The organism is Corynebacterium sp. KPL2830, from assembly GCF_040225635.1.
Lineage (GTDB): Bacteria > Actinomycetota > Actinomycetes > Mycobacteriales > Mycobacteriaceae > Corynebacterium.
The window spans coordinates 1-112,881 of record NZ_JBEHFR010000004.1; the positions used below are offsets into that span (position 1 = coordinate 1).

Genomic DNA, 112,881 nt, shown 5'->3' on the forward strand with positions numbered 1-112,881 from the left:
AAGTGAAATAATCCTAATACCAGCACGCCAGACCGGCTAAACATATAACTTCACCAACACATCCTGTCGTTTAGGCCTTTACCCAAAGCTATATATCCACGGCGGTCCAGGGTGATATGTGCGGCTCACCGCAGGAATGTGCGCTACCACACAGCAGTGTTTAACATTAGCTATACGTCTATTGGCTAATGGCGTGCGCCAGGCGGGCGCCAGTGACTTTTAAAGGAGCGCAATGCAGACCTCCCTGGGACTGACCCTGATGGGACTGGCCATCATCTTTGTGACGGTGGGCATCCTCATCCGGGGCCGCGTTAATCCCATTATTCCCATGACCTTGGTGCCCGTCATCGGCGCTGTGATAGCCGGTTTCGGCGTAGAAGATATAGCGGATTTCTTCGGCGAAGGCTTAAGCTCTGTCATCAACGTCGTGGTGATGTTCATCTTCGCCATCATTTTCTTCGGCATTTTGCAAGATGTGGGACTTTTTACTCCGGTGATCCGCAGCCTCATTAAGGCGACCCGCGGCAATGTCATGGCCGTGACCATTGGCACGGCCGCCATCGGTATCGTGGCGCACCTCGATGGATCGGGTTCCACGACCTTTCTTATTACGATTCCCGCATTGCTGCCGCTGTACCGGGCGCTGCACATGTCCCGCTATGTGCTGATTACCATCGTGGCCCTAGCCGCTTCGGTGATGAATATGGTCCCGTGGGGCGGGCCACTGGGGCGTGCCGGTGCGGTGGTTGAGCAAGACCCCAACGATATCTGGCTGCACTTATTGCCCATCCAAGGTGTGGCAGTGGTCCTCATCTTCACCATTGCCGCCCTGTTGGGATGGCGCGAAAAGCGCCGTTTGGTCAAGCTGCAGGAAAGCGGCGAAATCAAGGGCTCTATCTCTGTGGACGTGAATTCCTTGGCGGATGATTTTTCCGCCAAGCAGGCCGAGGAACAGCAGAAACTCGGGTTCAGGTACAGGAAATCCCGGTGGGTGACCATCGCGAATATCGTCGTTGCTTTGGCCGTGCTTGCTGCCCTGCTTTCGGGCTTGCTGCCACCGGCGCCCGCGTTCCTTATTGCTACCACCATTGCCTTGGTGGTCAACTTCGACGGCGCGATGGAGCAGGGCGATGCCTTGCGGCGCCACGCCCCCAACGCTTTGTCCATGGCTGGAGTGATCATTGCGGCCGCGATGTTTTTGGGCGTGCTCAATGAGACCAAGATGCTAGAAGAAATCGCGCTGAGCCTGGTGAATATTCTGCCGGAAGGAGTGGCACCGTATCTGCACGTCATCGTGGGATTCTTTGGGGTTCCGCTAGACCTGTTGACCTCCACGGATGCGTATTACTTCTCGGTACTGCCCATTGTCCAAGGCACGGTGGAGTCCTTCGGCGTCAGCGGAATGGGCGCTGCGAGCGCCCTCATTATCGGCAACGTGGTGGGAACCTTCGTCTCCCCATTTTCGCCAGCGCTGTGGCTGGCGCTGGGACTGGCGGATGGTCAGATGGGCAAGTACCTCAAGATAGCCTTCCCCATCGCATGGATATTTTCCATTATCCTCGTCGCCATCGCATTCTTTACCGGGATGCTGGCCTAAGCGGGCCTGGAATCCAAGGGCCCTATAGGGATAGAAATAGCCCGCAGTTTCCTGCGGGCTATTGTCGGGATAACAGGATTTGAACCTGCGACCTCTTCGTCCCGAACGAAGCGCGCTACCAACCTGCGCCATATCCCGGTCACTGCTTAAAAGCAGTACTGAGATACTTTAACGCATGGTGAATGAGATCGACAAAACGGCAGGTCTAGTCCACCTCAGTGATCCTCAACAGGGTGGCCGAGGGGCGGCAGAATAAACGCACCGGGGCGAATTTGGACGTGCCCAAGCCATTGGAGACGTGCATCTTCATCGGGCCGAAATCGTGCAGGCCCTGTGCGCGCGGGCGGTCGATGCCGCAATTGGTCACGATGGCGCGCGAACCAGGAAGGCAAATTTGCCCACCGTGGGTATGGCCGGAAAGGGAGAGCTGGTAACCATCGGCGGCGAACTTTTCGAGCACGCGCGGCTCGGGGGCGTGGAGTAGGGCGAGCGAGAGATCGGCGTCCTCGTGGGGCGGGCCGGCGATTTCGGAGTAATCATCCAAGTCGTGGTGCGGATCGTCCACACCGGCCACGGCGAGGCGAACATTGCCCACCTTGAACTCGTGACGGGCCTGGTTGCCGTCGTACCAGCCGTGCTCCACAAAGGCCGCGCGCATGCCGCGCCAAGGAAGATCCACGTAGGAGGGCTCGCGCTTTTTGCCCAGCAGGTATTTGAAGGGGTTGACCGGGCGCGGCGCCCAATAATCATTGGTGCCGAACACGAAGACGCCGGGCCGGACGAGCAGCGGGCCGAGCGCGCGCAGGGTATCGGGCACGGCCTGCTTATCGGAGAGGTTGTCGCCGGTATTGACCACGAGGTCTGGCTCCAGCGCATCGAGGGCGGAGACCCAATCGATCTTCGTCTGCTGGCCCGGGATCATGTGCAGGTCAGAAATGTGCAGCAGGCGGAACTCTTCTTCGCCGCGCAGGGTGCCTTTGGGCAGGAGCGGAAGGGTAAATTCCTTGAGTTCGAATTTCGTGAGCTCGCTAAAGCCCCAAGCAGCAACACCTAGGCCGGCGGCGACGCCGCCAAGAATCCGTTGAAGTTTCACAGCTTCTACACTACCTGCCTTAAATGGACGTATATTGAAAGGCATGAGCGAGCTAAAAGATACTATTCGAGCAGATCTGAAAACGTCGATGAAGGCCAAGGAAAAGCAGCGCACCAGCGCCATTCGCGCGTTGCTGGCGGCAATCCAGGCCGAGGAAACCACTGGGTCCCGCCACGAGCTAGAGGATGAAGACATCCTCAAGGTCATCGCGCGCGAGATTAAAAAGCGTCGCGAGTCCGCAGAGGTCTATGAAGAAAATGGCCGCCCGGAATTGGCAGAGGCTGAGCTTGCCGATGTCCCCTTCTTCGAGGCCTACCAGCCGCGCCAGCTCGATGATGCGGAGCTTAAGGCCTTGGTAGAAGAAGCAATTGCTGAGGTAGAAAAGGAAAACGGCGAAGCACCCACCATGAAGCAGATGGGTGCGGTCATGAAGGTGGCCAACGCAAAGGCCGCCGGCCAGGCCGACGGCAAGCGCCTTTCCGCAGAGGTAAAGGGCCAGCTTAACTAATCTTTAGCGGCCGAGGAGATTGCGGATATCGTTGCGGAAGTTATCGATATCTTCTTGGCGGATTCCAAAGTCCTCTGGGCTGAGGTTCAATCCGCCGCCGTTATTTCCTCCCCAGTTGCTCACACCGGTAGTGTTCGCGCTGCCGGTGTTATTTTGTGCGCCGGTCGTATTCGCACTGCCCACGCCGCTGGAGGGGGATTGGGTGGCAGAGGTGCCATCGGAAAGCTGCAGGGTAATCTCGGCGCCGTCCTTCTTGCCATCCTTCCCGGTAATCGCGCGCACCACTCGGCCGTAGGGGACATCCCCGCCGACGACGCGGGAGGTTTTTACCACATAGCCCTTGGCTTCAAGGGTGCTGCGGGCCTGTGACTCGTTTTTGCCGCGCAAGCTATCGAGCAACTTATCCCCGGTGGTGCCGTCATCGTATTTCTTATTGTAATTGGGCAGACCGCTCTGAGTAGCCTGCGGTAGCTGCGATGCCATGGTGAAAAATGTCTGCGCGGGCTCTAAGCCACCAAAGAGGTTGCCAGCACCGGTGCACTGGCGCACGGGGGAGGTACACAGAGGCTGGGTATCGGTGCCGTCGTTATAAATATAAGGAGCGGCGGCGAGCCCGTCGTTGAATCCCAAAAATGCCGAGGACTGGTTGGACTCGGTGGTACCGGTCTTGGCGGCGATGGGGGAGCTAAAGCCAGCGGCCTGGGCGGCATCCTTAGCGGTGCCCTGCTTGGCATCTTCAGATAGCGCATTGGCCAGGGCGTGGGCGACATCCTGGTCTACCGCCTGCTCGCACGGGGTCTCTTTGAGGTAGACCTCGTTGCCGTTCTTATCTAGGACCTTGTCAATGGGATTGGGCTCGCACCACCGGCCATTGGAGGCAATCGTTGCGCCGACATTGGATAGTTCCAGCGGATTTACCGGATTGGGGCCCAGGGTAAAGGAACCGGAATTGGCGTCCTTCGTGCGCTGCGCGATGGAGGTGTCCTTATCAAAGGTGCCCTTTTCGTCGTAGGAGCGCAGGCCGAGGCGCACCGCCATATCCACGATGGGTGCCACGCCAACTTGCTCGGTGAGCTTGATAAACGGTGTATTGGGTGAGTGGGCCAAGGCCTCTTGCAGCGTCATCGTGGCCTTATAATTGCCCGCGTTTTCCACGCAGTAGCGGTTGGCGGGGCAGTTATCAGCGCCGCCATGGCCAAGGCCTTCGGCTTCATAGCGGGTGGGCACGTCCACCGTATTCTTAATGCCGTAGCCAGCCTCGAGGGCGGCCGCGGCGGTAAAGGCCTTAAAAACCGAGCCGGCGCCATTGCCCACCAAGGAGTTGGTCTGCGGCAGCAGGGTTTCATTATTGTCCTGGTCCAGCCCGTACGCACGGGACGAGACCATGGCCAAGACCTTGCGGTCTGACGTGCCCGGTTCGATAACGTCCATCACCTCAGCGACGCCCTGGGCATCCGGGTTGGTACGCGACTGCACCGCAGATAGCGCCGTATCCTGCACCTGCGGGTCCAGCGTGGTCTTTACGGTATATCCACCGTGGGCGAGCTGGTCTTGGTCTAGACCCTTTTGCTCAAGGTACTGCAGCACAAAGTCACAGAAAAAGCCGCGATCATCTGCGCCGATACAGCCATTGTCCAGGGTATTGGGCCGCTTGCCGACGCCCAATTCTTCCCCCTTATACTCATCCGCATCCGCCTGCTCGAGATAGCCATTATCCACCATGGATTGCAGCACGACGTTGCGGCGGTCAAGCACCTCTTCCTCATTGGTATAGGGGTTGAGGCGCTCCGAGGACTGCACCATGCCGGCCAGCATCGCCGCCTGCGGCACCGTGAGGTCCGCGGCGTGGCTATCAAAGTAGGTTCGCGCGGCGGCCTCTACGCCGTAGGCATGGTTACCAAAGGAGACTAGGTTGAGGTAATTTGTGAGAATTTCCGACTTGTCTAGTTCCTCATTCATCTGCGTTGCCATGCGCATTTCGCGCAGCTTGCGGGTGGCGGATTGCTCGGTCGCCGCGGCCCGTTCTTCATCGTTTTGCGCGGAGACGAGCAGGAGGTAGTTCTTGACGTACTGCTGGTCAATGGTGGACGCACCCTGAGATACCCCGCCGGAGGTCAGGTTGGTCCACAAGGCGCGGAAATTGCCTTGGAGATCAACGCCGCCGTGCTCGTAAAAGCGCTCGTCTTCAATGGAGACGATGGCGTTTTTCATCGCGTCCGAAATCTCGTCACCGTCTACGGGGTGGCGGCGTTGGCTATAGACATAGGCCATATCTTTGCCCGAGGCATCCTGCACCGTGGTAACACCAGGGATATTGCCCGCTGTTAGGTCTTGCAGGTCCGATTGCATGGTCTGGTTGGTGCGGGCGATCGCTACGCCGGAAATGCCCGCGAAGGGGGCAAGCGCGAGCGCGATGAGCGCGGCTACCAAGACCGTGGACAGGGCTATCTTGGACAAAGATTTGAAGACAGTCACGCCCAATACCCTACGTGGTATGCCTAGCAATGGGGAAGGTGACCTGCACCCCCTAAAGTGTGACCTCGTAGACAATCTTGCGTTCTAGTGAATAGACTCAGGCCTCGGTACATAGTATTCCGTCTGGGAAGGAGCACACTCACCCATGACCGTTCGAGTGAAGACTGCGGGAATGTCCAATACAGCCCGAAATCCCGAGCGTGGTGAGTGGGTCACTCAGGCAAAGTGCCGCAATGAGGACCCAGACGCATTATTCGTGCGCGGCGCTGAACAGCGCAAAGCCGCCGTCATTTGCCGCCACTGCCCCGTATTAACGGAATGCCGCGCAGACGCCCTTGATAACCGCGTGGAATTTGGCGTGTGGGGTGGGTTGACCGAGCGCCAGCGCCGCGCCCTCCTGCGCAAGAACCCCCACATCACAGACTGGGCCAATTACCTGGCTAAGGGTGGCGAACTCGTCGGCATTTAAGGCGGTCAGAGGCGTGACTGCCCGCGCAGCGGCGGCAGCGCTGCGCAATAGGGGCGGCATAAGTCGTATTAAATCGCTAGAATAAAACCCATGACTAAATGGGAATACGCAACCGCACCAGTACTGACCCACGCCACCAAGCAGATTCTTGACTCCTGGGGCGAAGATGGATGGGAATTGGTCTCCATCACCCCTGGCCCGAACCCAGAGAACGTGGTGGCCTACTTCAAGCGCGAGGTGGCAGAGTAAATGAGCTTTTCCGCTCGCTTGAAAGAATTAGGGGTGGAGCTGCCGGGCGTCGCTAAGCCGCTGGCTTCCTATGTGCCGGCGCTGCGCGTGGGCAACCAGGTATGGACCTCTGGCCAGCTTCCCTTGGTAGATGGCTCCCTGCCGGTGACCGGCAAGGTCGGCGCTGAGGTCACTACGGAGCAGGCCCAGGAACAGGCTCGCACCGCCGTGCTCAACGCGTTGGCGGCTGTCGATGCGGAGATCGGGCTGGACAATATTTCCCGCGTGATCAAGATCGTTGGCTTCGTGGCTTCGGATCCCAGCTACGAAGAACAGCCCGCGGTGGTCAACGGGGCATCGGATTTCATCGGGGAGGTATTCGGCGAGGCTGGCACGCATGCGCGTTCTGCAGTCGGCGTAGCTGCCTTGCCAAAGAATGCCCCGGTGGAGATCGAATTGATCGTAGAGATCGCTGAGTGATCGGTTAGGCTGGTAGGCATGGAGCACCCCGCATACAGTCAATTGCGTCCCGTAAGCCAATCCGTTGGCGTAGTTCTTTGTGATAATCCCAGCTATACCGCCCTCGAGGGCACGAATACCTGGATTATCAGTGCCGCTGAAGACTCTCGGTCGATCGTCGTAGACCCGGGGCCGGAAGATGAAGGCCACCTCAACGTTGTGCATCGCCATGCCGGTGAGGTGGCTTTAATTCTGCTTACCCACCGCCACGATGACCACGCTTCGGGCGCGCAACGGCTTCGGCAGATGACCGGCGCGCCCATCCGCGCCTTCGATCCCAGCTATTGCAATGGCGCGGAGGCGTTGCAGAATGGTGAAATTCTGACTTTGGAAGGCATCACCCCGCAACTGGAGGTCCTGCACACGCCGGGCCACACCGCGGATTCCACGTCCTTTTTCGTGTGGAGCGGTGAGGTAGAACATTCCCGGCTAGAAGGCATTATCACCGGCGATACCATCGCGGGGCGCCACACCGTTTTGCTTTCAGAAACGGACGGTGATTTGGCCGATTACCTGCATACCCTGGACGTGCTGGAATCTCGCGGCAAGGATGTTCCGCTCTTCCCAGGCCACGGGCCGGATTTGGAAGATACCTCGCAGGTGGCGCGCAAGTACATTGACCGCCGCCACTACCGCCTAGACCAGATCCGGGAAATTCGCTCCCGGCTGGGCGATGACGTGGATCTGACCACCTTGGTCAATGAAATGTATGACGATGTGGATCCGGTGCTGCGCCATGCCGCAGAGCAGTCCACGCGCACCGCGTTGAAGTACCTCGACGGTACAGACAACTAACGCGCTGCGCGGCAGGCAGCCGGTTTAAAACGTTTATTCCCTCCACCCCTAGTGCTTATGCACGGGGGACGGAGGGAATTGTTTGGTTTTAGCGCGCTCGGCGGGCGAGGTGCTCGGTATCGACAATGAGCACGGACTTGCCCTCGAGGCGAATCCAGCCGCGGTGGGCGAAGGTGGCTAGGGCCTTGTTAACGGTCTCGCGGGAAGCGCCCACCAGCTGGGCAATCTCTTCCTGGGTGAGATCGTGGTTGACGCGCAGCGCGCTGCCTTCCTGGACACCGAAGCGGTTAGCCAGCTGCAGCAGGGTCTTGGCAACGCGGCCGGGCACATCGGTGAAGATGAGGTCCGCCAAGTTGGCGTTGGTGCGGCGCAGGCGGCGGGCCAGCACGCGCAGCAGCTGCTGGGCGATGGCGGGGTGATCGCTGACCCACTTATCCAGCAGCTCGGAGTTCATGGTGGCGGCCTGGACCTCGGTCACGCATACGGCAGACGAGGTGCGTGGGCCCGGATCGAAGATGGAGAGCTCACCGAACATATCGGAGGGACCCATCACAGTCAGGAGGTTTTCGCGTCCATCCGGGGCGTGGCGGGCGAGCTTAATCTTGCCGGAGGTGATGATATACAAACGGTCACCGGGCTCGCCTTCATCGAAGATGGTGGTACCGCGCGGGAAGCGCACTGTCTCCATCTGCTCGAGAAGATTCTGCACTGCTACGGGATCAACGCCTTGGAAGATTCCGGCGCGGGAGAGGGTGTCCTGTACGCCTTCCACGTTTTACTCCTTGGATGTCGACTGCGAAAAGTCACTAAAGTGCTTGGGCCACATCCTTTTGCGGGCTCCAGGGAGGCACGCTAATGCGGAACAAGCGGGGTCAATTTTTAGCGTACCCCATTTTACAGTGCAGTTAGTCACTTTTGGACACTGTCCCCATAATGGTCACACGACAGAAATGGGTTCACTTACGCTCCTAGCGTTACAGCCAGCGGATTTCCGGCTAATCGGCGAAGACAACTGCTTCCAATTTTTCCATGAGGAGGGCGAAAAGGGCGATACCAAGCGGTACAAAAATAACAAGTGAAATCATGTATTCCTATCCTACTAAGCTTGGCGGCATGAGTTCATCACTGCCGGCCACCGCGGCCCCGAGTAAGAGAGCGCCCATCATTAACGAGCGATTGGCAAGCGAACACCCCGATGCGCGGTGCGAGCTCGATTTCGACTCTCCCCTCCAACTCTTGGTGGCCACGGTGCTTTCCGCGCAGTGCACGGATGCGCGCGTGAATTCGGTAACCCCTGAGCTGTTTCGCGCCTATCCCACCGCTGCCGATTATGCGGCAGCCAGCCGGGAGGATCTGGAGGCGATCCTGCGGCCGCTGGGGTTTCAGCGGGCGAAGGCGGGGCATCTTATGGGCATCGGCGAGCGCTTGGTTTCTGAATCCGATGGCGAGGTGCCACAGACCGTAAAGGAACTGACCTCCCTGCCTGGGGTGGGCCGCAAGACGGCGCTGGTGGTGCTGGGCGATGCCTTCGGGGTACCGGGCCTTACCGTGGATACGCACTTTAGCCGCCTGATGCAGCGCCTGGAGCTGACGGGGGAGAAGACGCCGGTGAAGATAGAAAGGGACATCGCCAAGCTCATTGCAGAGGCCGAGTGGACGATGTTTTCCCACCGCATCATTTTTCACGGCCGGCGCGTCTGCCATGCCCGGAACCCGGAGTGTGGGAATTGCGTGGTGCGGGATCTGTGCCCGGCTGCATTAAGCTAGCGGTATGAAAAAATACGTCTTCGGCACCGTCATTGCGGCCATTGTCATCGCAGCCCTCGTGGTGGTGGGGGTCATGCAGCTGCGTGGGGATGACAACGACACGGGCGATTCGGCGCAGGCCCCTGGCGCGGGATCGGAATCGGGCTCGGCGGGTGACCAGGACGTGGCCGAGCGCCCAGATTGCCCCGCGGGGCCCATCGCCGGAGTGGAACTGGAATGCTTGGGCGGCGATGATGCACGCGAAGGGGACAAGGCGGATGAAGGCATTACCATCGCCAATGTGTGGGCATGGTGGTGCGAGCCGTGCCGCGCGGAATTGCCCCACCTGGACGAGGTGGCAAAGTCTCACCCTGACTGGAAGGTCATTGGGGTGCACGCGGATAAAAACGCCGCCAACGGGGCTGCCTTTCTCAACGATGTGGGAGTAGACCTGCCGAGCTTCCAAGATCCGGATAATAGCTTCGCGGGCACGCTGGGACTGCCGGGCGTGGTTCCCGTGACTGTGATTCTCCGCGATGGCGAAGTGATAAAACAGGCGGCGCAGCCGTTTACCTCTGCGGGCGAGATCGAAAAGACGGTTGAGGAGGCGCTTGCTGGATGAGTAAATTATGGCCCGAATACGCGCCCGAGTGGATAAAACCCGCGCTGGGCGTCGATACGAGTCAGGTGCAAGAGCTCATTGGTAAACGGCAGGCATCGCAGCTCAATGGCTCGGAGGAAGAAGTGCCGATCAAGCGAGAAGCCGCTGTGCTGATGTTGCTGAGCGGGAACAGCGTGGAGAATGGCGAAATTTTGCTGACGCACCGCTCGCCGTCCATGCGCTCGCATTCCGGCCAGATTGCCTTTCCCGGCGGCCGGCGGGATCCGGGCGATACCTCGCTGGTAGATACCGCGCTGCGGGAGGCATGGGAGGAAACCGACCTGCAGCGCCACACGGTCACGCCCTTAGAACAGTGGGAACAGCTGCACATTCGCGCCACTGGAAATCCGGTAAGCCCGATTTTGGCCCACTGGAAGCAGCCGGGCGAGGTCTATCCCGCAAGCCCGGCGGAGACCGACGATGTGTTTTTCGTTCCGATTAAGGAGCTCATTGATCCCCGCAACCGCCTGCTGGTGGGCTTCAAGCAGTGGCAAGGGCCGGCGTTTTATGCCAATGACTACGTGATTTGGGGCTTTACTGCCGGGGTGCTGGCAGCGTTATTGGATCATTCTGGGTGGAGCGTACCGTGGGATAACAATTCGGTCATAGACCTGCGTGACACCCTCAAAAAGTCCCGCAATAATGAGAAGATGTCCTAATTGCCCGCGCGCTTAAGGCGTCGGGGGACGCACGAGATTTCGATGAAGAAAGAACCAAATCCATGACTGCTGCGCTCATTGTTGACGGCTTGATCGTGCTTGCCGTATTAGCAGCACTGCTCAGTGGTTGGCGCAATGGCGCGCTCGCCGCGGTGCTCTCTGCCATCGGGATGGGCGCGGGCCTTGTGGTGGGCATCGCCGTAGCGCCTAGCGCATTGCGCAAGGTAGACGAGCCTTCGCTGCGCCTGCTCCTGCTCGTTGGCATCCTGGTTTTGCTGGTGGGCATTGGGCAAATCATCGGTTCCTCCCTGGGCACCAGCGTGCGCGATCGCATGAAGGCGCGCAGCACCCAGCGGATAGATTCGTTATTCGGCGCGGTTTTTCAGTCCTTCATCGCGCTCATTGTCATCTGGATGATTTCCATTCCCGTGGCCACCAATTTGGGCGGATCCGCGGGGCAGGGGCTGCGCGATTCCCGCATCCTGAGCAACCTCAACGCGGCCGCACCGACGCGCCTGGCTTCCCTTCCCAATGGCGTGGCGGCGTTGCTCAATGAATCGGGGCTTCCGCCCTTGGTCTCGCCGTGGGAAAATTCCATCAGCGGCAAGGACGTTGAGGACCCCGCCCCAGACGTGCAGGATCCGGAGCTGGTGCGCAGCATCCGCCCGTCCATCATTCATGTGCTTGGCGATGCCGAAGAATGCTCCCGCCGCCTCATGGGTTCCGGTTTTGTGGTGGATAATGACTACGTGGTCACCAATGCGCACGTAGTGGCCGGCACCCAAACGGTGAGGTTGGATACGAAGCTCGGGCTGAAAGACGCCACGGTGGTCTACTACAACCCAGAGGTCGATATCGCCGTCTTGCATGCGCCGGATCTGGGTATCCAGCCCCTGCCGTGGGCGCAGCAGTCGGCGCAGACCGGCGATGATGCCATGGTTATGGGCTTCCCACACTCCGGTCCCTTTAATGCGGAAATGGCCCGGGTGCGCGATCGCATCACCATCGCCGGGCCAGATATCTACTCCCAAGGCCGGGTAGAGCGCGATTCTTATACCGTGCGTGGCAATATCCAACAGGGCAATTCTGGCGGCCCCCTAGTCAATACCGCGGGCGAGGTCTTGGGTGTTATCTTCGGTGCCTCAGTGGATGATTCTGAGACCGGATACGCACTGACTGCAGATGAGGTCATCGGCAACATTGGGGATGTCACCCAATTGCAGCGCCCAGTAGAAACCGGCGAGTGCGTGGCGCACTAGCTTTCGTATTAGATCCGCGTGGGGTATGTCTCCCCACGCGCCGCCCTACGCGCCCTACGCGTCGAGCCAGCGGCGCAGCTCGTCGACGAACTCCTCAGGGGCCTCGAGGAAGGGCAGGTTCTTGGCCCCTGGTATCGAGGTGGCGCTAAATCCCGCGCGGGCGCGCAGGGAGGCCCGCTGGATGACGGGGTTCCACAGGCGCTGTTGGGCGTGGATGAAAAGGACGGGGCGCTTGACGGCTAGTTCGGACCAGTTCAACGGCACCACGGCGGTGCGCATTCGGTGGTTCCATAGGATCCCGCGGCGCACCTTGCCAATCTGGGAGGCGCGCAGGCGCAGGGCAAGGATGGACTCTAAGGTGGCATTGGCAAGCGCGGGCCCCGTATCCAAACTGAGCTCCTTGCGGTAGGCCCGGGGGCTGAGCAGCAGGGTATTCGCGCGGGTGACCTTAGGCAGGTGGCAGAGGAGGGAACGCAGGATCATCCACCCAAAATCCCAGGGGCGGGCGGCGATGGCGCGGCGGATATCAACCGGGTGCGCGGCCGAGACCGAAACCAAGCCGCGGACGCGATTGGGGCGCTCGGCGGCCAGGCACCAGGCCACCGCGCCACCGGTATCGGCGCCGACGACATAGGCATCATCGTGGCCCAATGCCTGGATGAGGCCATCCAGATCCCCGACCAGGGTGCGGATATCTTGGCCGGGATCGATGGGTGGCTTATCGGACATGCCAAAGCCGCGCATATCCACCGCGGCGACGTGGTACCCGCACTGGGCGAGGGGACCTATGACCTCCTGGAAATCGAACCAGCCGCCGAATGCGCCGTGAATAAAAACAACGAGGGGATCGGCGCTATCGCCCGCTATGGCCACGTGCAGGCGGATGCCCCGGGTGTGGACAAACTCGTGCGCAAAGGGTCCTTCCAGCTCAACCGTGGAGGGGGGAAGTGGTGCTAAGGCCATGGAGGGCAAGGCGCCTTTCTATGTGTACAGAAAATCCGCCCCAGGAAAGGCTGAGGCGGATCTCATGGTGCGTGCGGTTTAGGTGTACAGGCCGTGAGTGTCCTTCCGGTCCAGCGACTTCTGCGCCTTGCCCGGAATCAGGTTCTTGAGTTCCTTGGTGGAATCTATGGTCTTCTGCGGTGCCTTAACCTTCTTGACGTTCTTGACTCCGAGCAGGGCGAGGGCGCCGGCCGCCACGATCATCACGAGGAAGACGATCAAGAAGGCTGCCCAGCGGTCCAGCCAGAGGGCGAGGAGCTCAGCGAGGAAGAAGAAAAAGAAGAAGGAGCTGTACAGCGCGATGGTGCCGGCCGCACCGAAGAAGCCGGCACCGATGCCGCCCTTCTTTGCGGACTGCGCCAGCTCCGTCTTGGCCAGCTCTACCTCAGAGCGCACGAGCTGGGACATCTGCTCGGTGGCATTGGAGACCAACTTGCCGATGGAGGTTTCGGAGGACGATGCATCAACATCGCTCAAAGGAATCGAATTAACCTTTGGTGCGAATTGATCGGTGCCGTCAGTAAATAATCCATCGTTGCTCACGATTAATTCTCCTCGTTTTCATCTAAACCTTGTAACGGCCCCAATGATAATAGATACAGCGCGGTTTTATGGTGCCGCGCCAACGATAGGGGGCCTTCGGGGCTCGGGGCGTCTAGGGCTATCCTAATGTATATGCCAGAAAATGACGCGTTATACCCGCTATTTCGCCTCCCGGGGGTGAAAGAAGGTGCGGAAAAGGCCGCGGCTGCCATCGCGCGCGCCCACCGCAGGCCCGCCGGGCTGCGCAGGTATGAGGTCATCTCTGCGGAGTCCTTGATGCGCGGGGCGCGCGCCAGCGTGGCCTTGGATGGGCATTCCATCCCCCCGCATCCTGGCCCGGGTGATGTGGAAAGCGGGCCGCTCGCCGGCGCGGTCAGCGCGTATTCCGTGGTAGCACCTGAGGTGGTAGATTCCACCGTCCGCTCCTTTGCCCGCGCGCCGCTGCAAGTGCTCGCGCGCATCGATGTTGCGGCCGGCGGCAACGGGATCCCCAGCGGCGATAGCGCGCGCTTGCAGGGCCTGGCGCGCCTGATTGCGCAGGGCAGCGGCCCCGCATTCCGCGATCTTTTGCCGAGCGTCGTGCACGCCGAAATCGCGGCAGGCGAATTCTTTGGCCCGCGCAGCGGCGTGGTGGCGCGGGTTGCGGCCCGCCTGGCCGCCATACACACCGGCTTTGATCCTCGCGGGTTCGCCGTGCCAGAGGTGTATTTCCACCGCCATTCCACGGCCTACCACGAGTGCCGCGCGAACTACCGCGACAGCCCCGGTGAGGTGGTACTTTTCCACCTTTCCGCTTGGGAGGTAGGCGGCAAAGAAGCCGATGCCATCGCCCGCGCGGCCTAACCGTACGCCCGTATCCGGTAGGCGGTGAACATCCATTCGGTGCTGGTCAGCGCCGTGCAGGTAGATAATTTTTCTTAGCTGTTGTGATCGGGTAATGAACGTGTCATAATAAGCGGTGCAAGGCCCCGATATACAGTGTGGCCTGCCCCGGCTCGCCCCCCGAGGCCGGGTTACTGACGGCCCGCGCGCACCCCCCGATGCGCGGGCCGTCACCTATATCTACGGTTATCCACAAGGCTTAGTTGAAAATGCAACTAACTGAGCGCTAGGTGGTGCCTTTCGCGCATTTATCCACAGACGGGAAGTTCCATCCCTAGTGTAGGTGGAGCGGGTGCTTCAGGCTAGGGGGCATGAATACAGCACAGTCTCGCTCCACCATCGTCGTTGCCATAGGCGAGGAAGCCTTGCGCGCCGAGGCGGTTCATGCCGCTGCGGCGACCAGCCACGAGGTCATTGCGGTCGCCGATCCTCGCGATATTCCGCGCAGCCTCGTCGGGGCTTATACGGTCTTGGTCGATGCGCTCATGGCGCGCGTCCTCGCCTCGGCCCAAGCCGCACAGATCGCGCCCGCCCCGGTGCTTTTCCTCGCCGCGGACCCGGGGCCCATCGATTATGAGGCGGCACTTGCCTGCCATGCGGACCGCGCCTTTATTATCCCCGCGGAGATTAAAGATCTGCTGGCGGCAATCGCCCAAGCCGCGCACCCACCGGAAGACCACCTCGGTAGCGCCACCATCGCGGTGGTGGGCGCCAGCGGCGGGGTGGGTGCCTCTACCTTTGCCGCAGCCCTGGCGCGTTCCCACTGCGCGGCGGGTGAGCAGGCGCGGGCGCTGCTTGTCGATGCCACCGCGCACTCCGGCGGCCTCGATCTCCTCCTCGGCGTGGAGACCTTGCCAGGCGCCCGCTGGCCGGAGCTCAATATTGGCGATGGCAGCATCGATGCTGCTGATCTGTACCGCGCTTTGCCGTCTACCGCCGATGGCATAGCGGTGCTATCGGCAGCGCGCAGTACAGTGAAAGACACCTTCACGCTAGATGCCACGCTCTTGGCGGCGGTGACGTCTGCGGCGCACGCGGGCGAGGGCCTGTGCGTGGTGGATTGCACGGCCGAAAATATCCCTGCTTCCTGCACACACGTGGTGCTGGTGGTGGCAGCGGAGGTGCGCTCGGCAGCGGCGGCCGCACAACTCATCCTGCGCCTGGATGAGACGCGACGCGACATCGTGGTGGTCCTGCGCCAACGGCAGTGGGCGGCGCTCAGCGCGCCAGAGGTAGAAGACATCATCCACCACCGAGTTAGCGCCCAATTGCCCACCGTGCGCGGGCTCACCCGCAGCATCGAGATCGGTGGGCTACCGGCCCGGCTTCCCGCAGCACTTGCCAAAACCGCCCGTGTGGTGCGCGAGGAGGTAGGGGTATGAGCGCGGCGATGGATAGCTCGGCCGAAAACATGGAAAAGACCATGGAGAAGATGCAGCGCGTCATTGCCGCCGAGCCGGATCTGGTGCACGACGCCTCTAGCCTGGCGCGGCGGATCCGGGAGGAAGCAGGGGTTATCAGTGACGTCGCCGTAGTGGATCTGCTCCGGCGCCTGCGCCAGGATGCCACCGGCATGGGGCCACTGGATGCCTTATTGGCCCGGCAGAGCGTCACCGATGTCGTGGTCAACGGGCCCGAAGACGTCTTTATGGACCGCGGTGAAGGATTAGAGCGCAGCGATATCACCTTTCGCAACGATGGGGAGGTGCGCCAGCTTGCCTCCCGGTTGGCCGCGGCCTCGGGCACGCGGCTTGATGATGCCCAGCCTTTTGCCGATGGCCGCGTCACGCGCCCCGATGGCGTCGTGCTCCGCGTGCATGCACTTTTAAGCCCACCCGCAGTGGGCGGGACGTGCATTAGCCTGCGCGTATTGCGCCAGGCACAGACCACCCTGCCGCAGTTGGTGGCCAATGGCACCGTGCCGGAAGACATCGGCCAGCTGCTTGCCGCGATGGTGAAAAAGCGACTGTCCTTCCTCGTCATCGGCGGCACCGGTTCCGGCAAGACGACGCTGCTCTCGGCGCTATTGGGAACCGTATCCGAGCGCGAGCGCATCGTGGTCATCGAAGATACGGCGGAGCTATCACCCCATCACCCGCATTGCGTGAGCATCGTCTCGCGCCGGGCAAACGCGGAAGGCAGCGGCGAAATCACGATGGCGCAATTGCTGCGGCAGGCGCTGCGCATGCGCCCGGACCGCATCGTCGTCGGCGAGATTCGCGGCCCAGAGGTAGTCGATCTGCTCGCCGCGCTGAATACCGGCCACGATGGCGGCGCGGGTACCTTGCACGCCAATTCCCTCTTTGAGGTACCCGCCCGCATGGAGGCCCTCGGCGCGCTCGGCGGCCTGGACCGCAGCGCCCTGCACTCGCAATTGGCGGCCGCCGTCAGCGTGGTCCTCACCATGGAGCGCACGCCGCACGGCCGGCGCTTGGCCCATATCGGCGTCTTAGAAGGCAATCCGGTCACCCCGCGCATTGTCTGGAGCGCGACCGAGGGGCCCGCGCCTGGCTTTGCGGAATTCTCTGCTTCGCTGCTGGATGACCCGCACGAAGAAGAAGGAGGTCAGGCGGATGCTTAGTTTCTTACTTCTCGCCGCAGCCCTCTTGCTGTCTGCGCCCTCGAGCGCGGCCCGCATCGCCGGAAAGGACGGCCGTATAAAGGCCAGCTCCTTGGTCATCTTGGGGGCCGTATTCTGCGGCAGCTTGGTTTTCTTCTCGGTCGGCCGGATAAGCATTGCGGTCGCGGCAGCGATCATCGCCTGGTGCGTGTCGTGGTATATCAAGGACGTCATGGCCGCCCGCACGCGCCGGCGTGGCCGCGAGGCCCTGGCCGGATACTTCGGGGTCGTCACCGCTGACCTGCGCGCCGGGGCAACCCTGGCAAGTGCGCTAACGCGCGGGGCGGAGTCCCTTCCCTCGACGACGCCGCGGGATATGAGCGCGGCCTTAGAATCCACCGCTACGGCGGCGGCGCGCGGTGCGCCCCCACACGTGGCGCTCTCTGGCGCCCATGCGGATGCAGAACTAACCCGGCTGGGCCACCTGCTCGAATTATCCACCCAGCACGGCATCGCGGTGGCCAGCCTTTTTGAGCAGGCTCAAAGCCGGATGGATGCGCTGCGCCGCCACCACCAATCCACCGCGGCCGGGTTGCAGGGACCCCAAGCAACGGCCACGGTCTTGGCTTGCCTTCCCATCGCGGGCATCGCCATGGGCGGGTCGATGGGGGCCAATTCGCTGGGCTTTTTGCTCGGCGGGGGATTAGGCGGAATCCTGCTGGTCATCGGGGTGGGGCTTGCCTGCGGCGGCTTTGCCTGGTCCCGCGTCATCATCAGGAAGGCGGCACCGTGATGGCCTTTATCTGCTTAGCGCTGGCCGTGCTGGTTGGGCTGCCGGCCACCACGGGGCGGCTGGGACCGGCTACGGTACAAAACTCAGCGCAGCACACGGCGAAGACCCCGCGCGCCGGCCCGACGAAGCGCGATGGCGCGACAGTGCGCGGGGGATTGATGAGCAAACTCCAGCCCTCTACCACCGTGGATCCACTCCTTGTGGCCGGGGATATCGAGCTTTTCGCAGCTTGCCTGAGTGCGGGCCTGACGGTGCACGCCGCTGCTACGGCGGTCGCGCGCACGGCAGCGGCCGATACCCAGCACCTGTGGGAGACGGTATCCGCGCTCCTAGGAGTTGGCGTGCCCACGGAATCTGCATGGGACCACATGAAGGGCCATGCGGGACTAGAGGACGTGGCGGGGCTTGTCATCTTATCGGGCCAGTCCGGCGCCACCATAGCCTCCGGATGCACGCAAATCTGTACTTCTTTGCGCGCTGAAGCATCTGCTCACGCTACGGCTAAAGCAGAGCGCGCAGGAGTATTCATTGCCCTCCCGCTGGCAGTGTGCTTCCTGCCAGCATTCATCGTTCTTGGCCTCGCGCCCGTAGTAATCAGCTTGGGCGCGCAGCTTTTCTAGATGCACCATTGTTCACTTCTACTCAACCACTCAACCACCACACCTTTAAGAAAGGACTCTCCATTATGTCTGCACTAATTATTAAGTACTCCCAGCTCACCCGCGCCCTAGTCCGCAACGATGAAGGAATGAGCACCATTGAATACGCCATGGGATCGCTCGCGGCCGCGGCACTTGCCGGCGTGCTGTACATGGTCATCAACGGCGGCGGCGTGGTCGATGCCATCGAGGGAATTATCACCGATGCGCTATCGAATACCCCGAGCTAACCGCGCTCACTAGAACACAAGAAAGGAGGAATCATGCGCACGGTAGTCGATGACGATGGGTCCGTGACCATCGAAGCCGCCCTGGCATTAAGCTCCCTCGTTCTCGTGGCGGCGGGCATCATCGGCGCGATCGCGACGATGGCGTCCTATATCGCGGCGGTGGACATGGCGGGCGCGGCGGCTAGGTCGCATGCCATCGGCGTCGAGTACCAACCAGCGCGCGAGGATGCCCGGGTGAGCGTGCGGGAAAGCGCGGGGCTTATCAGGGCATCGGTAAGCGTCGATGCTCCCATCGGAACCATGAGCGCGGAGGCGGTCTTTCCCGCGGAGGTGGCTGGCAATGACTAGCAAACTGCGCGGTGAGGACGGATACGCCACCATCGCCGCCACCGGAATCATCGTCGCCATCATCAGCTTGTTGCTGGTCATCGCGGCAGTGGGGTCGCGCGTGACCGCGCGCCACGAAGCGCAGGTGGCCGCGGACCTTGCCGCCGTGGTCGGCGCGTGGGCCTTGGCTACCGGCAAGGACGCGTGTGCGGCGGCGGACAGCACCGCGCGGGATAATGGCGCGAGCCTCGAGGAATGCACCGACAATGCACCCGATATCATCGCCGTTGCCGCGGTGCGCGGCCAGAGCGCCACGGCCAAGGCGGGCCCGGTCTAAACCGCGGCCTCCTGCGTCATGGTGACGAGCGCGCCGAGCAGCTTGATGGCACCGTCCTTGCTCAGCGGGTTATTGCCATTGCCGCACTTGGGCGATTGCACGCACGATGGGCACCCGGCCTCGCAGGGGCAGGAGCGCACCGCCTCAAAGGTGGCCGCGATCCACTCGGGGAAGCGGCGGAAGCCTTCTTCGGCAAACCCGGCGCCGCCGGGGTGGCCGTCGTAGACAAAGACGGTGGGAAGCTGCGTATCCGCGTGCAGGGCGGTGGAAACGCCGCCGATGTCCCAGCGGTCGCAGGTGGCAATAAGCGGCAACAGGCCAATAGCTGCGTGCTCGGCCGCATGCAGGGTGCCGGGGATATCGGCGGCGGTAATGCCCATCGCAGAAAGCGCCAGTGGGTCGATGGTATAGGCCACGGCGCGGGTGGTCAGCCGCTGCTCGGGGAGATCGAGGGGGATATCGTCGCCGATGGTGCCATCGGCAAGCCGCACCTGGTACCCGGTGACGCGGTCGGTGACCTCGACCTCCACGTCCGCTACCCACAGGCCCGGGGAGTAATTGACCAGGTTATCGGCCTCGCGCACGATGCGAATATCCGTCGTGGAGCGCGGGGTGGTCGAATACTCGGGAGTCTCCGGGCGGGCAAGCGCCACATAATCGGCTAAGAGGAGCTCCTCGATGACAAAACTTTCGCCCTGGTGCAGGTAGACCGCGCCGGGGTGGACCTGGCTGGTCGCGCGCGCTGCATCGATGGTGCCCAGTAGCCGCCCATCGGAGGCATCCACGATCATGACCTCCTCGCCCGACCCGCCGCGCAGCGATACCGCTGAGTGGGCGGTTTCTGGCGAAAGCTCTTCCGCGCTGGAGGCGGGAATCGGCACGGCAAACCACCCGCGCTCGCGGCGGCGTACGAGGCCCTGCTCTGCAAGCTGGTGGATGACCTCGCTGGCACCCCACTCAGCAATGGTGGCATCATCCAGCGGCTTTTCTACCGCCGCGCAGTAGATATGACCAAAGAGGATATAGGGGTTCGTGGGGTTGAACACGCTCGCTTCTACCGGCTTGCCCAAGAGCGCATCGGGGTGGTGCACCAGGTAGGTATCCATGGGTTCATCGCGGGCGACGAGCACCACGAGCGAGCCTTGCCCGCGCCGGCCCGCGCGCCCGGCCTGCTGCCAAAAACTGGCCACCGTGCCCGGAAACCCGGCGGTGACCACGGCATCGAGCCCGCCGACGTCGATGCCCAGCTCGAGGGCGGAGGTGGTGGCGACGCCTAGTAGGGAGGCATCGTCAAGCGCCTGCTCCAACCGGCGGCGGTCCTCGGCCAGGTAGCCGGCGCGGTAGGCGGCGATGCGCTGCGCGAAATCCGGCCGGCCCAAACTGCCGGAAAGGGTCTCGGCGGTTACCATCGCCACGACCTCGGCGGAGCGGCGGGAGCGCACAAAGGTCATGGTCCGGGCGCCTTCCGCGATGAAGGTCGCCATCATCTCGGCGGCCTCGGTGGTGGCCGCGCGCCGCACGGGGGCGCCGTGCTCGCCCTCCGCGCCCTCCAGAAACCCAGGTTCCCAGAGCGCGACCGTGCGCGCGCCGGTGGGGGCGGAATCCTCAGTAATAGCGTGCGCCGGGCGGCCGGTCAGGCGCTCGGCATGCCGGGCCGGGTCATTCATCGTTGCGGAGGCATAAATGACGGTGGGCCGCGATCCATAATGCCGGCACAGGCGGAGCAAGCGGCGCAGAACCAGAGCCACATTGGCGCCGAATACGCCCCGGTAGGAGTGGCATTCATCGATGACGACGAACTCCAGGTGGCGCAGCACCCGCGCCCACCGCGCGTGCGCGGCCAGCATGGACATGTGCACCATATCGGGATTGGAAAACACCAGGCGCGAATAATCGCGCACGCCCGCCCGCGACTCCTGAGGCGTATCGCCGTCATAGGGAGCGGGCACCACGTTTTTAAGCTCCGGAATCCCGCGGCACAGCTCGAGCGCGGACTGCAGCTGATCCGATCCCAGGGCCTTGGTGGGGGTGAGGTAGAGAGCGCACGCGGTCTGATCCTCTGCCAGCCGGGTGAGGATGGGAAGCTGGTAGCCCAAGGATTTGCCGGAGGAGGTGCCGGTAGAAATCACGGCGTCGCGGCCCTGCCACGCGCATTCGGCGAGCTCGGCCTGGTGGGCATAGAGCTTGCCGATGCCCCCATCTACCACCTTCTCCTTCAGCCCCGGCAGCACCCACTCTGGCCAGTCGGCGTAGCGCGCCCGTTTTGCCGGGAGCGTGGTGTGAAACGTCAGGGTGGACTCAGAAAGGCGCCGCTGGATGAGTTCTAGGAGCTCTTCACCAATGGGGTTATCACCAGCCGGGTGAGACAATTTTTACCCCCTTGTGAGTTAAATCTATCGCTTTGGCGTGGAACGTGTCACACTGTTGACAGGCCAATGTTGTCTTGGTGCGGTTTTATACTTCACGGTACTGCTCGAGGACCCATTTACCGAATAACTACCGGCGCGGCATTCCGCGCTACCTCTTTAAGAAAAGGAACTTAGTTCACCATGACACAAGGAACCGTTAAGTGGTTTAACTCCGAAAAGGGATACGGCTTCATTGAGCGCGAGGACGGCGGCGGAGACATCTTCGTGCACTACTCCGAAATTCAGGGCAGCGGCTTCCGCACCTTGGAAGAAAACCAGAAGGTCAGCTTCGAGGTTGGATCCGGCCCGAAGGGCGACCAGGCGCAGGCCGTTTCCATTCTCTAAAATTCTCTAGGGTTTTAAGCGCCGTAGGGCGTTTCGGCGTAGCCGCGGCGGGTGTCCCACCACTCTATGATGCTGTTTTGGGCCTTTTGCAGCCCCAAGCCGATGAATACGGCGGCGATAATGCTGATAACCATCGCAAATAGTGGGGTATCGGAGAACGCCATGCCGCCCACATAGCCAATGGCCAAGGCTTGGAATATCCAGAGCATTACGCCAATGGTGTCGAAGAAGAGGAAGACCGGCCAGGGAAAGCGCATTGACCCCAGCAAAATGGTCATAAAGAGCCTGGCTGAGGGGATGAAGCGGGCAATGATAATGGCCGCTCCACCGCCGCGGCGCACATTGCGTTTTACCCAGGTGAGGGCCTCGTAGGCCTTCGTTCCTTTTTGAATGCGGTTAAGCAGCGGCATAAACCGCGTTCCCAGCAAAAAGCACAGGTTATCACCCAACATGGCTGCTACCAGCGCCACAAAGAACATGGTGGGCAGGTGCGGAAATCCCTGCGAACCGGCCCAAGCGCCGACCATATTCAGCGGGATTTCAGAGGGAAGCACTGGAAAGAAACAGTCCCCGAAAATGAGCAGGCCCACGATGGGATAAACCCACTCCGTGCCCATGATGGCTTCAATCCACATCGTTACTGTGTCAACCATCTAATCCTCCACGGGGTGTGTTGTGGGTGTGCTATCGTCCCCAACAATGCTTTCACAGCTGCTGGACTTTCTAAAAAGGTCAGTATAGACCGGTTCGGTGGGGGTGCGAAGCGCCCCCTACTAAGCCTTTTGGTAGTACCAAGTATATGGTGCGAAGAACGGTATAAACCACCTGTGTACGCTAGGGGCGATTGCTGAAAGCGCACAAATTTTAATGTTCGCATCATCGAAAGGGATGAAGTCGAAGTGGCAGAAGCGGCCGAGCCGGGCAAAACTTTAGTGATTGTGGAGTCGGCAACTAAGGCGAAAAAGATCCAGCCGTACCTGGGAGATAACTACATCGTGGAGGCCTCCGTGGGGCATATCCGCGATCTCCCGCGGGGCGCTGCCGACGTGCCGGCGAAGTTCAAGAAAGAATCTTGGGCCCGCTTGGGTGTTAACCCGGAAGATGACTTCGCCCCGCTCTACGTCGTTAGCCCGGATAAAAAGAAAAAGGTCGCTGACCTCAAGTCCAAGCTGAAGCAGTGCGATAACCTCTTGCTGGCAACAGACCCGGACCGTGAGGGCGAGGCCATTGCTTGGCACCTATTGGAGGTTTTAAAGCCCAAGGTGCCGGTGCGCCGCATGGTCTTTAATGAGATCACCAAGTCCGCCATCTTGGAGGCGGCGGAAAACACCCGCGACTTGGACTATGACCTTATCGATGCCCAAGAAACCCGCCGCATCCTCGACCGCCTCTACGGCTACGAAGTCTCGCCAGTGCTGTGGAAGAAGGTCATGCCACGCCTTTCGGCCGGGCGAGTGCAGTCGGTGGCCACGCGGGTCATCGTCGAGCGCGAGCGCGAACGCATGGCGTTTATCTCCGCCGATTACTGGGATTTGCTCGCTACCTTGGACGCGGGCACCGGCAGCGGCGAGGGCCCGTCGGCCTTTGACGCGCGCCTGACCGCGGTTAATGGCAAGCGCGTGGCTGTGGGCCGCGACTTCGACGATCGCGGAAATGTGAAGACAAAGGACGTCATCGTCATCACCCAGGCGCAGGCGGAGGCCTTGGAAAAGTCTCTGCAGGGCGCGGGCATGACAGTAGCCGGGGTAGAGCACAAGCCCTATACCCGCAAGCCTTATGCGCCGTTTATGACCTCGACGCTGCAGCAGGAGGCGGGCCGGCGCCTGCACTTTACCTCGGAGCGCACGATGCGCATTGCGCAGCGCCTTTACGAAAACGGCCACATTACGTATATGCGTACGGACTCCTCTTCGCTATCCCAGCAGGGTCTGAACGCTGCGCGTAGCTCTGCAACCAGCATTTATGGTGCAGAATACGTCTCGGATTCCCCGCGCGTTTATGACCGCCGCGTCAAGAACTCGCAGGAGGCGCACGAGGCCATCCGCCCCGCCGGTGAGTCCTTTGCCACCCCGGGCCAGCTGTCTAGCCAGCTGGATGCGGAGGAATTTAAGCTCTATGACCTGATTTGGAAGCGCACAGTGGCCTCGCAGATGGCCGATGCCAAGGGCACCTCCATGAAGGTGGCCGTGGCTGGCACCGCGACGACGGATAATGGCGCCTATGACGTCGAGTTCTCCGCAACCGGCCGCACCATTACCTTCCCGGGTTTCTTGAAGGCTTACGGCGCCGACGAGGATACGAGCAAAAAGAGCGAAAACCGCCTGCCACACTTGGAGGAGGGCCGCGATCTGAAGGCCGAAGAGGTATCGGCAGAGGGCCACTCCACCAACCCGCCGGCGCGCTATACAGAAGCCAGCCTGGTGAAAAAGATGGAAGACTTGGGCATCGGCCGTCCTTCGACGTATGCCTCGATCATCAAGACCATCCAGGACCGCGGTTACGTGGTCTCGCGCGGCAACGCCCTGGTTCCTTCCTGGGTAGCCTTCGCTGTGGTGGGCCTCTTGGAGGAAAACTTCACCGAGCTGGTGGATTATGACTTCACCTCGTCCATGGAAGACGAGCTGGACTCGATTGCTACCGGCACGGAGGATGGCACGGACTGGCTGAACGGCTTTTACTTTGGCAACGCTGAGGCCAACGAGCACAAGGCGGCCTCCATTGCGCGGCATGGCGGGCTGAAATCGCTTATCGATGTCAACCTCGAGGCCATCGATGCCCGCAAGGTCAACTCGCTCAAGCTCTATACCGATTCGGAGGGCCGCGAGGTCTTCGTGCGCGTCGGCCGCTACGGGCCCTATATCGAGCGCGCGATCGGCACCAACGAGGACGGCAGCGTGGAATACCAGCGCGCCAACCTCTCGGAGACGGTGACCCCGGATGGGCTGAATGAACAGCTGGCGGAAAAGCTCTTTGCTACCTCGCAGGGCGGGCGCCAGCTGGGCGAAAACCCTGAAAACGGCCGCATGGTGGTGGCTAAGGAAGGCCGCTTTGGCCCCTATGTCACCGAGGTCGTCCGCGATGATGAGCGGGAAAAGGCCGAGGCGGAGGCCTTGGAGATCGTCGCCCAGGAGCGCGCCGAAGAGGATAAACAGCGCGCCGAGGAAGGCAAGCGCGCCAAGAATTGGGAGACCAAGACAGCCGCGAAGCAAAAGGAAAAGCGCATCAATGACTACATTGATGAGAAGCTGAAGCCGGGCACGGCCTCGCTTTTTAGCTCGATGGAGCCGCTGACCGTCACGCTGGAACAGGCCCTTGAGCTGCTATCCCTGCCGCGCGAGGTGGGCGTGGACGACGGGGAGATGATCACCGCCCAAAACGGCCGCTACGGCCCGTACTTGAAGAAGGGCACGGATTCGCGCTCGCTGGCTAAGGAAGAGCAGATCTTTAGCATCACCCTGGATGAGGCCCGCCGCATCTATGCGGAGCCGAAGCGTCGTGGCCGCGCGGCCGCACAGCCGCCGCTGAAGCAGCTCGGCGATAATGACGTTTCGGGCAAGCCTATGACCGTTAAGGATGGCCGCTTCGGCCCGTACGTTACGGACGGCACCACCAATGCGTCCCTGCGCCGCGGCGACGATCCGGAGCAGCTTACCGATGCCCGCGCCAACGAGCTCCTTTCCGAGCGCCGCGCCAAAGAGGCCTCTGGGGAGACGAAGAAGAAGTCCACGAAGAAGTCTTCTAAGAAGAGCACAAAGAAGTCGACCAAGAAATCGACGAAGAAGGCAACCAAGAAGTCCAGCAAGAAGGCCACTAAGAAGGGCACGAAGAAGGCGGCTAAGAAATCCAGCTCGAAGCCTTCGCCCGGCACGAAGAACGTGGTGAAGGCCGGCTCGCGGAAGAAATAAGTGCAGAGATAAGTAAGGTGGCGGGCATGAATGATTTTCTTGCCCGCACCGAGGAAGGCGCCGCGGCCTTGACCCGCGCGGTGTCTGAAACTTTTGCTGATGTCACCGACCCAGCCCGGCGCACGCCGCGGGGCTGGCGGCGTTTCGCGTACCTAGCGCTAGGCGAGTCCACGGTGTGGTCCCGCCTCTTTGGCTGGAAGAAGGCCCACGCCGTCACGAGCGCGCCGCTTCTGCCGCTTTTGGCGGCGGAGGCGCAGGACCCCACCCTGAGCCCTGCTTTGCTGGCCGGCGCGGTGGGGCAGGCGGAAAAGTCGCGCCGCTTGCAGCACCCCTCTTTCCTTGGGGTAGTCGGCGTAACCGCTAGCCACGCGGCGTATTCGTGGGCGCTTTATCGGCGCGGCGCGCGCAACGATGCCCGCGGGTGGGGCCTGCGCGCCATCGCTTGGGCGGCGGCGCTCCTCGCCACGCGCAAGCAGCCCACCCGGACCGCGGTAGCGGTGGGCGGCGCGGCGGTGCTGACCACCTCGGCGCTGGCGGGCGATCCGCGCCTGCGCACCGATACGACGAAGGGCTTGAGCCACGGCGCCAATCTCTTGGTCGCGGCGGAAGGCCTGACTGCGCTGCGGGCGTGGCTGTCTTTTGCTGAGTCTCAGCAGAAGACGCGGATACTGAAGAAAAACAAGAAACAGGCCAAGCCCACGAAGGCGGCCCGGGCGGTGGGTGCGGCGGAGGCCGGCGCCTTTGCCTTGGGGCACTTCCTGCTAGTCGATGCTCTGACTAGGTAAGGCCCTGACGAGGTACGCTCCGCTCCGGCTGCATGCTCGGCCCATAAGATAGCCGGCGGTGCACCACCTCGAAGGGCCCGCGCAGGCCCAGCGCTTCGAGCACGCAGGCACTAATTACGGTCACCAGCCACACGCCGCAGGCGAGGGCGGCTTGGCCGAAGGCCCCTAAGTCGTGGCCGTAGTCCAGCGTGAAGGGGTGCACGATAAGGAAAAACAGTATCGACTGGCCCACATAACCGCTCATGGATCGCTTGCCCAGCGCGACGAAGGGCCACAAGAGCGCGGGCACGGAGGTACCGGCGGCAAGGCGTTCTTGCACGGGCTGCAGGATAAGCGCGAGCCCGGCGAGGATCCCCGGCCCGGTTAGCACGCCGAGGGTGGAATTGGCGCTACTGGCGGCGTTCGCCCAGCGCTCATCAATTACCCCGAGGGTGCCTAAGGACCACAGCGTGCCAATGACCAGCGTTACGGCGGCGGCGATGGCCACCCAGCGCAGGAGCTGGGGGCGGTGAGAGGGGACATCGGCAAGCACGCCCTCGCGCGCCCACACAAAGCCCACCAGCATGACCGGCAGGTACATCAGCACGATGAGCGGGGCGGAGATGATCTGTGCGCCCAGGGTGAGAAGCTGGCTTAGCAGCAGGTCACCATAGGAATTCACGGTGCCGATGGCATCGACGGGGATATCGAGCCCGCCGTCCACCGCGGAGAAAATAAACGCGGCGATGCCGAGCACCGTCAGCACCCCAAGCGCGATATAAGAAATCTTGCGCAGCGTAGAATTGTACAGCGTGAGCAGCAAGGCAATGACTATGCCCGCAATGCCGTAGACAAACATGATGTCGCCCCAAAACAGCAGCACCATGTGCACCGCGCCCAACAGCGCGAGGAAGCCATAGCGCTTGGCGATGACCCTCCTTGCCTCCTCCAGCGGAAATCCTCGCCGCCACAGGCTCATCGCGATGAGCCCCACGCCGAAGCCCAGCAGGGTAGAAAACATGGGCAGTCCGCGGTTGTGCACGAAGAAAGCGCCGAAGACGACGGCGATTTTATCCAGTACGCTGTCATTGAGGATGCCGCCGAAATACGCGCCCGGCCGGTCTTCGGTGATGATCCACGCGGTGGTCATATTCGCTATCGCGATGCCTAAAAGCGCCATTCCGCGCGCCGCGTCGGGCACGATGAGGCGGGTGCTTGCCATTAGATTTCGCACCTTTCTGCCAGGCTGGCGCGGATGGGGCGCGCCAACTGGGTCATGCGGCGGCGCCCGCGCAGCTCGATGGATTTCATGACGGTCCAGCGGGCCTGCTCGGCCTCGTTGGCGGTCTTTAGGGCGGCGGCGTTGGTCAAGACCTGGCCAGGGGTGTCCTTGGCCATTTCGGTCAGGCGGGCGGCCTCATTGACGGCATCGCCGATGACAGTGTACTCGAAGCGATCCGCGCCGCCGATGTGGCCTGCCACCACGTGGCCGGAGGCGACGCCGATGCCAGCCTGCAGCTCGAGCCCGCGCAATTCGCCGCGCAGCTCGCGGGCGGCCTGCAGCGCCATCGAGGTCGAGTCGTACACGTTGAGCGGGGCGCCAAAGACGGCGAGGGCGGCATCGCCCTGGAACTTATTGATGATGCCCTTATTGCGGTGCACCACCGTTACGACGTGCTCGAAGAATTTATTGAGCTCCGTGACCACTTCTTCGGGCGAGTGGTTGACCGCGAAGGTGGTGGAACCGATGACATCGATAAACAACACCGCGACCTTCCGGTCCTCGCCGCCCAATTCGGGGCGCTCATCAAGGGCGCGCTGGGCCACCTCGGTGCCCACGTAGCGGCCGAAGATATCGCGGACGCGCTGGCGCTCGCGCAGACCGCGCATCATCTCATTAAATCCTGCCTGCAGGACGCCGAGCTCGGATCCATCGTAGATATCGACCTCGGCATCGGACTCGCCGCGGCGCACGCGGTTAATCGCATCCTGCAGCTCCACGATGGGATCGACCACGCTCATGATGGCGAAGCTGGTGCCGATAAACCCAGTAGCCAGCGCGGTGAGTGCCAGCGCCACGATGGCTGGGATGATCTCGCTGGCATCGCCGGAGAAGAGCCCGGTGTGCTGCCCCAGCAGCACCAACACGATGCCGAGCAGCGGCACACCGGAGGTCATCAGCCAGGTGGAAAACAGGCGATACTTAATGGGTGGTTCGACGGTGGAATCTTCAAAGCGGCGGGCGACGGCTTGCGCGGCGACGGGACGCACGAGGCGCTCTGCCTGCAGGTAGGTCAAGATGATGACCACCAGGCCCGCCAGGGTGGTGGAGATGCCCACGACGAGCCCGAGCCGCCCGGATTGCCCGCTGGAGATAGCCACCGTCAAGATGATGCCGATGAGCCAGACCGCGGCCGCAACCAAGGATTGGTACACGGGGATGCGCAGCACGAGGGTGCGCACCATATTTGGATCGTGTGCATCAGGATTGCGCTGCCAATCCAGCACGGGGCGGAAGAGTAGCAGGGTAGCGGCGATGCCGATGATGACGGCAAAGACGAGGTAGACCGCCGCCACGCCCTTCAGGTTGGGAAGCTCGGCGGCAAAGTCCTCGATTTCCGGCATGGGCAGGAAATAGAGGATGAAGGTCATGATCGCGATGGCGCCGATGATATTGGCGCCCAAGACCAAGGCAGCGTATACCGGCCATTGGGTTCCCATAAGCCAACGAGCGCCACGCAATAGTCTGTTCATAACTACTTACTGTAGTAAGACCAGTAGGCTAGAGCGAGTGAATACGGGAAGCGTTGCGCAACGATTGGCAGATACCCCAGGTGTGGCCCGCACTATCTTGGGTGCCGCGCGGGCGGCGCGGGGGATGTCGGGGGCAGATCCGCGGGCGATGAGCCATTCCTGGCTCTTTACCGGCCCTCCCGGTTCGGGGCGTTCCTTGGCCGCAATCGATTTCGCGGCCGCGCTCATGTGCACCGATCCAGAGGAACCGGGCTGCGGAAAATGCGAGGCCTGCCGCGCCGTGCTGGGCACGAAGCAGCACACGGACCTAGTCTTGGTGGACCCGCAGGAGGTCATCATCCCGGTGGATACGGTGCGCGAGGTCATTGGGCGCGCCGCGAGCCTGCCCACGGTCGCCCCATGGCGCGTCGTGATCTTCAATAACGCGGATCGCCTCAACAATAACGGCGCCAACGCGCTGCTCAAGACGGTGGAGGAACCGCCGGAGCGCACCGTGATTATCATGTGCGCGCCTTCCGATGCCCCCGAGGACTTCTCCCAGACCCTTCGCTCGCGCTGCCGGCACCTGTACATCCCCTCGCCATCGGTGGAGAATATCGTTGCGCAGTTGGTGAGCGAAGGCGCCTCGGATCACGATGCCCGCCTCGCCGCCGTCACCTCCCTGCGCCACGTGGGCAGGGCGCGCCACCTAGTGACAAATCCTACGGTGCAAAAGCGCCGCGCGGTGGCCATCAACCTGGCGGAAGACATCTTCCACGAATCCCAGGGCTTTCAGGCGGTGACCTCGCTTCTTAAGCTGGTGGATGCGGACGCGAAGGAATCGCACAAGGAGGAAGAGGAAGCGGAGCTGGCCAAGCTGGAAAATACCTTTGGCGTGGGCGCGAAGGGTAAGGGCGCGGCGAAGGCGCAGCGCGATGCCCGCACCGCCATCAAGGACTTACAAGAACAGCACAAGAAGCGGGCGAAGCGGCGGGTCATCGATAACCTCGACCTGGTGCTCGTCGATCTCTCCGGAATCTACCGCGACGCGCTGATGACAAAGGTGGGCGCGCAGGTGGAGATGACCCACCCGGATTTCGCGGGGCTATCTGGCGAGCTGGCGCAGCGGGTGAGCGAGGAGGGCCTCTTGGAGTGCCAGTCCGCCATTTCTTATTGCCGCGAGCAGCTGACCCAGAACGTGGGCACGCAGATTGCTTTCGACGGCTTGGTGGGCAGGCTGCGGCGGGCCTGCCTCTAGCGCTGGGGCTGTCTAGTACCGGGCCGGTGTTAAACGCCGGCCCCGCCAAAAACCGGCCCTGAGCCCCGATTTCTTTTCCGCGCCACCCCTGCGATAGAATCGCCAGTGCTGCTTAAGCAGCGCGCCGCCTTAGCTCAGTCGGTAGAGCATTTCACTCGTAATGAAAAGGTCGCGAGTTCGATTCTCGCAGGCGGCTCCATTTTTATATGTGCGGGTTTCTTCCTTAATATAAACTCTCCTTCAATAGAAGCAGGCCATATGGCCTCGGTGAGAGAAGGAACGATACACTGCTTATTGCTACCGTCGCAGCAGAAATCCTCTTTTGGGCGTGCCTTATTCTGGGCGGTGTTCTCCGATACATCGTTAAGGCCCCAAGAATTGGACTGGCATTCTTTATCGCTACGCCAATTATTGACATAGTCTTGTTAATTTTCTCATTTTTCACCATGCATAACGAAGGCGAAGCGGGATTCATGCACGGTTTCGCAGCTTTTTATATCGCATTTTCGCTGGTCTTTGGCGGCAACATCATACGCGCAGTTGATCGGAAACTCAGCGGGAAGTCGAAAACCGAGTCTGGGAATCAGTCCGATAATAATTTAAGAAAATGCGTATATGCCAGTGCGGTAACGGCTGCGATCCTTATGATTAGCATCGCGGTGGTAGGGCTAAACGGCAGCTTCTGGTTGATTTATTGGCTTATTGCCGTGCTCTTTACCCCACCGATGTGGTGGGGCATGGAAAAACTTAATCGCCGTGCTTAAGCAGGCGCGGAACCACCTTGCCGGTGGCATTGCGCGGCAGCTTAGATAGGAAATGTACGTCGCGGGGTACGGAGTGCTCGGCGAGCTTTTCGTGCACCCAGGCACGGATGGCATCGGCAGTCAGATCGCGGCCGGCGGCATCGGCAGTAGGCACCGCCCATACGGCGATGCGGCTGAAGGTCTCGCTATCCTCCACGCCACCCGCGTGCACCTCATCGATGCCGGGCATGGCCTCGAGCACCTCGGTCACGGACTGGGGGTGGACATTCTCGCCGCCCACGATGATCATGTCATCGGCCCGGCCCACGACGTGGAGGAAGCCCTGCTTGTCGATGTACCCCAGATCGCCGATCGACAACAATCCATCGATCCGATTGAGCTTGAGCTTGGGGTTGGTATAGCCGGTCATGGCGGTGGAATTGGTGAGGTAGATTTCGCCCACCTCGCCGCGGGGAACGGGGTAGCCCTCCTCATCGAGGATGCGTAGCTTGGTGCCATTGGCCACCTTGCCCACCGCATCGGGGTTTTCTGCGACCTGGTCCATCGTGGCCGTTGAGGCTAGGGCAAGCTCCGTGGAACCATAAACGTTGCACAGGATGGGGCCGAAGCGCGCATTGGTGTCCTTGACCACCTGCGGGGTAAGGGCATTGCCGGCAGAGGCGATGAAGTTCAGGCTGGAGGTATCGAAGGAACCCTCGGGATCGTGATCCACCAAGCGCTTGAAAAAGATGGGGGAGGAGAGCATGCCGTCGAGGCGGTAGCGTTGGACATCATCAAGCACCTGCTCCGGTTCAAAAACGCGGCGGGTGACGATGGTATTGCGCAGCCCCAGAGCGATATTGATGCAGGCCCACCCCCAGGTGTGGAAGATGGAGGCCGTCATCTGCACGCGCTGATCGGCGCGCCACGGGATATTGCCCACGATGGAGGCGAGGACAACCGGCAAGGTCGGCTCGGGACGGACGATGCCTTTGGGGATGCCGGTCGTGCCGGAGGACATCAGCACGATGGGGCCGTGCTTGGGAAAGGCGGGCAGCTCGATATCCAGGGGATTTTTCACGATCTTATCGAGCGTGGGCAGATCGCTTGCTCCCGTATCGTGGGCAATGATGACCGGGATATCGAGGTTGGGGTCGACGCGATCGATAAATTCATCATCGATGACGAGGACGTTAATGCCATTTTCTTCGATGCAGCCGGCGAGCTGCTCTGGGGAAGAACCGACATTGAGCAGGTAGATCCCGGCGCCGGCGTAACCCTTGGCTCCCAAGGGAATGATGATGCCGCGGCCGTTGCGGGCCATGACGCCGAGCCGGATCTCCGGCAGCTGCAAGGACTGCAGGTAGCGGGCGAAATTCTGCGCGTGGGATCGCAGCTGGCGGTAGGTGAGGGTGCCGTCGTCATCGATAAGCGCGAGGCGATCTGGGCAGGTTAAATAGGCCTGCTCAATTTCGCGCGCCGTGGTGAAGCGGTAACGCGCGAGGTTGGGCAGGAGCTTGAGCTGCCCGCCAAGCCCGCCTTGCCGGGTGATAAGCCCCGACTTGAAGAGGGCAGGGAAGAACTGGCTGAGCGCGGAGGCGTGGAAGGGAACATCAGTCAATTTCATGGAAGAGAAAGCTCCGAAAAGAGAAGATAACGAAAATATAACTACAAACGATATCGTCAGAAGAAAAGATCGTGTTGCTTTTAACTCGAAAAATGTTACTAGAGTGACTAATATACACTTAAGTGACGACGTGTGAAGAAAAGGTCTCTCGATGAAATCCATAAAACTCAAAGCATTTTCGGTCGTAGCTTCCGCGATCGCGGTGGTAGGTGCGGTGGCCGCGCCGCAGGCTAGCGCGGCAGAACGCAATCTCGTCTCCTTCGGTGACTCGGTCATGGCGGATCCGAATGGCGGGGAATACTTGGCGGACCGCTTCAATCCCTCCCGGGTAATCGGGGAGAACTGCCCCACTTCCTTCAACTATGCGAAGCGTACCGGTGCCAAGATTGGCCTGCCGGTGCGCGATTTCTCCTGCGCTGGTGCGGTGTCGATGTCCAACGGCCCGCAGATCTGGCAGCAGGTGGATGCCGCCATCGGATCTGGCGCGCTGACCCCAGATACCGCGCGCGTGCTGATTACCACCGGCTTCAACGACACCTATAACCACCGCGATCTGAACATGGATCAGATCCGCCGGGAATTCACGGATCGCACCGCCCCACAGATTGAGCGGATTAAGCGCGCCGCGCCGAATGCCCGCATCCAGATCGTGGGCTACCCCACCATCGGTTCGGGGCCGCACTACTGCCTCGTCCACGTTGGCCCGACGCCGCTGGATTCGACCTTCCTGCCCATGGCCCAGGACTACGAAAACAAGGCGCAGTGGATGCAGGTTGATTTGGCGGCCCGTACCGGCGTGCAATTCCTGGACATGAAGCCCTCGACCCGTAATAACGGCATGTGCGCTAATGCGAATGACCGTATGTGGGCAGGTCTCGTGGACTTTACGGCGGGTCCCGGCAACCTGCCTATTCACATGAACCAGCGCGGCCACGAGCACGCGGCCAACGTCATTGCCGCTTCCTAGCAACCATTTTCATTACCGCGGCCATATTGAAAATGTAGGTATGGTTGTGGACATGACTGTAAAAGCTGTTATTGCCCGCTCTAAGGGCGCGGAAGTTGAGACCGTAAATATCGTTGTTCCCGATCCCGGCCCCAATGACGTCATCGTGCGGGTACAGGCCTGCGGTGTATGCCACACCGACTTGGCCTACCGCGATGGTGACATCGAGGATGCCTTCCCCTTCCTGCTGGGCCACGAGGCGGCAGGCGTGGTGGAGACCGTAGGTTCTGCGGTCACCCACGTGGAGGAGGGCGATTTCGTCGTCCTGAACTGGCGCGCAGTGTGCGGCGAGTGCCGCGCTTGCAAGAAGGGCGAGCCCAAGTACTGCTTTAATACCCACAACGCTTCCAAGGCCATGACCTTGGAGGACGGAACCGAGCTCACCCCTGCGCTGGGCATCGGTTCCTTCGCAGAGAAAACCCTGGTCCACGAGGGCCAGTGCACTAAGGTCAATGACATGGACCCCGCAGCTGCCGGCCTATTGGGCTGCGGCATCATGGCCGGCCTCGGCGCATCCGTTAATACCGGCGATATCCAGCTGGGCGAGTCCGTAGCCATCTTCGGCTGCGGCGGCGTCGGCGTCGCGGCTATTGCTGGTGCGAAGCTGGCGGGCGCGGCGAAGATCATCGCCGTAGACATCGACGAGTCCAAGCTGGAGACCGCGCGCGAGTTCGGCGCCACCGACACCATTTGCTCGAAGGGCATGTCGGAGCAGGAGGTCATCGATGCGGTGCGCGATCTCACCGGCGGCTTCGGCACGGACGTTTCCATTGACGCGGTGGGCATCCAGCCGACGTGGCGCCAGGCCTTCTACTCCCGCGATCACGCCGGCCGCATGGTGATGGTGGGCGTGCCTAACCTGACCGACCACGTGGACATCCCGGCCATCGACCTCTACGGCCGCGGCGGTTCCATCAAGCCGGCTTGGTACGGCGACTGCTTGCCGGAGCGCGACTTCCCCGCATACGTTGCCCTGCACAAGGCCGGCAACTTCCCGCTGGATAAGTTCGTTTCTGAGCGCATCGCGCTTGACGATGTCGAGTCTGCCTTCCAAACTATGAAGGACGGCAAGGTACTACGCTCGGTGGTGGAATTTTAATGCAGATTGACAGCACGGTAACTTCTGGCAAGTTCCGCCTGGATGGCGGCGAATGGGACGTGGACAATAACGTCTACGTACTTGGCGATGCCTCCAGCGTCTACATCGTCGACCCCTCCCACGATCTCGATGCCGTGGCAGAGCTGGTGGGCGATCGCAAGGTCGAGGGCATCATCTTGACCCATGGCCACAACGATCACTGCGAACTCGCGCCGGAGGCGGCGAAGCGCTTCGACACGGATGTCTACATGCACCCGGACGATGACATGCTCTGGCGAGAGGCGAATGGCGATGCCCACTACATCGACCTAGCCGATAACAGTCAGTTCGACATCAACGGCGAGAAGATCACCGTCTACCACACCCCGGGCCACTCGCCGGGCTGCGTCGTCCTCTACGTCGATGGCACCCTGCTGTCTGGCGATACCCTGTTCAACGGCGGCCCTGGCGCGACGGGGCGCAAGTACTCGGACTTCGATGTCATCATCGAGTCCCTGCGCAACGTCGTCTTCAACCTGCCGGATGACACGAAGGTCTTGCCGGGACACGGCGATGCCACGACGGTGGGCGCGGAAGCGGCGCGCATCGACGAGTACATCGAGCGCGGCTACTAATAATCGCGCAAGTACTCCCCGTAGCCGGATTTGAGGAGGGGCTGGGCTAGCGCTTCCAGCTCCGCCTGGGAGATGAATCCGGCTTCATAGGCCGCCACCTCGGGGGAACCGATGATGATGCCCGTCCTTTTTTGCATCACCTCTACATAGGCGGCGGCCTCGCTCATGGAATCGACGGTGCCGGTATCCAGCCAAACACTACCGCGGTGGAGGCGCTGCACACTTAGCGCGCCGCGGCGCAGGTAGGCCTCGTTGATGGAGGTGATCTCGAGCTCCCCGCGATCGCTTGGCGTGATGGACTTAGCGATATCGATGACAGAATTATCGTAGAAATACAGCCCGACGACGGCATGATTAGATCGCGGCTCGGCCGGCTTTTCTTCAATGCTGAGCGCTTGGCCCGCCTGGTCGAATTCGACGACGCCGTAGCGCTGCGGATCCGATACCTCATAGGCAAAGATGATGCCGCCCTCTGGATTGCGGCACTGGCTTAGCTCCCCGCCGAAGCCGTGGAAGATATTATCGCCGAGGACCAGCGCAACGCTGTCATCACCAATGAAATCCTCCCCAATCAAAAAGGCCTGCGCCAATCCTTCTGGGCGGGGCTGGACGGCGTAATCGATCATTAACCCGAGTTGGGAACCATCCCCGAAGAGCCGTTGAAACGCCCCAGCGTCCTCTGGGGTGGTGATGATGAGGATCTCCCGAATGCCCGCTTGGATGAGCGTGGTCAACGGGTAGTAGACCATCGGTTTGTCATAGATGGGCATGAGCTGCTTAGAGATGCCCTTAGTAATGGGATAAAGCCGCGTTCCGGATCCACCGGCAAGGATTATGCCTTTCATCGCTACTCCTCGCTGGCCTTGCTGGGCTCGCCAGGAACGCTAGGGTACAGCGCGAGGTACAAGGCGAGGGCGGCCCGCCAATTCTGCGGGGAAAAGCCCGTGGCTTCGATTTTATCTAGGGCAAGCGTCGATTCTTTGGGCCGTGGTGCCTCGGGTCCGGCGAATTCCCGATACTGTTCGGTGCTTACCGGCGTGACCTCTGATGGGTCGTGGCCTAAGCCGATGAATACGGACATCGCCATTTCATCGCGCCCGACGGTATCGCCGGAGTTGGAGATATTATAAATCCCGTACTCGGGGCGGGTGCGCAAGAGATGCGCGATGCCCTTCGCCAAATCCTCGGCAAAGGTGGGGCGCCCGCGCTGGTCATGGATGACCTTCGGCTCCTTATCCGCTTCGGCGAGGCGGCGCATGGTGGCGATGAAGTTCGGGCCATCGCCAAACACCCACGAGGTACGCACAACATAATGCTGCGGTGCAGTCTGAGCGGCGGTTTCGCCAGCGGCCTTCGACGCCCCGTAGGCGGATAGGGGCGAGGGGGTTTCGTCTTCGGTGTGCAGCTCCTTGGATCCATCGAAGATGTAGTCGCTGGATACGTGCACGAAGGCCAGCTGGTTTTCGGCAGCGATGCGGGCGAGCTTCGCCGGGGCTTCGGCGTTGACGGCCCAGGCGGCGGCGCGATCGTCCTCGGCGCCATTGACGTCGTTGTAGGCGGCGCAGTTGATGATGGCCTCGTATTGCTTCCACTGGCGCTGCGGGGGATTTGTGATGTCGAACTCCGCATGGGTGCAGAACTCGGCATTCTTGAGAACCCGCTTCAGCGCCCGGCTGAGCTGGCCATTCGCACCGGTAACGAGGATTGTGCGGGGAGGCATGGGGGTGACGTCGGCAAGCGCAGGCAGGTGCTTGTCCTTTTCTGATACCTCGCATGGCTCGAGGGGCCACTCCACCACGTCGAGGTTGATTCCGGTATAGCGCGCCTCGGGGGACCAGTGCTCGTTGACCAGGTAGGAGTAGGAAGTTCCCTCGAGGGCTTGAAAGCCATTGGCAACCCCGCGCGGTACAAATATGGCGGTCTCCGGACCCACTTCATGGGTGACGATTTCCCCAAAGGTTTCCGATCCTTCGCGGAGATCGCACCAGGCGCCAAAGATCTTGCCGTTCGCGACGGAGACGAGCTTGTCCCAAGGCTCAGCGTGCAGCCCGCGCGTGGCACCGGTGTGGTTATAAGAAATATTATTTTGCACCGGCTGGAACGAAGCCAATTCTGGTGCGGCCTCACCAAGCTTTTCGCGCTGCCAGTTTTCCTTGAACCAACCGCGGTTATCTCCGTGTACGTCCAGCTCGATGATGCGTAGGCCTTCAATGGCGGTGTTGTGTACCTGCATAATTACTGTCCTTGCTCTTTATAACGGGCTTCTACAGATTCCTTTTGGGAGCGCCACCACGTTTCGTTATCGCGGTACCAGGCGATGGTATTTTCCAAGCCCGCCCGGATATCGGTAAAGCGGGGCTGCCACTCTAATTCGCGGCGCAGCTTGGTAGCGTCCATGGCATAGCGCTGGTCATGGCCGGGGCGGTCCGCCACGTGCTCGTACAGGGCTCGACCTCCCTGGGTATGTCCCATGATTTCGCAGATTATCTCGATGATGCGCTTATTATCGATGTCCGGCTGGTCAGCGCCGATATTATACGTTTCACCAATCCGCCCCTCTTCGATGATTTTTAGCACCGCCGCGTTGTGATCGTCGGCGTGGATCCAGTCACGAACCTGCTCGCCCGTGCCGTAGAGCTTGGGGGTATGCCCGGAGAGGATATTGGTGATTTGGCGCGGGATGAACTTTTCGATGTGTTGGTATGGCCCGTAATTATTTGAGCAATTGGAAATGGTGGCGCGCAGGCCAAAGGATCGGACCCATGCCCGCACGAGGTGATCGGAGCTCGCCTTGGTAGCCGAATAAGGGCTGGAGGGCGCGTATGCGGTATCCTCCGTGAACTTGGTATCCGCCCCAACTTCTAAGTCCCCGAATACCTCATCGGTAGAAACGTGGTGAAAGCGGACATCGTTTGTCCGGCACGCCTCTAGAAGGGTATAGGTGCCCACCACATTGGTGTGGATAAACGGGGACGGATCCCGCAGGGAATTATCATTATGGGATTCGGCGGCGAAGTGCACGACGATATCCGCCTTGGCGACGAGCGGATTCACCACCGTAGCGTCCGCGATATCGCCCTCCACTAATTCCACATCGAGCCCCGCAAGGTTATCCCGGTTGCCGGCGTAGGTCAGCTTATCCAAGACTGTGATGCGGGTATCTGGGCGCACCTTGGCCATGAGGCGCACGAAATTGGCGCCGATGAAGCCGGCGCCGCCAGTAACGAGCATGGTGTGCATGAGTCTCCAGTGTAGGGGAGTCCGTATAAGCGCTGCGCGTGGACAGCCCCAAAACGCTTGTACACGCACTTCTAGGCCGTACGGCATAATCGTACGGCCTGAAGGCACGGTCGCGGGTGGATAGTAGGGCAGCTCACGCTGCACCGGGAGGCGGCGGAGAAGATGGTGAGTCCGTCCCTGAAGCTTGTGGCGATTCGGCCGGGGAACCGGGTGGTGAATCCACCGGTTCATGAGGCTGAGCAGGTGGGTCGGCGAGCTTGCGCGCCGGGGCTTGCTCTGCAGCGGGGGAGTTATTGAGCTCCACCGAGGGCGAAAGCCCGCCGGTATGCGCTGAGCGGTAGCCCACGCGTCCCGTTTCCGGGTCTCTTTCCGCATGCCCCATGCCATTGTGGCCATCGCGGTTATCGTTATTGTCCACGTGGTGCCGACGGCAGAGCAGGGTGAGGTTCCGGAGGTCTGTAGCTCCCCCGTGGGACCATGCCTGCAGGTGGTGGACATCGCAGTCTTGCCACGGCCGGTTGCAGTCCGGGTGGGTGCACACGATTTCACTGGCGGCAAGCGCCAGCTTTTGCCACAGCGACGCGGTGCGCTTGGTGCGCCCGAGCTCGAGCGGGAAGCCTTTGTCATCGACGGCGCAGAAAAAGTCGTGCTGAGCAGCGCCCAGGCGGAGGAGATCGAGCGGGGATAGGTCGATTCCCACGCTCGTGGTGAAGCGGGTGTCGCTGTTCATCGCTTGTAGCTCTTCAAGGGTAGTGGCCACAAAGAAGGAGCCGAGGCCGTCCGATTTCTTTTGCCCTGCGGACAAGTAGCTACCTAGAGCCGCGGTCAATTGATCCGCCATGCGCTGGGCATAGGTACGCGTATCGTCTTCGGGGCTCAGGCTCTCGCTGCCCTTATTCTTGGCAGGGGCGAAGGCACTAGCCAAGACCGCAGCGGCGGAGGCATCAAGGTAGCCGGAGATGTGCACGCCACCGTCTGCATCTTGGTGGGAAATGCTGAAGCGGCGCTTGCGGGTGGCCGCGTGTGGATCGCGCTTCCCGGAGGGATCGACGGCATGCTTATTCGCCTTGCGGATGGCCTGACGTAGCCAATCGCGCAGGGACTCATAGGAGCGGTGCTTGGCCTCTTCCAGAGCCTTATTACGCAGCTCCCGCGGCCCAGGAACCGCGAACTTATTGAGGTTGCGCAGTTCCCGTTCGATGAGGTTGAGGACGCGCTCCGGGATGGGGTCTTCCTCGAAGAGTTTCTTGCGGCGTTGTTCTTCCGCTCGGCGCTCACGATCGGCGCGGCGGCGCGCTTCCTCCTCGGCTTTCTTTTGCGCCACCGCGTCCGCCTCGTCGTCTGCTGGCGGGGGAGTAGGTTCAGGATCCTCGATGGGAGCAAAGAGGTTCTTGCCATTGCGCAGGCGGGCAGCGGCTTCGGATTCCGTGAGGCCAAGGCGAGCGACTAAGTAGTCCTTGGCCTTAGAGGAGCCGACCCGCCTGCCGGCATCATCGCGCTCTGCAATGAAGGCAAAGGCGGCATCGATGGTGGATTTATTGCCCAGCGCTCGCTCTAAATGTTCGAAGTTGGGGTGGAGCAACTCGAAGGAGAGATCGTCCGGATTCTGCATAAGGTTGCGCAGGCGCGTAAGCCCCGCAGCCACATCTGAAATGGCTGAATTGATTTCCGTGTGCTTTGCAGTTTCCATGGTTCCCTCCTTCCTGTTTCGCTTTCATGTTCTATTTTAATCCAATAAAACGCCAGCGCAACAGCAAGAAAGGAAATGGTCAATAGACTGTACATTCCCCACTCAAACGGGCCCAGCTACAACCAAACACGCCCAAAACGCACCTAAAACGCAACCAAAACCACTAATCCGGAAACTTAGGCAACGCTGTTTCATCGAGCCATGCGGCAACGGTGGCATCGAAAAGAGCGGCGTCCGGCGCAGCCTCCCGGAAGGCGGAGAGGAGATCGGAGGGCTGAACCACGGAATGTTGATGCTGGGTGAGGTAGGAGGTGAGGGTGGGGAAGAAGGCATCGGCAAGCAGCCGGTGAATGGCGTGCACCGTGAGGGCCCCGCGCTTGTACACGCGGTCATCGAACATATCGCGTGCGCCCGGATCAGAAACCTTGATGTCTTGGCGCTTGCGCGTCAGGACCTGGTAATGCGAGCGCGCCGCCTCGCGCGCGGACGCGCCACCCTTGTGCTCACCCCACAACCACTCGCTGTAGCAGGCAAAACCCTCATTGAGCCAGATATCCTTCCATTCAGAAAGGCCGACGGAATTGCCAAACCATTGGTGGGAAAGCTCGTGCGCGATGAGCCGCTCGAAGGCGTGATCGCCCTTCACGTGGTTGGAACCAAAAATGGACAGGCCCTGGGCCTCGAGGGGGATTTCCAGCTCATCCTCGGTAATGACGACCTGATAGGTGGGGAAGGGATAGGGCCCGTAGATGGAGGAGAAGAAATCCACCATCTCCTGCTGCCGGGAGAACTCCTCGTGCACGCGCTCGCGCAAGAACGCCGGCGCCCACGCCTGGGTATTATTCCCCAGCGAATAAGAAGAAAACTCTCCTACCTGCACCGTTGCCAGGTACGTGGCCATGGGGTGGCGCGTGCGGTAGTGCCACCGGGTGGTCGAACCGCCGGCCTTGCGGGAAACCAATTCGCCATTGGAAACGACGGTAAAGGGGCTATCAGCGGTGATGATGATGTCATACGTCGCCTTTTCTGAAGGCGTGTCATCGCATGGGAACCAGCTGGGCGCGCCATTGGGCTGGCTGGCCACCAACGAGCCGGATTCGGTTTCCTCCCAGCCAATTTCGCCCCACGTGGTGCGGATGGGGCGCGGGCTGCCGCCGTAGCGAATATGCAGTTCAAACTCAGTCCCGGCAGGGATCTCGTCTGCAAAACGCAGGCGCAGCTTCCCGGAAGATTGGCGGAACTTAGCCACCCGCGGGGCGTGCTTAGCGGTCACGCGCCGCGCCACCATCGCCCCGCCGAGGTCCAAAGTTAAGGAGGCCAACTCTTCCACCGCGCGCACGCTTAAAATGGCCTCACCCTGCAGCAGGTTAGGCTCCACGCGGTAGTTCAAGTCCAGCGTGTAGTGGGTGACTTCAAAACCAAGGTTGAAGTCCACGCCGGTATAAGGATCAGTATGCGCACGCGAAAAGGCGGTAGGAAGCAATGTCATAATATTGCGATCCTACCGCCCGTCACGCGCAGCCGAAATTTAGCTATTGAATGCCCGCTCGAAAACTGGCCAAGAATCCTTCAGATCCTCTTTCCAGTGCGGCCACGAGTGGGTTCCGGTATTGCGGAAGTTGTAGGTGGCTGGCACTCCGGCCTGGTCAAGCTTGGCCTTGAAGTTGTGGGTGCAGTAGTTCACTCCAGCTTCGATGCCGCCGCCCTCAACCTGCAGGGTGGAGGAACCGCGTACTGCTTCTTCTTGGTTCAGACCCATAGAGCGCAGATAGCTATAGGTGTCCTGTTCACTTGCCAAGCCGGAACCGGAAGAAATGTAGAGCTCGGTACCGTGCAGCTTATCGGCGTTCATCATGGCGTCGTTGTAACGGTTGGTCTCGGAGCCGTACGGGCCCCACATCTGGTCCACGCTGCCGCCGCCACGGTTGACGGTCAGCTCTACGGCCTGGCGCTCCAGCGGGTAAGCGGTAGCGGCACAACCTGCGTATGAGCCCACTGCATCGTAGAAACCTTGGTTGTGCTGTGCCAGCAGCAGGGAAGAGGTAGCGGACATGGACATGCCTGCAATGGCGCGGTGGTTATCCGCGTTGATGTGCTTTTCAATGGCACCCGGCAGTTCCTTGGTCAGGAAGGTTTCCCACTTTTGTGGTCCCTGCAGGAATTCTGAATTCGGCTCAGAGATCCAGTCGGTGTAGTAGGAGAATGCACCGGCCTGCGGGACTACGACGTTGACGTCCTTTTCGTGGTAGAAATCAACGGCATCAGAAAGCTTCAGCCAATCCATGTCTTGTTCTGCTCCGCCTGCGCCATTGAGCAGGTAAATGGTTGGGCGGTTTTCGCTCTTGGCGCGGATGACGGCCAGCGGAATCTTCCGGTCATTCATTGCCGGCGAGGTTGCCTCGAGCTTTTCAACGCGTGCGTCGTCCTTGTACTTCTTGTACCAGGACTTACCCTCGATCTCCGGGGTAGGTTCCAGCGGGGAAATCGTGGACTGTGCGGTATCGCCCGTCACTTGCTGCGGGGTGAGCTCGGCTGCGCCCGCCACGGGAGCATAAGCTAAGCCCGTGCAAACCGCAGCTGCCGCGAGGATAGAATTAAGACGCTTCATGGTGCTTCTTTCCAGTGGGGAATGGACTCGATAACTATACTTCGGCCGCGAAAAATCGGCATGTTGAGGGAAGTATATTCAGTATTCCTACATGTAGACCTAACCATTAATAGTGCCCAATAAATGCTTGCCGGTAAAGACTTTCGCTGATGTGGGGGAGTAGCGGGGGTAGGCATACTTTCATTGCCTTTTCCGCTAATAATGATAACTAGTGCTATGACAGCTGAGGTTCCTGTGTCATAATTTTCCAATGAAGCACGGCGTGACGCGGTTTGTGTCTGTAATAACATCAGTAGCGGCTGCGTTAGTGCTTTTAGTGTGAAAAGCTAAGCAGCGAGATTGTGTACTCGCGCCCCATCAAGAGAAAGAACATCAATGAACCTTTTTGATTCCGCCCTCGTGTCCTTCAATGAATTCATTGGGCCATTCATCCACTCTGCAATGGATGCATATTCCAAGCTGCTAGCATCCTTGGGCGTGATTTAAGTCCACGAATGCTTAAGGGCCCTGCGGAGGTGCATCTGCTGCTTGCCGATGCCCCCTTTGCAGGGCCCTTTCCCTATCCTCACCGCGGCTTGGGGTGGGGTGCCCCCAAGTGTGACCAATTACGCGACATTGAGGACAAAGTTACGTATCCTGTAGGGCGTGACTAACGAACATTATGACGTAGTAGTACTCGGTGCGGGCCCTGGCGGCTACGTTGCCGCCATCCGCGCAGCTCAGCTTGGAAAGAAAGTCGCTGTTATTGAAAAGCAGTACTGGGGCGGAGTCTGCCTCAACGTAGGCTGTATTCCCTCCAAGTCGCTGCTGAAGAATGCAGAGGTAGCCCACACCTTCAACCACGAGGCGAAGGCTTTTGGCATCTCCGGCGATGTTTCCTTTGATTTCGGTGTAGCCCACAAGCGCTCCCGCAAGGTTTCTTCGGGCATCGTCAAGGGCGTTCACTACTTGATGAAGAAGAACAAGATCACCGAGATCAACGGTCTGGGTTCCTTCAAGGACGATAAGACCATTGAGATTACTGAGGGCGATGACGAAGGTAAGACCGTTACCTTCGATGACTGCATCATCGCCACCGGCTCCGTGGTCAAGTCCCTGCCTGGCGTTGAACTGGGCGGCAATATCGTTTCCTATGAAGAGCAGATCCTGAATGAGGAAGCACCAAAGTCCATGGTCATCGTGGGTGCCGGCGCCATCGGCATGGAATTTGCTTACGTGCTGGCCAACTACGGTGTGGACGTCACCATCGTGGAGTTCATGGACCGCGTCCTGCCGAACGAGGACAAGGACGTATCCAAGGAGATTGCTAAGCAGTACAAGAAGCTTGGCGTTAAGCTCCTGACCGGTTACAAGACCACCTCTGTGAAGGACAACGGCGACGATGTCACCGTTGAGGTGGAATCCAAGGACGGTTCCAAGCAGGACACCTTGACCGTGGATCGCGCCATGATTTCCATCGGCTTCGCCCCGCGTGTTGAGGGCTTTGGCCTTGAGAACACCGGCGTTGAGCTTACTGAGCGCGGTGCCATCGACATCGATGACCGTATGCGCACCAACGTTGACCACATTTACGCTATCGGTGACGTCACCGCGAAGCTGCAGCTGGCACACGTGGCGGAGGCTCAAGGCGTTGTAGCGGCAGAAACCATTGCTGATGCAGAAACCCAGCTCTTGGGTGACTACAACAACATGCCGCGCGCTACCTTCTGCAACCCGCAGGTCGCATCCTTTGGCTACACCGAAGAGGCAGCCAAGGAGAAGTTCCCGGATAAGGACATCAAGGTTGCTACCTTCCCGTTCTCCGCAAACGGTAAGGCAGCCGGACTGAATGAGACCGCCGGCTTTGTGAAGCTTGTTGCTGACGGCGAGTTTGGCGAGCTCATCGGTGGACACATGGTGGGCTCCAACGTTTCGGAGCTCCTGCCTGAGTTGACCTTGGCACAGCGTTTCGACCTGACCACTGAAGAAATCGGTCGTAACGTGCACACCCACCCGACCTTGTCTGAGGCCATGAAGGAAGCCGCCGAGGGTATCAGCGGCCACATGATCAACCTCTAAACAAGCGTCCCTACACCGCATAAGGGCACCGCAGCGTTCTCCAAGAAGGAGGACCGCGGTGCCGTTTCTCTATACGCGGCTAAAAAGACCAGCCAGTAAGGCGCGACCGCCGAGCGGTGGACATCGATATTGATCGCCTCGTTGATGGGCGGGAAGGCACGCTGCGAGCAGTTTTCGCGGGCGCAGGTGCGACACCCTGGTCCGATGGGGGTAGCGGCGTGGAGATTGGTGAGGTCGAGGCCCTCCGCATAGACCGTGCGATCGGCGTGTCGGGCCTCGCAGCCCAGCCCAATGGCGAAGAGCTTATTGGTATCGCCGTAGCGGCCTTGATGGTGCTGCACGGCGCGGGAAATCCACAGGTAGTTGCGGCCATCGGGCATCTGCGCGAGCTGGCGCGAAATGACCCCTGGGCGGGTGAAGGTCTCGTAGACATTCCACAGCGGGCAGGTGCCGCCGTTATTGGAAAAGTGCACGCCGGTAGCGGATTGCCGCTTGGACATATTGCCGGCGCGATCCACGCGCACGAAGGTAAACGGAACGCCGCGCAGGTTATCGCGCTGCAGGGTGGAGAGCCGGGATGCGACTGTCTCATATCCCACGCCGAAGACCTGGCACAGATACTCCACGTCGTAGCCGGCGCGTTCGGCCTCGCTGTGCATCATGGCATAGGGCATGAGCGTGGCGGCGGCGAAGTAGCTAGCCAAGCCGCGTTGGGCCAGGCTGCGGGAGGCATCAGAGGTAAAGGGTTCATCGGCCACGAGTGCGGAGATCTGGTCCTGGGCCTCGAGCAGCCCGAGCTCGGCGGCCATGCGGAAGGCGCGTTGGCCCTCGCTCAGGCGCGAGGCGAGCGTGAACTGCCCACTCTCGCGGTCAAAGCGGTGCAGCGTGCCATCCATCTGTGCCGTTAGTTCGATATCTACGCCGTGTTCCTCGCGCAGCCGGTTCGCCAGCGCCTGCTCGGTATCGCGAATGCCGAACCCGGAAACACCGAGGTCACCGGCAAGCTCCTCTGCGTGATGGTCCAGCCCGTCCAGGTAATTCTGCCGGGCATAAAAGAAATCGCGCACCTCATCGTGCGGCATGGATAGGGCGGCTGCGCTTTCCGATGTCCTCCTCGTATCCGTAGCCAGCGACAGCTTATCGCGCACATTGCGGTAGCGGCGGTGTACATCGACGAGTGTGCGGGCCACGGTGGGGTGGTTATACACCAGCTCCGATAGTTCCTGGAGCTCTACCGGGGAGGGGCACAGTTCCTTGTCTTGGATGACGTCCTGGATTTCTGCGAGGAGGCGGGAATCATCATCGCGGGAGAAAAAGGTGGCGTCGACCCCAAAGACCTCGGTAATGCGTAGTAGAACCGGCACGGTGAGCGGACGGACATCGTGTTCAATCTGGTTGACGTAGCTAGCGGAAAGGCCGAGGGTGCCGGCTAGGGAGGCTTGGCTGAGATCGCGCTCACGGCGAAGCTGGCGAAGGCGAGATCCCACATACGTCTTACTCATGCGCCAAAGAGTACTAGTAGAAAGCGCGGCTGTGCATCTTTATGGCGAAAATTTTGTGAAGACTCTTCGCTACCTGGACACGGGGTTTGTGGGGTTTCATGCGAAAGTTTGACACATAAAGGGGTGGGGTAATCACTCACGTAACATGGAGTGGCGAAGCTCACAGTTTGGACCATAAATATGAAACATCTGTATTGCGGAAATGGAGGGGGCCAAGGTGACAGCGTTTTCATATTCTTCTTATCAGGATACCCTTACCTAAAAGATCTCACTGCCTAGTCATTCTTGCGAACCGGGAGTAAATAACCGCTCGAAAATAACTAGTAACCAGCGGTTAAGCCCGGTTAAGGTAAGTATGACTATGGAGGTGTCATGACTTTAAGAAATCCGGACCGTGAGGCAATCGCTCACGGCCACATCACTAATGAACCAATTCGTCAGAATCCCGGAACGCCATCGTGGGTACTAAAGCTCATCATGGCCGTCACCGGTTTGCTCTTTGCACTTTTCGTGGTCGGCCACATGGCCGGCAACCTGAAGCTGTACATGCCGGCGCACAACGGTGAGCCCGCCCTGGATGAGTACGGCGAGTTCCTGCGCTCGATGGGTGAACCGCTGCTGCCGCATGGCTCTGCCCTGTGGGTCATCCGCATCGTGCTGATCGTGGCAATCCTTGCCCACATCTACGGTGCCTTTACCTTGGCTTCCCGCTCCAAGGCATCCCGCGGCAAGTTCAAGCGCACCAACCTGATGGGTGGCCTGGATTCCTTCGCCACCAAGTCCATGCTGGTGACCGGTGTAGTGCTGCTGCTCTTCATCATCTTCCACCTGCTGGACCTCACCTTGGGCGTACAGCCGGTGGCCCCAGAAGCTTTCGTTGAAGGTTCTGTCAAGGCCAATATGATCGAAACCTTTAGCCGTTGGCCGGTCACCATCTTCTACGTGCTGGCAATGTGCTGCCTCTTCCTGCACCTGACCCACGGCATCCGCCTTGCCGCATCTGACCTGGGTATCACCGGTGCAAAATGGCGTCAGACCTTCTTGGTCTTGGCGTACATCATCCCGGCCGTTGTATGCATCGGCAACATCGTTATGCCTTTGTCCGTTGCCCTGGGCTTGGTCAGCTAAAGGAGATAGGAACCCATGACTACTACTGAACTCAAGCGTGAACACCCCAACTTCTCGCACCCAAAGTCCATCGTTGAGGGCGTCTCCGCTGGTAATATCCTGGAATCCCAGGAACCGCACGGCGTGCCGATGAAGGATATGTGGTCTCACCACGTTGACCACATGAACCTGGTCTCCCCACTGAACCGCCGCAAGTTCGAGGTCCTCGTCGTAGGTACCGGCTTATCTGCGGGTTCGGCTGCGGCTGCACTCGGTGAATTGGGCTATGGCGTCAAGGTCTTTACCTACCACGACTCCCCGCGCCGCGCGCACTCCATTGCCGCGCAGGGTGGTGTCAACGCCTCCCGCGCCAAGAAGGTGGATAACGACTCCGCGTACCGCCACACCAAGGACACCGTGAAGGGCGGCGACTACCGCTGCCGCGAGTCCGACTGCTGGCGCCTGGCCAACGAGTCCGTTCGCGTTATTGACCACATGAACGCCATCGGCGCCCCGTTCGCCCGTGAGTACGGCGGCACCCTGGCCACCCGTTCCTTCGGTGGTGTGCAGGTCTCCCGTACCTACTACACCCGTGGCCAAACAGGTCAGCAGCTGCAGCTGTCCACGACCTCGGCACTGTACCGTCAGATCGGCCTGGGCAATGTGGAGCTTTTTGCCCACAACGATATGCAGGACATCATCACCTACGATGACAACGGCAAGAAGCGCGCGGGCGGCATTGTTACCCGCAACCTGATTACCGGTGAGCTCAAGGCCTTCACAGGCCACGCCGTCATCCTGGGTACCGGTGGTTACGGCAACGTTTACCACATGTCCACCCTGGCAAAGAACTCCAACGCCAGCGCCATGATGCGCGCTTATGACAAGGGCGCTTACCTGGCTTCCCCGGCGTTCGTGCAGTTCCACCCAACGGGCCTGCCAGTCAACTCCGACTGGCAGTCCAAGACCATTTTGATGTCGGAGTCCCTGCGTAACGATGGCCGCATCTGGTCCCCCAAGAAAGAGGGCGATGACCGCGACCCGAACAGCATTCCGGAGGAAGAGCGCGACTACTTCTTGGAGCGCCGCTACCCGGCCTTCGGTAACCTGGTTCCCCGCGACGTTGCTTCCCGTGCAATTTCCCAGCAGATCAACAAGGGCCTGGGTGTTGGACCTCTGAAGAACTCGGTCTACCTTGACTTCCGCGATGCCATCGAGCGTCTGGGCAAAGACAAGATCCGCGAGCGTTACTCCAACCTCATTCAGATGTATGAAGAGGCCATTGGTGAGTCCGCCTACGAGACCCCAATGCGCATTGCTCCTACCTGCCACTTCACCATGGGTGGCCTGTGGACCGACTTCAATGAGATGACCTCTATTGACGGCCTGTTTGCCGCCGGTGAGTGCTCTTGGACCTACCACGGTGCTAACCGCCTTGGTGCTAACTCCCTGCTTTCGGCTTCCGTCGACGGCTGGTTCACCCTGCCGTTTACCATCCCGAACTACTTGGCTGACCACCTCAACGAGGACAAGCTGGCCGAGGATTCCGCTGAGGCACAGGAAGCCGTGCAGAAGTCCCAGGAGCGCATCGATAAGCTGATGCAGGTCCAAGGCGACGACCCGCACGGTCCGTCCCACTACCACCGCCAGCTGGGTGACCTGCTGTACTTCGGCTGCGGTGTGTCCCGTAACGTCGAGGACCTGAAGGACACCATCGAGAAGATCCGCGCGGTGCGCGATGACTTCTGGAAGAACGTCCGCATCCCTGGTGAGGCGAATGACATGAACCAAGTCCTGGAATACGGCCTGCGCGTTGCCGATTACTTGGACCTGGGTGAGCTCATGTGCATCGACGCCCTTGACCGCGATGAGTCTTGCGGCGCTCACTTCCGCGAAGATCACCTTTCTGAAGAAGGCGAAGCCGAGCGTGACGATGAAAACTGGTGCTTCGTTTCCGCCTGGGAGCCGGGCGCAAACAAGAACGAGTTCATCCGCCATGCAGAACCCCTGTACTTTGACTCGATCCCGCTGATGACAAGGAACTACAAGTAATGAAATTGACACTTGAGATCTGGCGTCAAGCCGGACCCACCCAGGAAGGTAAATTCGAAACCGTCCAGGTGGATGATGCCTCCGAGCAGATGTCCATTCTGGAGCTATTGGACCACGTCAACGATGGCTACATCGAACGCGGCGAAGAGCCCTTCGCCTTCGCCTCTGACTGCCGCGAAGGCATCTGTGGTACCTGTGGTCTGACCGTCAACGGTCGCCCACACGGCCCAGGTCAGAACACCCCTGCCTGCCAGCAGCGCCTGTTCAACTTCAACGATGGCGACACCATCCAGCTGGAGCCATTCCGTTCCGCTGCGTACCCCGTCATCAAGGACATGGTGGTTGACCGCTCCGCACTGGACCACGTGATGGAGCAGGGCGGTTACGTTTCCATGGATGCCGGCACCGCACCGGACGCCGATACCATGCACATCAACCACGAGACCGCCGAGTACTCGCTGGACCACGCTGCCTGCATCGGTTGCGGTGCCTGCGTTGCTGCCTGCCCGAACGGTGCGGCACACCTGTTCACCGGTGCCAAGCTGGTGCACCTGTCCATGATGCCGCTGGGAAAGGAAGAGCGCGGCAGCCGTGCCCGCAACATGGTTGCTGATTTGGAATCCAACTTCGGCCACTGCTCCCTCTACGGTGAGTGCGCCGATGTCTGCCCGGCTGGCGTCCCACTGACCGCAGTGTCTGCCGTTACCCGCGAACGTGCACGTGCTGCTTTCCGTGGCAAGGACGACTAAGCTAGAGTTATTCCGTAGGAATACTAGGAACGAGAGAAAGACAGAAAGACTCCGCCATGAGCGATAACACCCACGTAGTTGCTGACTACCAGAGCGAAACGTATCCGGAGTTCTCCGGCAAGATTCAGGACAACTACATCGAAGGCTACGACCCGGTATCCTTCGCAGCTCCTCACTCTTCCCTTCTCCGCACCTCCACGTGGGTCGGCATGGGCTTGATCTTGTCTTGCTTGCCGGCAGCCGGCATCCTCATCTGGGGCCTCGGCGTCTGGGACACCCCGTTGGGCACCGCAGGTGAAGGCGACTACGGCCTGACCATCGCCATCGGCGTCATTTCCTTGGTTGTGGTGGCCATCGCCGCCGCCGGCACCATCCACTATGGACGCCGTTTCTACCGCCAGTACCGCAAGGAAACCGGCCGAGTTAACTAGTATTCGCTCTTAAGCACCTCCAGCCCCGCCTCCAATAGCGTTGAGAACATGCTAGGAGGCGGGGCTATTCCTGTTTTGACGGAAGAGCTAGCGCTTGTCGATGCCCCTTAGCACCCCACGCCCCGCATCTGCTCGAGCTTGAACTGGCCCCTATGTGCTGGACACCTGATATCCAGCCCCGTCGGGCTGGCAAGATTGGTAATCTACCACCATGTCCAGGTACTCCGAACAGTTCAAGCGCGATGCTGTGGCCCTCTACGAAAACAATGACGAACTCTCGCTGAACTCAGCATCAGCAGAGCTCGGTATCAACCGTGCCTCGCTGCATTCATGGGTCAACAAGTATAGCACCGGCAAACGCGCCCGCACTAAAGCCCTGCACGATAAAGCCCAAGCAGCGAATGATTCCGAACGGATCCGCCAGCTCGAAAAAGAAAAAGCACAACTGCGCGAAGAATGTGACATCCTGCGCAAAGCCGCCAAATATTTTGACTAAAGCAGGCCCACTGGCGAGCGACCCTAACTCCCGACGTGTCCACTTGCCGAGGTCAAGACCCGTTCTATGGTCGATCTTGGATTATTCATTATGGAAACGCTAGACTTTATCCTGAAAGCCTCGGAACGATCCCTGCACTACGAAAGTAGGAGTAAATCGCCGAGGTTATTGATTCTTCCGGGCAATTAATTCCTTCTGTACCGGCACGAGACTTACCACGGGTTACAGATACACCACACTAGTGGAAGCAACCAATGATGGCGTCACTTGCGGTCCTTACGGTAGGACAATGCCAACTCGGATGTGGCGAGCGCCACGGGGGCAATCAGAAGCCAATTGGGTATCACTGTAGATACGGCGATGAATGCGGCGAAAGCTGCCGCAAACGCATAAGTCATGGTCTTTTCCATGAGAACTCCTCTCGGGGATATGATGTTTGGGTAGGCCTCTGAGGGTCTGGGCAGTTCGGATATCCAGACCCCAGGGGTTTATTTCTCGTTATCGTCCTCTGTCGGTTTACTGTCCAGTTCCCGCTTCCACTCTATGGCTATTTTGTGGGCTGCGAGGGCTGCTCCGGTAATTGCAGTCATTATCTGTGCTACATCGCGGCGATCAACTCGTGTGGCTTTATGCACGACTGGCAATCCATGGGAATGGAAAAATCAAAGCATACACGTAATGACAATCAAGCTCACCAGCGGCCGAATGAACGCTACGCTCACTGCCAACAATGACCCAATCACTCGGAGATCTAATGGCCTCCGTCGGTCCAATCGCTGCCGGCTTCCTAGCGGAAATGACGGGAACGTGGTCAGCGCCTTTAATCGCTTTAGCGATTCTATACCTTCTCCAGGTGGCAATTGCCGTGCCCGCTGGTCGTCCCAGTAAATAGCTTTTCTGGCATTCATTCAACACGCTGAGGGAGACGTACAAGGGGAGGAGCATGCGCTTGCCGATGCCTCCCCAGCGTCCCCCTATGTCCACACAGTTCTGTGGAGGCGTGGCCTCATCACCCGGGGCTGAAGCCAAGCACGAACTGGAGCTCCCGATGTGTCTACATCCCGGGGTCCGGCTTCTCGAAAATAGCCCGGTAGCAGCTACAATATTAGCTGCTTTGATGCTATCCGCGGCTAATTCTCGGCTACATTTGTTTGAGTAACGACGTTGGGTTCACCGAGTCCCCGTAGGTAGCCACAAGGCGATTCATGGCCCCGACGACACGGTCCTTCTTTTCCGTGTCGCTGTCTTTATGCGCGCCAAACCGTCGCATCGGAGGTAGCATTTCGCTTACCAGCAACCCGGAATGCGGCACGACCAAATCTGCGAGGCCCTTGGCAAACACCTGTAGTGCTTCCGAGCGTTTGAGGTGCTCGGACTCAATGAGGTCGTTGACGTCCTTACGACACTCGCGCTCGACCAGTGAGTAGAACTCATCGGGCTCTGTATTGCCGTCTTGTCCCTCGATGAACTTGTCAATCAAATCCCTCTTAAGCCGCAGCTTCTCGGATGAATCAATCTCACGTTTGATGCGATCGTGGTCTTCCTCGGAGAGGTTGCCATCGGCATCACGTAGCTCTGCAATGAGCCTCAAAATGTAATCCACATTGACCGAAAGGTGCGACACCAGTTCAATCTCAAAGACGAGATCGTCGGTGATGTCCACGGGCTCTTCTCCACTGTCTCCACGCTTTTCTTCGTAGAGCTCCAAGTACACACCTTGGTAGTCTTGGAAGTCGCGCTTTGACAGAGTGGTGTCTTGACCAAATTCGTCGAACATGTCTAGGAAGTTGATGAGGCGAAGAACCTCTGAATAGGTTTCCACATAGCTCCGTTTGCCTTCGTCAGTGTCCGGCATTTCCCCTGGAACACAAAGAGAGCGTAGCTTCTCCACAGCTGCGACGAAACGCGAGTGGTAGTGCTCGTAGGATTCAAGAACAACTACGTTATAAGCCTCGGAGTCACCGAAGCGTTGGATTGCCTTCTCGGTTGCTGACTTGAGGTTTCGGAAACAGACGATATTTCCTGCTTGCTTCTGTGTGTTCAGAATGCGGTTGGTTCGTGAGAATGCCTGAATGAGGCCATGCTGGCGCAGGTTCTTGTCCACGTACAGCGTGTTCAAAGTGGTTGCGTCAAAACCAGTAAGGAACATGTTGACCACGATTACTAGGTCAACCTCTCGGTTCTTAATGCGCTGTGAGAGGTCACGGTAGTAGTTCTGGAAGCCGTCACGGTTGTTAATATCGAACGACGTACCAAACTGCTCGTTATAGGTCCTCATGACACCGCGCAAGAACTCGCGGTCCTCGTTGCCTAGGTTCTCGGCGGAGGTGTCTTCTTCTGGCAACGGGCCGTCGAGGTCGATTTCTTCTTCACCCTGTGTAGTGGTGCTAAAAATCGTGGCAACAACCAGCTTGTTCTCGTTTTTCAACTTCCCTTCGGCCACTCGAGCTGCTTGCTGTGCAGCGAACTCGTCGTAAAAGGCTTGTGCCGACTCAATGGATGACACCGCGAACATGGCGTTAAAACCATTGACGTTGGTGACTGTCGATGGCGTTTCGCGGCCTTCCTTGTGTGCCTTAGGATCGTAATCCTGCACCGTGTGGCGAAACTTTGAGTCGTGCAGAGTGTGCTGGCCAAATTGCTCGAGAATGTATTCAACGATTGAGGCAGTGCGTTCGGGGGATTCCAATGCTGCGGTGCGGTCAATGTCAGAAACCCGAGTGTCATCGTCATCGGCGAGCTTCGAGCGCATCGTCGCGTTGAAGTCAATTTTGAACGGCAAAACATTGCCGTCACGAATCGCGTCCACAATGGTGTAGGTGTGTAGCTGCGTACCGAAAATTGATTCCGTGGTCTGCACAGGCTTCAAGGCGCGCGCGTGCGCAGCGTCATCCTCGGTATAGAAAATTGGTGTACCGGTAAAGCCAAACATCGAGGTCTTGGTGAACCGTTTGGTGATGGCCTTATGCATAGAACCGAACGTTGAGCGGTGGCACTCGTCGAAGACAAACACCACGTGCTGGCGGTAAATATCTAGTTTTTCAGGTTGACGTACCAAGTGGTTGAGCTTCTGGATCGTGGTCACCAGAATCGGCATCTCATCATCTGCCAAGTTTTCTCGGAGAATCTTGGTGGACGCATTGCCATTGGCCGCGCCCTTGGCAAACCGGTCATATTCTTTGATGGTTTGATAGTCGAGGTCCTGGCGGTCCACGACAAACACCACTTTGTCCACGCCGTCCATTTTTGACAATAGCTGCGCTGTCTTAAACGACGTCAGGGTCTTTCCTGAGCCGGTCGTGTGCCAAATATATCCGCGTGAGTCGAGGGTGCCCAGCAACTTCGGGTAATTCACATTTGAGGCGACCTTATTGATAATGCGCTCGGTGGCCGCAATCTGGTACGAGCGCATAACCAGAAGGTTGTTGTTCGTGTCCAGAACGCAGTATTTGGTTATAAGATTGACCAATGAGTACTTCGTTAGGAAGGTTCGCGCGAAATCAGTCAGATCTGTAATGTGCTTGTTCTTCGCGTCAGCCCACCACATCGTGAACTCATAAGAATTCGATGTATTGCCTGTACCCTCACTGTCCTTGATCTGTCGCTCGCGGGTGGTGTTGGAGTAGTACTTGGTGAGCGTGCCGTTAGAGATAACGAAAATGTGGACGTAATCGAATAGGCGGTGCCCAGCGCCGAAACTGTCGCGCCCGTAGCGGCGGATTTGGTTGAATGCCTCTTTAAGCTTTACTCCTCGGCGTTTGAGCTCGATGTGCACCATTGGTAAGCCGTTGAGCAAAAGGGTCACATCATAGCGATTGTGGCGCATCGATCCGCCGGACGTGGCAACTTTGTACTGGTTGATCACTTGCAGCTTGTTGCGTGACCAGTTGTCAGAGTCAATGAGCTTGATGTTGGCGCGCTCGCCGTCATCAAACTGGAAGTCGAACACACCGCCCTCATGCTGGATACGCCGTGTCTTATCCAGAATCGTATCTGTGGACGGTGCAATGAACTCCGCTAACAGTCGCTGCCACTCACCGTCAGCGAACCGAACGTTGTTTAGTTGTTCTACTTGTGCGCGGAGGTTAACTAGCAGAGCTTCTTCGTCATGAATGGGTGCGTGATCGCAGCCTTGTGCTCCTAGAATAGCAATGAGCTGGTCTTCTAGCTGGGCTTCGGATTGATAGTTAGTCTCCGCGCTCCGGTTCGGCTCGTATTCGCTCACCACCGTCGAAAGGGAGGAGGAAGCAAGCTTCTGAGCGTCCTGAGGCAGGTTAGTGTAGGGATTGGTTGTCATGATTGGTTAGACCTCGTTGGTTTCTTTTTTCGGGAACGAGAGCAGCTTCTCCCGGTAGTAATCGAACTGCTGTTGGCGCTGCTCACGCTCTAACCTCAGATTGTCGATAAGTTCCTGCATTGCATCGAGTTTGGCAGTAATCTCGTTCTGAACCTCACGCGATGGGAGGGGGACGGTTACGTTTTCAATCGAGGATTTCCGGATTGACGGCGTAGCACCTGATTGCAACGCTATTGAACTCAGATCGAACCCTAAAAAGTAGTAAAAAAGGAATGATGGGTTGAGGCTATCACCAGGGATTACACCTGCCACGTTGTTGTCGTAACTTGATTCCTCTACTAGAAGGCGTTTCTTGTTTGTGGCCACTGCGGCGCCAATCTTTGGGAAAATTAGTGTGCCTGCCGGCGAGGTACGTGCTTTGATTAAATTGAGGGTCGACCGATCAACATAATTAGAGCTTAGGTTCATTCGTACTTTGTTTTCGGGACGGTTCATGTCGGCAACCTTGAAGAATGGCACTCCGACACGCCCGCCCTGAAAGTTAGTTGGAAATCCCCATCCATTGCGGACAGTCGCCACATCTCCAAGCCGTACGTAATCCACCCCTTCGGAGCAGTACCGCGACGTCAAGTAGTCTGCAGACAGCATCTTCTCCCGATACTCGGCGAACTGCTTCTCCCGCTGCGAAATCTCCAAGTCAAGGTTCTCGCACAGTGCAGCGAACGTGTCTAAATGCTCGACAATTTTGTCCTGTATCTCCCGTGGCGGCAGTGGAAGCTTCAGCCTTTTCAGAGCAGTCTGGGTAAGGCTCGGGCGCGTCGCGCTTGTCGAAATTTCAGAAAAATCGAATCCTTTCATGGAGTAATAAAAGTACTTCATTGAAAGGCGGGAGGGGTTCGTCTCTGTTCTAAAGGCAGTGTCGATGTTCCAAAACGGGACATCGACGAATTGCACTTCCAGGGTTCCCTTACGAGGTAGCAACACACTTGGTTCCGAGCTTGCTGGAGTTTTTACTGTGGGCAGCATTTTTCCACCGCTACCGTAGACAGCGATGTCACCGGGCTCCTGCCTCTTCCAGTCGGAACCGTTTTTTATAGTCACCACATCCCCCAGTTGCACGTACTCCACGCCGTTGGGGCAGTACCGGTCAATTAGTTGTTTCAGAGTTTTCACTTCTTACACCAACCCGTCTTGATTGAGTTCGGCCACGATGGTGTCCACACGGGCCTTCAGGTCGGTTTGGGCAACGTTGGTCTCCGCGATGTCGGCGTTGAGCTTTTCAATGTCGACTATTTCGCGGGTGTCTTCCTTCTCAACGTAGGAGTTGACTGACAGGTTGTAGTCCTTGTCTTCGACCGTTGCCTGCGGCACCATGACGGCTTTGTGTGCCACATCCTTTTTGCCGAAATACAGTTCAGTAATGGTCTTTTGGTCATCTCCGGAGAGCGTGTTTTTCGCTCCGTGCTTGGTAAAGCACTCCGCAGTGTCTACGAAGAGCACATCAGTTGTCTCGCGGTTCTTCTTAAGAACTAAGATGACAGTAGAGATGGGTGTACCGAAGAACAGGTTGGGCGGTAGTTGGATGACCGCGTCCACGAAATTATTGTTTACTAGGTACTCCCTAATCTTCTTCTCGTCTCCACTACGGTACAAGATGCCGGGGAACTCGACGATGGCAGCAACGCCGTCGTCTTCCAGGTGGTGCAGCATGTGCATCGTAAAAGCGAGATCAGAATTTAACTTCGGTGCCAGCACGCCTGCGGGGGAGAAGCGGTCGTCGTTAATCAGTGTTACATCGTCCTTGCCTTCCCAAGGTTGGGAGTACGGCGGGTTAGACACAATTGCGTCAAATGGCTGAACGTCGAGATGTTTTGGGTCAATGAGAGTATCGCCAATCTGAATATCGAACTTCTCGAAAGGTACGCCATGCAGCAGCATGTTCATGCGTGAAAGAGTATGGTTGGTTGGGTTGATTTCCTGGCCGTACAAGCCATCAGAAATATTGTCGATACCCAGAGTCTTGGCGAAGCGGAATAGCAATGAACCGGAGCCCGCACACGGGTCGTAAGCACGGCGAATGGTTGGGCGCTTGTTCACAGCAATTTCCGCTAGAACTTCGGAGACTTCCTGTGGGGTAAAGTGCTCGCCGCCGTTGCGCCCAGCGTTAGAGGCGTACATGCGCAGGAGATACTCGTAAGCGTCACCGAATACGTCAATGGTGGTATCGCTGAAACCGCCCAATTCCAGCTTCTTCACCGCGCGCATGATAGAACCAAGACGCTCGCTGCGTTCTTTTACGGAGCCGCCCAGGCGGTTAGAAGAAACATCGAAGTCTTGGAACAATCCGGCAAAGTCGTCCGCAGAGTCTGCCGATACGGTGGATTCCTCCACGGCCCGGAAGGCCTTATCTAGGTCGATGTTGAGGTTTTGATTTGTCTTCGAACCCTCTTCGAGCGCATCGAACAGCTGGGAGGGGAGGATGTAGTAGCCAAGCATGTCCGTGTAATGCTCGCGCGCGTCCTCAGCGGTTTCGTCGTCGAGCTTGGCGTAATCAAAGCCCTCTTCGCCTGCTTCAATTTGCTCGGCATTGATGACGTGAACCAGGTGCTCGCACAAGTAGCGGTAGAACAGGGTTCCTAGCACGTAGGCCTTGAAATCCCAACCGTCCACTTTGCCTCGCAGGTCGTTGGCGATTTCATTTAGAGTCTTGTGCAATTTGTTGCGTTCGGCTTGCTTGTTCCGGGGTGACACGTTTCTTCTCCTCGAATATCTCGGCAGGTTCCTTCTAGCCTAGCCCGTGACACACAGGTACGGCGACCGATTCCGTGACAAGCCGCTGACCAGAACAGCAGACGTAAGATCATCTGTAACCGAAACCGGCCAGCTTTCGAGTGCACGCGCTGAGCGCACTAATGTTGAGCAAAGGATTCGCTGTCCACCACGAAATTTCATCTAATCCCCAAGGAGAACACATGACGCACCGCTCGGACGCAGAGCTCGATACGGCTAGGGAGCCGGCATCGTCAGGCACCGGTGTGCCACAGGCCGGCAACCAGGAGGCGCGCCGGGCGGACCTGCGGCGGTGGAAGGCGATTGCGCTGTCGCTGCTTTTGCTGGCGGCGGTGATCTTTTTGGGGTGCTCGTGGTGGCAGGCATCGGAAAGCGCGGCGCCGGTGTGGGTCGGCTACGTGCGTGCGGCGGCGGAGGCTGGCATGGTCGGTGGCCTGGCGGACTGGTTCGCGGTGACGGCATTGTTCCGCCGGCCGATGGGCCTGCCCATCCCGCACACGGCGCTGATTCCGAATAATAAGGACCGCGTGGGCAATGCGTTGAGTGACTTTGTGGAGGAGAACTTCCTCACCGCGGATGCGCTGAGCGCCAAGGTGCGGGATGCGGAGCTGCCGCTGTGGCTGGCGCGCCAGGGGGCAGAACCCGGCAAGGCGGAGGAGGTCTCCGAATGGATTGGTGAGCGCGCCGCCAGTGTGGTGGAGGACCTCGACCCGGCCGAGGCGGAGCAGTTCATCCGCACCCAGGTCATGGACCGCCTGGCGGAGCCGGAGTGGGGGCCGCCGTTGGGCCGGTTGCTGGAGGGCTATATCGCGGACGGCAAGGCGCGCCCGCTGGAGGATGACCTCATTGATTGGGCGCACAAGAAGATTCTTGGCATGGAATCGACGGTGGTCACGGCCATCGATGAGCGCATGCCTGGGTGGGCGCCGCGCTTTGCCCGCGAGATGGTGGGGGACAAGGTCTATAACGAGCTCGTTAATTTCGCCGACGAGGTCCGCCGAGATGGCAATCACGAGGCCCGCCTGGCCATTCGCCGGAACCTATCCAAGCTGGCTGCGGACCTGCAATGGGATGCGGATATGCGCGAGCGCATTGAGAACATCAAGCAAGAGATGCTCGCCTCTGACCAGGTGCAGCAGGCGCCGGCGGCGATGTGGCGTACTATTTCCACCACGCTGATTGATCAGTTCAATGACCCGGAGTCCTTCCTGCGGCAGAAGATGACGGCCAAGGTGAAGGAATTGGCGCATCGTTTGCTCGAGGATTCTGAGTTCTTGGCCCAGGCCAATGACCTCGTGGACAAGGCCGCGCGCTACGCGGTGGAGAAATTCGCCCCGGAAATCATCGCGATCATCCCGGAGACCATCAAGCGCTGGGATGCGCAGGAGGCCTCGCAGAATATCGAGCTGATGGTGGGCAAGGACCTGCAATTTATTCGCCTTAACGGCACGATCGTCGGTTCCCTGGCAGGATTGGCCATATATGCTGTTAATCATCTCATTTTCGGCGCCTAATGCGCCGGAATAATTCGTCACACGGAGGATTTCATGACTGAGAAGAAGAAGCTTTTTGATTCCCTGAAGGAAGCCGGTGCATCCGCGCTAAATACCGCCAAGGATTTCGGTGGCCGCCTGCAGGAAGAGCGCGAGAACCAGAGTGCGCAGGGCACAGGTGCGCAGGCCCCACAGGGGGACAAGGACGGCATGCTGGATAAGGCTACTAACACCGCTAAGCAGTGGGGCGCGTCCATTAAGAAGGCTGCGGAAGAAACCCGCGACTCGGAGGCTTTCTCTGCTGCCAAGGACAAGTTTGCGGATGCGTACCAGGAAACCCGCGAGGGCGTGAAGGAAGCGTATGACTATGCCCAGGAGCGCGTGAACGAGAAGAAGAACGCGTCCAAGAATGGTAATTCCGCTGCTGCAAGCACGGACGATAATATTATCGATGGCGAAGTTATCGATACCGACGAACCCACGAATTAATCTGCATGTACCTCTTACTTGAAATTGCCTATAAGTTTCCCATCTACTTCTTCCAGGTCCTGACCATTACCGCCATCATCGGCGCAATCCTGGCAGCATCAACGCGCGAGGACGCTTTTCGAGCCGGCGACCGCAAAGGTAAGTGGGTATGGGTAGGCCTGCTTGCGGGATCGGCGGTGGCGATGGCTACCGGCCTGGAATTCCTGGCGTGGATTGGCACAGTCATCACCGGTATCTACTGGTTTGACGTGCGCCCGCAGCTCAAGGCCATCATCAACGGCGACTACAGCTACTAAGCATGAAAAATCTCCTGCACGCTTCCGCCGCTGAGGTCAGGGAGCAGGCCGCTGGGCAGCATGTGCTGGTCTCGCCGCACCACGTGACGGTGGCGGCTGCAGCCGAGCCGGCGGGCATTACCGCCGTGGCGGGCTATCCCACCGGCCGACACCACACACTCATCAAGGCCTCTGAGGCCCGTTTGGCCATCCAGTCCGGCGCGGACGAGGTGTGGGTCAGCGTGGACGCCACGCTTGCCGATGCCACCCCAATCCTCGCCGAGCTTGTCGCCATCCGCGAGGCCTGCCCGGACCCGGCCCGCGTGGGCCTCATTCTGCCGGAGGCGGAACCAGCGCGGTCCCTCGCGGAAACCGCCGCCCAGGCCGGTTTTCATAAACTCGTCATAGAAAAAGGCAGCGAGCTGGAAAGCTCGCTGCCCGTCGTAGAATTTCCCGCTACCTAGGCGGCCTTCTTCTGTTCGCCGCTTTCGTCTGAGAAGTGTTCCAAATCCTTCAATGGGACATCGGTGCCCGTAAAGGTGAGCGTGACCTTGCCATCGCCCACATCCACGGATTCGACCTGCAAGTCCTTGGCTATGAGATCATCGGACATGCCTTCCTGCAGCGCCTCTGAAATGGAACTGGTTGCTTGCTCAGGCAGCGAGAGGCCAAAGATGGCGGCCTCGGTGGCATTGATCTCCAGCTTGCCGTCGCGGGCAATGGGCTTGAGCGAAAGGCTAGCCAAACCGCCGCCGAATTTCACTTCCAGCTCGTCGCTCTGGTCATTCGCGGTAATTTCAGTGACCACCATATTCCCAACGGTGTCGCTGCCGGATTGGTCTGAAATTCCTTTTTGGAAGCTAGCCAGCAGATAGTCATCCGGGACGGTGGTGGTGGCGCGGAGGGAGCCGGCTACTGGATTATCGGTATCCGTCGACATATTCTCCACGTGGATTTCGGAGGCGGGCTGCCCCTTGATCTGCGAACCTTCGATCTGCAGGGTCGACGGCGTGGTCATATCCATCTGGGAAATCGAGCCGCTCAGCAGGCCGAAGAGGAGGGGGCTGCCGCCAAAGCTTACCGAGGGATCTTCCGTTGCCTCGATGCCTTCTTCTTTGGCGCTGTTTTTAAACTCCTCGGTCATCTGATTACTAATGAACCAGCGCAGGCCAAACTCGGCGATGAGGATGATAATAAGCAGCGCTACGAGGACGCCTACGACAATTTTCCAAGCGAGCGATCCGCCCGATTTCTTTGCAGCCATGACTACCAGTGTGGCGCATGAGACGGCCGGTGGCAATGTGTGCTGGATATTAGCGGGGCGCGATGCTCTCCCAGCTCACAGTGAGCGTATTATCGCGCAGCCGGCGGCGGGGAGGCTGGAGGTTAAAGGGGGCATCGGCAAGCAAGGCATGCGCCATGCGCCACCGCACCCGCGGGCCGTGCGGGGCCCACCCGGCGGCGCGATCCCAGGCCCTATCTGCGGCCTGCAGGAGCTCGTGGATGGGCTCGCCGGGCACATTGCGGTGGATGAGCACCTTGGGCAGGCGCTCGGCCACATCGGAGGGGCGGGCCACATCGAAGGGATCCCACGCGAGCGTCAACGTCTTTGGGCCATGCTGATCGAGCAGGATCCACGCCGCGCGCCGGCCCAACTCATCACAGGTGCCCTCCACGAAGAACCCGCCAGGCGCCAGGCGGGAACACACCGTCTGCCAGGCCTCCGCAACCTGGTCCACATCGTATTGGCGCAGCACGTTAAAGGCGCGTACCACCTGCGGCTGGTAGCCCGCAAGCTCAAATCCGCCCAGCTCAAAGCGCACGCCATCGCGCGGCGGCAGCACCCTGTCCGGGTGGATTTCCAGCCCGCGCACATCCACGCGGGGGTTGATGCGGCGCAGCCATCGCGCCCACTCCACGGTGGTGGTATGGGAGGCGCCATAGCCCACGTCGAGCGCGAGCGGGGTGCGCACGTGGCGCAGCAACGCCGAGATTTCCGGGTGGGCCACCATCCACCTATCGCAGCGCCTGAGCCGGTTGTAATTGGTGGTGCCGCGGGTAATAACGCCAAAAGGCCGACCCGCTGCTGCGCTGGCGCGCAGGTTATGAGCGTGGTCGGCCATGGGCGTGAAGGAATCCTAAGGGCTGTGAGTGCCTTAGGAGTTTTCAGAAATCCACTGTTCGGTCAGCTTGCCCTCGTTATCAAAGAGCTCTGCCAGGGATTCGCCCACCTTTGGCTCGATGGCTGCGCCCATCATCGGGATCTTGACGGAGATCTCGTTGGTGTAGGTCAGCTTGGTCATCTCGCCCTCGCCGGCCAGGGAAATATCGCCCTTGAAGTCCACCGGGGTGCCCTTGACGTCTGCGGTGTAGTTGACGTCAGCGGCCTGGCCGTTGAGCTCGCCCACGGTGACCACGCGCTTGACCTTGAGATCCTGCGAGACCATGGCGCGCACTGCCTCTGGCAAGAGGGTGGTCGGCAGAACCTCGTAGAGCGTTGCTACGTTATCGGAGAAATCGTGAACCTGGCCTGCCTCCGGGGAAAGGTTTTCCACGATGTACTCCCAGTATCCCTGGGTAAGCAGCGCCTTGTGAACCATGTCGATAGGCTGATTGATGGTTACGGTGTTTTCACTACGAGTTGACATGCTTAACAGACTACCTTGGTATACGTGCTTGATAAATTTTTGACGCAACAACTCACAGCAATCGACGGCGTAGACGTGGATCCCACGGCGAGCTTTGCCGATCTCACCACCTTGCGCGTGGGGGGAAAGCCACGGGTCACGTTGCGTTGTTCGCGGCCTGAAGCAGCGGTTGCGGCACTGCGGTACCTCGCGAAAGAAAAAGTTCCTTTCATCGTGGTCGGCGGCGGTTCCAACCTGCTGGTTTCTGATGGCGAGGTTGACGTAGTCGCCGTTGTCCTCGACTTTGCTGCGGTGGACATGGATACCGAGACCGGCCTCGTGCGCGCCCAGGCAGGTGCGGTATGGGACGAGGTCGTGGCGGAATCCGTGGCGCAGTCCCTGGGAGGCATCGAGTGCCTTTCCGGAATCCCTGGCACGGTGGGCGCGGTGCCCGTGCAAAACGTGGGTGCCTATGGCGCCGAGATTTCTGAGGTCTTGACCCGCGTGCGCCTGTATAACCTGCGTACCGATGCCGATGAGTGGGTTCCCGTCTCCGATCTTGATCTGGCCTACCGCTATTCCAACCTGAAATTCACCGGCCGCGCGGTGGTGCTCGAGGTCGAATTGCAATTGACCACCGATGGGCTGTCGCGCCCACTGCGCTTTGGGCAGCTTACTGATAACCCCGGTGAGCGCCGCCCCGTCGCCCAAGTCCGCGAGGAGGTCCTCGCTCTGCGCCGCGGCAAGGGCATGGTGCTCGATGCTGCCGACCACGACACCTGGTCCGCCGGCTCCTTCTTCACCAACCCCGTGGTCGAATCCAGCATCGCTGACGCCATCCAGGACAAGGTGCGCGCCACGCTTGGCGATGCCCCCGCCGACCGCATGCCCCGCCACCCCGCCACCACTCCAGCACAGGGCGAATCGTCCCCGCGCGAGAAGCTATCGGCCGCTTGGCTTATTGATAACGCCGGGTTCACGAAGGGCTACCCCGGCTCCGGGCCGGCAACGCTATCCACCAAGCACACCCTGGCGCTGACCAATCGCGGAAACGCGAGCGCCGCCGACATCGCCGCGCTGGCCCGCACGATCCGCGATGGCGTGCGCGAAGCATTTGGCGTTGAGCTCGTGCCCGAGCCGGTGTGGCTGGGCGTATCCATGGACGAGGACTAGGCCGCGCCTCTCGCCGCGGCGGGGCCGCATCCACCAGGTTCGCGCCGGATTTAGGTCTGCACGAGCATAAAACGTCCAAAACAACCGCGTTCTTCTAATAGTCGCCCTCATTTTTGGCGAAACGCGGTTGTTTTGGACGTAATCGTTATTTGCGGCCGGCGCGGCCGGGACGGCAGACAAGCCGCCCCGGCAAAATGCCTGGCGCAGCCTTAGGCGGCCATGACCTCGAGCCACTCCGGCTTGGCGTCCAAGAACTTGCGGGCCGCATCCTGCGCGCCCTTCAAGCTGTGGTGCGCGCCCCAACCGCACTGCTCTTCGTTGGCGGCGGGAACCTCGGTGGCGGTGAGGATATCGTTCAGCGCACCCTCAACGGCGCGCAGCAATTCATCCTGCTCCATGCCGTTGGTGATGGCATAGAAGCCGGTGCGGCAGCCCATGGGTGCAAAGCCGATGAGCTTATCGGTGTAATTGCGCATAAAGTTGGCCATCATGTGCTCCACGGAGTGCAGCGCCTCCGTGTCCAAGTGCTCCTTATTGGGCTGGCAAAAGCGCAGGTCATACTTGATAATCTCGACGCCGCCGCCCAAATCGGTGCGGTCAGCCACGCGGATATAAGGCGCGCTGACGAGGCGGTGGTCGAGCTCGAAGGACTTGACGTTAATCTTTTCTTGGTTCTGTTCAGTCATACTCCCCAGCCTAATCGCTGCGAGTGTCACTTCACAGAATAGATTCTTAGGCCGCATACGCTGCGTAACTATGAGTGCCTTGGACGATGCCCCCGCAACCGGCAGCAAGCAAGCCCGGAAGCAGAATGCCCAGCAGCAAAAGATTGTGCCAAGCACCGTTACCACCCTGGTCACCGTGGAAAGCCCCGCCGCCGATGTCGATCCTTGGGCGCGCGGCAACCGCCTGCGCAAGGACAGCTGGGGCCTGGTAATGCGACGCGTGTGGGCTGATTTCTTCCACGATGCCTTAATGGACCGCGCCGCCGCGATGACCTACTTCACCCTCATGGCCTTCGCGCCCACTGTCCTGGCGGCATATTCCATTGCCACGCTGGTCTTTTCTTCGCGCCGGGGCGAAGTGGAGGCGTTGACCACGCAGTTCATCGAAACGTACGTGCCCCGTTCCATGGCGGAAGAGGCCGGAAATATCGTCAGCTCCATTATCGGTTCCACGCGGGAGGGCACGTTTGCGCTGGTGGTCTCCGTCCTGATTTCACTCTTCGCCGCCTCGGCGTATGTGCGTGCCTTCTCGCGCACCGCAAACACGGTCTACGGCCGAGTGGAGGGACGCGGCACCATCCGCACGTGGGCGTTGATGTGGGCTATTACCGTGGTCCTCGTCATCGGCGCGGTGGTGGTCCTGTGTGCCAATTTATTGCGCGATACCGTCGTGGACAGCGTCATTGAGCCCGTAGCACTCCGCCTAGGGCTGCACGGAACCGTGGACTTTTTCGGTGGCATTTTTATGCCGGTGTGGAATTGGCTGCGTTTTCCCATAACTGTCGTGGTGGCGCTGGCGCTTATTGCCGTGTGGTACCACTTTGCACCCAACGTTCGACCTAGCCGCTTCCGCTGGATCACCTTGGGCTCGGTGGTAGCGCTGCTGACTAACCTGGTGGTGTGGGGCGTATTCTCCCTCTACATCAAGTACCTGGCCGGGGTGAGCATTTACGGGGCATTCGGAACGGTCATGGCGGTATTTATGACCGTCTGGCTGTCCAATACGATGCTGATTTTGGGCATCAAGATCGATGCGGAGGTCCTGCGTGCCAAGGAGCTGCAGCTTGGATTACACGCTGAGCGCTATATTCAAGCCCCGCCGCGCTCCGAATTCGCGGCGCAGCAGCAGGTGCAGGCGAAGAAGAAACTAGAAGAGCGCTCGGGGCGCATCTTTGCCGATGCCGCCCGCGGCGAGGAATAGCCCCGCACCGGGACGTAGCCCGCGCGCCGGGAGTCCACTGCTGCCGAGGATTAGTGTGAGGACACTTCTGCCATCAAGATTTCCTGCACCTGGCGGCGGCGCAGCTTGCCCAATTGGTCGGTCGGCAATTCTTCTTGCACCACGAAATGGCGCGGGACCTTATAGCGGGCCAAGAGGCCACGGCAGTGTTCGCGCAGCGCTTCCGCGTCGAAGGCGGCACCGGGGTGGAGCACCAGGCAGGCGGCGACGTCCTCGGAACCATCGGCGCGTGGGACGCCCGCCACCGCAGCTTGGCCCACCGCGGGGTGGCTCAACAGTGCATGTTCCACCTCGCTGGGAAAGACGTTAAACCCACCGGTGATGATGACTTCTTTAATCCGGCCCACCAGCCGGAAATGTCCATCGGCCTCGCGCACACCCATATCGCCGGTGCGCAGCCAATCGCCGTGGAATGCCTCCCGCGTGGCGGCTGGATTGCCTAGGTAGCCTCCAAAAACCTGGGGGCCGCGTGCAAGTATCTCGCCGGGGGTGCCATCGGGTTGGCTGCGGTCTAGGTCATCGGGATCCCCGATGCGCAGTTCGGTATCGGCAAGCGGCTTGCCGATGGTCCCCACGCGCCGACCCTCACCAAGCGGATTAATGGTCAGCACGGGGGAAGCCTCCGTGAGCCCGTAGCCCTCGACGAGCATGCCGCTGGTGCGGTCTTGCCAGGGCTCGATGATGCGCGCGGGCAGCGATGCAGCCCCGGAAATGGCGTAGCGCACCCCGCCCAGGTCCGCGGCTGCTTCGGCGGCTGCTTCTGTTGCCGGTTCAGCGCTTGGTTCTGCGCCAGATTCGGCACCCGATTGTGTCGCTAGCTCGTTCATGGCGCGCTCATAAATGGTGGGAACACCAGGCATCCACGTTGGCCGGCGCTGCGCTAGGGCACTGACCACGGCCGCAGGGCGCGGGGAGGGCAACAGGATGATCTCGGCGGCGCAGCGCACCGCGAGCAATACGCTCATGGTGAGTCCATAGGAGTGGAACATCGGCAGCGTGGCGAGGAAACGCTCGTGGCCGGGGCGCAGATCGGCCTGGGCCTCTAATTGGATGCAGTTAGCTGCGAGGTTGCCGTGCGTGAGCAGCACGCCCTTGGGCTGGCCGGTGGTGCCGGAGGTGTAGAGGATAAGGGCGGCATCGGCAAGCGCGGCCTCGCGGTGGGGCACTGGGGCTCCGGACAGGGGAAGCGGCGCCTCCAGGGACACGGGGATCACCGTGTTGGCCAGGCCATCGACCACGGCAGCGACCTCATCCCAGACCAGGGCGATGCGGGCGCCGTGGTGGGCAAAGAGCGGGGCCAACTCGTGGGCGGTGTACTGAGGGTTGTGTTCGACTACGACCGCGCCTAGGCGCAGCACCGCGAAAAAGGCAATGAGGTGCTGCGGGGAGTTGGGCAAGACCAGCGCTACCCGGTCGCCGGGGCGGATTCCCATCTCCCGCAGGGCGCCGGCGGCAGCGGCGATACGGGTATCCAGCTCCGCGTAGCTCAGGGTCTCGCCCGCGAAAAAGGTGGCGGGACGGTGGGGGAAGTTGGCTACGGCGGTGGCGAGGAAATCCGTCAGCGTGGCGTCGTACTCGAGGTCTGACATGGTGGTTAATACTAAGCCTTCTGTTTGAGGAGATCCTGCTGCACCATGCGGCGGCGGACCTTGCCCAGCTGGTCCGAAGCCAGCTCCTCAAAGTGGTAGAAGGTGCGCGGAACCTTGTAGCGGGTCAGGCGCTCGCGGCAGAAGGATTTGAGGCCTTCTGGGTCCAAGACGGCGCCATCGCGCAGGATGAGACAGGCGACGACGTCCTCGGAGCCATCCTTGCGCGGGCGGCCCACCACGGCGACCTCCTTGACGTCTGGGTGCTTGCGCACCACCTCTTCGACTTCGGCCGGGTAGACGTTAAAGCCGCCGGTGATGATGATTTCCTTGATGCGGCTAACCAGCTTGACCCAGCCGTCCTCATCCATGGTGGCCATATCGCCGGTGCGGAACCAGCCGTTGTGGAAGGACTCCTCGGTGGCCTTTTCGTTATTGAAATAGCCCTGGAAAATCTGCGGCCCGCGAGCCAGCATCTCGCCCGGCTCGCCATCTGGCTGGGTTTCATCGAGGTTATCCGGGTTGCCAATGCGCACCTCGGTATCGGGAAAGGGCAGGCCCACATAGCCCGGGCGGCGGTTGCCGTTCATGGGGTTACCAATAAGCACGGGGGAGGTCTCGGTCATGCCGAAGCCCTCCACGAGGCGGCCGCCGGTCATGGATTCCCAGCGCTCCATCACGTCAACCGGCAGGGTAGCGGCGCCGGAGAAGGCGTTGCTGATACCGGTAAGATCCACGCTTTTTTCCTCGGCGGCGTCCATGATCTTCTCGTATAACGTGGGCACGCCCGGTAGCCAGGTGGGGGTGTGCTTCTTAACGATGTCCATGATGAGCGGCATCTGCGGGGATGGAACCAAGATGAGCTCGGCGCCGAAGTAGATGCTGAGTACGCACAGCGTGGTCATGCCGTAGGCGTGGAAGAGCGGCAAGGCAGCGAGGAAGCGCTGCTCGGTGGCGTCCATATTCGTCAGCCAGGCCTCGCCCTGCACGCAGTTGGAGATGAGGTTGCCGTGCGAAAGCAGCGCGCCCTTGGGCTTGCCTGTGGTGCCGGAGGTGTAGAGGATAAGCGCGATATCGTCCTGCGTGACCTTGGCAATCTCGAGGTCCTTGCCGTCGCCGCCGATGGCAGAACCGATAAGCGTGGACCAGGCCACGGTATTCGGGGCCGCGCCGGTTAGCTGCTCGCGCTTGGCGGCCAGCGGCGGCAGGGGAATCCGGAGCGCGAGGCGCTTGAGCGGTGGCATCGCGTCGATCATGTTGACGGACACGATGGTCTCTAGCGGGGTAGTGGCGCGAAGCTTTTCTAAGGTGGCAGCGGTTTTATCCCAGGCGATGGCCACGCGCGCGCCATGGTCCTGGAAAAGTCCCTCGAGTTCGTGGGCGGTGTAGAGGGGATTGTGCTCCACCGCGGTGGCCCCCAGCAGCTGGATGGCATAAAACGCCACCACGTGTTGGGGGCAGTTGGGCAAGACGATGGCGACCCTATCGCCAGGCCGGATGCCAAAGGCCTTAAGGCCCGCGGCGGCGGCGCGCACCTGGGCGTCTAGCTCCGCGTAGTTCTGCGTATTGCCGAAGAAGTAGGTCGCGGACTTATTCGCATTGATGCGCAGGTTATTGACGTAGTAGTCAACGATGGTTTTATCGCCGTAATCAAGCGTGGCGGGGGTCCAGTCGCTGTAGTGCTTAATCCAGGCCCGGGATTCGTATGCGGACACGCGCTGCCCTTTCGTTTGCTAAAGAAAAATATTACAAAGGGCGAGTATACCCAGAACGTGAGGAAATCCTCTAGTTTTCTTCGAGTGTCAGCAAAAAACGCTTGATATCCAGGCCACCGGCATAGCCGCCGAGCGTTCCATCGCTGCGCAGCACGCGGTGGCAGGGCCGAATAATTGGCAGGGGATTGGCACCGCAGGCGGTGCCGACCGCCCGGGTAGCAGCGGGGCGCCCCACGGCGGCGGCGAGCTCGCCATAGCTTGAGACCTCGCCGTAGCCAATGGAGTCGAGTTGCGCGTGAATTTGCGCGCGGAATTCGGTCGTCGGCACCGGGTTGAGCGGCAGGTCAAACTCACGGCGGCGCCCAGCGAAATACTCCGCGAGCTGCTCTTGCGCCGCATCTAGGATGTCTGCACCGCGCTTGTCGATGCCCCCGTGTCCTCCGCCGCTTACCTCGCCGCGAACCTTATTGGTTTCGCGGTGCCCCTTGCTTACCTCGCCGCGAACCTTATTGGTTTCGCGGTGTCCCTTGCTGGTTCCGTCGCGACCCAACTGGATCGCGACGAAGTCAACGCGGGACAGCCCGTCTGCATCTGCGGTGAGCAGCAGCGGGCCGATAGGGGTATCGATGGTGCGCAGCATGGTGGTGGGAACTCTAGGTGTTTTAGGAGTTCTTCTCTGCTTCGAGGCGGTTGATGAGGTCTTCTTGTACCTCGCGGCGGCGGATCTTGCCCATCTGGTCCTTGGCCAGTTCCTCGAAGTGGTAGAAGGTGCGCGGGACCTTGTAGCGGGTCAAGCGCTCGCGGCAGTACTCCTTGAGGCCTTCAGGGTCGAGCGCGGCGCCATCGGCAAGATCGAGGCAGGCTACGACGTCTTCGGAGCCATCGTCGCGCGGGCGGCCCACCACGGCGGCGTCGTCGACGCTGGGGTGCTCGCGCAGGATTTCTTCGACCTCGCCTGGGTAGACGTTGAAACCACCGGTGATGATGATTTCCTTGATGCGGCTGACCAAGCGGATGAAGCCGTCTTCTTCCATGATGCCCATGTCACCGGTGCGGAACCAGTCGCCGTGGAAGGCGGCGTCGGTGGCTTCCTGGTTATTGAGGTAGCCCTTGAAAATCTGCGGGCCGCGGGCCAGCACCTCGCCCTCAACGCCGTCCGGCTGGGTTTCGTCCAGGTTATCGGGGTTGGCGATGCGCACCTCGGTATCCGGGAAGGGAATGCCCACATAGCCGGGGCGGCGGTCGGTGCTCATGGGGTTGCCCACGATGATCGGCGAGCATTCGGTTAGGCCGTAGCCCTCTACGAGCAGGCCGCCGGTGGCGTTTTCCCACTTATTGACGGTCTCAGAAGGCAGGGTGGATGCGCCGGAGAAGGCCGCGCGCACGCCCTTGATCGGAACCTCTTGTTCCTCGGCGGCCTTGACGATGCGCTCGTACAAGGTAGGAACGCCCGGAACCCAGGTCGGGGTGTGCTTCTTCATCAGCTGCATGATGAGCGGGATCTGTGGCACGGGGAGAATGACCAATTCGCCGCCGATGAGCTGGGCCAAGGTGACGTTCATGGTCAGGCCATACGCGTGGAAGAAGGGGAGGGCGGCGAGCATGCGCTCTGGCTTATCGCCCAAGCCCGGCACCCATGCCTTGCCCTGGAGCAGGTTGGATACGAGGTTGCCGTGCGAGAGCATCGCACCCTTGGGGGCGCCGGTCGTACCGGAGGTGTACATCACCAGCGCGATGGTGTCTTTATCAACGTCCTCCGGGGTCTTAATATCGCTGCCGTTGCCACCGATGGCATCACCAATCAGCGCCTCCCACGGCACGGTATTTGGTGCCGGGGCAGAAAGCTGTTCGCGCTTGGCCTTGAGCGGGGGAAGCGGCAAGCGCAGCGCGGCGCGCTGCAGGGTGGGCATGGCATTGATCATGTTGATGGACACGACCGTTTCCAGGTTGGTGGTAGCCCGCAGCTTCTCTAGGGTGGGCGCGGCCTTGTCCCAGGCGATGGCGATGCGCGCGCCGTGATCCTGGAAGAGCCCCTCCAGCTCGTGGGCGGTATAAAGCGGGTTGTGCAGCACAACCTGGGCGCCGAGCTTCAAGATGGCGTAAAAGGCCGCGATGTACTGCGGGCTATTGGGGGCAACGATGGCTACGCGGTCACCGGGGCGCACGCCGAAGGCCTTCAGGCCGGCTGCGGCGGCGCGCACTTGGCGGTCCAGCTCGGAATAGTTTTGGCTGCGTCCGAAGAAATACGTGGCTGACTTATCGCCGTTGACCTTGAGATTGTTGTCATACAGGTCCAACAGGGTGGTGTTGCCATAGTCGAGGCTATGCGGCGTCCACTCCGGGTAATACTGGAGCCATGCCTTTGATTCATAAGCGGACAATGCGTGACCTTTCGGTAGCGTAGGTTATTGGCAGGGGCCAGTATAGCGCCGCTAAGATGGGTCACCATGCGCATCGCCATGATTTCTATGCATACCTCCCCCATTGAGCAGCCTGGCTCCGGGGATGCCGGCGGAATGAACGTCTACGTTTTAAATATTGCCTGCCAATTAGCCCAGCTTGGCGTCGAGGTAGATGTCTATACCCGCGCTACCCGCCCGAGCCACAAAGAAATCGTGGAAGTAGCCCCCAACTTGCGGGTGATTAACATCGTGGCAGGCCCCTTTGAGGGACTAGAAAAGGAAGATCTGCCCACCCAGCTCGCGGCCTTTTCCGGCGGAGTGATGCAATTCGCTAAATGGCAGGGCAAAAAATATGATCTCATTCATTCCCACTACTGGCTTTCCGGCCAGGTGGGGTGGCTGCTGCGCGATCTATGGGGCATCCCCCTTGTTCATACCGCCCACACCTTGGCCGCGGTGAAAAACGCCTACCGCACCGCCGAGGACACCGTGGAATCAGAGGCGCGGCGCATCTGCGAACAGCAACTGGTAGATAATGCCGATCTCCTCGTGGTCAATACCGATCAGGAAGCCCGTGACCTGGCCGAGCACTACGATGCCGAGCGCGACATTATCCGCGTGGTTTCACCAGGCGCGGACGTGGGGCTTTTTACCCCCGGCACCGACCGCAATACGGAGCGTTCCCGCCGTGAGCTGGGTATCCCGTTGCACACTAAGGTCGTGGCCTTTGTGGGGCGCCTGCAGAAATTCAAGGGGCCGGAGGTGCTCATCCGCACCGCCGCGGAGCTCTGCCGCCGTGAGCCCACCCGCGATTTTCGGGTGCTCATCTGCGGTGGACCATCTGGAGCCAATGCCTCACCGGAGGCGTATAGGGAACTGGCGCGGGAGTTGGGCGTCGAAAAGCGCGTGCGCTTTTTAGGCCCCCGCCCGCCCGAAGAGCTGGTGGGCGTGTACCGCGCCGCCGATATTGTGGCGGTGCCCAGCTACAACGAGTCCTTTGGCCTGGTGGCGCTCGAGGCCCAGGCTTCTGGCACGCCGGTCGTCGCTGCGGCCGTGGGTGGGTTGCCCATCGCCGTCGTCGATGGTGAGACCGGCCTGCTGGTACCGTCCCACGACCCGCAGGAGTGGGCGGATTCCTTGAGCCAGCTGCTTGATGATGACGCCCGGCGCATCGCCATGGGCGAGGCCGCCGTCGCGCATGCCGCGCGCTTTAGCTGGACCAACACGGCCCGAGAGTTGACGGAGATTTATGCCGAAGCCCAGCAGATTCCCGTGCCTGACTGCCACCAACGCCGGGCGATGGGAGATTAGCTTCACTGACGCGCCGGGCGGTTTCGTGGCATGCTGGAGGCATGACTAACGGAAAACTGATTCTTCTTCGTCACGGCCAATCCACCTGGAATGAATCCAACCAATTTACCGGTTGGGTCGATGTTGATCTGACAGAAAAGGGCGAGGCAGAGGCCAAGCGCGGCGGCGAGCTGCTCGCGCAAGAAGGCATCCTGCCCAACGTGCTGTACACCTCGTTGCTGCGCCGCGCCATCCGCACCGCCAATATCGCGCTGGACGCGGCCGACCGCCACTGGATCCCGGTCATCCGCAACTGGCGCCTCAATGAGCGCCACTACGGTGCGCTGCAGGGCCTGAACAAGGCTGAGACCAAGGAAGAATATGGCGAGGACCAGTTCATGGCATGGCGCCGTTCCTATGACACGCGCCCGCCCGAGCTTGCCGATGACGCCGAGTACTCCCAGGCCAACGACCCCCGCTACGCGGACTTGGACAAGGTCCCACAGACGGAGTGCCTGAAGGACGTCGTCGAGCGCTTCGTGCCCTACTTCGAGGAAGAGATCCTGCCGCGGGCTAAGAAGGGCGAGTCCGTCATGATCGCAGCGCACGGCAACTCCCTGCGCGCGTTGGTCAAGCACCTCGATGGCATTTCCGATGATGACATCGCCGGGCTGAATATTCCGACCGGTATCCCGCTGGTCTACGAGATTGCGGAGGATGGCTCCGTGGTCAACTCCGGCGGCACCTACCTGGACCCAGAGGCCGCCGAGGCCGGGGCCGCTGCCGTCGCCGCGCAGGGTGGCAAGTAACCTACCGCTGCATATAAGTCCCTGGGGAGGTGCTCCCTGGGGACTTTCTAATGGTTAGGCTTAAAGACGTGGAATTAATTTTTGTCTTTCTCGCGGGGGTGCTCGCCTGCGCGGTGGCGCTGCCATTAATTTCCCGGGTGCGCGAGCGCATGGCACGCCGCCATCGCGCCAGCGATGCCCAGGCAAACCAGGTCACTACCGTGAGCCAAGGCCTGCATCTTGCGGTTCAAGGCTCTCCCACGGCGCTGACGGTGCTCGATAGAAATCAGGAAATCATCCTGTCCAATCCCGCGGCGCACGAGATGTCCGTGGTCCACGATCGCGCCGTTAATCCGGAGATTTGGAAGACCGCGGAGCAGGTCTTTGAGGATAAGGAAACCCGCACCGTGGACCTGGCCATCCCTAAGCGCCGCACCGGGCACCGCGTCACGCAGATCAAGGCCGTTATCAAGCCGCTGACGCTAAACGATGGCCGCTTTATCATCATCTACGGCACCGATGAGAGCGAAAACGTGCGCATGGAATCCGCGCGCCGCGATTTCGTGGCCAACGTCTCCCACGAGCTGAAAACCCCGGTCGGTGGCATCGCGCTGCTGGCAGAGGCCCTGCTCCAGGACCCCGAGGATCCGGAGCACGTGAAGTACTTCGGTACAAAAGTGCAAAAAGAGGCCAACCGCATGGCGGATATGGTCAGCGAGCTTATCTCCCTGTCCAAGCTGCAGGGCGCCGAAGCGCTACCGGAGATGGAACCGCTCTACGTAGACGATCTCATTGGCGAGGCTATTTCGCGCAACCAGCTCGCAGCAGACGCGCACTCCATTAAATTGACCCAAGGGCCTTCAGAAGGCGTGCAGGTCAACGGCGACCGTTCCCTTTTGGTAACGGCACTATCCAACCTCATTTCCAACGCGATTAATTATTCGCCGGAGGAATTGCCGGTCTCCGTCTCGCAGAAAGTGGTGGGGGATGACGTCGTGCTTATCCGGGTAACGGACCGCGGCATAGGCATCCCGCCGGAGCATCAAAAGCGCGTCTTCGAGCGCTTTTTCCGCGTTGACCAAGCCCGGTCGCGGCAGACGGGAGGCACTGGCCTAGGATTAGCAATTGTCAAACACGTGGTGGCCAACCACGGGGGCAATATCAAGCTGTGGTCGCGCCCGGGCACGGGCTCTACTTTCACCATCGAGTTGCCCCTATATAAGGAAAAGAAGCCAGCGCACGAGGCTGACTTGCAGGATAATGAAGACAAGGAATCCGTCGATGCGGCGGCTCCTGGGCTTCAGCGTGCAGTAGCACGCGTTGCAGCACGTCGAAAGGATAAAGCACAATGACCACCATTCTCATCGTGGAAGATGAAGAGTCGCTGGCCGATCCGCTGGCATTCTTGCTCCGTAAGGAAGGTTTCGAGCCGATTATCGCCCTCGATGGCCCGTCCGCGCTGGAGAAATTCGCCGAAAATGACATCGACATCGTGCTGCTTGATCTCATGCTGCCCGGCATGTCTGGCACCGACGTGTGCAAGCAGCTGCGCGCCACCTCCTCCGTGCCGGTCATCATGGTCACCGCGCGCGATGCGGAAATCGACAAGGTCGTGGGCCTAGAGCTGGGCGCGGATGATTACGTCACCAAACCGTATTCCTCCCGCGAGCTCATCGCCCGCATCCGCGCCGTGTTGCGCCGCGGCAACGATCGGTCCTCCCACGCGGATGCTGCGGAGAGCAGCGAGGTAGAAGACGAGCAGATCCTGTCCGGCGGCCGCGTGAAGATGGATGTGGAGCGCCACATCGTCACCGTGGCAGACGAGCCGGTGGCCATGCCACTCAAGGAGTTTGACCTGCTGGAATACCTCCTGCGCAATGCCGGGCGCGTGCTGACCCGTGGCCAGCTCATTGATCGCATTTGGGGTGCGGATTACGTGGGCGATACCAAGACGCTAGACGTGCACATCAAGCGCCTGCGCACCAAGATTGAGGAGCACCCCTCCCGCCCGAAGCACCTGGTGACGGTGCGCGGGCTGGGCTATAAATTCGAGCTCTAGCACCGGCCAGCGCTCGCGCGCCGGCCAAAACTCTAATACCAGCCGGCTTTGATGCTGGCTGGGTGCTGGGTGAGCTGTACGCCGTGCTCGGCGGCTTCTGCGCGGGCCTGGCACTGTGCGGCCAAAATATCGTAGCTTTCGCGCCCCATGAGCGCGACGAGCTCGTCTTCGTGCGATTGCCACATTGGCAGCGGATTGGCGTGGCAGGCGCTATCGGTAGAGCAGTACCAATCAAAGTCTTCGCCGCCATTGCCCCAACCGCGGCGGTCATATTCGCCGATGGTGGTGCGTAAAATCTCCTGCCCGTCGGGGCGCTCCTCGTAGTCCTCATAGCGCCGCAGTGGCAGCTGCCAGCATACTTCCGGCTTGACCACCGTCAGCTCCTCGCCGCTATCTACAGCCCACTGGTGCAGCGCGCAGCCAGTCCCCGTTTCCCAGCCGGCGCGATTGGCAAAGATGCAGGCGCCATCCACGATGGGGGTTTTCAGCGCCGGTTCGGGCTTACCGTCCTCGCCATCAAGCTCGTCCCATTCCAACCACGGCTCTAGCTCATCGGTGTTTTCTTGAGCCAGGAACTCATCTACCCCCGCTGGGCGCAGCTGCCAGTAGCGCGCGGGCATGCGGGAAACGGCATCATAAAGCTGGTCGCGGTCTTGTTCATCGGCCATATATGCACCGTGCACGCAGCAGCCCACCTCGGGTTGGCTCTTGTCGATGCCCCGGCACGCCGACGTACCAAATTGGCAGCTGTAGTGCGATTCTACCCACGTGAGGTCGATGGAAAAGACGTGGTAAGGGTCGTTTGGGTTGGTAAATTCGAACCACTCCCGCGGAAAATCTGGGGCCTCTTCGCGTCCGGCTTTAATCGATGCCGCCGCTGGCGAACTCGCGGGAAAACCTAGGTAAACGGTGTCAGATTTTGGGCGATTCACACCTAACCACGGTAGACCTACTACGCTATTGGTGTGCGATTAGGTGTATTAGACGTCGGAAGTAATACCGTCCACCTCGTTGCGGTCGATGCCGCAATGGGGGGACGGCCTACTCCGATGAGCGATTGGAAGACCCCACTCCGGCTGGTGGAACAGCTGGATAAGAAGGGAAACATCCACGAAAAGGGCCTGAAAAAGCTCATTAGCGCCGTGGGTGAGGCAAGTGAGCTGGGGGAAAAACTCGGGTGCGCCGAACTCATCGCCTTCGCGACCTCCGCGGTCCGCTCTGCCCCTAACTCTGATGAAGTACTCGATGAGGTGGAAAAGCAGACCGGCGTGCGCCTGCAGATCCTCTCGGGCGTGGAAGAAGCGCAGCTTACCTTCCTCGCTGCCCGCCGCTGGTACGGCTGGTCCGCTGGACGCATCACCAACTTGGACATCGGTGGTGGCTCTCTGGAGCTATCCACCGGTACCGATGAGCACCCTGACCTGGCTTTCTCGCTTGACCTGGGTGCAGGGCGGCTTACCCACAACTGGTTCGATACCGATCCGCCGGAGAAAAAGAAGGTTAGTGCGCTGCGTGATTTCATCGATGCAGAGCTAGAGGATGCCGTCACCCAGATGAAGGCGATGGGGCCTGCCGGCCTAGCCGTGGGAACCTCGAAAACCTTCCGCACGCTGTCGCGGCTTACCGGCGCGGCGCCCTCGTCTGCAGGGCCATATGTCAAGCGCACATTGACCGCACCGGGCCTGCGCCAATTGATTTCATTCATCACGCGCATGACTGCAGCAGACAGAGCGGACCTTGAGGGTGTAAGTTCGAACCGATCGCACCAAATCGTCGCCGGCGCTTTGGTTGCCGAGGCAAGCATGCGAGCTCTGGGAATTGAGAAGTTAGAAATCTGCCCGTGGGCGCTGCGCGAAGGTGTTATTTTGCGCCGGACCGACAAGGGATTGGAATAGGAAGAGATCATGGCTGACGAAAAACAGTTGACCGTGGCCGAGCTGCTGGCTCGCAATAAGAAGGACCGCACGGATAAGGACGAGAAGACCTCTCGCCGCCGTCGGCGCAGCCTCGATGAAGGCGGCGTATCCGTTGCCGAGCTCACCGGTAGCCTCAAGAAGGTAAAGTCCACCCCGCCAGAGGCGAAGCATACCAACGTATCCATCGATGATGACGCCCCTGTCATCCGCGCGCCGAAGTCCAAGGACGAACAATCCGGACAGGATAAGGCTCAGCAGGCGAGCGATTCCACGGCGAAGCCGACCGGTTCCAAGCCTGCGCAAAAGCTATCCCAGCCTAAATCCACTTCCCCTAAGCCGGCCGCCGAGAAGCCTTCCGCTGGTACCCCCACCGCGTCCCCGGCCCCGAAGCAGAACGGGAAGCCGAGTGAGCCGACCGCTTCTCCCAAGCCAGCGGCGGGGTCTGCCTCGCGGCCGACGGCCAAGCCTGCCCCAGGACAGAAGGCAAACGCGCAGGCGGCAAAGAAGCCTGCGCAGTCGGAGCCAGAGGACAAGGCGAGCGCTAAGGACGCTGAGAAGAAGTCTCATCAGCCGTCCGCGGATGACACTGCGGTGATGCAGCGCATCGATAATTCGCAGTCCTCGCAGGACAAGCGCAAGGACGCTGCTGACGCCGCTGAATCCAGCGCCAAGGAAAAGGCGGGAGCAGCTGGCGCTGCCGCCGGTGCAGGTGCTGCTGCAGCGAGCGCAGCGGGAGCGAAGGCCGACGCGAAGAACTCAGCAGGCGCCAAGGATGCTAAGGACACCAAGGACGCTGGAACCAAGGGCAAGTCTGCCGCGCCAACGCAGAAGCCTGCGGCGACCGCGAAGAAATCCGACGATACCGGCGAGCTGTCCCAGGTGCGGGACGAGGAAGTCACCGAAGAGCACGAGAAGCTCAACCCCATGTCCATCGTCATCATGGTGGTTGTGGGGATCGTCTTGGCGGTCGTCATCTTCAAGGGCTTTGAAGTGCTTTGGGATAACTTCCCGCGCGTCGTCGTGGCCATCTTGGCGCTCTGCGTGACCGCAATTATGGCCGGCGTTACGCATGCGCTGCGCACCGCCCGAGATGGCTTCTCCATGTCCCTTGCGGGCATTACCGGCCTCATATTGACCTTTGGGCCACTGCTTTTGGTTATGCTTTAAACCAGCGACTGGCTGAGAACCACCCGGCTGCTTCCTAGATGGAGGTAGCCGGGTGTCGTTATTTTTGGCATGGTGGAGACTATGACAAAGATTGCAATTTTAGGTGGAGGACAAATCGGTGAGGCTTTGACCTCGGGTCTTGTGGAATCGGGTTTTAATGCTTCCGATATCACGGTGACCAACCGCACCGCCTCCCGCGGTGAAGAACTCAAGAGCAACTATGGCGTTAACGTCTCGGCGGATAATGCCGCGGCGGTCGACGGCGCGGATTATATCTTCGCGTCCGTCAAGCCTTATGCCATCCTGGACCTGCTGAGTGAGATTAACCCGGCCAAGGACGCCGTGGTGGTCTCTATGGCCGCTGGGCTGACCCTGGAGGCCTTGCAGGCCGCCGCGGGCGAGGGCGTGCCGGTCGTGCGCGTCATGCCCAATACGCCGATGCTGGTGCGCCGCGGCATGTGCACCTGTGCTGCCGGTGAGCACGTGACCGAGGCACAGATGAACGGTGTCACGGAGCTGCTCGAGGCAGTCGGTGAGGTCGCGGTCATTCCGGAAAAGAACATCGACGCCGCCACCGCGCTGGCTGGTTCTTCCCCGGCCTACTTCTTCCTCGTGGCGGAGGCGCTTGTCGATGCCGGAGTGCAGCTCGGCCTACCCCGCGATATCGCCGAAAAGCTCGCCGCACAGGCGGCTGCCGGCGCCGGCGATATGCTGGCCAACTCAGGCCGCTCGGCGACGCAGCTGCGCGCAGGCGTAACCTCGCCAGGCGGCACCACCGCTGCGGCCGTGCGCGAGCTGGAAGAGTCCGGATTGCGTGGCGCCTTCTACCGCGCCGCCGAGGCATGCTCCGATAAGGCCAAGGAACTGGGCTAGGAGCCCGCCTAATGCGGCCCGTTCCCCGCGGTGGGGGTGTATTACCTCTTGCCACGCGGGGGACCATACGGGAGCCATGAGGCGGTTGTTACGCAGCGCTTTTGGCGGTGAATTGAACAACTGCTGTGAAAAAATTTGGCACTTGGGTCGCATTAGTCACATGTTTCACGATAGGCTGGAACGAGCACGTGCGTGAAGTCCTGTGGGAGGGGAAGCCTACAGCGCGTAACGAGCTGAAGGGTTAGATAATTATGGCAAATGAAGAAAAAGGAACCTTTCTGACGATCGCGGAGGTCGCCGAAATCATGCGCGTCTCCAAGATGACTGTCTACCGTTTGGTTCACGCAGGCGAAATGCCGGCAGTCCGCGTCGGACGCTCTTTCCGCGTTCACGAGTCTGCCGTCAACGAGTACCTCGAGGCATCCGTTTACGGAGCGTAGGGTCTCGCGCCTTCAAGGCAGCGCCCACTTCTGTTGGCCACTTTTGGTCAGCGGTGGTGGGCGCTGTTTGGTTTTATCTCGCGCGGTTTATTCTTGTTCCGTGCGCTCCATTTCCGCGGGGTGCCGCCCGGGCCACTTTTGGAGACACGCTGGGGACTAGGTAAGATGGATCGCATTCGTGTCGGCACGCCGTGATGGCCCGCATATGTGCGGCCAAGGTGGCAAAGAGTGCACCTTTGCCGTTTCAGGCGCCGGCAGGTTCACAGTACGTACTAAAAGAAAGTGAGGACGCCTGTTATGGGTTCTGTCATTAAGAAGCGCCGCAAGCGCATGTCCAAGAAGAAGCACCGCAAGATGTTGCGCCGCACCCGCGTGCAGCGTCGTAAGTTGGGTAAGTAAACCCAACAGCCCACGAATCCTCCGCACCGTGCCTTAGCGCGGTGGCGGAGGATTTCTGGTTTTCGGGCCGAAGCTGCTTCTACGCTGAGAGCGCTCCGCCGCGTGCGCTGCTACTTCCGGAAATAGCGCCAGCCACCAAAAGAGAAGGCGGCCGTAAGCAGTGCTGGCAGGCCATAGGTGCGGATGGCGCGGCGGATGGAGCGGTAGTCGCGGACGATCCAGCCGCGCTTCTCTGCAATTTTGCGCAGCTTGCGGTCCGGGTTGATGGCCACGGGGGTGCCCACCATGGTGAGCATGGGCATATCGTTCGCAGAATCGGAGTACGCGGTGCACCGGTCCAAATCGAGGCCCTCGATGGTAGCGAGGGCGGCCACGGCGTGCTTTTTGCCCGGGCCGTGGAGGATATCGCCCACAAGGCGGCCGGTGAACTTGCCGTCTTCTACCTCCGCGACGGTGCCGAGGGCGCCGGTAAAGCCGAAGCGGCGCGCCAAGACCTGTGCGAGCTGGACCGGGGTAGCGGTGACCAGCCACACCTGTTGGCCGGCGGCTAGGTGCATCTCCGCGAGCTGCGTGGTGCCGGGATATGCGCGGCGGGCCAGTGAGGCTTCGACAATTTCCTCGCAGAGATCAACGAGTTCGTCCACGCTGCGGCCTTTAACAAACTCCAAGGCCTGCGCGCGGCCGGAGGCAACGTCCTTTGCATTCTCCGCGCCAGAGAGGCGGAATTTTAGTTGTTTCCAGGCCACTGGGAGTATCTCGGAGATGCGGATATAGCGCCGCCGGGCGAGACCAAAGCCGAATTCCACCAGGGAGGAACCCTGAACGAGGGTATTGTCCACGTCGAAAAAGGCGGCGGCACCCACATCAACGGGCACGTCCGGATCTTGGTCCGTGATGCGCTGGGAGCCTGCGGCATCATATGAGCCGGAGACGGAGGCTATGCCGGAGGCGAAGTCCTCGAGCTCGAGCCCAAACTCCTCTAAAGCGGCGGCAGCGGCCGCCTCACCTGCGGCGCGCTGTTCTTCCTCGCCCAAGGGGGCTAGCGCCTGGTTTTCTAGAAAGTTGCGCAGATTACCGCGCGAGGCCGTCCAATTGGCCAAAAAGTCGCGGGGAGATTCGGGGAATCCGGGGGGAGGTATAGCGGACACGAGTGGGATAAACAGCTTTCGCAAACGCGGGGTGGACTAACATGTCCATAGTAAACGTTTCCCCTGTCTGCGTCCTTATGAGGAGAATCCCGCCCCTATGTCCCAGCATGTAGTCGAGCTCATGGTGCGCCCCACCTGCGGTTCCTGTAAACGGGTAAAAGAGCAGATTACCCCCGTTATCCAGGCGGCCGGTGCCCAGCTGGAAGTGCGCAACGTGGAAGAGAGCCGCGAGCTCGAGATGGAATTTGGTGACCGCGTTCCCGTTGTAGTGATAGACGGAGAAGAATTCGCCTGCTGGGAAGTTGATAACGAAGAGTTGGCCGCGGAGCTGCGCTGACGATTCGGGTTCCGCGCCCATGCGGGGTAGTCTTTGGAACCATTGCGGTCAATCAAAAGGTTGAGGAGTGTGGAGCATGAGCGTGCTTGTAGTGGGAATGTCCCACCAATCGGCACCCGTGGCGTTGCTGGAAAAGTTGAGCATGGACGATGTGGTGCAGCATTCCGCCTGCGGGCGGCTGGTTGATGCCGAGTCCCTCACTGAGGCGATGATCATTTCCACGTGCAACCGCCTCGAGGTCTATACGGTGACCAATTCCTTCCACACCGGCGTGCAGGACGTCATCCAGGTACTCAAGGACGTCTCCCACGTCGATGAGGAAGAGCTGCGCAATTACCTCTACGTGCGCTATGCCGACGCCGCCGCGGAGCACCTCATGTCCGTTACCTCCGGCCTGGATTCGATGGTGGTGGGCGAGCAGCAGATCATCGGCCAGGTGCGTTCCGCCTACCAGTCCGCCTCCGAGCAGGGCACGGTCGGCCCGCGCATCCACGCTTTGGCGCAGTCCGCGCTGCGTGCCGGCAAGCGCGTGCACTCGGAAACGGAAATCGACAAGGCCGGCGTCTCGATGGTGACTTTCGCCTTTGACCAGGCGCTGCAGCGCCTTAATACGGAGGACCTGCAGGGCAAGTCCGCGCTCGTGCTGGGCGCCGGGGCGATGGCCTCGCTTGCGGCCACCCACGCAGGCCGGCTGAGCATCGGCGAGCTGGTGATTGCCAACCGCACCCGCGAGCGCGCCGAGCGCCTTGCCGGCCACGCTGAGGAGGCCGGGGTCCACACCCGCGTGGTGGATTTTGAGGATCGCGCCGCCGCGCTTGCCGATGTCGACCTCGCCATCTCCGCCACCGGCGCCGAGGGCTTTACCATCACCGCGTCCGACATTCCGCCCGCGCACCCGTTGATGCTCATTGATCTTTCCCTCCCACGCGATATCGATGACGCAGCAACGAAAATCGATGACGTGGACCTGGTGAATATCGAGCGCCTCAGCAAGTCCCTGTCTGCAGCAGCCACCGATGTCGCGGCCGGCACGGACCCGCACGAGCAGGCCCGCACCATTGTGGACGAGGAGCTTGCCGCCTATACCTCCGCCCAGCGCGTGCGCGATGTGGCACCGGCCGTTAGCGCCCTGCACCGCCGCGCGGCGGACCTCGTGGAGTGTGAGGCGGCCCGCTTGCAGCAAAAGCACCCGGAGCTAGAGGGCAAGCAGCTTGCCGATGTCCAAGGTGCCCTCAAGCGCGTCGCCGACAAGCTGCTGCATGAACCGACGGTGCGGGCGAAGAAGCTGGCGGCATCGGATAGCAGCTTTAGCAGCGAAAATGCCCTGCAGGAACTCTTTGGCCTGCAGCTGGAAGGCTCCGGCGTTGCCGTGGCCGTCAATGAATTGCCCACGCTGAACAAGGAGGCGTAAATGTTCCAGATCGGTACCCGAGGCTCCAAGCTCGCCACCACCCAGGCAGGACACGTCCGCGATTGGCTTATCGATGCCGGATTCGATTCCGAGCTCCACATCGTCACCACCGCCGGCGATACCAACATGGCCCCGGTCGAGCGCATCGGCGTGGGCGTATTCACCCAGGCGCTGCGCGAGGCGCTGTACAGCGGCGAATGCGATATCGCGGTGCACTCCTTCAAGGATCTGCCCACGGCCGAGGATGATCGTTTCCGTTTGGTCATCCCGCAGCGCCAGGACAGCCGCGAGGTGCTGGTTGCCCGCGATGGGATGACCTTGATGCAGCTGCCGGAAGGCGCGCGGGTGGGAACCTCGGCGCCGCGCCGCATTTCCCAGCTGGCCGCCCTGCGTCCGGACCTGGAGATCTGCCCGCTGCGCGGCAATATCGATACCCGCATGTCCAAGGTGACCGACGGCGAGCTTGATGCCGTGGTGCTGGCCTATGCCGGCCTGCTGCGCGGCGGCTACGAGGATCGGGCGAGCGATATCTTCGATCCAGAATTATTCATGCCCGCCCCAGCCCAGGGTGCGCTCGCCATCGAGGCCGCCGCCGGCACCGAGGCGGCCGCGGCACTGGACGCCGTTGTTGATGATCAAGCCACCTCCGCCGCCCTTGCCGAGCGCGCCGTTCTCGCCCGCCTCGAGGCGGGCTGCACCGCGCCCGTGGCCGCTACGTCCCGCTGGAACGGCGATCAACTCACGGTGCGCGGCGGCGTCTTTGCGCTGGATGGTTCCCGCCAATTGACCGCCACCGCCTCCGGCGCTGCGACGGACGCAGCGGAAGCGGCGGAGTTGGGCACGCGGGTCTCTGATGAGCTTTTCGCCCAAGGCGCGGCCGACCTGCTAGGTCAGTAATTTCTACTTTAAGCGCTAATAATTTAAGGTGTAGATACCATAGATCATTTTTTGCAATGATACCCGGCCCCCTTTAAGGGCATCCCAGGACGTCGCGCCTGGGATTTTGGCCGTTATGACCTTGATACCCACCGACGGCGCGGGGAGAAACACTGCAGGCGATCATGTCCGTGTGCGGTGCCGCGGGCCCAGATCTAGAAAAGAACTTTATGAGCAATGCTGTGTCAGACACCCAGTTGGGCAAGATCGTCTTCGTGGGCGCTGGTCCGGGAAACCCAGACCTGCTGACCGTCCGCGCCCGCGAAGTTCTGGCCAATAACGCTATCGCCGTGGCCGATCCGCAGGTCATGCAGGGCGTGCGCGATGCTGTCGCCACCGCGCTGCCCGTCCCACAAGAGCTGTTGGATGCCGCGGAAGAGGAATACGCGCAGATGTGCGCCGATGCTAAGGCCAAGGGCGCACGCCGCAAGCCGCCCCGCCCACCGGCACCGACAGCCGCGGTGCTCTATGCACCGGGCGAGGACATCGTAAGCCAGCTGCGCGAGTGCCTTGCCGAGGCCGATGGCGAGGACGTCATCCGCCTCGTGACCGGTAACCCGCTCAACCGCGAATCCATCAAGGCCGAAATCAACGCCGTGGCCTCCGCCGGCCTAGAGTTCCAGGTCGTGCCGGGCATGTCCCTGCCCTCGACCGTACCGTCCTTTGCCGGGCTGGCGCTCGGATCGACGTACACGGAGGCCGATGTCACCGATGGCGCCGACTGGGACGCGCTCGCCAATGCCACCCAGCCCATCGTCTTGCAGGCCACCAAGGAAGACTTGGCGGACATTTCCACCGAGCTGCAGCAGCGCGGCATGCCGGCGGAAACCGAGGCCTTTGTGACCGTCCACGGCACCACGCGCCTGCAGCGCACGTATGAGACGACGCTGGGGACCATCGCCAAGCTGGACGCGGACTTGTCCGGCCCGCTGGTGGTCACACTCGGCCGCAGCATCGATGACCGCACCAAGTACTCGTGGTGGGAAAACCGCCCGCTCTACGGCTGGCGCGTGCTGGTGCCGCGCACTAAGGAACAGGCCGGGCCGATGTCCGCGCGCCTGGCCGGCTACGGCGCCATCCCGCAGAACGTGCCGACGATTTCCATCGAGCCACCCCGCAACCCGGCGCAGATGGACCGTGCCATCAAGGGCATCGTCGAGGGCCGCTACAAGTGGATCGTCTTTACCTCCGTCAATGCCGTGACCGCCGTGTGGGATAAGATTTCCCAGCTCGGCCTGGACGCGCGCGATTTCGCCGGCGTGCACCTTGCCGCCGTGGGCACCAAGACCGCCAATGCCATCCGCGCCAAGGGCATGGTGCCGGAGCTTTTGCCGCACAAGAAGAAGCAAAACGCCGAGGGCCTGCTCGAGGTCTTTCCCAATTACGTCGAAGACATCGACGCCGTCAGCCGCGTGCTCCTGCCGCGCACAGGTATCGCCGCCGATACGCTTGTCGATGGCCTCCAGGCCCTCCAGTGGGACGTCGATGACGTCGTGGCCTACCGCACCGTGCGCGCGGCCCCGCCCTCGGCCGAAATCCGCGACATGATCAAGACCGGTGGCTTCGATGCTGTGGCCTTTACCTCCGGATCCACCGTGCGCAACCTAGTGGGCATTGCCGGCAAGCCGCACCAGCGGACGATCATTGCGTGCATCGGGCCATCGGCAAGCGCAGCAGCAGAAGAGCTGGGCCTGCGCGTCGATGTCGTGCCGGATGTTGCGGACGTGCCCGCGCTTGTCGATGCCCTCGCCAGCCACGTCGCCGCCCTTCGCGCCGCCGGTAACCTTCCCGCGCCCCGCAAGAAGCGTCGCGCGCGCAAGAAGACTACTAAGGTCGAGAAGGCGTAAGTTTTTAGTCTCGCTCTAAGGAGTACCCAATGAGCTCATTTCCTGCCCGCCGCCCCCGCCGCCTGCGCTCCACGCCGCAGATGCGTAACCTCGTGGCCGAAACCACGCTGCGCCCATCGGATCTGATTTTGCCGATGTTTATCGCAGACGGCCTCGATGAGCCGAATGAGATTTCCTCCATGCCCGGCGTGTACCAGCACTCCTTTGATTCGCTGCGCCGCGCGACTGAGGAGGCCCTCGAGGCCGGCGTTACCTGCGTGGACCTATTCGGCGTTCCGCTAGATAAGGACAAGGACGCCACCGGCTCCGTGGCCTGGAACCCAGACGGCATTTTGAACCGCGGCATCGCCACCCTGCGCGAGGAATTTGGCGATGACCTCATCATCATGGCCGATACCTGCCTCGACGAGTTCACCTCGCACGGGCACTGCGGTGTCCTCGATGACCAGGGCCGCGTGCTTAACGATGAATCCGTCCAGCTCTACCAAAAGATGGCCCGCTCCCAGGCCGAAGCCGGCGCTCAGATCATTTCGCCGTCTGGCATGATGGACGGCCAGGTTGCCGCCATCCGCGCCGATCTCGATGAGGCCGGGCGCGACGACGTCTCCATCATGGCCTACTCCGCGAAGTACGCCTCCGCCTTCTTCGGACCGTTCCGCGAGGCCGTCGGTTCCTCCCTAGAGGGCGACCGCCGCACCTACCAGCAGGACCCCCGCAACTTCCGCGAATCCCTCCTGGAGGCCGAGCTCGATATCGAGGAGGGCGCCGACTTCGTCATGGTCAAGCCGGGCTTGCCGTATTTGGATGTCTTGTCCGCAATCGCGGAGACCTCCTCGGTGCCCGTCGCCGTGTACCAAGTCTCCGGCGAGTACGCGATGATCAAGGCCGGCGCCGCCAACGGCTGGGTCGATGGCGAGGCCATCATGCTCGAGTCTCTCACCGCCTTCAAGCGCGCCGGCGCCGACCAGATCCTGACGTACTTCGCCACCGAAGCCGCACGCCTGCTCAAGTAAAGGATTCTTGTGACACAGCCTTCTTCTCGTCCGACGCCGCCGCCCGCGTCGCCGCGCCCCGAGCCGCCGCAGCCCGGGTCGCCTCAGGCTGGCGACCCGCACGGTCAGCAGGAGCCGCAGCCCAGCGACCCGCAGGCAGGTGACCCGCGCGGCCAGCAGGGGCCCCAGCGCGATAAGCAGCGAGAGCCACAACGAGAATCGCGTCCTGAACCGGGGCCCGGGTCGCCGCAGGGCGGCGCCCCGCATGGCCCGCGCGGTCAGCGCGGCAAGGGCTCGCAGGGCGGTTCCAAGCGCCCCGAGACCGTGGTCTACATGCTGTGGCTCTGGCTGGGCGTCGTCGCCGGCGAGACCGTCCACCAAATCCTCAATGTGGTGCTGACCCTGCTCAACCACGATGTGCTCATGGCACAGGCCAAGCAGATGGTCGACAGCACCTCGGGTGGCGAAGACGGCGAAGAAGTTTCGGACTCCTTTATTGAAATGGCCGCCTATGGGTCGGTGGCGCTGTCGGCTGCCATTGCCATCGGCGTGCTGGTGCTGCTGCTGTTTTTGCTGAAGTCGCTGGCAGGGCCATCAAAACGCGCGGGCACCTCGCGCCGCATCTGGTTCGCCTTTTCCATCTACTTCGGTTTCCGCATCCTGCTCACCTTCATGGTCACGCCCGCGGGTGCCGATGTCCCCGACTGGCTCTTTGCCGCCGACGGTATGGTGCAAATCCTGGTTGGCGTCGCCGCCGTATTGGGGCTCATCTTCTCCGTTAAGCCCGACACCCTCGACTACACCGGCGAGCTCGAGCAAATGCGCGAGCTGGAAAAAGAACTCGAGCAGGCGCGCCGCGATAAAGAGCGCGAGAAGCGCGAAAAGCAGGAAGCCAAAGAAAAAGACGCCAAAGAGAAGGACACCAAGCAAAAGGACCCCAAAGATAAAGGCGGTCGCAATCAACCTTCGCGGAATTACGGTGCCCAAAACAGGGGCGATGACCACAAGGACAACCGATGACCAGCATGTTCCCCGGCCACGGCCGGCGCGATGACGGTCGAAGCGACGGTCCTGCGGATAAAAATCAACGACCAGGGCCCCGCGACTATAACCGTCCCGTGCAAAACACCACGCAGGATCAAGACTTGTCCGTGTGGCCGCGCCCGCTCCAGTGGGCGTATTGGGTGCTCGTTGTCGCCGCCGTCATCATGCTGGTCAGCGGCATGGTCGGCATCTTCGGCGGAGGCGGCGAGCAGATAGAGCCCTCGGACTCGCGAATCGCGGAGTATGTGCGGTCGAACCGCCTATTCGTCTCTGTATTTAATATCATCGGTGCGATCATTTTGGCGCTCTTTTCCGCACAACTCGCCAACGGATCGAAGTGGGCGCGCCGCATTATCTCAGTTGTCATCGCGATTGCCCTCTTTTTCAATATCGCAGCCCTGGCGCTTGGCATTGGCGGGCTCGGCCTGCTGCTTATCGCCGTGACGCTGCTTATCGCGGTGGTTCTGCTTTTCCGGCCGCAGTCCAACCGGTTCATTGCCCACCGCAGCCTCCACGGGCGCGACTGACGCCTGGCTTGCGGGGCGGGAGCGCGCGGCCAGCGGCGCGGCAAATTAGCCCCTGCTCCAACTTTTGATTCATAATGAGGAGTATGTCTCGACTTAACCGCGCCCCCATTATCGATGCCGCGCTCGGCCGCACCCCCTCCCGCCCACCAGTTTGGTTGATGCGTCAAGCTGGTCGCTCCCTGCCGGAGTACCGCGCCGCCCGCGAGGGCATCGGCATGCTGGATTCTTGTTTCATGCCGGAACTCCTCGCAGAAATCACCCTGCAGCCGGTGCGCCGCCACGACGTGGACGCGGCCATCCTCTTTTCCGATATCGTGGTCCCGCTCAAGGCCGCCGGCGTCAACGTTGACATCGTGCCCGGCCGCGGGCCGGTGATGGAGAAGGCGGTGAGGGAGAAGGGGGACATCGGCAAGCTGCCTATTTTGGAAGCCGACGTGCCCGAAGTGGCCCAAGGCATTGCGGGAATCCTCGGCGAGCTGACCGAGACCCAAGCGCTCATCGGCTTCGTTGGCGCGCCATTTACCCTGGCCAGCTACCTTATCGAGGGAGGTCCCTCCAAGAACCACGAGCGCACCAAGGCGCTCATGCACGCTGAGCCCGAGACGTGGCACATGCTCATGCGCCGGCTCGTGCCCACCATTATCAATTTCCTGCGGGTGCAGGTCGATGCCGGCATCGACGCCATGCAGCTTTTCGATTCCTGGGCCGGCTACCTCAACGAGCGTGACTACCGCGAGTTCGTGCTGCCATATTCGCAGGAAATCCTGGCCAGCGTCGATATTCCGCGCATCCACTTCGGCGTGGGCACCGGCGAGCTGCTACAGGCGATGTCCGAAGCCGGCTCCGAGGTTATGGGCGTGGACTACCGCGTGGCCATGGACGCCGCCGCCCAGCGCGTGAACTCGCGCGTGCTGCAGGGCAACCTCGACCCGGCGCTGCTTTTTGCCGGCGACGATGCCGTGCGCCAGGCCGTGCGCACCATCCGCGGCGAGGTGGAGCGCGCCCAGCAGCGCGGCGATATCGACACCCACATCTGGAACCTTGGGCACGGGGTGCTGCCCACCACCGACGCGGAGGCCATCACCCGCGCCGTATCCATCATTCACGAGGAGGGCTAAATGCGTATTGCCATCATCGGTGCCGGCCTCGCCGGCCTTACCGCCGCCTACGAACTGCGCGACCACGACGTCGAGGTTTTCGAGGCCGCCGGGCGCATCGGCGGGAAGCTGTATTCCGTGCCATTTAATGACGGCCCCACCGACATGGGCGCCGAGGCCTTCCTCGCCCGTCGGCGCGATGCCGTGGACTTCTTCCACACCCTCGGCCTCGCCGGCAGTTTAGTTGACCCGTCAGGTTTGCGCTCGCTGGTCTACAGCGGGGAGCTGAAGTCCCTGCCACAGGGCGGCGTGATGGGCATTCCGTCGCGTTCCGAGCCCGTTGCGCACCTGGTTTCGGAGGACACGGCGCGGCGCATCGATAATGAGCAGCCCTTCGAATGGACCGTGGGCGGCGACGTCTCGGTCGGTGAGTTGGTGCGTCAACAATACGGCGGGGACCTGGTGGACCACGTGGTTTCTGCGCTGCTGGGCGGGGTGTACTCGTGCACCGCCGATGACCTGGGCCTGCGCGCCACCATCCCCACGCTTGCCGATGCCCTCGATACCCTCGCCGCCTCCGGTCCCGTCACCCTCTCTGCGGCCGTGCGCTCCCTCGAGGAAGCCCGCGCGGATAATCCCAGCGCCGGCGGGCCCGTTTTCCAGACCTTCCGCGGCGGCTACGCCGAACTTTATGAGACCCTGGCCGAAAAATCCCGCGCCAAGATTTTCGTTGACACGTTCATTTCTGGCATCACACGCGAGGGCGATAAGTTCCGCCTGGCCGGCGCGCCGGGCGATACTGCGCCTTTCGACCGCGTGTTGGTAGCTACCCCGGCGCCGACCGCCGCGCGCTTGCTGCCCAACGTGGCTCCGGATGCGGCGACGCGGTTGAAGGGGGTGAAGCTGGCGGCATCGGCAGTCGTGGGCCTCAAATTCGACTCCGACACCGATCCCTCCGGCACCTCGTTGCCGCAAAACTCCGGCATCCTCGTCGCCACCGACCAAGATGACGTGCACGCAAAGGCTTTCACGCTGTCGTCGTGCAAGTGGCCGCACCTAGCAGAGCGCGGCGGGGCGCTGGTGCGTGCCTCGTTCGGTCGGTTCGGCGACGACGCCATCGTCCGCGCCGAAGAAGATGACCTCGTGGACTACGCCCTCGATGACCTGCAGCGCCTGACCGGCTTCGATGGCCGCGCGGCAGGCGTCGCCGAAATCTTCACCCAGCGCTGGTTCGGCGGCCTGCCGCGCTTCGATGCCACCCACCTCGACACCGTGGCAGCCGTGCGCGATTCCTTGACCCAGTCCCCCGGCGTCGACGTCACGGGCGCCTGGGCCGGCGGCGTGGGTGTGCCTGCGGTCATCGCGGATGCGCGCGCTGCCGCAGCCCGCATCGCTAGCAGCTAAGTCACACACCTGCGCCCCGCAGCTAGGCCTAGAACCTAGCGTCACCTGTGGCTAGCACCACCGGAAGCCAGCGTCGGCCGCAGCTAGTGCCGCCAGCAGTTGGCGTCAGCAGTTGGCGTCAGCCGCGGTTAACGCTGCCGGTAGTTAAGAATCACCGGCGGTGGCACGGCTGAACCGCGACGCGATTCGAATAAGCAGCGAAGCGGATTTGGGCATGCCTAAACAGGCAGCAGGGTTACTGCTGCCTGAACAGGCGCTTGTGGGCGATTCCGCGCGTGCGGAAACCTTGCACAGGGGTCGTTGCCTGGCATGCGCGCAGGCTTAATCCTCGGCCGGGAATAGCGGCCGCGGCCGGGGCTGGGCGCTAGCGCTAGGGTTCGGCGCTGGGGCCGGGCACTGCATCGGGCACGGCATCGGCCCAGGGTGGTTGCCACACCACCCGCCCGCGTCTGCGGGCGAGGCGACCGCGGCGCGGCGGCCCATTCGGGTCATCGTCGTTGACGCCGTTGTGATACGGGCAGCAGGCTGCAAGGTTGGACATATTGGTATCGCCGCCGTGTTGCCAGGCTTCCAGGTGGTGGATTTGGCACTTATCCGCGGGATAATTGCATCGCGGCCACGGGCAGACGGGATTTTCGGCGGCGGCCATGAGCCGCTGCTTCTCGTTGGCCATGCGCTCGGTGCGGTAGAGGTTCACCGCGCCCTCGAAGGGATGCACGAGGGTGATAAGGCCACGTTCGGATAGGGCACGCGCGACCAATTCGGCGCCAGTAAGCCGCGCGCCGTTGGTGAGTTGGATGGTGATTTCCTCGCCGTCGCCGTCGATGATGCGGTCGAGCTCGTCGAGCGTGATGATCGCATTGGTCGTCACCGTGGGGCGCGGAGCGCCGGAGCCGGAGAAAAGCCCCGCGACGGAATCTAAAGGCGCATCCTCGTCCAGGTTGGACTCTAAGTCCGCGATGAGGGAGGACGGCCCGGTAATCGCGAGCGTCCACGGCGCGTCCTTGCGGCGGCGAATGCGCACGCCAGGGCGCGGCGGGGTGGGCGGATTGATCTCGCGCAGCTTTTTGCGCGCGAGCTTTTCCATCTCATCGGTATCCGCGGCGGTGCGGCAGAGCTCCACCCGCAGCTGCCACGCCTGGCGCTTGGTCTTGGCGCGCGTGGCGTAGCGCTCGATGACCTCGAGCGTTGGCAGCGCGTGGGCGCGTTCGCGGGCGGCGGCCACGGCGCGGCGTTGTTGCCGGGAAAAGGAGGTGGGGGAGAAGAAGGCATCGGCAAGCGTGAGCAGCGTGCGCGCAGTCCGGTTCGGCGCACCTGCCGCGCGCAGCTCGCGGGCGGACATGCCAGTGCACCCGGCGACGATGTCGATGCCGGGCGCTAAAGCCGCGAGGTATGCCTGAAGTGCTGTCATGCCCCGCAGCTTAAGGTGATAGCGCAACTAAAGCGCGGCGCGCGGGCGGGGCCTGTGGATAACTCGCCCCAAAAGCGCTAAAAGCCGCAGTTCGTTGACGCGACATGTGAATAACTAGCCCTTATTGCGGAAAACGAAGATGGAAGAGAAGTCCTGGTTCCCGTGGCCCATGTCCTGCATCTCGGCGAACCGTTCGATGGCAGCAGTTACGGCGGGCAGGGGCTTATCGGAGGTGCTCTCCATGAGCTTGGCGTCCTTGGCCAGGGCATCGACGGTGAAATCGCCCGGGTCGGTATTGCGCTCGCCGGTGATGAACGGGCCTTTCATATTCGACATGAACGATAGCCCGGTGATGTCGAGCATCTGCAGGATGACCTCGGAATCGAGCCCCTCGGATTCACCGAGCTGCAGGGCCTCCAGCAGGCCTTCGGCGGTCACGGCTAGGGCAAGGTTAGCCAGCAGCTTGCCGATGGCCGCCGTCGCCGCCGTTTCCACCCCAATCAGCTTTTCTTCGCCGGCCCAAGCCTCGGCAAGGCCGAGGGCGACCTCGCGGCGGTCATCGTCGGGCGTGCCGACATAAACGCCTAGGTTGCCCTCCCGCGCCGGGCCCAGCGAACCCACGACGGGGGAGTGGACGTATGAGTCGACGGCGGCGGCGAACTCGCGGGCATCGTCAGGCGAGACCGTGGTGGTGTCGATCCAGGTAATGCCCTCGGGGATGAGCTGTGGCTCGATGACCACCTCGCGGATCTGGTCGGGGCCGAAGAGCGAGGTGATGATGACCTCGGCGCCCTCGATGGCGGCGGCGGGGGTATCGGCGCGCGCCGCGCCCTCGTCCACGAGCGGTTGCGCGCGCTCGGCGGTCCGGTTCCACACCGTCAGCTCGTGTTCAGCTAGTAGGTGGCGGGCCAGCTCGGTGCCCATGCGTCCGGTTCCTAAAAATGCAATCTTCATACCTTCCTAGTGTGCCATCTCAGCGGGAATGCCGTTTCTATGACGTATCACGGAACTTCAGGGAACGTTGGAGGGTTGCTGTGAATTACGCCGACATGCACAGTCAAACTTTTGTATGGCGCGCGAGTCGCTAGAATGACAGACATGCCTAATACTTCCCAGTCGCAACAGTGGTTCGAGCGTTCTTCCAAAGTGATCCCGGGCGGGGTGAACTCGCCGGTGCGCGCTTTCGGTTCCGTGGGTGGCCAAGCCCGCGTGATTGAGCGGGGCGCGGGATCGCGCCTGTGGGATGTCGACGGTAATGAGTACGTCGACCTCGTGAGCTCTTATGGCCCGATGATCCACGGCAACGCGCACCCGGAAATCGTCGAGGCCGTGCAGCGGGCTGCCACCGGCGGGCTGAGTTTTGGCACGCCGACAGAGGGTGAGGCGCTGCTGGCGGAGGAAATCGTCAAGCGCACCGCGGCTAATAAGGTGCGCATGGTTAACTCCGGTACGGAGGCGACCATGTCGGCGGTGCGTTTGGCCCGCGGATACACCGGCCGCGCGAAGGTGCTGAAGTTTGAGGGTTGCTACCACGGGCACGTGGATGCGCTGCTGGCATCGGCGGGCTCGGGCGTGGCGACGTTCGGCCTGCCGGATTCGCCGGGCGTTACGGGTGCGACGGCGAAGGACACCATCGTCGTTCCTTATAACGATCTGGATGCGGTGCGCGAGGCCTTCGCAGAGAACGAGGGCCAGATTGCCTGCATCATTGCGGAGGCCTCTGCCGGCAATATGGGCACCGTGGCCCCGAATGAGGGCTTCAACGCGGCGCTGAAGGAAATTGCGCATGCCGATGGCGCCCTGCTCATCCTCGACGAGGTCATGACCGGCTTCCGCACCTCGTATAAGGGCTGGTACGGCGTCGAGGGCGTGGCGGCGGACTTGGTGACCTTTGGCAAGGTGGTTTCCGGTGGCTTGCCGGCTGCGGCCTTTGGCGGTCGCGCCGAGGTCATGGACTACCTGGCGCCGGATGGTCCGGTCTACCAGGCTGGCACCTTGTCCGGTAATCCGGTGGCGATGGCCTCGGGCCTGAAGTCGCTGCAGCTTGCCGATGAATCCCTCTACCCCCGCCTGCAAGAAAAGGCCGACCAGCTCGGCGCGATGATTTCTTCCGCGCTGGAAGCCGAGGGCGTGGCGCACCACATTCAGCGCGCGGCATCCATGTTCTCCATTCGCTTTGCAGAGGGCGAGGGCCGCAACTTCGCGGACATGCAGGCCGCGGAGAACTTCCGCTTTGCCCCGTTCTTCCACGCGTTGCTTGAAAACGGCATCTACGTGGCACCGAGCGCGTTCGAGACTTGGTTCGTCTCTGATGCTCTTGGCGATGCCGACTTCGAGCGCATCGACGCCGCCCTCAAGCCCGCCGCGAAGGCCGCGGCCGCAGCGCGTCCCGCACAATAAGGCCTGCGCAACTAGGCCTGCACAATTAGGCCTGCTCAACAAGGAGAGACATGACACGCACCATCGTTCACCTCGTGCGCCATGGCGAGGTACACAACCCGGGCAAGATTCTGTACGGGCGCATTCCGGGCTATCACCTATCCTCGCGCGGGCATTCCATGGCCGCGCGGACGGCGGAAAGCTTCCGCGATCATGATGTGACCTATTTGGCGGCCTCGCCGCTGCAGCGCGCGCAGGAAACGGCGCGGCCGATTGCGCAGGTGACGGGGTTAAATGTGGACGTCGATAAGACGCTCATTGAGTCCGGCAACCAATTCGAGGGCTTGCGCACCAAGGGCCTGCGATCGGCGCTGTGGAACCCGCGGCACTGGCCCAAGCTGACTAACCCGCTGGAGCCGTCGTGGGGTGAGGCGTATGAGGGCATCGCCGAGCGCATGCTCGGTGCGGTCGACCGCGCGCATACCGCGGCAGAAGGCCACGAGGCCGTGCTGGTGAGCCACCAGCTGCCCATCGTGATGGTGCAGCGCACGGTGCTGGGCCAGCGCCTGCCGCATGCGCCGTGGAACCGCGAGTGCGCGTTGGCCTCGGTAACCTCGCTGCTTTTTGAGGATAACCAGGTCACCGATATCTTCTATTCCTCGCCGGCGCAGGAGATTTAATGGCACGCACACGCACCCGTGCGGCAACGCGCGTTGTGGCAGCTGCGCTTTCTATAACCGCCCTGACCTTGACCGCCTGTACGCAGGACGCCGACAATGCACAAAACGCGGTGGCTACCGGCGGCGAGTTTGAATTCATCTCCCCGGGTGGGGAGCGGGAAATCCACTACGAGGAAGCCGATAGGAAACCGCTGCGCAGCTTCAGCGGCGCCGATGTCCGCGATACGGATAAGACCATTTCTTTGGACGATTACGAGGGCCAAGTCGTGGTCTTGAATTCTTGGGGCCAGTGGTGCGCGCCGTGCCGCGCTGAGGCCGATGACCTGCAGGCGGTGCACGCAGAGCTGCAAAAACGCGACCTGGGTACGGTCTTAGGCATCAACGTGCGCGACTATAACCCGCAGGTATCCAATGACTTCTTGGACGATAACGGCCTGGAGTACCCCTCCATCTATGACCCGCCGTTTAAGACGGCCGCGGCGCTCGGCGGCGTGCCTACGTCCGTGGTGCCGACCACGATCGTCTTGGATAAGCAACACCGTCCGGCTACCGTTTTCTTGCGGTCCATCACTACCGATGACGTGATGGATGTTGTGGATAAGTTAGAAAAGGAATAAATGGATTACGCAGCAAATATCGGCGGTTCGTTTGCCGAGGCTGCCACCTCCGGCCCGTTGATCCTCGGCATCCTCGCCGCGGCTCTGGCGGGTCTTGTCAGCTTTGCCAGCCCCTGCGTCATCCCGCTGGTGCCCGGCTATATCTCCTACCTCGCCAGCGTGGTTGGCGGTGAGGTGAGCTATGACGAGAAGCTGGGGGTGGGCGTCGGCAAGCGCAGGCAATGGGCCGTCGTGCTGGCGGCAGCGCTGTTCATCTTGGGCTTTACCGTGGTCTTTGTGCTGGCGACGGTCTCGGTCTTTGGCGCAATTTCTGCGCTCACGCTCAACGCCGATACGCTGATGCGCGTGGGCGGCGGCGTCACCATCTTGATGGGCGTGGTTTTCCTGGGTGCGATTCCGGCGCTGCAGAAAGACACCCGCCTGGCGCCGAAGCGCTGGACGACGTGGCTGGGCGCGCCGCTTTTGGGCGGCGTCTTCGCACTGGGCTGGACGCCGTGCCTGGGACCCACGCTGGCGGCGATCGTGTCCATTTCCGCCGGCACCGAAGGCGTGACCGCAGCCCGCGGCGCCCTGCTCATCGTGGGCTATTGCTTGGGCCTTGGCCTGCCGTTCCTGCTGGTGGCGCTGGGGTCCGCGCGGGCGATGCGCACCATTTCGTGGGCCCGCAAGCACTCGCGCACCATTCAGATCATCGGCGGCGTGGCGATGATCCTCGTGGGCGTTGCCCTGATTACCGGCCTGTGGGGCGAGTTTATTTCCTATATCCAGAAATGGACCGTGGACTACGGCGCAACCCTCATTTAGGAGAAACGTGAAATATATCCGCAAAGCCTGGCGCTGGCTTACCAGCATGCGTACCGCGCTGGCCCTGCTTTTCCTGCTGGCGCTCGCCGCCATCCCCGGATCCCTCTTGCCGCAGCGCGATCTGAACGAGCAGAACGTGCAGGAGTTCATCGAATCCAATGGCACCGTCGCGGAAATCTACGATAAGCTGCAGCTTTTTGATGTCTTTTCCTCCATCTGGTTCCAAGCCATCTTCCTGCTGTTGACGGTCTCGCTCATTGGCTGCATCATTCCGCGCTCCATCGATCACTACAAGGCGTGGCGCACGCAGCCCACGCGCGCGCCGAAGTACCTGCACCGCCTGCCGCTCAGCGCCGAGGGGCATTCGGGAAAGAGCGAGGAAGAACTCAGCGCGGAGATCCACAAGCGCCTGAAAAAGTGGCGCGTGGCCGAATACACCCCGGATGAGGACCGCGCCGGGGTGCACGCCTTTTCCGCCGAGCGCGGCTACGGCCGCGAGCTGGCCAACCTCATTTTCCACGTCGCGTTGGTGGCGATCCTGGTCACCGTGGCCGCCGGCCGCCTGGTCAACTACGAGGGCCAGGTCATCGTGGTTACAGAGTCCGGTTCGCAGGGCGGCAATACTTCGCTGGAGCAGTCCACGGAGTTTTGTAATACTTCCACCTCGAACTTTGACTCCTTCCGGGCAGGACCGCTTTTCGATGGCACCGGGCTCCACCCCTTCTGCATGACCGCGCACGACTTTACCGCGAAGTACCTGCCCAATGGCCAGGCGGAGATGTTTACTTCCAACGTTTCTTACGCAGAGGGCGACGATATTTATAAGGATTCTTCCGAATGGAAGGACTATGAGCTCAAGGTCAACCACCCGCTGCGGCTGGCGCAAAACCGCGTCTACCTGCAGGGGCATGGCTATGCGCCGACGGTGACGGTGGAGTGGCCGGATGGTGAAAAGCGCACGCAGACCATCCAATTCCAGCCCACTGACACGACCTTCTTCCTGTCTTCGGGCGTGCTGCGCTTTGACCCGCCGGCGGGCATGTACCCGGATCTTTTCGAGCGCCGCCAAAACCAGCTGGCCATCCAAGGCCTCTTCGCCCCGACGGCCGAGTGGAGCGGTGAGAATGGCAAGCTTTTGCAGTCCTCCCACCCGGGCCTGAATGATCCGGCGCTGGCGGTCGATATTTATCGCGGCGATGCCGGCCTCGATACAGGTACCCCGCAGTCGCTCTTTTCGCTGGATTCAAGCCTGGTGCACTCCGGGCAGCTGCAGAAGATCGACCGCGTGAACCTGAGCCAGGGCGATGACGTCACGCTTGACGATGGCACCAAGATCACCTTCAACGGCGCCAATGAGTTTGCCAATTACCAGGTCTCCTATGACCCATTCCAGAAGTGGGTGCTGGTGTCAGCACTTGTCATGCTGGTATCCCTCGTGGCCTCGTTGATGATTAAGCGCCGCCGCGTCTATATTCGCCTGCGGTCGGATTCCGCTGGCGGTACCGCCATCGAGATGGGTGGTCTCGCCCGCACCGACCGCGCCGGCTGGTCCGAGGAATTCCACGAGCTGCACCGCGCGCTCTTGGAGCTTCCGGATCCAGATGAGGTGGAAGAAGACAAACTCTATACTGATGATTGATCCAACTATAGTTGGATCCCGCTGCTTGCATGAGTAAGGTAATCAGCATCATCCCGCACGTGTGAAGGCTAGGTGGACTCCCTTGCAGATCGATCAGAATCTGTCGAACTTCTCGGATCTCGCGGTGCAGACCGCATTCGTGGTGTACTGCGTCGCGCTTCTTATGTCGCTGTTGTACTACGGCCGCATACGTAGCCTCATCGAGGCGCGTCGCGTCAACCGCTCGGAGGCGTCCAAGGTATTGGTCGGCGCCGGGGCCGAGGCTGCCGCGGCTGCTCCCGCCGCCGGGGCTGGCGGCGGCGATACCGGTGCTGACGCTGCAACCGGCACGGGCGCAACGGATGTAGGCACCGACTACGAGGCTGAGGCGGCGTCTGCGGCCGCAACCTTGAGCGAGGAAGAAGTCGCGGAGAAGGAACGCAAGCTGGATAAGCTCGGCGGCATGACCAGCTCACTGATGTGGGTTGGCATTGCCCTGCACGCCGCGGCCATCGTGCTGCGCGGGCTGGCCACGGGCCGTTTCCCGTTTGGCAACCTTTACGAGTACGTGTTGATGGTGTCCTTCGGCGTGCTCTTGGTGGGCAATATCGCCATGCAGCGCAAGGAATGGCGCACGGTCTGGCCGTGGATCCTTACCCCTGTGCTGGCGCTGATGTTTTACGGCTCCACCAAGCTATATGCGGAGTCCGCACCTGTGGTGCCGGCCCTGCAATCGCACTGGCTGCCCATTCACGTCACGGTGGTGTCCTTGGGCGCGTCCATCGGCATCATTTCCGGCATCATCTCGCTATTGACCCTGTTGCGCCAATGGCAGCCAAAAAACGCGGAGCGTGGCATCTTTGGTGCTCTGGCTTATCCGCTGCCATCCGCGGCCAAGATTGACCGCTTGGCGTACCGCTTGGCCGTTATCACCCTGCCCACCTTGGGCCTGGGCATCATCTTGGGCGCCATCTGGGCCGAATCCGCGTGGGGTCGCTTTTGGGGCTGGGATCCGAAGGAAACCATGTCCTTTGCCACCTGGATTCTCTATGCGGCCTACCTGCACGCGCGGGCGACCCCGGCCTTCCGCAAGGCGGCGCCGTGGATCAACGTTTTGGCCATGGCGGCGATGGTATTCAACCTCTTCTTCATCAATATGGTGGTCTCCGGCCTGCACTCCTATGCGGGGCTGAACTAAATGGCCACGAACCATAGCCCGCGCAATAAGCAGGGTAAGCCCGCCGGCGATAACGAGCTCATCCTGGGCTTGGGCGCGCAGATTGCGCAGCGGCGGCGTGAGTTGGGCATCGTCCAGCAGCAGCTTGCCGATGCCGCCCAAGTCTCCCGCTCCACCCTCCACACCATCGAACACGGTGGGGCAGGCGTGCGGTGGGAGAAGGTTACCGCAGTGGCAGAAGCGCTGGGACTTGAGATGCGGTTCGTGCCAAAGGGTTAATCCTGGTTGTCGTCTTGGCCCTTTGAATCACCTTTGCCGTCGGCGTCGCGAGTGCGGCGCTGGCGGCGTTTTTCTTCCTCGGCCTCCTGCCTGCGGCGCTGCTTGAAGCGCTCCTTTTCCAGGTTCCACAGGAATTCCTCGTCATCATCGGGGCCCTTGATGGAACGCGGTTGTTCTTCAACCTGGCGGGACTTCCAGGATGATGGCCCAAAGGCCTTCCACACCAGGTAGGCGGCGAGGACAAAAAGCAGTAGGAGGATTAGTCGACCCATGCAGATTATTCTACCTGTACGGCGTACAATCGACCCCCATGACGCACAACCCTGAGCCACCGAAACCGGACCCCGAACTGCGCCGTCGCTCCCGCAAGGCGCTATGGAAATACGGGCTCGCGCGCGTGGTGCTTTTTATCGCGCTCACCGCGGTCATCGAGCTGCTGGCGGTAGCGATTGGTTTCCCCATCCCTATCCTCATGGCAGCGCTCCTGGCGCTCTTTGTCGCCCTGCCGCTATCGATGCTGATCTTTAAAAACTGGCGCATCGAGGCCACGCAGACGCTGGCGGAATACTCCGCGCAGCGCAAGGCGCACAAGCGGTGGGTGCAGGCCGAATTGGAAGGCCGCGCGGAGGCCTAGGCGCGGACTAGACCAGGGCGACGGCGATGGCTTCGATCACTGCCCAGATGAGCATGGCGCGCCCGGTCAGCCCCAGCACGGGGATGAGCTGGGGCCCAGTGGCACCGCGATTGACGGTGCGCACCGCGCGGAGCGCAAACGGGAAGTAGACCAGGCCTGCGAGCGCAAGCCAGCTGTCGAAGGCAACCGCGATGGTGAGCACAAAGGGCAAGAGCAGCAGGCCGGTAAAGAGCAGGCGGGCGTTCTTATTGCCCAGCCGCACCGAGAGGGTGATCTTGCCGGCCTCGGCATCGGAGGGAATATCGCGGATATTATTGACCAGGTTCACCCCGGAGCTCATGGCGCCGATGCCGATGGCCAGCGCTAGGCCCGTCCAGGAAATGCGGCCGGCTTGGGTAAATTCGGTGCCGAGCACGGCGACGAGGCCGAAGAATATAAAGACGGCGACCTCGCCCAGGCCGCGGTAGCCGTAGGGGTTCTTGCCACCGGTATAAAACCACGCACCGGCGATGCACAGCGCGCCGATGAGGATGAGCCACCAAGCACCAGCGGCCAGCGACAGGATGATTCCGGCTAAGCCTGCGACGGCAAAGCACCCGAACGCGGCGTATTTCACGTGGCGCGGTTGCGCAAGCCCGCTGCCGGTCAGGCGCTGCGGGCCGGTGCGGTCATCATCGGTGCCGCGGATGCCATCGGAATAGTCATTGGCATAGTTCACGCCGATGATAAGCGCCCACGCCACGATGAGCGCGAGCACCGCGCGGCCGATATGCCCGCTATTAATGCCGAAGGCCGCGCCCGTACCGGCGATTACGGGTGCGAAGGCATTAGCCCACGTATGCGGGCGGGCGCCATTGATCCAATCCTGTGCGGTAGCGGAATAATTACCGGCTGATGAAGTCATAGCCACCATTGTGCCACTGGGTTAGCGGCGTTTAGCAATCAGGAAGCCGGGGTCGGGGCTGGAGTCGAGGCCGGGGCCGGAGCCCGCGGTGGAAGTTAGGCGCTAAAGAGGGCGGCAACGGCGTGGCGGTCAATCTTGCCGGGGCCGGTGGTAGGAAAGTCCGCGAGGTGCTTTAAATCCTTAGGCAGCTGCCATCGGGGGAGTTCGGCGTCTTCGAAGGCTTCGAAGATATCGCCAAGCTCGGCCTTACCGGTATAGGCGGCCACGATGGCCTGGCCCAGCCGCGGGTGCGGGATGCCGACGACGCATGCCTCGTCAACCCCCGGCACGCGGAGGAGCTCGCGTTCCAAGACCTCCGGGTGCAGCTTCAGCCCGCCGGAGTCGATGACATTATCGAGGCGTCCGGTCACGGTAAGGATGCCGTTTTCGATGACGCCGGCATCGGAAGTGGCGAACCACCCGTTTCCGGGAAAAGCCTCGTGGCTTGGGGCGTTGCGGTAGCCCCGCGCGATGGTGGGCCCGCCCAGCAGGATGCGGCCGTCTTGGACGCGGGCGGTCGTCCCAGGCAGCGGGCGGCCGTCGTAGACGCAGCCGCCGGCGGTTTCGGAGGAACCGTAGGTGGTGGTAATAGTGATGCCTCGGTCCGTGGCCGCGGCGTGCAGGCGCGGGTGGATGGCGGCACCGCCCACTAAGATGGCATCGAAACCTTGGAGCGCGTCGATGCCCTCCGGCACATCCATGGCTTTGGCCAGCTGCAGCGGGGTGAGCGCGGTGTAGGTGCGGTCGCCGGTGCGGGAGAGCTCCGCTGCGGCGCGGGCGAAGGCAGAGATATTGAAGCCCGCGCTGAGATCGAGGCAGAGCGGATCCACCCCGGCCACTAGGGAACGGATGAGGACCTGGATGCCAGCGATGTGATGGGCGGGCATCGCCAAGAGCCATTGCCCAGGGCCGCCAAGGACCTGGTGGGTGGCATCGGCGCTGGCGACCAGGTTGGCCGGTGTTAATTGTGCGCCCTTTGGGGTGCCGGTGGACCCGGAGGTGGAGACCACGAGCGCGATGTCCTCGGCGATGGGCTCGCCGGCGCGTTGGGAATTGCGCAGGAGGGTGGCGCGGGTGGCATCGGCAAGCGGCAGCGGCAAAAAGCAGGACCTACCGGCAATGGCGGATTCGAGGTCCGGCAGGATGGTCGCGGGGTCGTGCGGATCGACGGGCAAGGGGGCGAGGATAGTCACGGCACTAGATCTTAAGGCCACGGCGGGACAAACCCCGGTTGCGGCCGGGGTGAGTCGATACAGGGATCAGCGGTGGCTGTCCTCCTGATCAAAGGGTCGCTCGTTATTGGCCTCGGCCTCTTTAATGCTGCGCAGCATCCACACGCGCGAGCCGAGCACGCCCGCGACGGCGAGGACCGCGAGCAGGATACAAAATGCGATGAGCACGGTGCGGGGCACTCCTTAGTAGTAGTACGGGAACTCGTCCCAGTTGGGCTCGCGCTTGTCCAGGAAGGACTGCTTGCCCTCGACGGCCTCATCGGTCATATAGGCCAGGCGGGTGGCCTCGCCGGCGAAGACCTGCTGGCCCATCAGGCCATCATCGGTAAGGTTGAACGCGAATTTCAGCATGCGCTGGGCAGTGGGGGATTTCATGTTGATCTCCTGGCCCATGCGGATGGCGGCGTCCTCGAGCTCGCCGTGGTCTGCGACCTCATTGACCGCGCCCATCTCATACATGCGCTGGGCATCGTAGGTGCGGCCCAAAAAGAAGATCTCGCGGGCGAATTTCTGGCCCACCATCTTGGCCAGGTAGGCCGAGCCGTAGCCCGCATCGAAGGATCCGACGTCCGCATCCGTCTGCTTAAAGCGCGCCTCCTGGCGGGAGGCCACGGTCATATCGCAGACCACGTGCAACGAGTGCCCACCACCGGCGGCCCACCCATTGACCACGGCGATAACCACCTTGGGCATGGTGCGGATAAGCCGCTGGACCTCCAGGATGTGCAGGCGGCCGCCTTCGACCTTCGCACGGGCCTCGTCGACGCTGGATTCATCCGCCGTCGCATCATCGTGGGCGTGCTCGGTGGCGTAACGGTATCCGGAACGGCCGCGAATGCGCTGGTCGCCGCCGGAACAAAACGCCCAGCCGCCATCCTTTTGCGAAGGCCCATTGCCGGTGAGCAAGATCGTGCCCACATCCGGGGTGCGGCGGGCGTGATCCAAGGTGCGATACAGCTCATCCACGGTGTGCGGCCGGAAGGCATTGCGCACCTCCGGCCTGTCGATAGCGATGCGCACGATGCCATTCTTCCGACCGTCCGCCGCCAGGCGGTGATAGGTGACGTCCGTGAGATCCCCAAAGCCCTCAACCGGGCGCCACAATTCCTCACGGAACGGATTTTCGGTGCTGTATTTCTTCTGCTCGCTCATAGCGCCCAGCATAGTGGGCGCGAAAAAGTTTAGTCCCCATTCCCAACCCTCACCTCTACGCACTGCCCAGCATGCTGGTAATAATCGATACTCAATAACTGCGAGGGGTTATCCCGCAATGTACCCGTGTGCCCTATGCTGGCGCGGTCATCTATACGGTGGGAAGACTCGAACTTCCTCAACCCTTTAACGCCAAAGGGTGCCAAGATGTCCTCGAATTTCCCCTCGAAGGCGGGGGCATACTCGCTGCAAGTGCGTAAAGGCTACCGCCACGCGCGCGGCGTGGCATGACTAAAGCTTCGCTATGGAGTTATCAGTTCCGTATTCCAGTTCAACTGTTGGATGCGGGTATCAAGCTCCCGGTACTGCTTGGACAGGTCATCGACCCGCTTGCGCAGCTCTGCTACCGGCAGCGTGGCCACGAACTTAATCTCCGCGCGGGAGTAGCGGTCCTGCCGCGCGCCCGCGGCCTGGGCGAGGTCGTGGTAGATGCGGCGGGTGCGCACGAGGCCATCGCGAAGCGCAAGTGCCTGCATCAGGTTCTTCTCGCCATCGAAATCGGTGGCCACGTTCGTGGCATTGATGGCCTGCACGAGCTTATCGATGCGCCCGGTAATGCCCTCCAACTCGCGCAAAAGCTCGGCCGGATCCTCGTCCGGGGTATCGCCCTCCTGCACGCGCACGACGGAGAGCAGGCGCTCGCGCAGCTCATTGAGCCGTTCCTGCGCCTGCGCGCGCTCTGCTAATGCCTCTGCCAGTAACATGGTTCCTCCTTCAGGGGTAGGTAGGAACCAACGTAGCCGGGGTGGGAACTGGGGTCAATGGTTTCTAAGGATGAAAGATGTTTTTATCCACTCCTTAATAGATTTCTTTGGCTGGGGTTCAGTTCTCATTACCCCTGATAGACTTCAATTCGACTAGAAAAGGACACCCACCAAGCTGGGGTTCAGTTCTCATTACCCCTGATAGACTTCCGAGCTCGGAGCACCTACTCATCGAAGGGCTGGGGTTCAGTTCTCATTACCCCTGATAGACTTCAAACTTTAAAAGATAAGGGCTGGCATATGCTGGGGTTCAGTTCTCATTACCCCTGATAGACTTCGTGCGGAAATGCGCAGGCAAAAGGATACGCTGGGGTTCAGTTCTCATTACCCCTGATAGACTTCACAGGGGATCAGAGCATAGAAAGGGGAGGCTGGGGTTCAGTTCTCATTACCCCTGATAGACTTCTGCTTCATAGTGTTGTTGTATCTCCTTTGCTGGGGTTCAGTTCTCATTACCCCTGATAGACTTCGCGCACGCACGCGGGTGGTGCGACCGACGCTGGGGTTCAGTTCTCATTACCCCTGATAGACTTCCGAACCGCATGCGAGACACTAGCAATCGGCTGGGGTTCAGTTCTCATTACCCCTGATAGACTTCTAGAGAACCTAATTAGCGCTGCGCAAAAGCTGGGGTTCAGTTCTCATTACCCCTGATAGACTTCGCGCTGCAATGACGACGGCGGATAGACTGCTGGGGTTCAGTTCTCATTACCCCTGATAGACTTCTAACCGCATAATCAACGCCACCTGCAAGGCTGGGGTTCAGTTCTCATTACCCCTGATAGACTTCACGAGGATTGCGCGCGCGCTCCCCCTCAGCTGGGGTTCAGTTCTCATTACCCCTGATAGACTTCGAACGATTCGGTGTCACCCAGTCGATGGGCTGGGGTTCAGTTCTCATTACCCCTGATAGACTTCATCGGGTCATTCTCACGCCAAGCACCGAGCTGGGGTTCAGTTCTCATTACCCCTGATAGACTTCTGGAGCGAAAGCACCACGTGGCGAGACGGCTGGGGTTCAGTTCTCATTACCCCTGATAGACTTCGTACGTTACGCCGTATGTCGAGGTAAGAGCTGGGGTTCAGTTCTCATTACCCCTGATAGACTTCCCATTCTGATTGGTTTGGGCGCATGGACGCTGGGGTTCAGTTCTCATTACCCCTGATAGACTTCAGTGCGGCCCAAAAAGGCCGTTTAACTGGAGTTTATCGGTGATCCTGCTTCAAAAAATTACGAGTTGGGATGGCTTTTCCTCTACTTCAGCCGGCTCTGCCTTAGAAAATCTGATGGCTTTTGCCCACTGATTATCAGTGACGGAAATTATCCTGATGTCGCCACCTTCTGGGAGAGCCGTCTTTATTTGTTTGACGGTCGAAGCGATTCTAGAAGACAGTGGGAAGTACTGGACATAAACGCTTAGTTGAGACCTGCAGAATCCGAGATCCAAGAGATGGTTTCGGAATTTGTTCGCTTCACTAGTTTGTTTCTTGGATTTAACAGGCAGATCGAACATCACCACACACCACATTGGTTCACTATCCTTCGCTGGCATCGAGGATTCCTTCCCAACGGGGAACGCTTAGATTACGAACTGCTCCCTCGACATACAGACCATAGTGCTGGCCAAATTCATTAAAAACGGTGCTTAATGATTTTCCATCAGCTTCGAAGGCCCAAGTTAGAGCAGTGGAAATTGCCGTCTTTTGAGAAGCAGCTAATTCATCTCCATAGTTGATGGTTGTGAATACGATCTGGTCCACCATGGGGCGGAAGGGTTCCATGAGATCGTCCACAAGAGCCCAGTTATTTCCACGGCCATGATGAAACACACCGAGTGTTCCAGATAGTCCAGCACCGGCGATGGCACGAATCCCGTAGCCACGCAAAAGCGTGTAGCCGTAATCCAATGCGGAATTCCAACCAGGATCGCCGACACCGGGTAAGCGCGAGAATGCTTGGTCATGCGATAGACAGGACCAGTATTTTCGGGCTGCTTGAGCCTCCCGATTCTCGGGATCCCCGGACTTTACAGTGCGAGATAGTTTAACCAGTTCATTGGCACCGTTCTTTTGTAGAGCTTTCAATACGGACGCCTGACCGTGGATTTTGGCAGCGACTATCCGAGTCCAGGCCTGTTTCTTTTTAGGAATAGAGAGTTGCGCTTGTGCTTGCTGTCGTGCACCCAACCGTGAGTGCTGATTCCATGGGTAGGCGCCAGACACTGGAACGCCCCGCCAATCGCAAACTAATAATGCGATGTCATAGTCACCAAACTTCTGAAGCACGGCACCACTGATTGAGCTCTTGGATCCGATCAGAACTACTGCAATTTGGGATAGGGGTATAGCGACATCGTCAGCATCGACCTTGCTGATGACGAGTTGACCCCGAGAATATCGAAGTGAACCGTGAAGATTCAGACAGTCTATTACTCGCCATCCAGCATTCATTTTCTTACTCCGCCTTCCACGAGATTGGAAGGTGCGCATTGCTGGTGAGCCTTGCTCTGCCCAATGCATCACGCCTTACCACCGTAACGTGTCCCTCACCAAAGAGTTTATTTATAGCAGGCAGCCAACCTGGTCGGTCAATAACCTTCTTAGCACCTATCGAAGTATCTTCACGCAGACCTTCTGCGCTCATTTGGAGTGGTCGGAGCCTTAACTTGGATGGGGAGTAAAATCCGTCCAACCGCCAACGCCGGACTTGACCGAGCTCGCTTTGCATCTCCGCGATTTGGCCGGTATCGAACTTAGACGTATCTATGACCAGCTCGTCATCGGTGACGAGCCAGCCTAGGTACTCTGCTGTATTTTCTGCCAGTGCCTTTCGCAGCTTTGGTTCGGCCTGTCGGACTGACATTGTTTGCGGTTTGATCTCAACAGAAAACAGGTCTTCGTGACGGTGTCGAATGAGATCGGAAGTATAGACGCGAAGCATGCAGTAAACCGGCGCTTTCTTGCCGGGAATCTTGTAAATGCGTGCATGGTGGAATCGGCTCAACTCGGCATAGCCGCCACGAACCTTGATGGCTCCCGCACCTACAGGGAATACTTCAATCTCATCTTCTGCGTCATACCAAGTACCGTGAATGCGGATCCGGCGATCTGGATTCTCTGGGAGTCCGTTCTTTTCATCGAAGTCCGGTTCGCGGGTAAGCGCACACCACAAAGCCTCGCTGGATGCGCGGTCGATATCGGTGACGGAGATGGCGTCGCCCACTCGAACGGTCTTCAATTCGCCAATGGTGTCCTCGTGTGCACGCCCATTTCCTAGGCGTAAACGCAAGTTAGAGGTAACGGTGATGCGATCTTCATCCAGCGCCTTTTGCAGTAGGCCAGCCAGTTTTTGCATTTTGGGAAGCCAAGCATTCCACGCAGCGCGGTGCTCTGCATCGGATCCGTTGAATTCTTTCCATTGTGAGGCGGCCTGTAGAAGCTGAGCTTCACGCTTTTTATTGGAACGAATCGCTAGGGTTTCCGCGACATAGTTTTGGGTGAATGCAATTACTGCCGCATCGACTGCATGGTGACGTCGGTCGAGTCGGGACTTTCCGGTTCCGTCAATAAACCGTAGCTTGTCGGAGATACCTGCAGCTCGGCGCGCTTCTGCAGTAAGCTCACCTCGATAGACGTTGACTACAGTATTTTCTTCTTGGAAGCGTTGTGCCACTCGGCCGCGCAGTTCGTTTGCCATCCACGCTACTGATTCCATGGAACGAGCGTCTAAAGGTTCATCGACAACGGTGCGTTTTAAGCGGTCGCAGACGTTCTTGCGGAATTTCTTAAAGTCTTTTGAAGTCATTCCGGAATCTTCTGACCAGTGTCGCGTCCTATCAAGTGCCTCTTTGAGGCTGACGCCTGGAATATTGGTTTGCGCAGCCCACACAGCAAAAGGAATGTTCTTTTTTGCCAAGTTGCAGCGATGACAGGTGGCAACCAAATTGTCCCTAGTATTTGTGGAGCCTTCCCCCGCGCGCGGAACGATATGGTCCATCTCGCAGGTTGTGTAGGTAATAGGAGAGCCGCAGTACGCGCATTGGCAGTTCTGCCTTTGTACAGATTGGTAACGCCACAAATCTGAACTACGCAGTTTTCCGTCGATGCCTAGGGTTTCCTGCATTTGCTTGAAGAGCTCTCGGTTCCGCCTGTGACGAGTATTGTTAGCTTTGTCAATTTCATTGGCTTTGGATTTGCTGATGAAGCCATCGCGAACGTGCTCGATCACCACAGACTTGGGAGCGCCCCATTCGTCGGCCGCAGCTTCTAACCACCGTGCCACTCCTTTGAGGACACGATCTACAGCTGGATTTCCAACGGGTTCGCCAATTCGAGGCGCGGGAGGTGCCCAGTTTTTGGGGATATCAAACTCAGCTAGGCGAGCTCCATAAAGATCCAGATTCTCGTCGAGCATTCGGCTAGTCAGACGCATCAAGGTGTCTTCACTGTATGCAGCACGCCCAATCGGGAGGTGAAGAGAATCTAGTTTCTCTTGTTCAGATTCATCCAAATTCGCGAAGAACGCTTGAACTTGTGCTCCGGCTGGGGAGTCGAAGTCTTCCACCTCGGAGTTGGATAGGGACTTCAGCATCGCAGCGCGCTCATCGTCGTTGGCGCCTTCCCACCAGTGCACGAGGGGTTTTACCTTGCACCCCAGGATAGTTCGGTTGGTGTCGTGCACCGGAGGCGTAGCTCCGGCGCGTTCACCATCATCGGTCATCGTGGCAGTGCCGCGGAGCTGGCCCCTGTCGATTTTTAAGATCTCGGCAACCTTGAGCCACGATGGTTCTTCTTTATGAGAGAGGTTGATCAGGTAGTTAAAAACGATGAGTTTTTCGTCTCGGTCGAGAGGAGTAGAAACACCGTCGCGGTAGATACGCAGGTTTCCAGCCAAAGCGGCGATTCGGTATTGCTGAAATGCATCGGAAGCTTTTAGAGCACGGGGTAGCTTTGGTTGCAGTGGGTCTTTTCCTACGCGTCCAATCTGTGCGCCCTTGGGAGATTCTGCGGCGAAGACAAGATCCAAAATCTGCTTTCTCAGGGGGTCATCAATTTTTTGTACTCGGCAGATTTCGTTGATTTCACGAGCGTGATCAGTCTGATGAAGACGGGCCGAGATTACTGCTTGATTAACCTGCTCCTGTGGTTTCTTTTCATCCTTTTTCTTCCCGCCACCTCGTAGCCTGTCCTTGCCAAATTGCGCAAAGGAAATTAATTGGCCGACGGTAACGGTCTCTGGGATCTTGCGGCCAGTAGACTTCTCGAGTTCTTTGCGGATCTGTTCAAAGGCATCGCTCGCCTTATCGGGGGAATACAAGCTCGATACTTTCCAGTACGGATTCCGCCAGCCACGATGGTTGGCAATATGGCGGAAAGCAATAGAGAGGTACATTCCGCGTTGGGCATCATCGGCGATATATCCATTGACCAACGCAACACGTGCATTCCAGGGGAGATAGGGATCGGAGTAATTCTCAAAGGGGCGAGTTTCCCATCCTTGGGCGGTGAGAAATTTTTCGAGATTTATCATGCGGCGACGACGGCGACGATAAAGGCGACGAGTTCGTCGAGCTACGCCAGAAGAAGCAAGTCTCGTTACCGCCCGCTTTTGCTGGTCTGGATCTAGTCCAGAATCGTGAATGAGCGATACCGAGCTCAAGATATTGTTCGGCTGGTCATTGTCATCTACTTCAATGGCGGTGCATCCCAGAGAATAGGTGCCAACATCGATGCCAACGCGGTAGGAGAGGGACAAGGGGAAAGACCTTTCAGATATGAGAAAAGCCGAACCCGAAGGTTCGGCTGGAGCATTCAACGTCGGAAACGAGCCGACGCTTACTGAGGTTCAGTTCTCATGTAAGAATATATCTCATTATTCGTAGCATTTGTAGACTAGGCAGAATATATCCACTCATTGGGGGTAAACATTAACCCTGCTGATTGGCTTCGATGGGCGATTGTGGTTTTGCTCACTTAGCTGGGGATAAGTAATGCCGGATAGTATGGCTCCATGAACATCGATGACGTTGTCGACCGCGCCCACGTAGTCTCCCTCCCGCTGGCCGTGAAGTTTCGCGGCATCACCACGCGGGAGGCGTTGCTCATTGATGGGCCTGCCGGTTGGGGTGAATTTGCGCCGTTCCTGGAATACGGGCCCGCGGAATCGGCCGCGTGGCTGCGCGCCGGGCTGGAGGCCGCTTACGAGGGCTTTCCTAAGCCCGTCCGCAAGTGGGTAGAGGTCAACGCCACCATTCCCGCCGTTCCCGCCAGCGAGGTACCCGCGATCGTGGATCGCTATCCAGGCTGCCGGACGTTCAAGATCAAGGTGGCGGAGAAGGGCCAGACGCTTGCCGATGACATCGCGCGCGTCCATGCCGTCCGCGAACACGTGAGTGCCCGGGGCGTTATCCCGGTGCTGCGCGTGGATGCCAATGGCGGCTGGAGCGTAGCCGAGGCGGTAGAGGCCGCCCAGGCACTCATGCCGCTGGACTATATGGAGCAACCCTGCGCCAGCGCGGAGGAACTCGTGGAGGTGCGCAGGCAGCTCATGCGCAACGGGCTTTTTGTGCGCGTGGCCGCAGATGAATCCATTCGCAAGGTTGAGGATCCGTACCGCGTGGCGGATCTGCAGGCGGCAGATGTAGCGGTGGTTAAACCCGCTCCGCTAGGCGGGGTGCGCCGCGTCCTCGAGGTGGCACAGCACCTGCGCGAACGGCACATGGACATTACGGTGGCCTCGGCGCTGGATACCTCCATTGGTATCAATATGGGCTTGGCAGCGGTGGCGGCGTTGCCGCAAATCTATGATGACGAGGACATCGACGTCACCCCGGCTGCGGCGGGCCTGGCCACGGGAAGCCTTTTCGA

At 60.6% G+C, this 112,881-nt stretch carries 107 protein-coding genes, 2 tRNA genes and 1 CRISPR repeat array (1 of these 110 only partly in view); of the genes, 66 read left to right on the forward strand and 43 right to left on the reverse strand.

What is annotated here, in order from left to right; translation table 11 throughout:
* Positions 1-232: 232 nt before the first annotated feature.
* The gene (locus tag ABRP87_RS02265; protein WP_023025023.1) at positions 233-1,597 is read left to right on the forward strand and encodes a CitMHS family transporter; all 1,365 of its coding nucleotides are present in this window, start codon (positions 233-235) and stop codon (positions 1,595-1,597) included.
* A gap of 64 nt (positions 1,598-1,661) precedes the next feature.
* Here the strand turns inward: ABRP87_RS02265 and ABRP87_RS02270 are convergent.
* Positions 1,662-1,735: transfer RNA gene (locus ABRP87_RS02270), tRNA-Pro, on the reverse strand.
* Positions 1,736-1,802: 67 nt separating this feature from the next.
* Positions 1,803-2,690: a metallophosphoesterase gene (locus tag ABRP87_RS02275; protein WP_284771983.1), complete on the reverse strand. Its 888-nt coding sequence runs from the start codon at positions 2,688-2,690 to the stop codon at positions 1,803-1,805.
* A gap of 43 nt (positions 2,691-2,733) precedes the next feature.
* On the opposite strand from ABRP87_RS02275, the gene ABRP87_RS02280 reads away from it, so the two are divergent.
* Positions 2,734-3,198 carry a GatB/YqeY domain-containing protein gene (locus ABRP87_RS02280; RefSeq protein ID WP_023025025.1) on the forward strand — a complete coding sequence of 155 codons (465 nt, stop codon included), beginning with the start codon at positions 2,734-2,736 and terminating at the stop codon, positions 3,196-3,198.
* Between the two features lie 3 nt (positions 3,199-3,201).
* Here ABRP87_RS02280 and ABRP87_RS02285 read toward each other — a convergent pair whose 3' ends face one another.
* Positions 3,202-5,673: a transglycosylase domain-containing protein gene (locus tag ABRP87_RS02285; RefSeq protein WP_284771982.1), complete on the reverse strand. Its 2,472-nt coding sequence runs from the start codon at positions 5,671-5,673 to the stop codon at positions 3,202-3,204.
* Between the two features lie 145 nt (positions 5,674-5,818).
* Here ABRP87_RS02285 and ABRP87_RS02290 point away from each other — a divergent pair, with 145 nt between their 5' ends.
* The 4 genes from ABRP87_RS02290 (at position 5,819) to ABRP87_RS02305 (ending at position 7,684) form a co-directional block, all read left to right on the forward strand.
* Positions 5,819-6,142, forward strand: coding sequence for a WhiB family transcriptional regulator (locus ABRP87_RS02290; RefSeq protein WP_005276491.1), 324 nt, complete (start codon positions 5,819-5,821; stop codon positions 6,140-6,142).
* 90 nt (positions 6,143-6,232) lie between these two features.
* The gene (gene sp36, locus ABRP87_RS02295) at positions 6,233-6,391 is read left to right on the forward strand and encodes a Sp36 family protein (protein WP_126318073.1); all 159 of its coding nucleotides are present in this window, start codon (positions 6,233-6,235) and stop codon (positions 6,389-6,391) included.
* Positions 6,392-6,850, forward strand: a complete 459-nt coding sequence (locus ABRP87_RS02300; RefSeq protein ID WP_284770741.1) for a RidA family protein — start codon at positions 6,392-6,394, stop codon at positions 6,848-6,850.
* Positions 6,851-6,868: 18 nt separating this feature from the next.
* Positions 6,869-7,684: an MBL fold metallo-hydrolase gene (locus ABRP87_RS02305; RefSeq protein ID WP_349867472.1), complete on the forward strand. Its 816-nt coding sequence runs from the start codon at positions 6,869-6,871 to the stop codon at positions 7,682-7,684.
* A gap of 88 nt (positions 7,685-7,772) precedes the next feature.
* On the opposite strand, the gene glxR is transcribed toward ABRP87_RS02305, so the two are convergent.
* Complete coding sequence (gene glxR, locus ABRP87_RS02310) at positions 7,773-8,456, reverse strand: CRP-like cAMP-activated global transcriptional regulator GlxR (protein ID WP_005276495.1); 684 nt, start codon at positions 8,454-8,456, stop codon at positions 7,773-7,775.
* A gap of 341 nt (positions 8,457-8,797) precedes the next feature.
* Between glxR and nth the strand changes: the two genes are divergently transcribed.
* From nth to ABRP87_RS02330, 4 genes are all read left to right on the forward strand, one after another.
* Positions 8,798-9,451 (forward strand): endonuclease III, encoded by a 654-nt coding sequence (gene nth, locus ABRP87_RS02315; protein ID WP_349867474.1) that lies wholly within the window; start codon positions 8,798-8,800, stop codon positions 9,449-9,451.
* Positions 9,452-9,455: 4 nt separating this feature from the next.
* Complete coding sequence (locus ABRP87_RS02320; protein ID WP_349867476.1) at positions 9,456-10,052, forward strand: TlpA family protein disulfide reductase; 597 nt, start codon at positions 9,456-9,458, stop codon at positions 10,050-10,052.
* Entirely contained in the window at positions 10,049-10,750 is a 702-nt protein-coding gene (locus ABRP87_RS02325) for an NUDIX hydrolase (RefSeq protein ID WP_349867478.1), read from the forward strand. The genes ABRP87_RS02320 and ABRP87_RS02325 overlap by 4 nt, the downstream gene beginning before the upstream one ends.
* 62 nt (positions 10,751-10,812) lie before the next feature.
* Complete coding sequence (locus ABRP87_RS02330; protein WP_349867480.1) at positions 10,813-12,009, forward strand: MarP family serine protease; 1,197 nt, start codon at positions 10,813-10,815, stop codon at positions 12,007-12,009.
* A 54-nt stretch (positions 12,010-12,063) separates the two neighbouring features.
* On the opposite strand, the gene ABRP87_RS02335 is transcribed toward ABRP87_RS02330, so the two are convergent.
* Together ABRP87_RS02335 and ABRP87_RS02340 are read right to left on the reverse strand one after the other, a co-directional pair.
* Positions 12,064-12,972: an alpha/beta fold hydrolase gene (locus tag ABRP87_RS02335; RefSeq protein ID WP_349867481.1), complete on the reverse strand. Its 909-nt coding sequence runs from the start codon at positions 12,970-12,972 to the stop codon at positions 12,064-12,066.
* 78 nt (positions 12,973-13,050) lie between these two features.
* The gene (locus ABRP87_RS02340; RefSeq protein ID WP_502879271.1) at positions 13,051-13,554 is read right to left on the reverse strand and encodes a phage holin family protein; all 504 of its coding nucleotides are present in this window, start codon (positions 13,552-13,554) and stop codon (positions 13,051-13,053) included.
* Positions 13,555-13,680: 126 nt separating this feature from the next.
* On the opposite strand from ABRP87_RS02340, the gene ABRP87_RS02345 reads away from it, so the two are divergent.
* The 8 genes from ABRP87_RS02345 (at position 13,681) to ABRP87_RS02380 (ending at position 19,342) form a co-directional block, all read left to right on the forward strand.
* Entirely contained in the window at positions 13,681-14,397 is a 717-nt protein-coding gene (locus ABRP87_RS02345; protein WP_349867483.1) for an oxidoreductase, read from the forward strand.
* A gap of 350 nt (positions 14,398-14,747) precedes the next feature.
* Entirely contained in the window at positions 14,748-15,818 is a 1,071-nt protein-coding gene (ssd, locus tag ABRP87_RS02350; protein WP_239268928.1) for a septum site-determining protein Ssd, read from the forward strand.
* The gene (locus tag ABRP87_RS02355) at positions 15,815-17,017 is read left to right on the forward strand and encodes a TadA family conjugal transfer-associated ATPase (RefSeq protein ID WP_349867485.1); all 1,203 of its coding nucleotides are present in this window, start codon (positions 15,815-15,817) and stop codon (positions 17,015-17,017) included. The genes ssd and ABRP87_RS02355 overlap by 4 nt, the downstream gene beginning before the upstream one ends.
* Complete coding sequence (locus ABRP87_RS02360; RefSeq protein WP_349867488.1) at positions 17,010-17,789, forward strand: type II secretion system F family protein; 780 nt, start codon at positions 17,010-17,012, stop codon at positions 17,787-17,789. Before ABRP87_RS02355 ends, ABRP87_RS02360 begins: the two co-directional genes overlap by 8 nt.
* Entirely contained in the window at positions 17,786-18,409 is a 624-nt protein-coding gene (locus ABRP87_RS02365) for a type II secretion system F family protein (RefSeq protein WP_502879272.1), read from the forward strand. The genes ABRP87_RS02360 and ABRP87_RS02365 overlap by 4 nt, the downstream gene beginning before the upstream one ends.
* A gap of 65 nt (positions 18,410-18,474) precedes the next feature.
* A complete protein-coding gene (locus ABRP87_RS02370; protein WP_284771971.1) occupies positions 18,475-18,678 on the forward strand; it encodes a DUF4244 domain-containing protein in 204 nt (67 codons plus the stop codon).
* A 33-nt stretch (positions 18,679-18,711) separates the two neighbouring features.
* Positions 18,712-19,026 (forward strand): hypothetical protein, encoded by a 315-nt coding sequence (locus tag ABRP87_RS02375; protein ID WP_005276517.1) that lies wholly within the window; start codon positions 18,712-18,714, stop codon positions 19,024-19,026.
* Positions 19,019-19,342, forward strand: coding sequence for an Rv3654c family TadE-like protein (locus ABRP87_RS02380; protein WP_349867490.1), 324 nt, complete (start codon positions 19,019-19,021; stop codon positions 19,340-19,342). The genes ABRP87_RS02375 and ABRP87_RS02380 overlap by 8 nt, the downstream gene beginning before the upstream one ends.
* Here the strand turns inward: ABRP87_RS02380 and ABRP87_RS02385 are convergent.
* Positions 19,339-21,711, reverse strand: coding sequence for a DEAD/DEAH box helicase (locus tag ABRP87_RS02385; RefSeq protein ID WP_349867492.1), 2,373 nt, complete (start codon positions 21,709-21,711; stop codon positions 19,339-19,341). The two genes, ABRP87_RS02380 and ABRP87_RS02385, sit on opposite strands and share 4 nt — an antisense overlap.
* A 180-nt stretch (positions 21,712-21,891) precedes the next feature.
* Here ABRP87_RS02385 and ABRP87_RS02390 point away from each other — a divergent pair, with 180 nt between their 5' ends.
* Entirely contained in the window at positions 21,892-22,095 is a 204-nt protein-coding gene (locus ABRP87_RS02390; RefSeq protein ID WP_005276524.1) for a cold-shock protein, read from the forward strand.
* Positions 22,096-22,109: 14 nt separating this feature from the next.
* Here the strand turns inward: ABRP87_RS02390 and ABRP87_RS02395 are convergent, their stop codons facing one another.
* Positions 22,110-22,748, reverse strand: coding sequence for a DedA family protein (locus ABRP87_RS02395; protein ID WP_239268918.1), 639 nt, complete (start codon positions 22,746-22,748; stop codon positions 22,110-22,112).
* Between the two features lie 246 nt (positions 22,749-22,994).
* On the opposite strand from ABRP87_RS02395, the gene topA reads away from it, so the two are divergent.
* Both topA and ABRP87_RS02405 read left to right on the forward strand, forming a co-directional pair.
* Complete coding sequence (gene topA, locus ABRP87_RS02400) at positions 22,995-26,000, forward strand: type I DNA topoisomerase (RefSeq protein WP_349867494.1); 3,006 nt, start codon at positions 22,995-22,997, stop codon at positions 25,998-26,000.
* A 26-nt stretch (positions 26,001-26,026) separates the two neighbouring features.
* Entirely contained in the window at positions 26,027-26,785 is a 759-nt protein-coding gene (locus tag ABRP87_RS02405) for a hypothetical protein (RefSeq protein ID WP_349867496.1), read from the forward strand.
* On the opposite strand, the gene ABRP87_RS02410 is transcribed toward ABRP87_RS02405, so the two are convergent.
* Positions 26,778-27,986, reverse strand: a complete 1,209-nt coding sequence (locus ABRP87_RS02410; RefSeq protein WP_349867498.1) for a DUF418 domain-containing protein — start codon at positions 27,984-27,986, stop codon at positions 26,778-26,780. The two genes, ABRP87_RS02405 and ABRP87_RS02410, sit on opposite strands and share 8 nt — an antisense overlap.
* On the reverse strand, positions 27,986-29,518 hold the full coding sequence (locus ABRP87_RS02415) for an adenylate/guanylate cyclase domain-containing protein (protein ID WP_349867500.1): 1,533 nt from the start codon (positions 29,516-29,518) through the stop codon (positions 27,986-27,988). The genes ABRP87_RS02410 and ABRP87_RS02415 overlap by 1 nt, the downstream gene beginning before the upstream one ends.
* A 37-nt stretch (positions 29,519-29,555) precedes the next feature.
* Between ABRP87_RS02415 and ABRP87_RS02420 the strand changes: the two genes are divergently transcribed.
* From ABRP87_RS02420 to ABRP87_RS02430, 3 genes are all read left to right on the forward strand, one after another.
* On the forward strand, positions 29,556-30,755 hold the full coding sequence (locus tag ABRP87_RS02420; protein WP_349867503.1) for a DNA polymerase III subunit delta': 1,200 nt from the start codon (positions 29,556-29,558) through the stop codon (positions 30,753-30,755).
* Positions 30,756-30,878: 123 nt separating this feature from the next.
* Positions 30,879-30,954 (forward strand) — tRNA-Thr (locus tag ABRP87_RS02425).
* A 247-nt stretch (positions 30,955-31,201) separates the two neighbouring features.
* A complete protein-coding gene (locus tag ABRP87_RS02430) occupies positions 31,202-31,519 on the forward strand; it encodes a hypothetical protein (RefSeq protein ID WP_349867505.1) in 318 nt (105 codons plus the stop codon).
* Here ABRP87_RS02430 and ABRP87_RS02435 read toward each other — a convergent pair.
* Complete coding sequence (locus tag ABRP87_RS02435) at positions 31,503-33,125, reverse strand: AMP-binding protein (RefSeq protein WP_349867508.1); 1,623 nt, start codon at positions 33,123-33,125, stop codon at positions 31,503-31,505. The genes ABRP87_RS02430 and ABRP87_RS02435 overlap by 17 nt on opposite strands.
* A gap of 151 nt (positions 33,126-33,276) precedes the next feature.
* Here ABRP87_RS02435 and ABRP87_RS02440 point away from each other — a divergent pair, with 151 nt between their 5' ends.
* Genes ABRP87_RS02440 through ABRP87_RS02450 form a run of 3 tightly spaced genes read left to right on the forward strand, consistent with a single transcriptional unit; the run spans position 33,277 to position 35,844 of the window.
* Positions 33,277-34,092 carry a GDSL-type esterase/lipase family protein gene (locus ABRP87_RS02440; protein WP_349867510.1) on the forward strand — a complete coding sequence of 272 codons (816 nt, stop codon included), beginning with the start codon at positions 33,277-33,279 and terminating at the stop codon, positions 34,090-34,092.
* A gap of 52 nt (positions 34,093-34,144) precedes the next feature.
* Positions 34,145-35,230: an S-(hydroxymethyl)mycothiol dehydrogenase gene (locus tag ABRP87_RS02445; RefSeq protein ID WP_349867512.1), complete on the forward strand. Its 1,086-nt coding sequence runs from the start codon at positions 34,145-34,147 to the stop codon at positions 35,228-35,230.
* On the forward strand, positions 35,230-35,844 hold the full coding sequence (locus ABRP87_RS02450) for an MBL fold metallo-hydrolase (protein ID WP_349867515.1): 615 nt from the start codon (positions 35,230-35,232) through the stop codon (positions 35,842-35,844). The genes ABRP87_RS02445 and ABRP87_RS02450 overlap by 1 nt, the downstream gene beginning before the upstream one ends.
* Here the strand turns inward: ABRP87_RS02450 and rfbA are convergent.
* The 6 genes from rfbA to ABRP87_RS02480 form a co-directional block, all read right to left on the reverse strand.
* Positions 35,841-36,689, reverse strand: a complete 849-nt coding sequence (gene rfbA, locus ABRP87_RS02455; RefSeq protein WP_349867518.1) for a glucose-1-phosphate thymidylyltransferase RfbA — start codon at positions 36,687-36,689, stop codon at positions 35,841-35,843. The genes ABRP87_RS02450 and rfbA overlap by 4 nt on opposite strands.
* A 2-nt stretch (positions 36,690-36,691) precedes the next feature.
* Positions 36,692-38,077 carry a dTDP-4-dehydrorhamnose reductase gene (rfbD, locus tag ABRP87_RS02460; protein WP_349867521.1) on the reverse strand — a complete coding sequence of 462 codons (1,386 nt, stop codon included), beginning with the start codon at positions 38,075-38,077 and terminating at the stop codon, positions 36,692-36,694.
* A 2-nt stretch (positions 38,078-38,079) separates the two neighbouring features.
* Positions 38,080-39,084, reverse strand: coding sequence for a dTDP-glucose 4,6-dehydratase (gene rfbB / locus ABRP87_RS02465; protein WP_349867523.1), 1,005 nt, complete (start codon positions 39,082-39,084; stop codon positions 38,080-38,082).
* Between the two features lie 133 nt (positions 39,085-39,217).
* Positions 39,218-40,774, reverse strand: a complete 1,557-nt coding sequence (locus ABRP87_RS02470; RefSeq protein ID WP_349867526.1) for a DUF222 domain-containing protein — start codon at positions 40,772-40,774, stop codon at positions 39,218-39,220.
* Positions 40,775-40,937: 163 nt separating this feature from the next.
* On the reverse strand, positions 40,938-42,263 hold the full coding sequence (locus tag ABRP87_RS02475) for a M1 family metallopeptidase (protein WP_349867529.1): 1,326 nt from the start codon (positions 42,261-42,263) through the stop codon (positions 40,938-40,940).
* Between the two features lie 39 nt (positions 42,264-42,302).
* Positions 42,303-43,382 (reverse strand): alpha/beta hydrolase, encoded by a 1,080-nt coding sequence (locus ABRP87_RS02480; RefSeq protein WP_349867531.1) that lies wholly within the window; start codon positions 43,380-43,382, stop codon positions 42,303-42,305.
* 645 nt (positions 43,383-44,027) lie between these two features.
* Between ABRP87_RS02480 and lpdA the strand changes: the two genes are divergently transcribed.
* Positions 44,028-45,440, forward strand: coding sequence for a dihydrolipoyl dehydrogenase (lpdA, locus tag ABRP87_RS02485; protein WP_023025064.1), 1,413 nt, complete (start codon positions 44,028-44,030; stop codon positions 45,438-45,440).
* On the opposite strand, the gene ramB is transcribed toward lpdA, so the two are convergent.
* Positions 45,437-46,942, reverse strand: coding sequence for an acetate metabolism transcriptional regulator RamB (ramB, locus tag ABRP87_RS02490; RefSeq protein WP_349867533.1), 1,506 nt, complete (start codon positions 46,940-46,942; stop codon positions 45,437-45,439). The two genes, lpdA and ramB, sit on opposite strands and share 4 nt — an antisense overlap.
* Before the next feature lie 372 nt (positions 46,943-47,314).
* On the opposite strand from ramB, the gene ABRP87_RS02495 reads away from it, so the two are divergent.
* From ABRP87_RS02495 to ABRP87_RS02515, 5 genes are all read left to right on the forward strand, one after another.
* The gene (locus ABRP87_RS02495) at positions 47,315-48,070 is read left to right on the forward strand and encodes a succinate dehydrogenase cytochrome b subunit (protein ID WP_023025066.1); all 756 of its coding nucleotides are present in this window, start codon (positions 47,315-47,317) and stop codon (positions 48,068-48,070) included.
* A 15-nt stretch (positions 48,071-48,085) separates the two neighbouring features.
* The gene (locus ABRP87_RS02500) at positions 48,086-50,101 is read left to right on the forward strand and encodes a fumarate reductase/succinate dehydrogenase flavoprotein subunit (protein ID WP_349867536.1); all 2,016 of its coding nucleotides are present in this window, start codon (positions 48,086-48,088) and stop codon (positions 50,099-50,101) included.
* The gene (locus ABRP87_RS02505) at positions 50,101-50,850 is read left to right on the forward strand and encodes a succinate dehydrogenase/fumarate reductase iron-sulfur subunit (RefSeq protein WP_023025068.1); all 750 of its coding nucleotides are present in this window, start codon (positions 50,101-50,103) and stop codon (positions 50,848-50,850) included. The genes ABRP87_RS02500 and ABRP87_RS02505 overlap by 1 nt, the downstream gene beginning before the upstream one ends.
* A gap of 56 nt (positions 50,851-50,906) precedes the next feature.
* Positions 50,907-51,281, forward strand: coding sequence for a hypothetical protein (locus tag ABRP87_RS02510; RefSeq protein WP_349867539.1), 375 nt, complete (start codon positions 50,907-50,909; stop codon positions 51,279-51,281).
* A gap of 211 nt (positions 51,282-51,492) precedes the next feature.
* Complete coding sequence (locus ABRP87_RS02515; protein ID WP_349867542.1) at positions 51,493-51,777, forward strand: transposase; 285 nt, start codon at positions 51,493-51,495, stop codon at positions 51,775-51,777.
* Positions 51,778-52,040: 263 nt separating this feature from the next.
* On the opposite strand, the gene ABRP87_RS02520 is transcribed toward ABRP87_RS02515, so the two are convergent.
* From ABRP87_RS02520 to ABRP87_RS02535, 4 genes are all read right to left on the reverse strand, one after another.
* The gene (locus ABRP87_RS02520) at positions 52,041-52,175 is read right to left on the reverse strand and encodes a hypothetical protein (RefSeq protein ID WP_349867544.1); all 135 of its coding nucleotides are present in this window, start codon (positions 52,173-52,175) and stop codon (positions 52,041-52,043) included.
* Between the two features lie 743 nt (positions 52,176-52,918).
* Positions 52,919-56,074, reverse strand: a complete 3,156-nt coding sequence (locus ABRP87_RS02525) for a type I restriction endonuclease subunit R (RefSeq protein ID WP_349867546.1) — start codon at positions 56,072-56,074, stop codon at positions 52,919-52,921.
* Positions 56,075-56,080: 6 nt separating this feature from the next.
* Entirely contained in the window at positions 56,081-57,247 is a 1,167-nt protein-coding gene (locus ABRP87_RS02530; protein WP_349867549.1) for a restriction endonuclease subunit S, read from the reverse strand.
* A gap of 3 nt (positions 57,248-57,250) precedes the next feature.
* Complete coding sequence (locus ABRP87_RS02535) at positions 57,251-58,825, reverse strand: type I restriction-modification system subunit M (protein WP_349867552.1); 1,575 nt, start codon at positions 58,823-58,825, stop codon at positions 57,251-57,253.
* A 221-nt stretch (positions 58,826-59,046) separates the two neighbouring features.
* Here ABRP87_RS02535 and ABRP87_RS02540 point away from each other — a divergent pair, with 221 nt between their 5' ends.
* Genes ABRP87_RS02540 through ABRP87_RS02555 form a run of 4 tightly spaced genes read left to right on the forward strand, consistent with a single transcriptional unit; the run spans position 59,047 to position 61,585 of the window.
* On the forward strand, positions 59,047-60,378 hold the full coding sequence (locus tag ABRP87_RS02540) for a DUF445 domain-containing protein (protein ID WP_349867554.1): 1,332 nt from the start codon (positions 59,047-59,049) through the stop codon (positions 60,376-60,378).
* A 33-nt stretch (positions 60,379-60,411) separates the two neighbouring features.
* Positions 60,412-60,846 (forward strand): CGLAU_01105 family protein, encoded by a 435-nt coding sequence (locus ABRP87_RS02545; RefSeq protein WP_349867556.1) that lies wholly within the window; start codon positions 60,412-60,414, stop codon positions 60,844-60,846.
* A gap of 5 nt (positions 60,847-60,851) precedes the next feature.
* A complete protein-coding gene (locus ABRP87_RS02550) occupies positions 60,852-61,142 on the forward strand; it encodes a DUF2516 family protein (protein WP_349862090.1) in 291 nt (96 codons plus the stop codon).
* 2 nt (positions 61,143-61,144) lie between these two features.
* Complete coding sequence (locus ABRP87_RS02555) at positions 61,145-61,585, forward strand: deoxyribose-phosphate aldolase (RefSeq protein ID WP_349867558.1); 441 nt, start codon at positions 61,145-61,147, stop codon at positions 61,583-61,585.
* On the opposite strand, the gene ABRP87_RS02560 is transcribed toward ABRP87_RS02555, so the two are convergent.
* From ABRP87_RS02560 to ABRP87_RS02570, 3 genes are read right to left on the reverse strand one after another with little or no spacing between them, the layout of a single operon-like run.
* Positions 61,582-62,385 carry an LmeA family phospholipid-binding protein gene (locus tag ABRP87_RS02560; protein ID WP_349867560.1) on the reverse strand — a complete coding sequence of 268 codons (804 nt, stop codon included), beginning with the start codon at positions 62,383-62,385 and terminating at the stop codon, positions 61,582-61,584. The genes ABRP87_RS02555 and ABRP87_RS02560 overlap by 4 nt on opposite strands.
* A 49-nt stretch (positions 62,386-62,434) precedes the next feature.
* A complete protein-coding gene (locus ABRP87_RS02565) occupies positions 62,435-63,244 on the reverse strand; it encodes a class I SAM-dependent methyltransferase (protein ID WP_349862087.1) in 810 nt (269 codons plus the stop codon).
* Positions 63,245-63,277: 33 nt separating this feature from the next.
* On the reverse strand, positions 63,278-63,769 hold the full coding sequence (locus ABRP87_RS02570) for a DUF2505 domain-containing protein (protein WP_349862086.1): 492 nt from the start codon (positions 63,767-63,769) through the stop codon (positions 63,278-63,280).
* A gap of 24 nt (positions 63,770-63,793) precedes the next feature.
* Here ABRP87_RS02570 and ABRP87_RS02575 point away from each other — a divergent pair, with 24 nt between their 5' ends.
* Complete coding sequence (locus ABRP87_RS02575) at positions 63,794-64,921, forward strand: UDP-N-acetylmuramate dehydrogenase (protein WP_349867561.1); 1,128 nt, start codon at positions 63,794-63,796, stop codon at positions 64,919-64,921.
* A gap of 209 nt (positions 64,922-65,130) precedes the next feature.
* Here ABRP87_RS02575 and ABRP87_RS02580 read toward each other — a convergent pair whose 3' ends face one another.
* Positions 65,131-65,607 (reverse strand): S-ribosylhomocysteine lyase, encoded by a 477-nt coding sequence (locus ABRP87_RS02580; RefSeq protein WP_023025084.1) that lies wholly within the window; start codon positions 65,605-65,607, stop codon positions 65,131-65,133.
* Between the two features lie 70 nt (positions 65,608-65,677).
* Between ABRP87_RS02580 and ABRP87_RS02585 the strand changes: the two genes are divergently transcribed.
* Positions 65,678-66,847, forward strand: coding sequence for a YihY/virulence factor BrkB family protein (locus tag ABRP87_RS02585; RefSeq protein WP_349867563.1), 1,170 nt, complete (start codon positions 65,678-65,680; stop codon positions 66,845-66,847).
* A gap of 50 nt (positions 66,848-66,897) precedes the next feature.
* Here the strand turns inward: ABRP87_RS02585 and ABRP87_RS02590 are convergent, their stop codons facing one another.
* The 4 genes from ABRP87_RS02590 to ABRP87_RS02605 all read right to left on the reverse strand — a co-directional run bounded on the left by ABRP87_RS02590 (position 66,898) and on the right by ABRP87_RS02605 (position 72,568).
* The gene (locus tag ABRP87_RS02590; RefSeq protein WP_349867565.1) at positions 66,898-68,475 is read right to left on the reverse strand and encodes an AMP-binding protein; all 1,578 of its coding nucleotides are present in this window, start codon (positions 68,473-68,475) and stop codon (positions 66,898-66,900) included.
* Positions 68,476-68,486: 11 nt separating this feature from the next.
* Positions 68,487-70,187 carry a long-chain-fatty-acid--CoA ligase gene (locus ABRP87_RS02595; protein WP_349867567.1) on the reverse strand — a complete coding sequence of 567 codons (1,701 nt, stop codon included), beginning with the start codon at positions 70,185-70,187 and terminating at the stop codon, positions 68,487-68,489.
* Positions 70,188-70,257: 70 nt separating this feature from the next.
* Positions 70,258-70,827, reverse strand: coding sequence for a methylated-DNA--[protein]-cysteine S-methyltransferase (locus tag ABRP87_RS02600; protein ID WP_349867569.1), 570 nt, complete (start codon positions 70,825-70,827; stop codon positions 70,258-70,260).
* Positions 70,828-70,849: 22 nt separating this feature from the next.
* Positions 70,850-72,568, reverse strand: coding sequence for a long-chain-fatty-acid--CoA ligase (locus tag ABRP87_RS02605; RefSeq protein ID WP_349867571.1), 1,719 nt, complete (start codon positions 72,566-72,568; stop codon positions 70,850-70,852).
* Positions 72,569-72,634: 66 nt separating this feature from the next.
* Between ABRP87_RS02605 and mshA the strand changes: the two genes are divergently transcribed.
* The 4 genes from mshA to ABRP87_RS02625 all read left to right on the forward strand — a co-directional run bounded on the left by mshA (position 72,635) and on the right by ABRP87_RS02625 (position 76,726).
* Complete coding sequence (mshA, locus tag ABRP87_RS02610; RefSeq protein WP_349867573.1) at positions 72,635-73,900, forward strand: D-inositol-3-phosphate glycosyltransferase; 1,266 nt, start codon at positions 72,635-72,637, stop codon at positions 73,898-73,900.
* A 41-nt stretch (positions 73,901-73,941) separates the two neighbouring features.
* Positions 73,942-74,688 (forward strand): phosphoglyceromutase, encoded by a 747-nt coding sequence (locus tag ABRP87_RS02615; RefSeq protein WP_349853382.1) that lies wholly within the window; start codon positions 73,942-73,944, stop codon positions 74,686-74,688.
* 68 nt (positions 74,689-74,756) lie between these two features.
* A complete protein-coding gene (locus ABRP87_RS02620) occupies positions 74,757-76,019 on the forward strand; it encodes a sensor histidine kinase (protein WP_502879273.1) in 1,263 nt (420 codons plus the stop codon).
* Positions 76,016-76,726, forward strand: coding sequence for a winged helix-turn-helix domain-containing protein (locus ABRP87_RS02625; protein ID WP_349867577.1), 711 nt, complete (start codon positions 76,016-76,018; stop codon positions 76,724-76,726). Before ABRP87_RS02620 ends, ABRP87_RS02625 begins: the two co-directional genes overlap by 4 nt.
* A 32-nt stretch (positions 76,727-76,758) precedes the next feature.
* Here ABRP87_RS02625 and ABRP87_RS02630 read toward each other — a convergent pair whose 3' ends face one another.
* Positions 76,759-77,658, reverse strand: coding sequence for a DUF3109 family protein (locus tag ABRP87_RS02630; RefSeq protein WP_349867578.1), 900 nt, complete (start codon positions 77,656-77,658; stop codon positions 76,759-76,761).
* 33 nt (positions 77,659-77,691) lie between these two features.
* Between ABRP87_RS02630 and ABRP87_RS02635 the strand changes: the two genes are divergently transcribed.
* The 5 genes from ABRP87_RS02635 to ABRP87_RS02655 all read left to right on the forward strand — a co-directional run bounded on the left by ABRP87_RS02635 (position 77,692) and on the right by ABRP87_RS02655 (position 81,521).
* Positions 77,692-78,621, forward strand: coding sequence for a Ppx/GppA family phosphatase (locus ABRP87_RS02635; protein WP_349867579.1), 930 nt, complete (start codon positions 77,692-77,694; stop codon positions 78,619-78,621).
* Between the two features lie 9 nt (positions 78,622-78,630).
* On the forward strand, positions 78,631-79,809 hold the full coding sequence (locus ABRP87_RS02640) for an Rv0497 family membrane protein (protein ID WP_349867580.1): 1,179 nt from the start codon (positions 78,631-78,633) through the stop codon (positions 79,807-79,809).
* A gap of 81 nt (positions 79,810-79,890) precedes the next feature.
* Entirely contained in the window at positions 79,891-80,682 is a 792-nt protein-coding gene (proC, locus tag ABRP87_RS02645; protein WP_023025097.1) for a pyrroline-5-carboxylate reductase, read from the forward strand.
* 251 nt (positions 80,683-80,933) lie between these two features.
* Entirely contained in the window at positions 80,934-81,122 is a 189-nt protein-coding gene (locus ABRP87_RS02650; RefSeq protein ID WP_005276651.1) for a helix-turn-helix domain-containing protein, read from the forward strand.
* Between the two features lie 297 nt (positions 81,123-81,419).
* Positions 81,420-81,521 (forward strand): 30S ribosomal protein bS22, encoded by a 102-nt coding sequence (locus tag ABRP87_RS02655; protein ID WP_003855542.1) that lies wholly within the window; start codon positions 81,420-81,422, stop codon positions 81,519-81,521.
* Positions 81,522-81,631: 110 nt separating this feature from the next.
* On the opposite strand, the gene ABRP87_RS02660 is transcribed toward ABRP87_RS02655, so the two are convergent.
* On the reverse strand, positions 81,632-82,669 hold the full coding sequence (locus tag ABRP87_RS02660) for an HAD family hydrolase (RefSeq protein WP_349867581.1): 1,038 nt from the start codon (positions 82,667-82,669) through the stop codon (positions 81,632-81,634).
* Positions 82,670-82,766: 97 nt separating this feature from the next.
* Here ABRP87_RS02660 and ABRP87_RS02665 point away from each other — a divergent pair, with 97 nt between their 5' ends.
* The 9 genes from ABRP87_RS02665 (at position 82,767) to ABRP87_RS02705 (ending at position 92,264) form a co-directional block, all read left to right on the forward strand.
* Complete coding sequence (locus tag ABRP87_RS02665) at positions 82,767-83,006, forward strand: glutaredoxin family protein (protein ID WP_349867582.1); 240 nt, start codon at positions 82,767-82,769, stop codon at positions 83,004-83,006.
* 76 nt (positions 83,007-83,082) lie between these two features.
* Positions 83,083-84,417, forward strand: a complete 1,335-nt coding sequence (locus ABRP87_RS02670) for a glutamyl-tRNA reductase (protein WP_349867583.1) — start codon at positions 83,083-83,085, stop codon at positions 84,415-84,417.
* Positions 84,418-85,314, forward strand: coding sequence for a hydroxymethylbilane synthase (gene hemC, locus ABRP87_RS02675; RefSeq protein ID WP_349867584.1), 897 nt, complete (start codon positions 84,418-84,420; stop codon positions 85,312-85,314). It abuts the gene before it with no gap.
* Between the two features lie 209 nt (positions 85,315-85,523).
* Complete coding sequence (locus ABRP87_RS02680) at positions 85,524-87,200, forward strand: bifunctional uroporphyrinogen-III C-methyltransferase/uroporphyrinogen-III synthase (RefSeq protein WP_349867585.1); 1,677 nt, start codon at positions 85,524-85,526, stop codon at positions 87,198-87,200.
* 29 nt (positions 87,201-87,229) lie between these two features.
* The gene (gene hemB, locus ABRP87_RS02685) at positions 87,230-88,213 is read left to right on the forward strand and encodes a porphobilinogen synthase (RefSeq protein WP_349867586.1); all 984 of its coding nucleotides are present in this window, start codon (positions 87,230-87,232) and stop codon (positions 88,211-88,213) included.
* Positions 88,214-88,222: 9 nt separating this feature from the next.
* Entirely contained in the window at positions 88,223-89,212 is a 990-nt protein-coding gene (locus tag ABRP87_RS02690) for a proline-rich domain-containing protein (RefSeq protein WP_023025104.1), read from the forward strand.
* Complete coding sequence (locus ABRP87_RS02695) at positions 89,209-89,763, forward strand: tellurium resistance protein TerC (protein ID WP_349867587.1); 555 nt, start codon at positions 89,209-89,211, stop codon at positions 89,761-89,763. Before ABRP87_RS02690 ends, ABRP87_RS02695 begins: the two co-directional genes overlap by 4 nt.
* An 83-nt stretch (positions 89,764-89,846) precedes the next feature.
* Positions 89,847-90,881 (forward strand): uroporphyrinogen decarboxylase, encoded by a 1,035-nt coding sequence (hemE, locus tag ABRP87_RS02700; protein ID WP_349867588.1) that lies wholly within the window; start codon positions 89,847-89,849, stop codon positions 90,879-90,881.
* Positions 90,882-92,264, forward strand: a complete 1,383-nt coding sequence (locus ABRP87_RS02705; RefSeq protein WP_349867589.1) for a protoporphyrinogen oxidase — start codon at positions 90,882-90,884, stop codon at positions 92,262-92,264.
* Positions 92,265-92,634: 370 nt separating this feature from the next.
* Here ABRP87_RS02705 and ABRP87_RS02710 read toward each other — a convergent pair whose 3' ends face one another.
* Positions 92,635-93,675 (reverse strand): HNH endonuclease signature motif containing protein, encoded by a 1,041-nt coding sequence (locus tag ABRP87_RS02710; RefSeq protein WP_349867590.1) that lies wholly within the window; start codon positions 93,673-93,675, stop codon positions 92,635-92,637.
* Between the two features lie 114 nt (positions 93,676-93,789).
* Positions 93,790-94,629, reverse strand: a complete 840-nt coding sequence (locus ABRP87_RS02715) for an NAD(P)-dependent oxidoreductase (RefSeq protein ID WP_349867591.1) — start codon at positions 94,627-94,629, stop codon at positions 93,790-93,792.
* A 135-nt stretch (positions 94,630-94,764) separates the two neighbouring features.
* Here ABRP87_RS02715 and hemL point away from each other — a divergent pair, with 135 nt between their 5' ends.
* From hemL to ABRP87_RS02750, 7 genes are all read left to right on the forward strand, one after another.
* Positions 94,765-96,075 carry a glutamate-1-semialdehyde 2,1-aminomutase gene (hemL, locus tag ABRP87_RS02720; RefSeq protein WP_349867592.1) on the forward strand — a complete coding sequence of 437 codons (1,311 nt, stop codon included), beginning with the start codon at positions 94,765-94,767 and terminating at the stop codon, positions 96,073-96,075.
* 50 nt (positions 96,076-96,125) lie between these two features.
* The gene (locus ABRP87_RS02725) at positions 96,126-96,734 is read left to right on the forward strand and encodes a histidine phosphatase family protein (protein ID WP_023025111.1); all 609 of its coding nucleotides are present in this window, start codon (positions 96,126-96,128) and stop codon (positions 96,732-96,734) included.
* Positions 96,734-97,351 (forward strand): TlpA disulfide reductase family protein, encoded by a 618-nt coding sequence (locus tag ABRP87_RS02730; protein ID WP_349867593.1) that lies wholly within the window; start codon positions 96,734-96,736, stop codon positions 97,349-97,351. Before ABRP87_RS02725 ends, ABRP87_RS02730 begins: the two co-directional genes overlap by 1 nt.
* Positions 97,352-98,155 carry a cytochrome c biogenesis CcdA family protein gene (locus ABRP87_RS02735; protein ID WP_349867594.1) on the forward strand — a complete coding sequence of 268 codons (804 nt, stop codon included), beginning with the start codon at positions 97,352-97,354 and terminating at the stop codon, positions 98,153-98,155.
* Positions 98,156-98,162: 7 nt separating this feature from the next.
* The gene (locus tag ABRP87_RS02740) at positions 98,163-99,794 is read left to right on the forward strand and encodes a cytochrome c biogenesis protein ResB (protein WP_349867595.1); all 1,632 of its coding nucleotides are present in this window, start codon (positions 98,163-98,165) and stop codon (positions 99,792-99,794) included.
* Positions 99,795-99,876: 82 nt separating this feature from the next.
* On the forward strand, positions 99,877-100,971 hold the full coding sequence (ccsB, locus tag ABRP87_RS02745; protein WP_298693952.1) for a c-type cytochrome biogenesis protein CcsB: 1,095 nt from the start codon (positions 99,877-99,879) through the stop codon (positions 100,969-100,971).
* Positions 100,972-101,229: a helix-turn-helix domain-containing protein gene (locus tag ABRP87_RS02750; protein WP_349867596.1), complete on the forward strand. Its 258-nt coding sequence runs from the start codon at positions 100,972-100,974 to the stop codon at positions 101,227-101,229.
* Here ABRP87_RS02750 and ABRP87_RS02755 read toward each other — a convergent pair.
* Positions 101,226-101,501 (reverse strand): hypothetical protein, encoded by a 276-nt coding sequence (locus tag ABRP87_RS02755; protein WP_349867597.1) that lies wholly within the window; start codon positions 101,499-101,501, stop codon positions 101,226-101,228. The two genes, ABRP87_RS02750 and ABRP87_RS02755, sit on opposite strands and share 4 nt — an antisense overlap.
* A gap of 38 nt (positions 101,502-101,539) precedes the next feature.
* Here ABRP87_RS02755 and ABRP87_RS02760 point away from each other — a divergent pair, with 38 nt between their 5' ends.
* Positions 101,540-101,863: a DUF4229 domain-containing protein gene (locus tag ABRP87_RS02760; RefSeq protein WP_298693946.1), complete on the forward strand. Its 324-nt coding sequence runs from the start codon at positions 101,540-101,542 to the stop codon at positions 101,861-101,863.
* A gap of 7 nt (positions 101,864-101,870) precedes the next feature.
* Here ABRP87_RS02760 and ABRP87_RS02765 read toward each other — a convergent pair whose 3' ends face one another.
* The 8 genes from ABRP87_RS02765 to cas9 all read right to left on the reverse strand — a co-directional run bounded on the left by ABRP87_RS02765 (position 101,871) and on the right by cas9 (position 111,769).
* Positions 101,871-102,776, reverse strand: coding sequence for a 1,4-dihydroxy-2-naphthoate polyprenyltransferase (locus ABRP87_RS02765; RefSeq protein WP_349867598.1), 906 nt, complete (start codon positions 102,774-102,776; stop codon positions 101,871-101,873).
* A gap of 86 nt (positions 102,777-102,862) precedes the next feature.
* Positions 102,863-103,999: an o-succinylbenzoate--CoA ligase gene (gene menE / locus ABRP87_RS02770; protein ID WP_349867599.1), complete on the reverse strand. Its 1,137-nt coding sequence runs from the start codon at positions 103,997-103,999 to the stop codon at positions 102,863-102,865.
* A gap of 66 nt (positions 104,000-104,065) precedes the next feature.
* A complete protein-coding gene (locus ABRP87_RS02775) occupies positions 104,066-104,206 on the reverse strand; it encodes a hypothetical protein (RefSeq protein ID WP_349867600.1) in 141 nt (46 codons plus the stop codon).
* 15 nt (positions 104,207-104,221) lie between these two features.
* On the reverse strand, positions 104,222-105,190 hold the full coding sequence (locus ABRP87_RS02780) for a 1,4-dihydroxy-2-naphthoyl-CoA synthase (RefSeq protein WP_034653771.1): 969 nt from the start codon (positions 105,188-105,190) through the stop codon (positions 104,222-104,224).
* Between the two features lie 302 nt (positions 105,191-105,492).
* A complete protein-coding gene (locus tag ABRP87_RS02785; protein ID WP_284628522.1) occupies positions 105,493-105,954 on the reverse strand; it encodes a DIP1984 family protein in 462 nt (153 codons plus the stop codon).
* A gap of 110 nt (positions 105,955-106,064) precedes the next feature.
* Positions 106,065-107,188: direct repeats of the CRISPR family, unit length 36 nt; unit sequence GCTGGGGTTCAGTTCTCATTACCCCTGATAGACTTC.
* Positions 107,189-107,237: 49 nt separating this feature from the next.
* Entirely contained in the window at positions 107,238-107,567 is a 330-nt protein-coding gene (cas2, locus tag ABRP87_RS02790; RefSeq protein ID WP_349867601.1) for a CRISPR-associated endonuclease Cas2, read from the reverse strand.
* Positions 107,551-108,504, reverse strand: a complete 954-nt coding sequence (cas1, locus tag ABRP87_RS02795) for a type II CRISPR-associated endonuclease Cas1 (RefSeq protein WP_349867602.1) — start codon at positions 108,502-108,504, stop codon at positions 107,551-107,553. The genes cas2 and cas1 overlap by 17 nt, the downstream gene beginning before the upstream one ends.
* Positions 108,470-111,769 (reverse strand): type II CRISPR RNA-guided endonuclease Cas9, encoded by a 3,300-nt coding sequence (cas9, locus tag ABRP87_RS02800; RefSeq protein ID WP_349867603.1) that lies wholly within the window; start codon positions 111,767-111,769, stop codon positions 108,470-108,472. Before cas9 ends, cas1 begins: the two co-directional genes overlap by 35 nt.
* A gap of 255 nt (positions 111,770-112,024) precedes the next feature.
* On the opposite strand from cas9, the gene ABRP87_RS02805 reads away from it, so the two are divergent.
* Positions 112,025-112,881, forward strand: partial view of an o-succinylbenzoate synthase gene (locus ABRP87_RS02805; protein WP_349867605.1) — the 5' portion only. 154 nt of this gene lie beyond the right edge of the window; the window shows 857 of its 1,011 coding nt (coding positions 1-857); it begins with the start codon at positions 112,025-112,027; its stop codon lies beyond the right edge, outside the window.

What these genes read in the sequence shown, in the direction of transcription:
- ABRP87_RS02265 (WP_023025023.1), top strand. Translation starts at nt 233, where the DNA reads ATGCAGACCTCCCTGGGACTGACCCTGATGGGACTGGCCATCATCTTT.
- ABRP87_RS02280 (WP_023025025.1), top strand. Translation starts at nt 2,734, where the DNA reads ATGAGCGAGCTAAAAGATACTATTCGAGCAGATCTGAAAACGTCGATG.
- ABRP87_RS02290 (WP_005276491.1), top strand. Translation starts at nt 5,819, where the DNA reads ATGACCGTTCGAGTGAAGACTGCGGGAATGTCCAATACAGCCCGAAAT.
- sp36 (WP_126318073.1), top strand. Translation starts at nt 6,233, where the DNA reads ATGACTAAATGGGAATACGCAACCGCACCAGTACTGACCCACGCCACC.
- ABRP87_RS02300 (WP_284770741.1), top strand. Translation starts at nt 6,392, where the DNA reads ATGAGCTTTTCCGCTCGCTTGAAAGAATTAGGGGTGGAGCTGCCGGGC.
- ABRP87_RS02305 (WP_349867472.1), top strand. Translation starts at nt 6,869, where the DNA reads ATGGAGCACCCCGCATACAGTCAATTGCGTCCCGTAAGCCAATCCGTT.
- nth (WP_349867474.1), top strand. Translation starts at nt 8,798, where the DNA reads ATGAGTTCATCACTGCCGGCCACCGCGGCCCCGAGTAAGAGAGCGCCC.
- ABRP87_RS02320 (WP_349867476.1), top strand. Translation starts at nt 9,456, where the DNA reads ATGAAAAAATACGTCTTCGGCACCGTCATTGCGGCCATTGTCATCGCA.
- ABRP87_RS02325 (WP_349867478.1), top strand. Translation starts at nt 10,049, where the DNA reads ATGAGTAAATTATGGCCCGAATACGCGCCCGAGTGGATAAAACCCGCG.
- ABRP87_RS02330 (WP_349867480.1), top strand. Translation starts at nt 10,813, where the DNA reads ATGACTGCTGCGCTCATTGTTGACGGCTTGATCGTGCTTGCCGTATTA.
- ABRP87_RS02335 (WP_349867481.1), bottom strand. Translation starts at nt 12,972, where the DNA reads ATGGCCTTAGCACCACTTCCCCCCTCCACGGTTGAGCTGGAAGGACCC.
- ABRP87_RS02345 (WP_349867483.1), top strand. Translation starts at nt 13,681, where the DNA reads ATGTATATGCCAGAAAATGACGCGTTATACCCGCTATTTCGCCTCCCG.
- ssd (WP_239268928.1), top strand. Translation starts at nt 14,748, where the DNA reads ATGAATACAGCACAGTCTCGCTCCACCATCGTCGTTGCCATAGGCGAG.
- ABRP87_RS02355 (WP_349867485.1), top strand. Translation starts at nt 15,815, where the DNA reads ATGAGCGCGGCGATGGATAGCTCGGCCGAAAACATGGAAAAGACCATG.
- ABRP87_RS02360 (WP_349867488.1), top strand. Translation starts at nt 17,010, where the DNA reads ATGCTTAGTTTCTTACTTCTCGCCGCAGCCCTCTTGCTGTCTGCGCCC.
- ABRP87_RS02370 (WP_284771971.1), top strand. Translation starts at nt 18,475, where the DNA reads ATGTCTGCACTAATTATTAAGTACTCCCAGCTCACCCGCGCCCTAGTC.
- ABRP87_RS02375 (WP_005276517.1), top strand. Translation starts at nt 18,712, where the DNA reads ATGCGCACGGTAGTCGATGACGATGGGTCCGTGACCATCGAAGCCGCC.
- ABRP87_RS02380 (WP_349867490.1), top strand. Translation starts at nt 19,019, where the DNA reads ATGACTAGCAAACTGCGCGGTGAGGACGGATACGCCACCATCGCCGCC.
- ABRP87_RS02390 (WP_005276524.1), top strand. Translation starts at nt 21,892, where the DNA reads ATGACACAAGGAACCGTTAAGTGGTTTAACTCCGAAAAGGGATACGGC.
- ABRP87_RS02395 (WP_239268918.1), bottom strand. Translation starts at nt 22,748, where the DNA reads ATGGTTGACACAGTAACGATGTGGATTGAAGCCATCATGGGCACGGAG.
- ABRP87_RS02405 (WP_349867496.1), top strand. Translation starts at nt 26,027, where the DNA reads ATGAATGATTTTCTTGCCCGCACCGAGGAAGGCGCCGCGGCCTTGACC.
- ABRP87_RS02410 (WP_349867498.1), bottom strand. Translation starts at nt 27,986, where the DNA reads ATGGCAAGCACCCGCCTCATCGTGCCCGACGCGGCGCGCGGAATGGCG.
- ABRP87_RS02415 (WP_349867500.1), bottom strand. Translation starts at nt 29,518, where the DNA reads ATGAACAGACTATTGCGTGGCGCTCGTTGGCTTATGGGAACCCAATGG.
- ABRP87_RS02430 (WP_349867505.1), top strand. Translation starts at nt 31,202, where the DNA reads ATGCATAACGAAGGCGAAGCGGGATTCATGCACGGTTTCGCAGCTTTT.
- ABRP87_RS02435 (WP_349867508.1), bottom strand. Translation starts at nt 33,125, where the DNA reads ATGAAATTGACTGATGTTCCCTTCCACGCCTCCGCGCTCAGCCAGTTC.
- ABRP87_RS02440 (WP_349867510.1), top strand. Translation starts at nt 33,277, where the DNA reads ATGAAATCCATAAAACTCAAAGCATTTTCGGTCGTAGCTTCCGCGATC.
- ABRP87_RS02445 (WP_349867512.1), top strand. Translation starts at nt 34,145, where the DNA reads ATGACTGTAAAAGCTGTTATTGCCCGCTCTAAGGGCGCGGAAGTTGAG.
- ABRP87_RS02450 (WP_349867515.1), top strand. Translation starts at nt 35,230, where the DNA reads ATGCAGATTGACAGCACGGTAACTTCTGGCAAGTTCCGCCTGGATGGC.
- rfbA (WP_349867518.1), bottom strand. Translation starts at nt 36,689, where the DNA reads ATGAAAGGCATAATCCTTGCCGGTGGATCCGGAACGCGGCTTTATCCC.
- rfbD (WP_349867521.1), bottom strand. Translation starts at nt 38,077, where the DNA reads ATGCAGGTACACAACACCGCCATTGAAGGCCTACGCATCATCGAGCTG.
- rfbB (WP_349867523.1), bottom strand. Translation starts at nt 39,084, where the DNA reads ATGCACACCATGCTCGTTACTGGCGGCGCCGGCTTCATCGGCGCCAAT.
- ABRP87_RS02470 (WP_349867526.1), bottom strand. Translation starts at nt 40,774, where the DNA reads ATGGAAACTGCAAAGCACACGGAAATCAATTCAGCCATTTCAGATGTG.
- ABRP87_RS02475 (WP_349867529.1), bottom strand. Translation starts at nt 42,263, where the DNA reads ATGACATTGCTTCCTACCGCCTTTTCGCGTGCGCATACTGATCCTTAT.
- ABRP87_RS02480 (WP_349867531.1), bottom strand. Translation starts at nt 43,382, where the DNA reads ATGAAGCGTCTTAATTCTATCCTCGCGGCAGCTGCGGTTTGCACGGGC.
- ramB (WP_349867533.1), bottom strand. Translation starts at nt 46,942, where the DNA reads ATGAGTAAGACGTATGTGGGATCTCGCCTTCGCCAGCTTCGCCGTGAG.
- ABRP87_RS02495 (WP_023025066.1), top strand. Translation starts at nt 47,315, where the DNA reads ATGACTTTAAGAAATCCGGACCGTGAGGCAATCGCTCACGGCCACATC.
- ABRP87_RS02500 (WP_349867536.1), top strand. Translation starts at nt 48,086, where the DNA reads ATGACTACTACTGAACTCAAGCGTGAACACCCCAACTTCTCGCACCCA.
- ABRP87_RS02505 (WP_023025068.1), top strand. Translation starts at nt 50,101, where the DNA reads ATGAAATTGACACTTGAGATCTGGCGTCAAGCCGGACCCACCCAGGAA.
- ABRP87_RS02510 (WP_349867539.1), top strand. Translation starts at nt 50,907, where the DNA reads ATGAGCGATAACACCCACGTAGTTGCTGACTACCAGAGCGAAACGTAT.
- ABRP87_RS02515 (WP_349867542.1), top strand. Translation starts at nt 51,493, where the DNA reads ATGTCCAGGTACTCCGAACAGTTCAAGCGCGATGCTGTGGCCCTCTAC.
- ABRP87_RS02520 (WP_349867544.1), bottom strand. Translation starts at nt 52,175, where the DNA reads ATGACTTATGCGTTTGCGGCAGCTTTCGCCGCATTCATCGCCGTATCT.
- ABRP87_RS02525 (WP_349867546.1), bottom strand. Translation starts at nt 56,074, where the DNA reads ATGACAACCAATCCCTACACTAACCTGCCTCAGGACGCTCAGAAGCTT.
- ABRP87_RS02540 (WP_349867554.1), top strand. Translation starts at nt 59,047, where the DNA reads ATGACGCACCGCTCGGACGCAGAGCTCGATACGGCTAGGGAGCCGGCA.
- ABRP87_RS02545 (WP_349867556.1), top strand. Translation starts at nt 60,412, where the DNA reads ATGACTGAGAAGAAGAAGCTTTTTGATTCCCTGAAGGAAGCCGGTGCA.
- ABRP87_RS02550 (WP_349862090.1), top strand. Translation starts at nt 60,852, where the DNA reads ATGTACCTCTTACTTGAAATTGCCTATAAGTTTCCCATCTACTTCTTC.
- ABRP87_RS02555 (WP_349867558.1), top strand. Translation starts at nt 61,145, where the DNA reads ATGAAAAATCTCCTGCACGCTTCCGCCGCTGAGGTCAGGGAGCAGGCC.
- ABRP87_RS02560 (WP_349867560.1), bottom strand. Translation starts at nt 62,385, where the DNA reads ATGGCTGCAAAGAAATCGGGCGGATCGCTCGCTTGGAAAATTGTCGTA.
- ABRP87_RS02565 (WP_349862087.1), bottom strand. Translation starts at nt 63,244, where the DNA reads ATGGCCGACCACGCTCATAACCTGCGCGCCAGCGCAGCAGCGGGTCGG.
- ABRP87_RS02570 (WP_349862086.1), bottom strand. Translation starts at nt 63,769, where the DNA reads ATGTCAACTCGTAGTGAAAACACCGTAACCATCAATCAGCCTATCGAC.
- ABRP87_RS02580 (WP_023025084.1), bottom strand. Translation starts at nt 65,607, where the DNA reads ATGACTGAACAGAACCAAGAAAAGATTAACGTCAAGTCCTTCGAGCTC.
- ABRP87_RS02585 (WP_349867563.1), top strand. Translation starts at nt 65,678, where the DNA reads ATGAGTGCCTTGGACGATGCCCCCGCAACCGGCAGCAAGCAAGCCCGG.
- ABRP87_RS02590 (WP_349867565.1), bottom strand. Translation starts at nt 68,475, where the DNA reads ATGTCAGACCTCGAGTACGACGCCACGCTGACGGATTTCCTCGCCACC.
- ABRP87_RS02600 (WP_349867569.1), bottom strand. Translation starts at nt 70,827, where the DNA reads ATGCTGCGCACCATCGATACCCCTATCGGCCCGCTGCTGCTCACCGCA.
- mshA (WP_349867573.1), top strand. Translation starts at nt 72,635, where the DNA reads ATGCGCATCGCCATGATTTCTATGCATACCTCCCCCATTGAGCAGCCT.
- ABRP87_RS02615 (WP_349853382.1), top strand. Translation starts at nt 73,942, where the DNA reads ATGACTAACGGAAAACTGATTCTTCTTCGTCACGGCCAATCCACCTGG.
- ABRP87_RS02625 (WP_349867577.1), top strand. Translation starts at nt 76,016, where the DNA reads ATGACCACCATTCTCATCGTGGAAGATGAAGAGTCGCTGGCCGATCCG.
- ABRP87_RS02640 (WP_349867580.1), top strand. Translation starts at nt 78,631, where the DNA reads ATGGCTGACGAAAAACAGTTGACCGTGGCCGAGCTGCTGGCTCGCAAT.
- proC (WP_023025097.1), top strand. Translation starts at nt 79,891, where the DNA reads ATGACAAAGATTGCAATTTTAGGTGGAGGACAAATCGGTGAGGCTTTG.
- ABRP87_RS02650 (WP_005276651.1), top strand. Translation starts at nt 80,934, where the DNA reads ATGGCAAATGAAGAAAAAGGAACCTTTCTGACGATCGCGGAGGTCGCC.
- ABRP87_RS02655 (WP_003855542.1), top strand. Translation starts at nt 81,420, where the DNA reads ATGGGTTCTGTCATTAAGAAGCGCCGCAAGCGCATGTCCAAGAAGAAG.
- ABRP87_RS02665 (WP_349867582.1), top strand. Translation starts at nt 82,767, where the DNA reads ATGTCCCAGCATGTAGTCGAGCTCATGGTGCGCCCCACCTGCGGTTCC.
- ABRP87_RS02670 (WP_349867583.1), top strand. Translation starts at nt 83,083, where the DNA reads ATGAGCGTGCTTGTAGTGGGAATGTCCCACCAATCGGCACCCGTGGCG.
- hemC (WP_349867584.1), top strand. Translation starts at nt 84,418, where the DNA reads ATGTTCCAGATCGGTACCCGAGGCTCCAAGCTCGCCACCACCCAGGCA.
- ABRP87_RS02680 (WP_349867585.1), top strand. Translation starts at nt 85,524, where the DNA reads ATGAGCAATGCTGTGTCAGACACCCAGTTGGGCAAGATCGTCTTCGTG.
- hemB (WP_349867586.1), top strand. Translation starts at nt 87,230, where the DNA reads ATGAGCTCATTTCCTGCCCGCCGCCCCCGCCGCCTGCGCTCCACGCCG.
- ABRP87_RS02695 (WP_349867587.1), top strand. Translation starts at nt 89,209, where the DNA reads ATGACCAGCATGTTCCCCGGCCACGGCCGGCGCGATGACGGTCGAAGC.
- hemE (WP_349867588.1), top strand. Translation starts at nt 89,847, where the DNA reads ATGTCTCGACTTAACCGCGCCCCCATTATCGATGCCGCGCTCGGCCGC.
- ABRP87_RS02705 (WP_349867589.1), top strand. Translation starts at nt 90,882, where the DNA reads ATGCGTATTGCCATCATCGGTGCCGGCCTCGCCGGCCTTACCGCCGCC.
- ABRP87_RS02710 (WP_349867590.1), bottom strand. Translation starts at nt 93,675, where the DNA reads ATGACAGCACTTCAGGCATACCTCGCGGCTTTAGCGCCCGGCATCGAC.
- ABRP87_RS02715 (WP_349867591.1), bottom strand. Translation starts at nt 94,629, where the DNA reads ATGAAGATTGCATTTTTAGGAACCGGACGCATGGGCACCGAGCTGGCC.
- hemL (WP_349867592.1), top strand. Translation starts at nt 94,765, where the DNA reads ATGACAGACATGCCTAATACTTCCCAGTCGCAACAGTGGTTCGAGCGT.
- ABRP87_RS02725 (WP_023025111.1), top strand. Translation starts at nt 96,126, where the DNA reads ATGACACGCACCATCGTTCACCTCGTGCGCCATGGCGAGGTACACAAC.
- ABRP87_RS02730 (WP_349867593.1), top strand. Translation starts at nt 96,734, where the DNA reads ATGGCACGCACACGCACCCGTGCGGCAACGCGCGTTGTGGCAGCTGCG.
- ABRP87_RS02735 (WP_349867594.1), top strand. Translation starts at nt 97,352, where the DNA reads ATGGATTACGCAGCAAATATCGGCGGTTCGTTTGCCGAGGCTGCCACC.
- ABRP87_RS02750 (WP_349867596.1), top strand. Translation starts at nt 100,972, where the DNA reads ATGGCCACGAACCATAGCCCGCGCAATAAGCAGGGTAAGCCCGCCGGC.
- ABRP87_RS02755 (WP_349867597.1), bottom strand. Translation starts at nt 101,501, where the DNA reads ATGGGTCGACTAATCCTCCTACTGCTTTTTGTCCTCGCCGCCTACCTG.
- ABRP87_RS02760 (WP_298693946.1), top strand. Translation starts at nt 101,540, where the DNA reads ATGACGCACAACCCTGAGCCACCGAAACCGGACCCCGAACTGCGCCGT.
- ABRP87_RS02765 (WP_349867598.1), bottom strand. Translation starts at nt 102,776, where the DNA reads ATGGTGGCTATGACTTCATCAGCCGGTAATTATTCCGCTACCGCACAG.
- ABRP87_RS02780 (WP_034653771.1), bottom strand. Translation starts at nt 105,190, where the DNA reads ATGAGCGAGCAGAAGAAATACAGCACCGAAAATCCGTTCCGTGAGGAA.
- ABRP87_RS02785 (WP_284628522.1), bottom strand. Translation starts at nt 105,954, where the DNA reads ATGTTACTGGCAGAGGCATTAGCAGAGCGCGCGCAGGCGCAGGAACGG.
- cas2 (WP_349867601.1), bottom strand. Translation starts at nt 107,567, where the DNA reads ATGCCAGCGAAGGATAGTGAACCAATGTGGTGTGTGGTGATGTTCGAT.
- cas1 (WP_349867602.1), bottom strand. Translation starts at nt 108,504, where the DNA reads ATGCGCACCTTCCAATCTCGTGGAAGGCGGAGTAAGAAAATGAATGCT.